Below are 113,983 nucleotides of genomic sequence, written 5' to 3' on the forward strand. Positions count from 1 at the left end.
CCTTTCCGTTCGACTTGCATGTGTTAAGCACGCCGCCAGCGTTCGTCCTGAGCCAGGATCAAACTCTCCAAACAAAAACCAATTTGGAAACAATCCCAAAACATCAGTTCCGAAAAACCGACAAAAAACAACACCACACCCCCAACACGGGGCGCCAGAGGCATGGCAAAAACAACAACAAACAAAAACCACCAAACACACTATTGAGTTCTCAAACAACACGCCCGGCTTCAGGCAACCCCGCTACTATACTCCGTAGTCAGAGTTGAGTCAACTCCGAGTTTTTCGGGGCTTCCGGAAGGACTTCCAGACTGCTGGTCGTTCCGCTCCCGCGGCCCGCCGGCTCGACCTATATTACACGTTCGATCTCAGCGCCCAAATCGCCTAGATATTCCACGAACAACGGGTAGCCGCGATCGATGTGGTAGACGTCGTGGACCTCGGTCTCGCCGTCTGCGACCAGGCCCGCAAGGACCAGACCGGCTCCGGCGCGGATGTCGGAGGCCCACACCGGAGCGCTCGAGAGCTGCGGCAGACCACGCACCACCGCGTGGTGGCCGTCGGTGCGGGCGTCGGCGCCCAGTCGGATCATCTCCTCGACGAACCGGAACCTGGCTTCGAACACGTTCTCGGTGATCATCGACGTGCCCTCGGCGATCGCCGCGAGGCCGATCGCCATCGGCTGCAGGTCAGTGGGGAATCCCGGAAACGGCAGGGTCGCGACGTTGACGGCCTTGGGCCGCTCGTACTGCACGACCCGGAAGCCGTTATCGGACTGGGTGACGGTCGCCCCCGCGTCGTGCAGCTTGTGCAGGACGAGCTGCAGGTGCGCCGGGTCCACTCCGGTGACTGAGATATCGCCGCGGGTCATCACCGCGGCAATCGCCCAGGTCGCGGCGACGATCCGGTCGCCGATCACCTCGTGTTCGGTGGGGTGCAGACGCGGCACCCCGGTGATCTTCAGCGTCGGTGAGCCCGCACCTTCGATCTGCGCGCCCATCTGGTTGAGCATCGTGCAGAGGTCAACGACATCGGGCTCGCGCGCCGCATTGTGGATGGTCGTGACGCCCTCGGCCAGGACCGCGGCCATCAAGATGTTCTCGGTGGCACCGACCGACGGAAACTCCAACTGGATCTCGGCACCGCGCAGCTTCTCGGCGTGCGCGACCACGCAACCGTGCTCGATATTGCAGGTGGCGCCCAGCTGGCGCAGGCCGGCCTGATGCATGTCGAGCGGGCGCGACCCGATCGCGTCGCCGCCCGGAAGTGCGACTTTCGCCTTCAGGCAGCGGCCCACCAGGGGCCCAAGCACACAGACCGAAGCCCGGAACTGGCGCACCGCGGCGAAGTCCGCGTCGTACTTGGGTTCGTCCGGCGAGGTGATGCGCACCGTGGTGCCGTCAAGTTCGACGTTGGCGCCCAGCCCGCGCAGCACCTCGGCCATCAGCGGCACGTCCAGAATGTCCGGGCAGTTGGTGATGGTGCTGGTGCCCTCCGCCAACAGGGCTGCCGCCATCAGCTTCAGGACGCTGTTCTTAGCGCCGCCGACGGCGACCTCACCGGACAGTCGGTTACCCCCGGTAACCACGAAACGCTCTCCCACTCGCGTCAGTGTAGTGACGACACGAGCCCGATCCTGACCAATCCGGGCTCCAACCGAAGTGGGGATTGCGCCGATTCCCTCCCCCGGTACGGTTTGGGCTATGGCAGTGCACATCACTCGCGTTTACACCCGTACCGGCGACGACGGAACGACCGGGTTGAGCGACTTCTCCCGAGTCCCCAAGACCGACCCGAGGCTGGTCGCCTACGCCGATGTCGAGGAGGCCAACGCGGCGATCGGCGTCGCGATAGCGCTCGGCAAACCCAACGACCCGGTGAACACGACACTGCTCCGCATCCAGAACGACCTGTTCGACGCGGGCGCGGATCTGGCCACACCGGTCGCCGAGAATCCGAAGTACCCGCCGCTGCGAATCACCGCCGACTACGTCGACCGGGTGGAGGCGTGGTGTGACGAATACAACGAGCAGCTGCCCCCGCTCAACTCGTTCATCCTGCCGGGTGGTTCACCCCTCTCGGCGCTGCTGCATGTTGCCCGAACGGCGGTGCGCCGTGCCGAGCGTTCCGCCTGGGCAGCACTGGACGCCTATCCGGACGGGGTGTCGGTCCTGCCGGCGAAGTATCTGAATCGGTTGTCGGACTTGATGTTCGTGTTGTGCCGAGTGGCCAATGCCGGCGGTGACGTGCTCTGGAAGCCCGGCGGGGAGCGCACCGACCGTCCCGAAAGTTAGTCCGCGCCAACGGCTCCAACGACCTCGGCTTGTTCAGTAGCTCTGGCGCCGGGCCCGTGGCGACGGGCGTGCCTCCAGCCATGACAGGAAGGCGGTCCGCGCGCCGCGGTCCAGCGCTATCTCGAAGCCGGCCCGACGGTCCTGGGTGGCGTCGCATAGTTCCAGCACCACGATCTCGTCGGTCATGATGTCGAATTCGTCGCCCCGGGGCGCGCGGCGGCCCACCACGTCCACGCCACGTCGGGACAGGCGACGGTCCGGCCACAACCGCACACTGGACAGACGGTAGAAGGCGGCTTCCCCGCCGCGATAGCGGACCACGCCATGCCGCCAGCCATGGCCGCCAACGGCCGGAAGGTCTCGCATGATCGCCGCCGTACCGCCTTGACGCAGCTTCCACAGCCGGTAGCTGAGCGCCACAACAGCGCTGAGGAGAACGGCGACGAGCACGACCATAAAGATCATGGGCGTGCTCATCGGTTCACGCCTTTAGTCGATCACACCCAGGGCGCGCAGCCTGGCCCGTCCCCGTGCAGCCATCTTGGGGTCGGTGGACTGGGCCTCGTGCCGTGCGGACGCCTCGTCGATCTCTGAGGTGAAGTCGACAGCCTCGGCCAGGATGCTGACACCCTCTTCGGTCACCGACAGGAAGCCGCCGTGCACGGCGATCCGCAGCTCGTCCTCGTCGACCCGGTCCACCCGCACCATGGCGTCATCGACGAGCTCGGCAACCAGCGGGATGTGTCCCGGCAGGATGCCGATCTCACCGACGGTGGTCCGGGTGAAGATGAACGTGGCCTTGCCCGACCACACCTTGCGATCGACCGCGACGATGTCGACGTCAAGCTCTGCCATTACCCACCACCTTTCACCGCCAAAAGATTCCGGGTCACAGCTTGGCGCCCAGGCTCTCGGCCTTCTTGGCCAGGTCGTCGAGGCCACCGATCAGGAAGAACGCCTGCTCGGGCAGGTGGTCGAAGTCGCCCTTGGTGAGCCGGTCGAAGGCCTCGATGGTCTCCTTCAGCGGCACCGTTGAGCCGGGCTGGCCGGTGAACTGCTCGGCAGCCATCATGTTCTGGCTCAGGAACCGCTCGATGCGCCGCGCCCGGCCGACCAGCTGCTTGTCCTCTTCGGACAGCTCGTCGATACCGAGGATGGCGATGATGTCCTGCAGGTCCTTGTACCGCTGCAGAACCCGGATGACCTCCTGAGCGACACGGTAGTGCTCTTCGCCGACGATGGCCGGGTCCAGAATGGTCGAGCTGGAGGCCAGCGGGTCCACCGCCGGGAAGATGCCCTTGGAGAACACCGCACGGCTGAGCTCGGTGGTGGCGTCCAGGTGCGCGAACGTGGTCGCCGGCGCCGGGTCGGTGTAGTCGTCGGCGGGCACGTACACGGCCTGCATCGAGGTGATGGACCGACCACGGGTCGAGGTGATCCGCTCCTGCAGCTCACCCATCTCGTCGGCCAGCGTGGGCTGGTAACCCACGGCCGAGGGCATCCGACCCAGCAGGGTCGAGACCTCGGAGCCGGCCTGGGTGAACCGGAAGATGTTGTCGATGAACAGCAGCACGTCCTGGCCGGCCTCGTCACGGAACCACTCGGCCATGGTCAGCGCCGACAGTGCCACCCGCATACGAGTGCCCGGCGGCTCGTCCATCTGACCGAACACCAGGGCGGTGTCCTTGAGCACGTTGGCGTCCTCGAGCTCGACCCACAGGTCGTTGCCCTCACGGGTGCGCTCGCCCACGCCGGCGAACACCGAGGTACCACCGAAGTTGCGGGCGATACGGTTGATCATCTCCTGGATGAGCACCGTCTTGCCCACGCCGGCACCGCCGAACAGGGCGATCTTGCCGCCACGCACGTACGGGGTGAGCAGGTCGACGACCTTCAGGCCGGTCTCGAGCATCTCGGTGCGCGGTTCCAGCTCGTTGAAGGCCGGGGGCTTGCGGTGGATGCCCCAGTGCTCGAAGTCTTTGCCGTAGCCCGGCTTGTCCAGGCACTGGCCCAGCGCGTTGAACACGTGGCCCTTGACCTCGTGACCGACCGGCACCGAGATCGCTGCGCCGGTGTCGGTGACCTCGGTGCCACGCACCAGGCCGTCGGTGGGCTGCATCGAGATGGTGCGGACCAGGTTGTCACCCAGGTGCTGGGCGACCTCGAGGGTCAGCGTCTTGGCCAGCTCCGAGAAGGTGATCTCGGCGTGCAGAGCGTTGAACAGCTCGGGCACCGCGCCCCGGGGGAACTCGACGTCGACGACGGGGCCGGTCACGCGCACCACGCGGCCGGCGGTTGTCTTGTCAGCGGTAACAGTCATTATCTTCTTCGCTTCCTTGGGGACTTACCGGGCGGCGTCGGCGAGGGCATTCGCACCACCGACGATTTCGCTGATTTCCTGGGTGATCTGGGCCTGGCGCTCGCGGTTGGCCTCAAGGGTCAACGCTTTGATCAAGTCGTCGGCGTTGTCGGTCGCCGACTTCATCGCGCGCTGGCGTGAAGCCAGCTCCGAGGCCGCCGAGTCGAGCAGTGCCTGGTAGACGCGGGTGGTCAGGTACCGCGGCAGCAACGAGTCGAACAGCGTGGTGGCATCCGGCTCGAAGGAGTACAGCGTCTTCGGTCCGGTCTCTTCGCCCACGTACTCCACCAGCATCGGGGCAATCCGGCGCGCCTCCGCCGACTGCGACAGCATCGACCGGAAGTCGGTGGACACGATGTGCAACTCGTCGACGCCCAGGACCCCGTCGGTGCCCGGGTGGTCGCCGTCGTCGTCGACGCCGGCCAGGAATGCCTCAACCAGGGTCGAGGCGATCGTGGCGGCGTTCTCGTACGTCGGCTGCTCGGAGAATCCGGTCCAGGAGTCGGTCACCGACCAGTTCCGGAAGGAGTAGTAGGCCAGCGCCTTGCGGCCGACGACGTAGAGAACCGGGTCCTTGCCCTCCGAGCGCAGCAGCGAGAACAGTTCCTCTGCCCGCCGGAAGACGTTGGCGTTGTAGCCGCCACACAGACCACGGTCGGACGACACCACCAAGACACCGGCCCGCCTGGGCTCGCTGCGCTCGACCAGCAGCGGGTGGTCCAGGGCCGCCTCGGCGGCCAGCGTGGTGAGCAACCGGGTGATCTCGCCGGCGTACGGCCGTGCCGTTTCCAGCCGGGCCTGCGCCCGGCCGATACGCGAGGTGGCGATCAGCTCCTGGGCCTTGGTGATCTTCTTGATCGACCCGGCGGAGCGGATTCGCCCGCGTAGTTCGCGAAGTGTGGCTGCCATAGCGGAGTTACTTCTTCTTCGCCGGCGCGGGCTTGCGGACCTGCACCGCTTCCTTGCCGAGCTTGTCCTCGTCCAGCGCCTCGACGTGCTCGTCCGGCACCACCGAGCTGCCGTCGGAGGCGGCGAAGCCCTTCTTGAACTGGTTGATCACCGCGACCAGCTTCTCGTTGGCCTCGTCGGAGAGCTTCTTGGACTCACGGATCCCGGTGAGGATGTCGTTCTCCGAGGCCCGGATGTGGTCCAACAGCTCAGACTCGAAGCGGCCCACGTCCTCGACCGGCACCGAGTCCAGGTGGCCTTCGGTGCCCAGGAAGATCGAGACCACCTGCTCCTCGACGGGAAGCGGCGCGTACTGGGGCTGCTTGAGCAGCTCCACCAGGCGCGCACCGCGCTCCAGCTGAGCCTTTGACGTAGCGTCCAGGTCGGAGGCGAAAGCGGCGAAGGCCTCCAGCTCGCGGTACTGCGACAGGTCCAGACGCAGCGAGCCGGCCACCTCCTTCATCGCCTTGATCTGGGCGGCGCCACCGACACGGGACACCGACACACCGACGTTGATGGCCGGCCGGACACCCTGGTTGAACAGGTCGCTCTCCAGGAAGCACTGGCCGTCGGTGATCGAGATGACGTTGGTCGGGATGTAGGCCGAGATGTCGTTGGCCTTGGTCTCGATGATCGGCAGACCGGTCAGCGAACCGCCACCCAGCTCGTCGGAGAGCTTCGCGCAACGCTCCAGCAGACGGGAGTGCAGGTAGAACACGTCACCCGGGTAGGCCTCGCGGCCCGGCGGGCGGCGCAGCAGCAGCGAGATGGCGCGGTAGGCCTCGGCCTGCTTGGTCAGGTCGTCGAACACGATCAGCACGTGCTTGCCCGCGTACATCCAGTGCTGGGCGATCGCCGAGCCGGTGTAGGGGGCCAGCCACTTGAAGCCGGCGGAGTCCGACGCCGGCGCGGCAACGATCGTGGTGTAGTCCATGGCGCCGCCCTCTTCCAGCGCGCGACGCACGCTGGCGATGGTGGTGCCCTTCTGGCCGATCGCGACGTACACGCAGCGAACCTGCTGGTTCGGGTCACCGGTCTCCCAGTTCTTGCGCTGGTTGAGGATGGTGTCCACACACAGCGCGGTCTTACCGGTCTTGCGGTCGCCGATGATGAGCTGACGCTGGCCGCGACCGATCGGGGTCATGGCGTCGACGGCCTTGACACCGGTCTGCAGCGGCTCGCTGACGCTCTGACGCTGCACCACCGAGGGAGCCTGCATCTCCAGCGGACGGCGGGTCTCGGCTTCGATGTCGCCGCGAGCGTCGATCGGCTGGCCCAGCGGGTTGACGACGCGACCCAGGAAGCCGTCGCCGACCGGCACCGAGAGCACCTCACCGGTGCGCTTGACCTGCTGGCCCTCTTCGATGTTCTCGAAGTTGCCCAGGATGACCGCACCGACGTTGTGCTCGTCGAGGTTCAGGGCCACGCCCAGCACCCCGCCGGGGAACTCGAGGAGTTCCTGGGTCATCACCGAAGGAAGGCCCTCGACGTGTGCGATGCCGTCGCCGGCGTCGATGACGGTGCCGACCTCCTCGCGCGCGGTGTCGGCGCTGAAGGAGCTCACGTACTCCTCGATCGCCCCCTGAATGTCGTCAGAGGAGATTGTCAACTCTGCCATGGCTTTTCGTCTTCCTGCCTTCGAAATTGGGGTTGTGGGCTCCTGGACCAGGTAAGTCCGGGTCGGTCTTGATCAGTCGGGCAATTGCGTCTTGGCGGCCGCGAGACGCGACGACAGCGTGCCGTCGATCACCTCGTCGCCGACCGAGATCGTCAGCCCGCCCAGCAGTGCCGGGTCGACGCCGACCTGCACGCGGACCGGGTGGCTGTAGATCCGGCCCAGCACGGTGTTCAGCCGGGTCCGCTGGGCGTCGCTGAGTTCAGCGGCCGCACCGACCTGCGCCACCAGCTCGCCGCGACGTGCCACTGCGATCTGAGCAAGCTCGGTGATCGCCTGATGTGCGGACTGGCCACGCAGCAGCCGCACGGTCTGCTCGAGCAGCGCCGCCGCGATCGGGTTGGCACCACTGCCGCTGCTGAGGAGGTTGCGCAGCAACCCGACCCGGCCGGCGGCCGGGGTCGCGGTGTCGCCGAGCAGGATGTCCAGCCGGGGCTGGGCGTCCAGCACGCGGGAGAACCGGAACAGCTGGTCCTCCACCTCATCGACGGTGCCGGCACTCTCTGCCGACAGCAGCAGCGCCTGCCGGGCGACGTGCTCGACGGCGGTCACCAGGTCCTCGCCGTTGGACCACCGGGCCGAAGCGGCGTCGGTCACCAACGTCAGCGCGGCGGCACCGATCTTGTCGGAGAACAGCCGCTGCACCAGACGCACCTTGGGTGCGGCGTCGTCGGTCGGCACGGTCAGGTGCCGCGTGACCACGTTCTCGCGCTCGAGCAGTTCGGCGACCGCGGTCAGGTCATCGGCCAGCGCGGCCAAGCCCTGCTGGTCCAGGCCGCCGGCCACCTCGCCGAACTTGTCCAGCAGGCCGGCCAGCGCCTGGCGGCTGGCCGAACGCATCCGGACCAGGATCGGCGACTCGACCTCGACAGACTTCGGCGCCATGGCGTCGAGCTCGTCGAGGAACCGGTCCACCGTGGCGGACTGCCGCTGCGGGTCGGAGACGTGCGCGCGAACCAGTTCGGCCGCCCGCTCCACGGCTTCGGCACCCAAGCCCGACCGCAGCTCACGGATGAGTTGCGCCCGCATCAGACCGACCTGCTGTCCACCGGCGGTCTTCACGCGCTCCGCTTCGACACCGGCCTGACCGCGCAGTTGCTCGGCGATCCGCTCGGCGTCCGAGTGGGCCTCCGCGGTGACCCGCTGCGCCTCGGCGGTGGCGTTGGCCAGTGCCGTGGAGTGCGCCTGACCGGCTTCGGTCAGGCGAGCGGCGGCTGCCGCCGCCTCCTCCAGCTGCTTGCGCACCGATTCCTGCTGGGCGGCCATCAGCTTGCGCACCGGCGGCACGACGAACTTGACCAGCAGCCACACGATGATGGCAAAGCCGACCAGCTGCCCGATAAATATCGACATCTCTGTTGCTACCGCCCCGTACTCGCCGCGGAAAGTGCCTCGACGTCAACGCCGAGGATCCGGCTGGCCAGGGTGGCTGACAGTGTCTCCACCCGGGCCTGCAGCTGCTCACTCACCGCATCGCCTTCTTGCTTGAGCTGGTCGGAGGCGGCCTGCAAGGTCGAGGCCACCTCCGCCTCGGCCTCCGACCGCTGCTCGTCGATCACCTTGCGGCCCTCGGCACGAGCTTCGTCGCGTGCCGTGCTGGCCTCGAGGCGCGCCGCCGCCATCTGCTTCTCGTAGTCGGCATCGGCGGCCGCGAACTGCTCGGCGGACTCCCGATTGTCGGCGAGAGTCTTGGTGACCATGTTCTCGCGCTCCCGCAGCACCTTCATGATCGGCGGCACCACGAAGGTACTGATCACGCCGAGCACGATCAGGAAGATCGCGAGCACGACGAAGAAGGTGCCGTCGGGAATGAGGAAGCTCTTCTTCGGGCCTTCCTCAGCCGCCTCGCTCAAGGCGAGGACAGCAACGCTCATGTCACCCATCTTGTGCGTTACTGCTGTGCGGCGATCGGGGTGGCGAAGACGAACAACGCCATGAAGGCCAGGTTGATGAAGTAGGCCGCCTCGACCAGACCAACCGTGATGAAGAACGGGGTGAACAGGCGACCCTGAGCTTCGGGCTGGCGGGCGATACCGGCGATCAGCGCGTTACCGGCGATACCGTCACCGATACCGGCGCCGATGGCACCGCCGCCCATGATGAGACCGCCGCCGATGAGGGCACCAAGTCCGATCAGATTGGGATCTGCCATTTCATTCCTCCTTGCTAGCTGGTAGTGCTCTACCAGGTCTGATGTGGTCCTGCAGTTACTACTAGTGGTGGTCTTCTTCGAGCTCCATGGCCTGGCTGAAGTACAGGATGGTCAGCAGCGCGAAGATGAACGCCTGGATCAGGCCGACGAACAGGTCGAAGGTCTTCCAGATCGCGTTCGGCGCGACCATGAAGTAGGGCCCGAGCAGCGCGATCAGGCTGACCAGGATGCCGCCGGCAAAGATGTTGCCGAACAGACGCAGAGACAGCGAGACCGGCTTGGCGATCTCTTCGACCAGGTTGATCGGCGCCAGGATCGCGACGTGGCCCTTGAGCACCCGCAGCGGGTGGCCGATGAATCCGCGGCGCCAGAAGCCGGCCAGGTGGTAGCCGCAGAACACGAACAGGGCCAGCGCCAGCACGAAGTTGATGTCGGCCGCGGCGGAGGAAAGCAACTCATGGACGCCGTGCTCGTCGGCGTACTGCACCGGCAGCACCGACAGCCAGTTACAGACCAGGATGAAGATGAAGATGGTCACCGCCAGCGGCAACACGAAGGGGGCGATCTTCATCCCGATGGCACCCTCGATCTGGTTGCGCATCTGAATGGTGATCGCCTCGAAGAACAGCTGCACCCCGCCGGGAACCCCGGTCGACGTGACCTTGGCACGCAGGAAGAGCGCCAGGGCGATCACGATCACCGCTGCGATCGCGGTGGAAGTGATGGTGTCGATGTTGACCTCACCGACCAGCGGCCATACCGCGGTCTCGTGGTGGCCGACCTCGATGCCACCCTCGGCCAGGATCGACTCAGTCATTTTCCGTCCCTTCAGCGCCGGACTCTGACGCTTGCGCGCGGAGCTTTTTTACCACTGGCAGCATGGTGGTCAGCACCAGCACCACCTCGAACAAGGCCAGTCCGAACAGCGCACCGAGGCCCTCTGGCCGGAACTGGTAAGCGATCGCCAAGCCGATCACGCTGATGACCAGCAGACGCGACGCCGAGTTCAGCGCCATCTTCTTCTTCAGCGGGTGGTCGGAGGCGGTGATCTTCAGCGCCGACCGGCGGATCAGCAGTGCATTGCCCAAGCCGAGCGCCAGGCCCAGCCCGAAGAACACTCCGAACAGCGGGCGGCCGAATTGGGCGGCCGCAGCGATCGCGGCACCGGTCAAGGCGAGACAGATCAGCAGCAGCCGAATCGGCTGGAACACCACCGACGGCAACACCAACGGCGCATCCTGCGCTGGTGTCGTCACCGCCTCACCCCAATCTGAATCTGCCCTGCGTCACTATCGTGAAGTCGCCCGCCGAGCGTATCGGATGCCCGAACGCGCTGCGGAACCACCTACAACACCATCCTAGACGGTCCTACTACCGCGTGTCGTAGGGGTCGGCGTCCGGGGCCTCGCCCCGGCGTAGCAACGGGATGAGCGTAACGACAATCGCGATGAGCATCGCACCCAACATCACCGCCCCGGTGTAACGCGGATCGAAGAAGATGGTGCCGGCCGCCCCGAACGCGACGATCGCCGTCCACAAGTAGATCAGCAACACCACCCGGCGATCGGAATGACCGATCTGCAGCAACCGATGGTGCAGGTGCATCTTGTCCGGACTGAAGGGACTGAGCCCAGCCCGCGTACGACGGATGATCGCCAGCAGCACATCCAGCGCCGGCACGCACATCACGGCCGCCACCAGCAGGAACGGCGACAGCAGCGCAAAGACGTCGCGCGCGCCGTAGGCGGTTTGCGAGATCGGCCCGGCCGCGGTGGTGGACGCCGCGGCCAGCATCAGCCCGATTAGCATCGAGCCGGAGTCGCCCATGAAGATCTTCGCGGGGCTGAAGTTGTGCGGCAGGAACCCCAAACAGGCCCCGGCCAACACCACCGAGATCAACGCGGGCGGATAGAACAGCACATCGCCGCCGTGGTCCTGCAGCACGCCGACGGAGAACATGCAGATCGCCAGCGCGGTGATCAATCCCAGGCCGGCCGCCAACCCGTCGAGGCCGTCGACGAAGTTCATCGCGTTGACGATCGAGACCGTCAGCGCCAGCGTCAGCAGGATCGACGACACCTGATCGAGCACCACGGTGCCGACGCCGCCGATCGGGATGTAGAGCACACTCCAGGCCACGCCCATGGTGACCAGCACGCTGGCCGCGGTGATCTGGCCGGCGAACTTGGTCAGGGCGTCCAGGCCCCACTTGTCGTCGAGCAGACCGATTCCCATGATGACTCCGCCGGCCAGCACCACCGCCGGCATGCCGGTGGAATAGACGAAGCCGCGGGTCAGCGCGGGCAGCTGCGAAGCGAGGAAGATCCCGGCGACGATGCCGACGTACATCGCCAGCCCGCCCATCCGCGGTGTCGGCTGCACATGGACGTCGCGTTCGCGCGGATAGGCAACCGCGCCGATCCGGGTGGCGAGCCAGCGGACCGGTCCGGTGGTGAAGTAGGTGATAATCGCGGCGGTCAGTCCGACCAGCGCCAGCTCACGCAGCGGCACGCCGGCGCCACGGTCGGCCAGGGCCAGCAGGCTGGTCACGGAGTCTCCGTCAGCGAGTCCGGATCCAGCCCCAGCACGGCGCCGATCTGTTCGGCGGAGACCGGTCCGGTCCGGACGATCCGCGGCGCGGGGCCGGTGAGATCCACGATCGTCGAGGCCGCGCCCTGTTCGGCTGGGCCCGCGTCGAGGTAGACCTCGACCGACTCCCCCAGCTGGCCCTGCGCTTCGGCGGCCTCGACCGCGGGCGGCCCACCGGAGACGTTGGCGCTGGACACCGCCATCGGGCCCACCGCCTTGAGGACCTCCAGGGCTACCGGATGCAGCGGCATGCGCACCATCACCGTGCCGCGGGCTTCGCCGAGGTCCCACTGCAGCGACGGGGCCTGGGTGACGATCAGGCTGAGCGCGCCCGGCCAGAACGCGCGGATCAGTTCGCGGGCGGTGTCGGGCACGATCAGGGCCAGCCCGTCGATGGAGTTCCACGACCCGACCAGCACGCCCACCGGCATGTCGCGGCCGCGTCGTTTGGCCGCCAGCAGTGCGGTCACCCCGGCACTGTTGAAGGCGTCGGCACCGATCCCGTAGACCGTGTCGGTGGGCAGCACCACCAGGCGACCGCCACGCACGGCGTCGATCGCCGCCGCGATTCCGGCCGTACGCCGGTCGGCGTCGGCGCAGTCGAAAACCTCTGTCATGGTTGGCCGTTTCTGATCGCCGTCACAAACCGGAGCCGCCTAGTCAGGTCGGGCCGGGACACTACCTCGTCGAAAAATCCAGTGCTGCACACGGTTTGGACCGTGGCCGTCGGCGTGGTGTCGTCATGCTCAACGGCGAACAGGCCGCCGGGGCGCAGCAGCCGCGCGGCAAGATCGGCCAGCGGGGTGATCACCGACATTCCGTCGGGGCCGCCGAACAGCGCATGTTCCGGATCATGCTGAGCCACTTCAGGATCTAGATCGGCACCTTCGGGGATGTAGGGCGGGTTGCTGACCATCAGGTCGACGCGTCCGTCGAGCTCCGACAGCAGCCCGGGCGTGGTCACGTCGGCGTGGATCAGCTCCACCGGCGTACCCGCGCAGTTGCGCCGCGCGTAGTCCAATGCCGGCTCGGAGTCTTCGACCGCGAGCACCCGGGCGCCGGGAAAACTCCGGGCCAACGCGATCGCCAGCGCACCGGAGCCGGTGCAGGCGTCCACGATCACCGGATGCGAGCCGAGCGGTTGGGCCACAGGCTGTTTCAGCACCCAGTCGAGCATGGCTTCGGTTTCCGGTCGCGGGATGAACACCCCCGGGCCGACCTGCAACAGCACCGGGCCGAACGCCGCGGTGCCGATCAGGTGCTGCAGCGGGACTCGGGAGCTGCGTGCGGCGACCAATCCCCGGTAGCGCCCGAAGAATTCGTCGTCGGGGGGATCCAGCAGCGCCAGCCGGCCCCGATCGGTGCCGGCCGCATGGGCGGCGAGCTCCTCAGCGTCGTAGCGGGCGGAGTCAATCCCGGCATCAGCGAAAAGCGCTGCAGCAGAGTCGATCGCGTCCCGTATTCGGCTCACGCCGTCCCCTGCAACCGGGTTTCCTTATCGGCGGCTGCCAGCGCGTCGAACATCGCGTCGAGATCCCCGTCGAGGACCTGGTCGAGGTTGTGCGCCTTGTAGCCGATGCGGTGATCGGTGATCCGGTTTTCCGGGAAGTTGTAGGTGCGGATGCGCTCACTGCGGTCCACGGTGCGGATCTGGCTGGCCCGGTCGGCCGAGGCATCCGCCTGGGCCTGCTCCTCGGCCAGTGCCTGCAGCCGGGCCGCCAAAACCTGTAGGGCGCGGGCCTTGTTCTGCAGCTGAGACCGCTCGTTCTGGCAGGTCACCACGATCCCGGTCGGCAGGTGGGTGATACGCACCGCGGAGTCGGTGGTGTTGACGCCCTGCCCGCCCTTGCCGGAGGACCGGTAGACGTCGATGCGCAGGTCCGACTCATCGATGGCCACCTCGGCGACCTCTTCGGGCTCGGGGTAGACCAGCACGCCGGCTGCCGAGGTGTGGACGCGGCCCTGCGACTCGGTCACCGGCACCCGCTGCACGCGGTGCACGCCGCCTTCGAACTTCATCTTCGACCACACGCCGTCGGCGCTGTCACCCTTGCTCGCGATGGTCAGGGTGGCGTCCTTGTAGCCGCCGAGGTCGGAGGTGGTCTCGTCGAGAACCGTCACCTTCCAGCCCTGGCGTTCCGCGTAGCGGATGTACATCCGGGCCAAGTCGGCGGCGAACAACGCCGATTCCTCGCCACCTTCGCCGGATTTGACCTCGAGCACGATGTCGTCGGCGTCGTGCGGGTCGCGGGGCGCCAGCATGTCGGTGAGCGCGGTGTCCAGTTCGGCGACACGCGCCTCCAGCTCCGGGATCTCGGCGGCGAACGACGCGTCGTCGGCGGCCAGTTCCCGGGCGGCTTCGAGGTCCCCGCGGGCCGATTCGAGCTTGCGGTGGGTGGCGATGATGGGCGCCAGCTGGGCGAAGCGCCGACCGGCCCGACGCGCCTCAGCCGGGTCGTTGTGCAGTTCGGGATCGGACAGCTGCGTTTCCAGGGCGGCGTGCTCGGCCAGCAGGGCGTCGATCCCCTGCACACTTTGAGTCATCTCACCTCCATCCCCGAACGCAAGCCGACGCCCGGATGACGTGCTGGCACGTTCCGGGCGTCGGTGAGGGAGCTACTTGTCGTCGGCTGCAGCTGCTGCGGCACCTGCGTTGCGCTTGCCGTAGCGCTTCTCGAAGCGCGCGACCCGGCCGCCGCTGTCGAGGATCTTCTGCTTGCCGGTGTAGAACGGGTGGCACTGCGAGCAGACCTCGACCACGATGTGGCCGCTCTCCTTGGTGCTGCGGGTGGTGAAGCTGTTGCCACAACCGCAGACCACGGTGGTCTCGCCGTAGGCAGGGTGAATGCCAGATTTCATGATGTCCTCTTCAATCGTCGGCCGCCGGGTCGCCTGCCATGTGGCAGACGTGAACCGGAACCTGAGGTGTTCGATTATGCCAGCTACGCTGTCGGCTCCCAAAACGCCGGGAGGCTCCCCCGCTATTCCGCGGGTTCGATCAGTCGTTGTCCATTCCCGGCGTGGTCTTGGACACCTGCACCAGGAACTCGTAGTTGTTCTTGGTCTTGCGCAGCTGACTCATCAACAGGTCGATGGCCTGGTGCGAGTCCAGCCCGGACAGCAGCCGGCGCAGCTTGTGCACGATCGCGAACTCGTCCGGCGAGAGCAGCAGCTCGTCCTTGCGGGTGCCGGACGGGTTGACGTCGACGGCCGGGAACACCCGGCGCTCGGCGATCTTGCGGTCCAGTTTGAGCTCGGCGTTACCGGTGCCCTTGAACTCCTCGAAGATCACCGTGTCACCGGTGGAGCCGGTCTCGACCATCGCGGTGGCGATGATGGTCAGCGAGCCGCCGTCCTCGATGTTGCGGGCCGCGCCCAGGAACCGCTTGGGCGGGTAAAGCGCGGTGGAGTCCACACCACCGGACAGGATGCGGCCCGACGCCGGGGAGGCGTTGTTGTAGGCACGACCCAGCCGGGTGATGGAGTCCAGCAGCACGACGACGTCCTTGCCCTGCTCGACCAGGCGCTTGGCCCGCTCGATGGCCAGCTCGGCGGCCTGGGTGTGGTCTGACGGCGGCCGGTCGAAGGTCGAGGCGATGACCTCACCCTTGACCGAGCGCTGCATGTCGGTGACTTCTTCGGGACGCTCGTCGACCAGCACCACCATCAGGTGGCACTCCGGGTTGTTGCGGGTGATCGCGTTCGCGATGTCCTGCATGATCGTGGTCTTACCGGCCTTGGGCGGCGACACGATCAGGGCGCGCTGCCCCTTGCCGATCGGCATGATCAGGTCGATGACGCGGGTGGTCAGCTTGTCGCCCGAGGTCTCCAGCCGCAGCCGCTGGTTCGGGTACAGCGGGGTCAGCTTGGAGAACTCGGGCCGGTTGCGGGCGGCCTCGACGGGGCCGCCGTTGACCGAGTCCAGCCGCACCAGCGGGTTGAACTTCTGCCGCTGGTTGGGCTGGTCGCCGTCGCGGGGCACCCGCACCGCGCCGGTCACCGCGTCGCCGCGGCGCAGCCCGTTCTTGCGGACCATGTTCATCGAGACGTAGACGTCGTTGGGTCCGGCCAGGTAACCGGACGTGCGCACGAACGCGTAGTTGTCGAGCACGTCGAGAATGCCGGCGACCGGCTGGACGACGTCGTCTTCGCGCAGCTCGGCGTCGCCGCCGGGACCGCCGCCTTCGTTGCCGCGTTCACCACGGCGACGCCGGTCCCGGAAGCGCCGGCCGCGCCGGCCACCGCGTCCTTCGTCGTCGTCGCCACCGCCGCGGTTGGACTGGTCGCCGCCCTGGTCATCGTTCTTGGACTGCGCGGCGTCGTCGGTTTTGGAGTCGGTTTTGGACTCGCCCTTGGCGCCCTCACGCTCACGCCGCGCACCGGACTGCTCGGCCTTGTCAGCCTTGTCCTCGTTCCGGCCCTGCTTGCGCGACTCACCCTGGGCGTCGGCCTCGGCGGGCTTGTCCTGCTCGGCGGGATTCTCGGGCTCTCCGTCGTTGGCGGCGGGTGCGCCGGTCGCACGGTTGGAGCCACGGCGTTCGCGGCGGGGCGGCGCCGCGGGGGCGTCCGCCTCGTTGGCCGGGGCGGGCTCGGCACCGTTGGCCGCGCCGTTGGCGGGCTGTTCGGCGCTGGGCTGGGCGTCGGAAGCGTCCCCGCCGTTGCCGCCGACCTCGCGGATCGCGGCGATCAGTTCGCTCTTGCGCATCCCGGAGGAGCCCTTGACACCGACGCGGTTGGCCAGTGCCCGCAGTTCGGGCAGCACCATCGCCGACAGCGAGCCGTCGGAGGGGGCAGCACCGTTTTCGGGCGCCGAAGCTTCGGGCGCCGAAGCGGGAGCGGGAGCGGACTCGGTGGTGGCCGGCTCCGACGCGGTCTCCGGAGCGGACGGCGCGGCGTCACTGCCGCCGGCGGCGACGTCCTGGCTGGTCTCGGGAGTGCTCGGGGGGGTCGACAGCGATTCCTGGTCGGTGCTGCCTTCAGCCGTGAAGAGGTCCGTTTCGGTCACGGATTTCCTTTCTTCCCTCGTCGGTTTTCTCACGCGAGGGGTTTGGTTACATTCAGCGGACTCGCCGAGTGCGTGTCACCGTCGACTGTGTAACGGTGTAGCCCGTATCGACGGCGTCGTAACACAAACCGTCAGCTACGGGAAGAATTTGGTGGCATCCCGGTTGACATCGCAGTCTGATTCAGGTGCTGATGCCGCGAATGCGGGACGGGACCGAGGATAGCCCGCTTCTTTGCTCGACGCAACAGATACCGCGCGGCGCGCCTCAACCCGGCACCGCCACCCCGGAGTTCCACTTGACCGCGTCGCCGACCGGCATCTCCGTGACGTTGAACACTCGCGCCTCCGGGGACTCGAGCACCTCAGCGGGCAGTTGGGCCGCTGTCGTCAGCGCGATCACCGCAGGTCCGGCACCGGAAAGCACGGCCGCGATGCCGTGCCGACGCAGCAATCGCAGGAATGCCGCCGACTCCGGCTGCGCGGCGCCGCGCTGCGGCTGGTGCAGCACGTCCTCGGTGGCCGCCAGCAGCAGGCCGGGCCGCTCGGTGAGTGCCACCACCAGCAGCGCGGCCCGGCTGACGTTGAACCGGGCATCGCGGTGGCTGACCTGTTCGGGCAGCAGCGCGCGGGTCTCGGCGGTCGACGAGCGCAGCTGCGGGATCGCCGGGAACAGATGGATGTCGGGGTGCAGTCGCAGCGGCGCTGCTGAGTAGTCGGCACTGCCGTCGGCCTTGCTCGCGGTCCAGGACACCACTGCCCCGCCCAGGACGGCGGCGGAGGCGTTGTCGGGGTGGCCCTCGAACTCCGAGGCCAGCTGGATCAGCTGGGCTTCGGACAGGCCGGGCCGATCAAGTTGTGCGACAAGGCCGTTGACCACGGCCAGCCCACCGACCACCGCGGCCGCCGACGAGCCCAGGCCGCGCTGATGCGGAATCGCATTGCGGCAGCGCACCACCATTCCGGGGGCCTGGACGCCGGCTTCGCGCATGCCGCGCAGGATGCCTTGCACCACAAGGTGATCGGAAGTCAGCGGCACCTGACCGGCGCCTTCCCCCTCGACCTGCACCACCAGACCGGACTCGACCGTCTCGACGATCACCTCGTCGTAGAGGCCCAGCGCCAGACCCAGGCTGTCGAAGCCGGGGCCCAGGTTGGCGCTCGACGCCGCTACCGCGACGCTGGCCGTCAACCCGGTCGGCAACAACTGAACCACTAGGCCAGCCCCAATTCGGCGACCACGGTGGCCGCGTCGACGGGAACCGCGGTCACCTCGGGCATGTCCTTGAGCGCGGTGTCCGGGTCCTTGAGACCGTTGCCGGTCACGGTGCACACCACCGTCGAACCGCGCGGCACCCAGCCGTCCTCCACCGACTTGAGCAGGCCGGCGATGCTGGCCGCCGAGGCCGGCTCGACGAACACGCCCTCGGACTGCGCCACCAGGTGGTAGGCGGCCAGGATCTCGTCGTCGGTGGCGGCCAGGAACCGCCCACCGGAGTCCACCTGCGCTTCGACGGCCTGCGTCCAGGACGCCGGCGAACCGATGCGGATGGCGGTGGCGATGGTCTCCGGGTTTTTGACCGGCTCGCCCAGCACCAGCGGAGCCGCCCCCGCGGCCTGGGTGCCCAGCATCTTCGGCAGCTTCTCGGTCAGGCCGTCGGCGTAGTACTCGCGGTAGCCCTTCCAGTACGCGGTGATGTTGCCGGCGTTACCGACCGGCAGCGAGTGGATGTCGGGCGCGGTGCCCAGTGCGTCGACGATCTCGAACGCAGCGGTCTTCTGACCTTCGATGCGCACCGGGTTCACCGAGTTCACCAGCGAGATGGTCGGGAAGTCGGTGGCCATCTTGCGGGCCAGTTCCAGGCAGTCGTCGAAGTTGCCGTCGATCTGAATGATCTTGGCGCCGTGCATGACTGCCTGCGCGAGCTTGCCCATCGCGATCTTGCCCTGCGGGATCAGCACCGCGCAGGTGATGCCGGCGCGTGCGGCGTAGGCCGCCGCCGAGGCCGAGGTGTTGCCGGTCGAGGCGCACAGCACCGCCTGCTGGCCGCGGGCCACCGCGTCGGTGACCGCCATCGTCATCCCGCGGTCCTTGAACGAGCCGGTCGGGTTGAGCCCCTCGACCTTCAGGTGCACCGTGCAGCCGGTCTGTTCGGAGATCCGCTTGGCGTGGATCAGCGGGGTGCCACCCTCGTGCAGGGTGATGGCCGTCCAGTCGTCGCCGATGGGAAGCCGATCGCGGTAGGCACCGATCAGACCGGGCCAGGGGCGGTGGATCGGTGTCCGGGTGGAGCTCACTGGTCTGTTCCTTCCAGTCGTAGCACGCTGGCGATCCGCTGGACGGCGTCCAGGTCAGCCAGCGCCGCAACGGTTTTCGACAATGCTGCGTCGGCAGCCCGGTGGGTGACCACCACGATCCGAGCACCGATCAGTTGGCCCTCGTTGTCGGCCACGCCCTCCTGGCGCACCTCGGCGATGCTCACCCCGTGGGCGGCGAATTCGGCTGCCACCGTGGACAGCACACCCGGCTTGTCGGCGACGTCCATGCTCACGTAGTAGCGGGTCTGCACGTCGCCGATGGGTGCGATGGCCAGCTGGGCGTACTTGGACTCGCGCGGCCCGCGGCCGCCCTGCACCCGGTTGCGGGCGGCCATCACCAGATCGCCGGTGACCGCCGATGCGGTCGGCGCACCGCCGGCGCCCTGACCGTAGAACATCAGCCGGCCGGCCGCCTCGGCCTCGACCACCACCGCGTTGAAGGCCCCGTTGACGGTGGCCAGCGGATGGCTCAGCGGCACCAGCGCCGGGTACACCCGGGCCGAAACCCGCTGTTGCCCATCACTTGTGGTGATGCGCTCGCAGATCGCCAGCAGCTTGATGGTGCAGCCCAACGCCCGTGCCGTGGTGAAGTCGGCCGGGCTGATGCTGGTGATGCCCTCCCGGTACACGTCGTCGGCGGTGACCCGGGTGTGGAAGGCGATCGACGCCAGGATCGCGGCCTTGGCGGCGGCGTCGTAGCCATCCACGTCGGCGGTCGGATCGGCCTCTGCGTAGCCCAGCGCACTGGCGTCGGCCAGCGCGGCGGTGTAGTCGGCGCCGGTGGAGTCCATCTCGGACAGGATGTAGTTGGTGGTGCCGTTGACGATGCCCGCCACCCGCAACACGGTGTCGCCGGCCAGCGACTGGGTCAGCGGCCGGATGACCGGGATGGCGCCGGCGACGCTGGCCTCGAAATACAGGTCCACCCGCGCGTTCTCGGCGGCCTCGGCCAGCTCCCCGGTGGACCGTGACAGCAGGGCCTTGTTGGCGGTGACGACGGATTTGCCGTGCGCGATCGCCGACAGGATCGCCTTGCGGGCCGGCTCGACCGGGCCCATCAGTTCCACGACGATGTCGACGTCGCTGCGCGACACCAGACTGTCGATGTCGTCGGTCAGCAACTCCACCGGCACGCCGCGGTCGGCCGCCACCCGGCGCACCCCGACCCCGCGCAGCACCAGGGGCGCACCGATACGGGCGGCCAGATCATCAGCGCTGGCCTCGAGGATGCGGACGACTTCGCTGCCGACGTTGCCCAAGCCGAGAACTGCCACCCCTACCGGGGCCCCGGACACCTGCGAACCGGACACTTCTACCCCACCTCCAGGCTGATCAGGTCTTCGACGGTCTCCCGGCGCAGCATAAGACGGGCTTTCCCGTCACGTACCGCCACCACCGCCGGGCGGGTGAGCAGGTTGTACCGGCTCGACATCGAGTAACAGTAGGCGCCGGTGGCGGCCACGGCGATCAGGTCGCCGGGAACCATGCCTTCGGGCACCCAGGTGTCGCGGACGATGATGTCGCCGCTCTCGCAGTGCTTGCCGACGATGCGCGCCAGCTCCGGCAGGGCTTCTGACCCGTCCAGGGTGCGCGACACCAGGCGCACGTCGTAATGCGCGTCGTACAGCGCCGGACGGATGTTGTCGCTCATGCCGCCGTCGACGCTGACGTAGCGGCGATGTCCGGTGGCGCTGACGGCGACATCCTTGACGGTGCCGACCTCATAGAGCGTGATGGTGCCCGGCCCGGCGATGGCCCGACCGGGTTCCACGACCAGCTGCGGAGTGGGCAGGCCCACCGCCGCGGACTCGTCGCGCACGATCGCGGCCAGCTTGCCGGCCAGCTCGGCCATCGGCGGCGGGTCGTCCTGCGGCTGATACGAGATCCCCAGTCCCCCACCCAGGTCGATGACCGAGAGCTGCGCGGTCTTGTCGACGCCGAACTCGGCGACCACGTCGCGCAGCAGCCCGATGACGCGGTGCGCGGCCAACTCGAAGCCGGCGACGTCGAAGATCTGCGAGCCGATGTGGCTGTGCAGCCCGATCAGCCGCAGGTTTTGGGTGGCGAACACTCGCCGGATGGCGTCCATCGCCGCACCGCTGGCCAGCGACAGCCCGAACTTCTGGTCTTCGTGGGCCGTTGAGATGAACTCGTGGGTGTGGGCCTCGACACCGACGGTGACACGCACCAGCACGTCCTGCACCACACCGGCGGCCGCCGCGACGGCGTCGAGGCGGTCGATCTCAATCAGCGAGTCGAGCACGATGTGGCCGACGCCGGCGTTGACCGCCGTTTCCAGCTCGTCAACTGATTTGTTGTTGCCGTGCAAGGTGATTCGTTGAGCGGGGAAGCCGGCGTGCAGGGCCACAGCCAGCTCGCCTCCGGTGGCGACATCCAGGCACAGGCCCTCTTGGTCGATCCAACGCGCGATCTCGCTGCACAGGAAGGCTTTGGCGGCATAGTGCACGTTGTCGCCCCCGCCGAACGCGGCGGCGATCTCGCGGCAGCGGCCCCGGAAGTCGTCCTCGTCGATGACGAACAGCGGGGTGCCGTATTCGGCGGCCAGGTCGGTCACCTTCACCCCGGCGATCAGCGTCACGCCGTCGGCATCGCGAACGGTGTTGCGCGGCCAGACGTTCGGCGCCAGCTGCAGCAGCTGCTGCGGAGTCTGGGGGCGCGGCGGAAGTCCGTCGTGCTGGATCTCTTCGGCGTGGCGGGGGCCCGCGGGGTGAACGTTCACATCCGCTCCGGTGCGCTCACGCCGAGGATGCTCAGCCCGTTGGCGATCACCCGGCGGGTGGCCTGACACAGCGCCAGCCGCGCGGCGTGCAGGTCGCCCGGCTCTTCATCGCCTTGGGGCAGCACCCGGCAGCTGTCGTAAAACCGGTGGTAGTCCCCGGCGAGGTCTTCCAGGTAGCGGCAGACCCGGTGCGGTTCCCGCAGTGCGGCAGCAGTTTCCAGCACCCGGGGGAACTCGCCCAGGTTGCGGATCAGGGCGCCTTCCTTGTCGTGGCTGAGCAGCCCGAGGTTGGCGGTGTCGGGGGCCAGGCCCAGTTCGGCGGCGTTGCGGGCCAGCGCGGAGAGCCGGGCGTGCGCGTATTGCACGTAGTAGACCGGGTTTTCGTTGCTCGCCGAAGACCACAACGCCAGGTCGATGTCGATCGGGGTGTCCACCGAAGAGCGGATCAGGCTGTAGCGGGAGGCGTCCACGCCGATGGCTTCGACCAGGTCGTCGAGGGTGATGACGGTGCCGGCACGCTTGCTCATCTTGACCGGCTGGCCGTCGCGCACCAGGTTGACCATCTGGCCGATCAGCACCTCGACGGTTGCGGGGTCGTCACCGAAGGCCGCCGCGGCGGCCTTGAGCCGGGCGATGTAGCCGTGGTGGTCGGCGCCGAGCATGTAGATGCACAGGTTGAAGCCGCGCTCGCGCTTGTCCAGGTAGTAGGCCAGGTCGCCGGCGATGTAGGCGGGCTTGCCGTCGCTCTTGATGACGACGCGGTCCTTGTCGTCGCCGTAGGCGCTGGTGCGCAGCCAGGTGGCGCCGTCTTTTTCGTAGATGTTGCCGTTGGCGCGCAGCCGTTCGATGGCCTGCTCGACCCGGCCGGAGGTGTGCATCGAGTCTTCGTGGGTAAAGACGTCGAAGTCGGTGCCGAACTCGTGCAGCGACTTTTTGATGTGGGTGAACATCAGGTCGACGCCGATCGCGCGGAACGTCTCCTGCGCGTCGGGGCTGTTCAGGGCGTCGGGGGCCTTGGCCTGGATTTGGGCCGCGATGTCGGTGATGTAGGCGCCGGCGTAGCCGTCCTCGGGGGCCGGCTCGCCCTTGGCGGCGGCGATCAGCGAGTTGGCGAACCGGTCGATCTGGGCGCCGTGGTCGTTGAAGTAGTACTCGCGGGTGACCGCGGCACCCTGAGTGCTTAGCAGCCGGCCGAGTGCGTCGCCGACGGCGGCCCAGCGGGTGCCACCGATGTGGATGGGGCCGGTGGGGTTGGCCGAGACGAATTCCAGGTTGACGTTGAGCGCGCCGAGGGTGTCGGTGTGGCCGTAGTCGGTGCCCGCGCCGATGATGTTGGCGACGACCGCCCCCTGCGCGGAGGCCTCGATGCGCAGGTTCACAAAGCCCGGCCCGGCGATCTCGGCGGCGGCGATCCCGTCGGCCTGCGCCAGCGCCTCGGCCAGCCATCCGGCCAGCTCACGCGGGTTGGCGCCCACCTTCTTGCCCAGCTGCAGGGCCAGGTTGGTGGCGTAATCACCGTGTTCGGGGTTGCGCGGCCGCTCGACGGTCACCGTCGCGGGTATGGCGGCGGTGTCCAGGTCGTGCTCGGCCAGCACCGCGGTGGCGGTGGTCTTGAGCAATTCGGCCAGATCGGCGGGGGTCACGAGGCCCCATCCTATGGTCTTACGTGGTCAGGCCCCGAATCCGTCCGGTTCTCGGGTCCGGGCTTTGATGCGCTAGTCTGTCAAAGCCCACATGGCGCCGCATCACGCGAGCGCCCCCGTAGCTCAGGGGATAGAGCGTCTGCCTCCGGAGCAGAAGGCCGCAGGTTCGAATCCTGCCGGGGGCACCAGGTCAGGCCATGTTTTTGGGTAGTCCGGGCCGAATGCGGGCCGAATCGCTCAGACTGGGCCGCTAGACTGTCAGCCCGACCACCGGCAGGGCGATGGCCTCACCCGACCGTCGGCGCGCCCGCCACCTCCGACCGCAATACCGCGACCCACGCGCCGCATGCTCAGTTCACTCTTCGGATGGACTCGGGTCGGTGGATTCGTGCGGAAGATCAACGACGAGTCCGTTGGGGCCGTACCAACGAACCTCTCCAGAGGAGAATTTCACCTTGCCGATCAGGTGGGTGCTGAAGTGCCACTCGGTCAGGTCGGGCTCGTCGCACCCCTCCTCGGGTTTGAATCCCCAGGGGCGGGATTCTTCCCGGCGCGCGTCCGGCGCGGAGAAGTGGGGCGGCATAGGGTGATCCCCGCTAATTGCAGACAGTGACCGCCGGACGTACTCGATGTAGTTCAGCAGGTCGTGGGCGTCGCGCCGCCGCAGGTCGTCTGCGCGCGTACGTTGCTTTGACTGGTTGAAGCGCACCATCCATATCAGCGCATCCCATCGGTCGCGCAGTTTTGCCGGGAGAGCGTGTGCGTGGCTGGAACCCGCTCGCAGCAGTGCGGAGGCGCGACCTTTCCGTTCTCGATGAACGTCCTCTGTCGACATGACTCGCACGAAAGACGCCGAAGGGTCTCTTTCGTCGTCTCGGTTGACCGTCGTGAAGTCCGCGAGTGCCGCAATCAACTGGTCGGCTGCGAAAGACTGCCGCCGCTCCTCATCGAGACGCCGCGTCTCCCGCCGCTCTGTTGCCGCCAGGTCCGTCTCGTGCTTCAAGACCTTGGCGGTTTGCCGGGAACCCACCCAAGCGGCGAGGACACCGCCAACGAGCGCACCCAAGAGTGCCGCCAGCATCTCAGTCATGTTAAGCAACATATCCTTGGCCACCGACGCATGTTCTCGCGGTCAGCCTGCCTACTACCGACGCAATAGCAGTACAGCGAACGGGCAGCGGCCAGTCGGACCTCGCCTTTAACATTGCACGAACTGGCAGTGCCCGAGGCTGTCCGGTGTCCCGGAGAGGTGGTGGATGATGGCACGAGCGCCTATCGACCCGTCCGCTCTGGAATGGGCGCGTGAGACCAGCCGTGTCACGTTGGCCGACCTCGCGCGGGCACTGGGCGTCAAGCCGTCCCGCGTAGTCGAGTTCGAGTCTGGTGACGCGCGACCGACTTTTCGGCAGCTCACCCTCATGGCGGGTAAGCTCGACCGCCCCCTGGGCTTCTTCTTCGCACCGCCTCCCGCTGTGTCCGATGTGCCAGACACCGCAGACTTTCGGGGGCGTGCCGACGCCGACCTACCGGCGGAGCTGGCGAAGGAAATGCGCCGCGCCGAGCAGCATCGGGACGCGATGCTCGACCTCGGTGGCCGTCCTGAGCGCCGCGTGAATGTGCGTCCAATCACGTGGGACACCATTGCCGAGCGTGCTGCCGATTTGAGGGGGCAGTTCGGCCTCACCGACACTTTCGTTCCCCCTGAGTCTTCCAACAACCAGGTGTTCAGTTTCTGGCGCGGGCTGCTGGAAGGCAACGGGATTCTCGTCCTCCAGACGACGAAAATACCCCTGCAAACCTTTCGGGGGCTGTCCGTTCACCATGACGAATTGCCCCTCGTGATCGTCAATGGCGGGGACAGCCCGACGGGCCGGACGTTCACTCTGTTCCACGAGGTCGCACATCTGATCAACAGAACCAGCGGGCTGTGCGCCCTGCGGGAGACGGTCAACGAGGAAGCGCTGGCCAACAACTTCGCCGCCGCGTTCCTCATGCCCGAGGCTGCGGTGCGTATGCATATCGTCGCCGCCGACGATCCGGCCACGGTTGCCGACCACCTGGCGCGCCATTTCAAGGTGAGTCAGTTAGCGGCGGCGGTCCGGTTGCGCAGACTCGGCTTCATCTCTGCCGGTGACTTGGACAGCATCAGAGCAGCGAGCGAAGAACGATGGGAACAGGCGCGGCGGGCGCAGAGGGAGAGCACAGGGTTCGTGCCGCCTTGGCGACTCCGCTACCGCGATCTGGGACCGAGTTACATCGGCACCATCGCCCGTGCCCTTGAGGATCGTCGGGTCGACCTGGTGGACGCGACATACCTGCTCAACGCACGTCTGCCGATGGTCGAGCAGATGCTCGATGAGTATTACCGAACCGGTGGCGCTGAATGAGATTCACGCTCGACACGAACATCCTCATCAACTTGACACGGCAGTATCCGCGAGACATTTTCCCCGGCCTATGGGAGAGCGTCGAGGCGTCCGTCTCGTCGCGGGAAAGCTGCATATGCGAGGCGATTCTGCGCGAGCTGAAACGCGGCGGCGATGACCTCCATAAGTGGGCGAAAGACCTACCCGGATTCGTGTGTGCCGTATCCGATGCTGAACTGGCGACGGTTGCAGAGATTGGCCGCGCCCACCCAGGCTGGGTGCAAGAACAGCTCAACGAGGCCGACCCCTTCGTTATCGCTCATGCCAAGGCAGAGCAGTCAGTGATCGTCACCGAGGAGAACCGCAAAGGTCCCAACACGCACGATAGAAACCAGAAGATTCCCAATATCGCCGACGAGCACTCAGTCGACACGATCAAGTTCTTCGATTACGTGCGGGCCAACGGCTGGACGTTCGGGGCAACCTAATGCTCCGGCACGCCGATGCCGTCGTAGAGGTTCCACGGTTCGCAGCTGCTCATCACACCATCCTCCGGTCGGCTATCGGGCGGCGAAGGGCCAGCGGGTCGTATGCCTCGACGTGGGGTCCGTCGACCCGCTTTCAAGTTCCCGCTGTGGCGCGAGCGCCTCGGTTTTGAATCCTGTCGGGGGCACCAGGTCAAGCCATGTTTTTAGGTAGCCCGGGCCGGATACGGGCCGAATAGGTGCGAACGATTGACCTGCACGGCGCTGCCGACTTTAGCGGGCCGGCACTGTTCGGTGCTTCTCGCCAGGATTGACGTGGGTCCAGTAATGGGGGCTGTAGAGAGCGACTTCCTCACCATTCTTGGTGACCTCCAGGAGACCCCCGTCCCTGACCACGATGGCGTGGGCATCGTCGTAGGAGTCATAACCGGCCTTGTCGCCGCGGGCGTAGTGGATCGTGAAAGCCATCGGCGAAAGCGTTCTCTACAGAGCCGGTACATCGATCCGCGGTGACGTTCCCGCCCAACTGTCCGTCATTAGTGGACAGCTGTCCGGCTAGAGTCACGTGAACTGACATAACCGAGGAGGCGCCGTGGGTCGACGTGAACGCAAGGCCGTGAAGAATCTCCGGGCTACGCGGGCCGCTGAGGCCAAGCTCGCAGCGGAAGACGCCAAGAAGGCAGAGCGCGCCCGCAAGCGGGAAGATGCCAAGGCGCAGTGGGATGCGCAGTCACCCGAGGAAAAGAAGGCGACCTTCAAGGTGCTGGCGGTCGTGATCGGCGTCGTGATCTTCATCTTCGTGCTCATCGGCGCCTGCAATGGTCATTCGGACGACGACAAGAACTCGACCTCAGCCACCACTACGTCGCGTACGCCTTACACCCCGCCGCCCGCGCCCGTTGTCCGGCCGGCGCCGACGAACGCCGAAGTGCAGAACGCGTTCCAGGCCTACATCGCAGAACGCGCCGGCGCAGGGGTCATGCTGGCGCAATCGGTCACCTCGGTGGCGGTCGCCGACGGTGTGGTGACGGTGACAGCAGATCCGAGCCCTACCCTGCTGGAGCTGAGCCCGTTCGACAATCTCGCTGAGCTCTTCGGTACCCCCGTCGCATTCGATGATGACGACGGTGTTTGGCTGCGCGAGATCGTGCAGCGGGTCGACGTCGTCACCTCCACCGGCGCGTCGCTGGGATCGCTGACCGCAGCTCAGCTGCGCAAGATTGGGACCGGGGAATAGCGGCTGCCGGCGCCCCACCGCCCCGCCGCCGACCGGACCACACAGGGATCACCTCCGGGGAATGCACTCGCACCCGAACCCGATGTCACCGAGGCGCTGGGCGCTGATCCGTCCACAGCGGCGGCACCGGACGTGGTGTGGGTCGTAGGGCAGTGACGGTGCGGTCAGCGGGCCGAGGTAGTCGTAGCCGTTCCCCTCGGCGTGAGCCTGGGACTCCTCGTACGGCACGGGACTCAGGTCCGAGACGCCGACGAGCACGGAGCGTTGGTGGGCGGCCCACCCACGCCAGAAACAGGCCCGACAGGTATCCTCGCCGACCTGGTTCTTGTCGAGGGTGTAGACGAACCGGTAGTGGGCCGTCACCGCGCAGACCAGGCACTCGGTCAGCTGCCAGTCCTCGGGCCGGGTGAACGGCTCCAGCGGCCTGATGCCGCCCTGCCACTGAATCTGGGTTATGTGCTCGTCGCACCACGTCGGCTTCGACCGCGTGCGAAACGCAGCGGTGTTGCCGCAGCCCGGCTCCGAGCACAGCTGGTCGGTGGGCACCCGGTGCCGATGCAACGGCCTCGGCGGGGGCAAGGGTGCCGGTGGATCGAGCGGCCGGACATCGCGTTCGTCCAGCGCCGTCGCCCGTACCTTGCTCGGCAGCGGCTCCGTCAGTACGGCCTCCTCGGTGTCAAGCAGGCTCTCGGCGTCCAGCGGCACGCCGTCGAGGCAGCGCAGGAAGTCGTCCTCGGTCATCACTTCGATGTCCTGGCCCTTGTCCTGCAATGCGAACGCAGCCTCGGCCTTCTTAGTCAGCGCGGCGCCGGGGCGGAGCACCGCCGGATTGACGTCCCCGACGACGAGCACGTTGGTCCGCTTGGTGGTCGCCTTCTCCGGGACCGCGCCGACCTTCACACACTCGTCCCAGGCGACCTGGCGGGTCATCGTCATCAGAGCGCCAGTGAACACCACCACCCGGCCGTAGAGATAGCCGTCCGGGTCGGCGTCGACGTTCGCCTCGGCGCGGGTCAGCGTCGACGAGCCGCCATGCTGGATCGCGACGCTTCCCCGGTAGACGCCGCCGCTCATCTGGCCGATACGGACTCCGGCGGCGTGGGCCAGTTCGTCGAGGTCGTCCACTGCCCGCTCGGCGGCGAGCCGGGCCACGATGTCAGTGACCGCCAGGGCGTCGGCCAGCGGGTCGTGGTGGTCCTCGCCGAGGTGCCCACCGAGGGAGTCGACCACGAACGGCAGTCGGTAGGACGGGAGCTTCATCATCCGCCGCGCCATGACCAGCGTGCAGACGAACTGCACCTCTGGCCACGCCATCCCGTCGGCGATGCAGGCGTAGCGGATGACGCCGATGTCGAACCCGGCGTTGTGGGCGACCAGAACGTCGTCGCCGATGAAGTCGAGGATCAAAGGCAGCATGTCTCGCCAGCGCGGCTCGTCGGCAACCATGTCGGCGGTGATGCCGTGTACCCACACGTTGAAAGGGGAGAAGTAGTCGACCGCCTCGGGCGGGCGCATCAACCAGCGTGCCTGGGCAACGGGCCGCCCGTCACGCACGCGGACCAGGCCCACCGCACACGGGGAGCCGCGGTAGGCGTTGGCGGTTTCGAAGTCGATGGCGGTGTAGTCCATCATCGTTTCAACGGCTCCGGCGTGATGAGCTCTGCGAACTCCGGCGGAAGCTCTGTCAGCTTCGGGTCGCAAAGTTCCGCGGGCATGATCGGCCGCAATACCCTTGTCTTGGTCTTGGTGGGGAGGCTGCGACGAGCGCGTTGCGCGTCCGTATGGAGCCAGAACCGCCACGCGGCGGCGACGTAATTGGCGGTTGCCAGCGCACGAAACTCCGGCCGGTCACACTCGTCGGGGATCAGCTCCGGCACCGCCCTGGGGAAGTCCGGATCGACGAGTTGCCGCGTGGAGGTTCGCGCAGCCGTGACCGCCTCGTCGATGCGCTGTTGATAGACAACAGTCACCTTGATCAGGGCGTCGAAGACGTCATGGGTGAGGGGTTTCACAAACGGAACTGGTGCCACAGTGCCGGCGGTGAGGACTACTGCACGGTGGGCGGTCAGCGATCGAATCTTGGTTTCGTAGCGCTCATCGTCGTGTGCGATGACGATGGCGTTGGTGTGGTTGACCCGGAGACCTTTCAGCTCGTCGTTGTCGCCGTCGCGTTTCAAGCGGGAATCCTCGATCCGGCTGGTCAGCCACACTGCGGTGGCTTCCGACGACGGTTGCCTGTCCACGATCGCGAACCCGAGCATGGCCCTCCTCGACGCGTGTTGCGCCGCGGTATTGGACGGCGGCTCATAGAGGATATCCATCCGTTCTGTTCTTGGAGACGAATGTATGTCGCGGTGCCTTGTGATGCGCCAACCGGGAATACTTGGCCACCATGATGGACGGCGAAATCAAGCGACTGCTGACTCCGCCGGCACGCCGCGGCGTCAACGAGATGAAGCTGCAGATCAGCGAGATCGGACCCGGCTCGCACGTCGGTGTGGCGTTCAGCGATTCTGTTTTCGGCATCTACGCCGTGTGGGGCAAAGCTGCGCGCGCCTGCCACGGCGAGCTGGTCCTCGGGGCCACACCTACAAGGCCCTGCAGTTATTTGGACCCCTACGACGGGCATCATTGCGTCGAGTTAGCCGTCAATCTGCAATCAGCGTGCACCGAGGCCACGCACTAAATGACGCTTGCCGACAAAGCTAGCGACACTTATATGCTAAGTGTCGCTATCATTGATCTATGGCGACACTTGCTCCGTTGACCTATGAGACCCTGCAATGGCAGCCGAGTCTTGATCATGGGTACTCCCGAAGCTCTCGCCGGGGAGGTCCGTACTCAGCGGCGGTCCCTGTTGCCGTCGCTGACCTGGATATTGCGTTGCCGCCGTCCGCTCACGCCGAGATGGAGGACGCCAGCCACGAGATCGCCCGCTTCGATGCCGAACTCGGTGGGGAGATTGTGCCTTTCGCCTCGGTGCTGTTGCGCTCAGAGTCTGCGGCCAGTTCCCGCATCGAGAATCTCACCGCCTCGGCCCGATCCGTCGCCGAGGCGGAGTTGCCGAACGGGAAGGGCAAGCCCAACGCCGAGCTCATCGTGGCCAATACAGCGGCGATGCAGGCCGCGATCGCCCTGTCTGACACCATCACGGCGGAGGCGATCCTGGCCATGCACGCTGCGTTGCTGGAGGGCCAGACGCGGCACACGCCCGGACAGTGGCGCACTGAGCCGGTGTGGATCGGGGGAGGGAACAGTCCGCTCTCGGCTGAGTTCGTTGCTCCTGATCACACTCGTGTGCCGGCGGCGATCGATGACTTGATTGTGTACGCGCAGCGAAGCGATGCCCCGCTGTTGGCGCAGATCGCGGTGACTCATGCCCAGTTCGAGACCATTCACCCGTTTACCGACGGCAACGGCCGCACCGGCAGGGTGTTGGTCCAAGCGATGTTGCGCAACAAAGGCTTGACCCGGCAAATCACCGTTCCGGTTTCGGCTGGGTTGTTGGCTGACACGGCGGGCTACATCGACGCGCTCACCGTTTACCGCCAGGGCGATGCGGTCCCGATCGTCGAGAGGTTTGCCCAGGCGAGCATCCGGGCCGTCGTCAACGGCAGACAACTCATCACCGAACTGCGCGAGATACGGTCCAGCTGGAATGAGCGAGTCACCGCACGATCGGACTCGGCGGCGTGGAAGGTCGCTGATCTTCTGACCCGGCGGCCGGTTGTCAACAGTGCGCTGCTGCGCGACGAACTCGGCCTGCGCACGGATCATTTACGCCGCTATCTCGATCCGCTCGCCGAAGCTGGGATTGTCGTGGAATCCTCGGGTCGAACACGTGACCGGATTTGGCGTGCACCGGAGATCCTCGACGCCCTTGACGCATTCGCTGAGCGGGCAGGACGACGCGGCTGACGAACGGGCGACCGCGATCCGCACCACTCGTCACCCCCGCCTGCCCGATGACCTCGCATCGGTTTCCTAAAGGAATACCGAGCGATCCCCCGCCCGTTACAACGGCAAGGCCCGCCCCATCGAACTGAGCTCCTGAACTGCACCTACGTCATACACTCATCCCGCGACGGGTGGGTGGGCGATGGACACGATCAATGATGTGACCCGACGCGCCGAATGGTGCGCAGTGACGACATTCTTCGATCGTCCGTGGGAAGAGCCCGGTGCGCTGATTATTGACGGCGACGCAGGTATCGGCAAGACGACGTTCTGGTTGGCGGCATGTGATTACGCCCGACGCAACGGAGTTCGCGTGCTCTCAGCGCGCCCGGTGGCCGCTGAGGCGGTGCTGGCGTACGCCGCCGTGGCCGACCTGCTTTCGGGGGTGGAGCCGGAGGTCTGGGCGAATTTCCCTGATCCCCAGCGACGTGCCCTCGACCACATCCTGTTGCGTTCAGCGCACGGCGGCACCACCGCCGACCAGCGGACGCTCGCCGCAGCGCTGCTGGCGGTGATCGAGGCACTCGCCCAACGTCAACGGGTGTTGCTGGCCATCGACGACCTGCAGTGGTTGGATCCATCGAGCGCCTTGGTGATCAGCTTTGTGACGCGGCGGCTGCGCGGACCTGCGGCTGTGCTGGCCACCGTCCGCACCGGTGTCAACGAAACCCGGGCAATCACGCTGCCACTGCCCGCACCGGACGCGACACAGCGGATCACCTTGCCGCCGATGAAACTTGGCGATCTCCACCTGGTTGTGTCGCGACGGCTCGGACGATCTATCGCGCGCCCGGCCATGGTCCGCATCCACGAGGTGTCAGGTGGAAACCCCTTCTACGCAATCGAACTCGCGCGAAGCATCCAGAACGGTGTCGCGGCCAACGACTTCCGATTGGCGGGCACGCTCTCGGAGGTGGTGCGGGCGCGATTGGATGGGCTGCGCGGCGATCTCCAGGAGTTGCTGCTTGCAGCGGCGTGCCTGGGCAGGCCCACCGTCGAGTTGTTGGCGGACGCGCTCGCGATGGATGCGGCACAGCTTCGGCCGCTGTTGGAGCAGGCCGAGGCAGCCGGGGTGCTGGTACTCGACGGACACAAAGTTCGCTTCTCTCATCCGCTGTTGGCAACGGGCGTCACAAGCGACGCGTCAGCGGCCCGGCGCCGGGACATGCATCGTCGGCTGGCGCAGATTGTGACCGAACCCGAACTCCGGGCGCGCCATTTGGCCTTCGCCGCGACCCATGCTGACCCGGCAACGCTGAAGGCCCTGGATACGGGAGCTGAGATCGCGGGCATGCGGGGCGCACCGGCCGTCGCCGCGGAGCTGACCGACCTGGCGATCGGGCTCGGCGGTGACACCGTGCAGCGTCAGGTGAGCTCGGCGCGAAACCATTTCAACGCCGGCGACGCCGCCACCGCCCGTGCGATGCTGCTGCGGGCCATCGAACGCGACGGGCCCGCACCGTTGCGTGCCGAAGCCCTGCACCTGCTTGCGATGCTGAGCCAGTTCGAGGACAGCCTGATCGACGCGGCCGGTTATCTCGAGCGTGCTCTCGATCATGCGGGAGACACATCGGGATTGCGGGTGCAGATCCTGGTGCTGAAGTCGTGGATCGAGGTCCGGATCGGGCGGGCGGTGTCGTCGGAACAGACCGTCGAGGCAGCGGTCGAGGACGCCGAGCGGCTCGGGGAGCCGGCCCTGCTCGGCCAGGCCCTGGCCATGTCGGTGGTGGTGCACCTGCTGTGCGGGAACGGTTTCGACGACGGTGTTCGCCGGCGCGCGCGGACGCTGGAGGGGCGCGCGACGTTGACCAACGCCATGGCATTGTCCTGGGTGGGCGAACTGGCTGCGGCCAGCGTCGAGTTCGAGGCGGTCCGGCGGCACTGTATTGAGCATGCCTACGAAAGCGACCTGGTCTTCGTGTCGTTTCACAGCGTGCTCAATGAGATCTGGCGCGGCGACTTCGCTCGGGCCGCGCTCATCGCCGAAGACAGCGTCGAACGGGCACGCCAGCTCGACGGGGCGCTGCAGCTGTCCGCGGCGATGACCGCCCGGGCCATCGTGGCCGCCTACGCCGGGCACGTCGACGACGCGCGCACGGACTTGCACGAGTCGACGACGCCGATCGTGCGTAGCGGTTCGCAGCTGCTGACCGGGTGGGTCGTCGCGGCGCTGGGTTTCCTGGAGGTATCGCTCGGCAACTATCCGGCCGCGATGGACGTGTTGTCGCCGCTGCTGCCCACAATCAGCGCGAACGCGACCGAGATATTCGTCGCCGGGTTTGTGCCCGACGCCGTCGAGGCGCTGGTTCAAGTGGGGCGCATCGATGACGCCGAACCGCTGGTCGAGGCGTTGGCGGTGAACGGGCACCGGCTGGACCGGCCGTGGATGCTGGCCGTCGCCGAGCGCGGTCGCGCGATGCTGCTGGCCGCACACGGTGACCTGGACGGCGCCAGTGCGGCCGCTACGCTCGCGATCGGCCACCACGACCGGCTGGCAATGCCGTTCGAGCGAGCGCGAACGTTGTTGCTGCTCGGGCAATTACAGCGGAGACAGCGCAGAAAGGACGCCTCGGCACACACCATCCGGGAGGCACTGGCCGTCTTCGAGGAGCTGCAGACGCCGTTGTGGGCCGGGCGTGCCCGCGCCGAACTGGAACGATCCAGCGTGGGTCGACAACGCGGCGCCGGACTGACCCCGTCCGAGCAACGGGTGGCCGAGCTGGCTGCGTCGGGCATGACCAATCGCGACGTCGCGGCGGCCTTGTTCATCAGTCCGAAAACGGTCGAGGCCAACCTTTCTCGCGTGTATCGCAAGCTGGCGATTCATTCGCGGGCCGAACTCGGTCAACACATGCGCAGATGAACCCCTGCTGCGGACGTGATCCGCTGCGCCGACATGCCGGCGCGCTCGCACACCTGCGCCACCACCCGCGCGGAGGCGGCAATGAACACCCCGAACAGCATGGCGTCACCGGGTAGGGCGATCACCCCGAGCAGCCGGATGGGCGTGCCATCGGCCGAGACCTCGGCGACGGCCCCGTCGAGGCGGGCGGCGGTGGGGTGCACCGGTGCGTCGGCCAGGTCTTGGCAATACCATTCGGCCAAAAAATAGGCCTCGGGCAAACCCATGGTGCGAGGCTACGTCGCCGCCTCCCGCGGGGAAATCGGGTGTTTCCCTACCCCTACCTCAGCGCCATGACAGCAAAAACAAGGGAAACACCCGATTTATCGGACTCTCGAGCGTTATTAGCGTCAACGCTGACTGAGATCGGGAGGTGCTGTCATGACCACGAACCGCAAGCGCCGGATCCTCGGTGCGAGTGCAGCAGCAGGTGCGTTTCTGACGTTCGGGATGACGCCACTGAGCATCGCGCCGCGCGCGCAGGCCGACGAGTTCGACTGGCTCGTGGACTGGTTGGACCCGCTGTTCACTCCGGCGCCCGCCGACCACGTCGATTGGCTGGCTTGGCTGGACCCCGGTGATGCGGCAGCGTCCACGCAGTCCGCCGCAGCCTGGTTCGACCAGTTCATCTACCTGCCGATGCACGACAGCATCGAGGGCTGGATCAACAGCCCGCTGGGATTGCAGGTCGACGCCGTCATCAACCAGCTCGCCGGCCAGTATGTGATCGGCGACGGCGCCGACGGCACACTGGCCCACCCCGACGGGTATGACGGCGGTGCGTGGTTCGGTGACGGCGGCGACGGCTACACGCCGGACCTCTTCGGTTCCAACGGTGGTGGTGGTGACGGGGGCAATGCCGGCTGGTTCGGCAACGGCGGGGCCGGCGGCAATGGCGCCCTCGACAGTGACGGCGGGGCCGGCGGGATCGGAGGGTCCTACATGGGTCACGGCGGCGACGGCGGTGACGGCGGAGCCGGATTCGACAGTGGTGGTAACGGCGGGGCCGGCGGTGACGCACCTGGCTGGCTGTTCGGCGTCGGTGGTGCCGGTGGTATCGGCGGCGACGGTGCGTCGTCGGCCGTCCCCATCGTGGCGGGCGCACCCGGCGGCGACGGCGGTGCCGGCGGCAATGCCACGGGACTGATGTTCGGTGATGGTGGCGCCGGCGGTGCTGGCGGGCGGGGCGGCGGCGCCACCTCCAGCCTCAGCGGCGTAGGCGGCTCGGGCGGGTCCGGCGGCAACAGTTCCGCCTTCGGTGGGGCGGGCGGCCGCGGCGGAGACGCGGGGGCCGCAGGGGGCGTGACCAACGGCGGTAGCGCCAACCCGGGCGGCAACGGTGGCCACGGCGGCAACGGTGGGCCGATGGGACCCGGCGGTGCCGGGGGTACCGGCGGCGACGGCGGCGACGTCAGCGGGACCACCGGTGCCGCCGGTCTGGGCGGGAACGGCGGCAGCGGCGGATTCGGCGGCTGGGGTGGGGCCGGTGGCGCCGGCGGTTCCGGTGGTATCGGCGGCAGCCTCACCGGTCATCCCGGCGGCGCCGGCGGGACCGGCGGCAACGGCGGCGCCGCAGGGAACGGCGGCTACGCGGCCGGCGGCGGCGGTGGTGGCGGCGGCGGCGCGGCACTCGCCCTCTCCCCGGCAACCACGGTCGACGGTGCCGACGGAGGCAGCGGCGGGACCGGCGGAACAGCCACCAGCGGAGGCTGGGGCGGCGTCGGCGGCGTCGGCGGAATCGGCGGCCGCGGCGGTGTCGGCGGTGCCGGCGGTAACGGTGGCGCAGGTTCCAACGGTGGTATCGGCGGGGATGGCGGCGCCGGCGGCTGGGGTGGTAGGGATGGTGCCGGCGGTGCCGGTGGCAACGGTGGCGCGGGCGCCGACGCTGGTGCCGGTGGTCAGGGCGGGGCCGGAGGCGACGGGTCCCAGTCCGGCGCCGGCGGTGACGGCCACGGCGGGGTGGGAGGCAACGGCGGCCGCGGCACGGGCTCCGGCAACGTCGGTGGCGACGGCGGGCCGGGCGGCGACGCACAAGTCAACGGCACGCCGGGGGCACCGGGAGTCAACGGGGATAACGCCCCTTAGCAGGCAACACCCCGGCACCCGTCAGCGCATGAATCCGATTGCGGCGTAAGCACTTCTCGTCAAGAGGCAGGTGAAAGATTCCCTGGTCTGGTACCAGGGAATCTTTACCGCAGGAAGATGGTCGGCGTTACGTCGCCGCCGACCGGCTCATTCCACGGGCGACCGCGACGTTGGCAAGGCTGAATTCCCGCACCGCTAGGACGTCGCCCCGGTGAACATAAGAACCCACCCATCGCAGTGATCGAAGCCGGACTCTTGGCTAATTCGAAACCTGCCGGGCGCACCGGGCCAAAATGCCCCGCAAGGGCTTCAGTCGTTCGACCGTGAATTTCGCAAACCGTCATTCACTAATACAGTTCTCCCATGACCTCCCCCGTCCTGCGGGTCACTCCGGTCAGCCTGCGGGAGCTGGCGCAGCGGTGCACGTCGCTGTCAGATCAGGTCGCACCAGCGCTGCCGGCGGCACCCGCTTCCGCGTGGCAGGCCACCGGCGCAGCAGCCGACAGTGTCAACGCCGGCGCCAGCGCAGCCGCGACCGCGATGCGCGGACGGATGACGGCCAGCTCGGGAAAGCTCACCACCGCGGCCCGCGGCTACGAGGCGATGGACCACGCCGGCGCTGCCGCCCTGGCCGCAGTTCCCCAGCACGGCACAGGCCTCTCCCTTGCAGTCCCCCACTCTGGCGCCGACGGCGGCGGCGGTGGGCGCGGGACACCGAGGTAGCCCGCGATGTCTTTTCCGACGCTGACCGAGATCGAAGACGCGAGCTGGGACTACCTCACCACTAACGCCACCGCCTGGACGAATCTCGCCAACACTTGGGAAGCCGCGTTCACCGAAATCCGCGACGCCTCAACGAGTCCCGGCGGCATCCCATGGACCGGGACCGGCGCCCAAGCGTTCCAACACCGCGCCGCTGCCGACGTGGTGAAAGTCCACGGCCCCGCCGACATGCTGCGCAACGCAGCCCAAATCGCCACCCGCGGCGCGCAGGCCCAGCAGCACAACAAGGGGCTGGTGCTGTCTGCCGTCAATACCGCTGAGCGAGAAGATTTCCGGGTTGGTGACGACTACTCCGTCACCGACACCTGGACCTACTACGGCTCCGCCGCCGAGCAGGCTCAGCGCGAGCAGGCCGCGGAAAGTCATGCCAGTTTCATCAAGTCGCGTGCCGCCAACCTGGTCAACAATGAGCAGGAGGTCGCGCGCCAACTCAGCACCGCAACGGCCGGACTACGCGAGTTCAGCTTCGGTGAAGAGGGCGCCGACGGTGGCGCGGGCGGCAGCGGGCTGCCGCAGGCCCAGACAGGCGGCAACGTTGACCCCGCCGACATAGCGAGGCAACGCGATCAGGCAATCGCCGATGATCCCGCTGCGGACCCCACCGCGCGGCGACTGGCTCAGAAACACCTCGATGACCTGCAGAATTCCCAATTCATCGGCCCATTGCCAACCGATCCGGTGCTCGGCGGCGACGCGCGTACGCGCGCCCAAGCCAGACGACAATTCCAGGATTTCCTCGAATCTGGTCAGGCCTATCCAGATCGGCCACCGCTGACACCCGATCAAGCAACCCAGATACTCGATCAGTGTGAGTCCCAGGCTCGGGATATGGTCCTCCGTGGCTTCGCCGACCAGTTGAGCGAAGCGGGAGTCTCTCCGGCGGGAATCCAGCAAGCACTCGACGAGGTACAAAGCGGCAAGTCGCCGCGGCAGTTGATCCATGAGGCGGGGTCTGGAATATCCAGCGGCGCGGGCGGTTTGGGCAGCGGCTTTGGTTCACGGGCGGAAGCTCTTCCCCAGGGCAAGCATTGGGGCGACGCTCCCACATGGTCCAAGGCCGACGCCGAAGCCCTTAAAACGTTGGGCCGCAGGCTCTCATTCGCCGGTATCGGTCTGGACAGTGTCTTGACCGCTGGCGACATCATCGACGGGGCGCCGTTCGGTGAAGAGATTGCAAAGTTGGGCGCACGCAGTCTCGGTGGATGGGCCGGAGGGTTCCTTGCCGGAGCAACGTGGGGTTCGTCGGTGGGGCCGGAGGGCACCGTGATTGTCGGCCTTCTCGGCGCTGTGGCCGGTGCGTTCGGCGTGGAGAAAGTGGTTACTGGAGTCTTAGGCGGTTAGATGTTGAGCGATCTGATGTTCGCGTTAGTGGTCCTCTGTTTCATTGCAGCATTCGTGCTGTCATTCCTGAAAATATCCAGAAGTGCCCAGCGGCGGATTTACTGGAGTTGCGCATGTATGGCGGGAGTGTTTGGCGCACTGGCGACCTATCCAACCTGGGATAATGCGGTCAGTATTGGCATTTTTCTCGTGGCAGCAATGGCGTTTATGGCCTATGCTTGTACCCCCTACATCAAGGTCGGCGGGAAGATTTATTCGTTGACCATTATGGACCCCGACCCTGAAGACGCACCCACGACCGCTGGCGATTCAACGCAGCGGGACACCGACCTACACCCGGAGTCCTACAGTGGGCTACTCACCGCAACAACCGCGTGGTGGCTGTTCATGGTGCCGGCTGTGGCCGCCACGGCGAACGTCTACTTCTTCATCGTCGGAGAAGGGCGGCTGTGGGTCGCGATCGTGAGCGCTTCCTTTCTTTGCCTACTGACTGTCGGAACCGCATACGGCGACGCCAGTTGGCGCTATCCGATAGCGCGCGGCCAATACTTGCAATTCGGTGTCGCCTCGGTCCTCACCGCAGGCGTTTTCCCCGCGATGTACCTGACCGCGTACTACATCGCCCAGCGCCGGCCACTACGACGCAAACAGTCGATGGAATATCGGGTACACCCCCGCCACAGAAAATTGGACAGCTAGACCCTCCGGCAGAATTTCGAGCAGGGCCAGTTTGTACAGTTCGGCGTCGCTTCAGTGGTCACCGCGGGCAGCTTCGCCTTGGTGTATCTGACCGCCTATTGCATCGCCCAGCGCCAGCCATTGCGGCGTGAGCGATGAAGCGGCCCGCCGTCTCTACAGCCCATTCAGCCCACTACACCTTACGAACGGTTTGCGCCCACTCGATGAGCGCGACGTCGTCGAGAGTGCTGGTGATGTAATCACCGTCGAGCGGCTTACCTACTTGGGATGGGACGGTCACGACGAAAGTGCTCGCTGCGCGGGCAGCAGCCACTCCAGTCGATGAGTCCTCGAAAGCGACACCTGTGCGCGGTGCGGCATCGAGACGTTCAAACGCGGTTAAGTACAGCGCAGGATGGGGTTTGGCATGCTCGACCTCATCGGCTGCGACCGCTATCTCAAAGAAGTCTCCGAGTCCTGACGATTTCAGTGCAGCGGTAAGCATTGCTCGCGGGCTGTTGGTCGCAACGGCGATCGGCACCCTGTCACGCAGATTCTCAAGAAGCTTTCTCGCGCCCGGCATGGGCGCAACCCCTGCCGATAGCTCCGCTTCAACACGTGGAACGAGATCGGCCTGCAGCCGAGGACCCGCTCCAGAGATCCCGAAATACTCGGCCATGTTGGCGCACGCCGCCTCAAGAGTCCGCCCGATCAGGAGGTCCTTCTCTGCCGGACCAAACCCGAACCCGTAATCGGCGAACAAGGCCTCCTCCGCCCGCGACCAGCAACTCTCTGTATCGAGCAGCAGTCCGTCGCAGTCAAAGACGATCGCGCTCACACACCGAGGAAGTGCCATGGCCCAGACGCTAACGGCGCGAGACTCGGCCTGCAGCCACTTCTCGCTGCGCTCTGCACCGTCTCCGGGCTCCTACGGAGTGCCGCCCGCGCCACCCGGAGTGCCCCCGATGCCACCGGTGCTTCCGGACGGAGCGCCACCCGGAGTGCCGGCGCCACCCGGGTGTCCGGCTTCCAGGGAAGCGCCGCCGGCCCCGGAGGCACCGCCGTAGCCGCCCGGTTGACCGCTACCGCCGTTGCCGCCGACGCCGCCTGTACCACCAGTGCCGCTGACGCTGTCTCCGCCGGCACCACCCATCCCGCCGGTTCCACCCTCTTCGTACGATCCGTACGAGCTGCCGCCGTTGCCGCCACGGCCCCCGTCTCCTCCGTCGGCCGTGCCGGTGCTGGTGCCCCCGGCGCCGCCGGCACCACCATCGCCGCCGCCGCCAAGGCTGTAGCCCGTGCCTCCGTGACCACCATCAGCACCGTCGGCGGCAATTCCGCTCTGGCTGCCGCCCCCGGCGCCGCCCGTCCCACCGAATCCTCCGAAGAAGGTGCCTTTGGCGCCGTCACCGGCCGTGCCCGCGGCGCCCCCGTTGCCGCTGACACTGCTGCCACCGGCACCGCCATTGCCACCGGAGCCGCCGTCGGTGGTACCGCTGCTGCCGTCAGCGCCCGCGCCGCCAGCACCACCGTTACCGCTGACACTGTCGCCCCCAGCGCCGCCGGAACCACCGTGGCCGTAGCCGTGACCATCACTGGCGTCGCTACCGCCGGCACCCGCGGCGCCACCGTTACCCCCGGCGCCACCATCGACGGTCCCACCGCTGTCGCCCCCGGCGCCGCCGGCTCCGCCACTGCCACCGGCCCGGCTGCCGCCCCCGCCCTGACCGCCATCGGCGCCATCGGCGACCTGCCCGCTCTGGCTGCCACCCCCGGCGCCGCCGGCACCACCGTTGCCCCCGTAATAGCCGCCGTCGCCGCCGTTGCCGGCTACACCGGCGGCGCCGCCGTTGCCGCTGACACTGTTGCCGCCCGAACCGCCGGAACCGCCGCGACCACCTTCGCCACCAGGACCACCGTCCGCGCCGTCGGCACCGGTCCCGCCGGACCCACCGTGGCCGCTGACGCTGCTACCCCCGGCACCACCGTCACCACCGGAACCTCCGGTGCCCCCATAGGCGTCAACGGCACGCCCCACACCGCCATTGCCCCCGGCACCACCGTCGGCAGCTCCCCCGCTGTTGCCGCCGGCACCTCCTGCACCACCCGAACCCCCGCTCCAACCGCCGATCCCGCCGTTGCCGCCGTCGGCGCCGGCGGCGGCGCTCCCACTCTGGCTGCTCCCCCCGGCGCCCCCGGCACCACCGTGACCGCCGAAGCCGCTGATGAGGCCGCCGTCCGCGCCGTTGCCGGCTGCGCCTGCAGCGCCGCCGTTACCGCTGACACTGTTGCCGCCGGCACCACCGTCGCCACCGCTGCCGCCAGCGCCCCCGTCCGAACCGCCCGCGGCACCGTGCGCGCCGGCACCGCCGGCACCACCGTTACCGCTGACGCTGCTTCCGCCGGCACCACCAGTGCCGCCAGATCCGCCTTGGCCGTTGTCCAGGTCGGTGGCCGCGCGTCCTTCTCCGCCATTCCCGCCGGCACCACCATTGGCGGCGCCACCGCTGTTTCCGCCGGCGCCGCCGGCGCCACCCGAACCGCCGTGGGAGCTGCCGGTGCCTCCGCGACCGCCGTCGGCGCCCTTGGCGGCGATCCCGGTCTGGCTGCTGCCCCCGGCGCCGCCCGCCCCGCCTTTGCCGCCAGCATCGCCACCGTCGGCGCCGTTGCCGGCTATACCCGCAGCGCCGCCGTTGCCGCTGACACTGTTTCCGCCGGCCCCGCCGGCGCCGCCCGCACTGCCTGCGCCAACGCCGGCCGTGCCGTCCGAGCCTGCGCCACCGGCGCCGCCATTACCGCTGACGCTGTCCCCACCGGCACCGCCATCGCCACCGACGCCCGCCAATCCACTGTTCTGGGTGGCCTCACCGCCAGCTCCGCCGTTGCCTCCGGCGCCACCATTGGCCGAGCCACTGCTATCGCCGCCGGCACCGCCATTGCCGCCCGCCCCTGCTGCGTAGATGGCATCGCCGCCCCGGCCGCCGTTGGCTCCCATACCGGCAGTGCCACTCTGACTTGTACCGCCGGCTCCCCCTGAGCCGCCGGCCCCGCCGAAGAGGCCCAAGCCATCCAGATATCGGCTGTTGCCGCCGTTGCCGCCCAGCCCTCCAGCGCCGCCGCTGCCGCTGATGGTGTTGCCGCCAACGCCGCCGTCGCCGCCGGCACCGGCCGCTATGCCGCGACCGCCCTCGCCTCCCGCACCACCGGCACCGGCGTTGCCTGCGGCACTGTCGCCGCCGGCGCCGCCCAGGCCACCCGCACCGGCGAAGGGCGCAACGGGCAGCGCTGCGCCACTGAGTTCGGTGTCTCCGCCGAGTCCGCCCACGCCACCCGTACCGCCGGCGACAGCACCTGTTCCGCCGTTACCTCCGGCACCTCCGGCGCCGCCATCCGCATCCGTTCCGATGCCACCGACACCCCCGTTGCCGCCGTTGCCGCCGGTACCGGCACCGCCGGCACCACCGTTGCCGCCCGCCCCGCCATTGCCGGTCGCGGTGCCAGCGCCGTCGAAGCCGTCACCACCGAGTCCGCCGTTCCCGCCATGGGCGACCGCTCCGGCCACGCCCCCGACGCCGCCTGCCGCACCCGCGGTACCGGCATCGCCGCCGGTTCCGCCGACGCCGCCGTGGATCGAATCAGCCGTGCCGGCGGCGCCTACACCACCTGCTCCGCCAGAACCGGCGGCCCCGCCATTGCCCGCATGGCCGCTCGCACCGGCCACGCCGGCCACCGCACCCTGCCCGGCGGCCCCGCCTGCGCCACCGGTGCCGCCCGTGCCGCCATCGCCGCCGTTGCCGCCGTTCCCTCCAGCGCCGTTGCTTTCACCGGTGAGCCCCGCCGCCCCGGTCGCACCATCGCCACCGTCGCCGCCGGATCCACCCACACCGCCGTCGCCGCCGCCGCCACCCGTGCCGGACAGCAGGCCGCCTCGGCCTCCAGCACCACCGGTGCCACCGACACCGCCGTTGCCGCCGAGCGTTCCGCTGCTGCCGGCCAGGACTCCGTCGACTCCGCTGGTCCCGGCGAGCCCGGAGCCGCCGTCGCCGCCGTCACCACCGGATCCCCACAGCCAGTTGCCTGCTCCGCCAACGCCGCCAGCCCCACCCAAGCCGCCGGCGCCGCCGTCGCCGCCGTCGCCGAACATCCAGCCGCCGGCACCACCGGCCCCGCCGTCGCCGCCGTCGTAGCCCTCGCCGCCGGTACCGCCGTTGCCCCACATGCCGGCCATGCCGCCGACATAGCCATCCAGGTGGTCGACCGTCCCGGCGGCACCGGCACCGCCGTCACCGGCCAGGAATCCGCCATCGCCCAAGTCGCCGATGCCCGGCAACCAGCCGAAGAGCGAGTCGTTGGTGCCGGTGAAGAAGTCCACCCCGTCGCCGATCATGACGCGGCCGAACAAACTCACCGAAGCGTCGTTGAGCCAGTCCAGCAGCGGATCATTCGACGTGTCCAGCGCCGGTGAACTCTCCGGCAAGGCTGTGCCCCACCACCCCCACGGGTCGGCGGCCGCCGCATCGCCGGGGCCAACGCCTCCGAACAAGTCGAGCAGCGGCGCGATCAGGTCATCGAAATCTGCCCTCGCAGACGGGGCCGACGACGGCGCGAAACCCATCGCCATGGCTGCACCGACTGCCGAGGCCGCCCCCACCGCCCGTCGAGAAACCCTGCGCCTTGCCCTATCCCTACTTCTGCCGATCATGTCGGCCCTCCCCCGCAATCACGGAACCCCACCGTCGGGGCACTTCGACGAAACCGCTGATCCTGAAAAAAGCTATGCGTCCGTCCGTGCCGTGCGCATCAGGGAAATCCCTTGTAATTGGAGCCCGCCGGCTTGGGTTCCCCTGTGCGCCAGCTGGCAACGAGAGCCAGGCTTCTTCGCGCACAGCGCAAATCACCCCGGGACGCGGTTCTGACCCCTAGGGTCGATCAAGTGACGATTCGCCTTGGCTTCCAGATTCCCGACTTCTCTTACGGCACCGGCATTTCGAAGTTGTTTCCCACGGTCATCGAGCAGGCCCGCGAGGCCGAGGCCGGCGGATTCGACGCCGTGTTCGTGATGGACCACTTCTACCAACTGCCCATGCTGGGCTCCCCCGATCAGCCGATGCTCGAGGCGTATACGACCCTGGGTGCGCTGGCGACCGCGACCGAACGGGTCCAGCTGGGCGCGCTGGTCACCGGCAACACCTACCGCAACCCGGCCCTGCTGGCCAAGATCATCACCACCCTCGATGTGGTCAGCTCCGGGCGTGCCGTCCTGGGTATCGGCACCGGGTGGTTCGAGCTCGAACACGACCAGTTGGGCTACGAGTTCGGCACGTTCACCGACCGGTTCAACCGGCTCGATGAGGCGCTGCAGATCATCCTGCCGATGGTCAAGGGTGAGCGGCCGACCTTCGAAGGCAAGTGGTACCGCACCCGGGAGGCCATGGCCGAGCCCCGATTCCGCGACCATATTCCGCTGCTGATCGGCGGCAGCGGCGAGAAGAAGACGATCCCGCTGGCGGCCCGCCACTTCGACCACCTCAACCTCATCACCGGCTTCGACGAGCTGCCCGGCAAGGTGGACGCGATCCGGCGCAGCTGCGACGAGGTCGGCCGTGACCCGGCGACCCTGGAAACCACCATGCTGCTCACGGCACTGGCCGGCGAGAACCTCACCGCCGATCAGATTCCCGCCCAGATTGCTCAGCGGGCGGTGGCCGGCAGCCCCGAAGCGATCGCCGAGCAGGTCAAGTCCAAGGTGCTCGACGCCGGTGTCGGCGGGGTGACCATCAACATCCCCGGCAACACCCCCGGCGTGATCACCGAGGTGGGTGCGGCGTTGCGCGCGGTGCTCGACGACTGATACCGATTCGCGGCCCGGTCAGCCAGCACCGCTCTGACGTGCCGCCGCCAGCATGCGGTGGCCGCTGGCCTGCAGATGCGCCCGCATCGCGACGGCGGTCTCTGCCGCATCTCGGGATGCGGCGGCCTCAGCGATCGCCGCCAGAGCGGACCGTACGGCCGTGGGGTCGTCGAACGCCGCGGTGAGCTCGTGCGAGCGCCCGCCGAAACCTTGCTGAACCCAACCGAACATCAAGGCCAGGGCGCGATTGTGTGTCGCATGGATGAGCACCGCGAAGAAGGCGAGCTCTGCTGCCTGCAGAGCTTCAGGGGTATCTGCTGCCCGCACAAACTCCAGCGTCGGGTGCAGGGCAGCGAGATCCTCGGGCGTACCGCGGCTGACGGCCAGGTCGCCGATCAGCAGGCCGAGCGCCTCTCGAATTTCAAGCAGCTCAGCGAGGAAATCGGGCCCCAGTTTGCGCAGCAGCACCTCGACGATTGCCGGATCTGTCAGGGCCGCGGGCTCGCGCACCAGGTTGCCGCTGCCCTGGCGGGCTTCGATCAGCCCCATGTGCTGCAGCCGGGCCAGCGCCTGACGCAGCGACGTCCGGTTCACGCCGAGTTGTTCGGCCAGGTCACGTTCGGGCGGTAGTACCGAACCCGGCGGAAAAGCACCGTCGACGATCGCCTCGATGATCGACGTCGCGATCTGCTCATCGAGGCGCTGACGCTGCGGTTGCGGAATTGGGCTTGACTGGTCCATTGGCTCAACCAATATAGTACGCAAGATGACGCCCCACGAACTGGAATCGGCAGCCGCCGCCCGATGGCGCGGACAGCCTGGTCGCCTCGAGGTGTGGTACGCGACCCTGTCCGATCCGGTGAGCCACGCCGGCCTATGGATCCATCACGAGGTGGTGGCACCCGCCGACGGCGACTCGCCATTCGGCCACGGGTGGATCACGTGGTTCCCAGCCGGGGCCGAACCACACACTCAGCGGTTCGGCCCCGAGCCCATCGGGCCCAGTCACGACGACGGCAGCTGGTACCGCGGCGCGGGCGGCCGAGTCGCTCCCGGGTCCCTTGTCGGGTGCGCCGGTGCGATGGACTGGGACCTGCGCTGGACAGATCCCGGATCGCCACTGTGGACCTTCCCACGGTTCGTCTGGGAGCGCGAGCTACTGCCCGGCGCTCAGGTGGTACTGGCGCCGACCGCAGAATTTCGGGGAACGCTGTCGGTGAACGGAACTCCCCACCAGATCAATGGATGGCGCGGCGCGGTGTCGCACATCTACGGTCACGGCAACGCGGAGCGGTGGGGCTGGATCCATGCCGATCTCGGCGGGCAGGACGCACTCGAAGTCGTCACCGCGGTGTCGCGGCGACCGGGCCTGTGCGCACTGCGGCCCGTGGCGTTCATCCGGTTGCGCACCGATGGCCGGGACTGGCCGGGCAGCACCCTGCCGGCCGTGCGGGTACGCACCGTGCTCGATCTTCCGCGTTGGCAGCTGGAGGGACGAATCGGCAAGCGCACGATACGAATTCGTGTTGACCAGCCGGCCGACCGATGCGTCAGTCTGCGTTATCAGGACCCCGACGGCGCCACCGTGGTGTGCACCAACACCGAGCAGGCCGACATCCAGATCGAGATCAGCCACCGTCGGCGCGGCGCCCGCACCGTCGATCGCAGGTGGTCACTGCCGGGCACCGGCCATGCCGAGATCGGCGTTCGAGGAGACGCGGCGCCGACCGTCAACGAAAGGATGCACGGATGAGCTTCCTGCTGGATCCGCCGATGTTGGTCGCCGCCGGCATCTTGATCGAGCGCGAACTCGACGAAGAGCGGCGCGATTTCGCCGAGGCCGCTGTGCTGGGCACCTTCTTCGGGGCGTCTTTCGGGCTCTACCACAATGTGCCCGGACTCGGCATCATGTGGCGGCCCTTCCGCGCCCGAGACGGCCGAGATTTCATGTGGAACAGCGGGATTCTGCGGCTTCGCACCGATTCGTCCGGGTGGCGCGAGCACGCGATCGCGGCGGCGCTCTTCGCGACCTATCCGCTGTTCCTCAAACTGGGCCGGCGTCTCGGTCGACGCCGCCCCCCTCGCGCGCTGACCCCCGTCTCGTGAAACTCGCTGACCACGCTGCCGCGTCGTTCGGCTCTGCCCTGTTGCCGGAGGAATACGGCGGTCCCCCACCCGCTGTCCTGGTGACACGGATCGACCGGTATGTCCGCCAACTGCCGGCCTCAACCCGGGTGGCGGTGCGCGCCGGACTGCTGTCGGTGGCGGCAGCAAGCTACCTCGGTACCGGACACACCTCACGCCACCTCGCGGCGGAGGCGCGGGCCAAAGTACTGCGCCGCATCGCGGGTCTGGGCGCAACCACAGAGACGGCGGTGGACGGTCTCAAAGCGGTTGTGTTGCTGGCCAATGGCGCCGACAGCTACGCCGACGAATTGCTCGCGCAGGCGCAGCAGACCGCCGTGGTGCGTCCCGACGCAACGCTTTCCATCAGCACCTCCACCGAAGCCGCCGCGGTGGTACGGGCCGACGCCGTAGTCGTCGGATCGGGCGCCGGCGGAGCGATGGTGGCGCGCACGTTGGCTCGCGCGGGCTTGGACACGGTGGTGCTGGAGGAGGGCCGGCGCTGGACCGCCGACGAATTCCGCAGCACACACCCGATGGACCGCTACGCCGGCCTCTACCGCGGCGGGGGCGCAACGATTGCGCTCGGTCGCCCGCCGGTTGTGCTGCCCATCGGCCGTGCGGTCGGCGGCACCACCGTGGTGAATTCGGGTACCTGTTATCGCCCACCGGAGGCAGTGCAAAAGCGATGGCGGGATCATTACGGGCTGGCTCTTGCCGACCCGGATCTGCTGACGCGGCTGCTTGACGACGTTGAAACCACGCTGCAGATCGGTCCGGTTCCCTCGGACATCATGGGCCGCAATGGTTCTCTGCTGCTTGAAGGCGCGCGGGCGCTCGGCTGGCGCGCCGGGCCGATCACCCGCAACGCACCTGGCTGCGGTGGCTGCTGCCAGTGCGCCCTCGGTTGCCCGCGCAACGCGAAGTTCGGGGTCCATCTCAACGCGCTGCCGCAGGCGTGCGACGCCGGCGCCCACATCATTTCGCACGCGCGCGTGACCCGGGTGCTGCATGCTCGTGGACGTACCCGCGGGGTGCGGGCGCTGCGGCCCGACGGCTCCACCTTCGACGTGATCGCGCCGACGGTGGTGGTCGCAAGCGGCGCCACAGAAACACCTAAGCTGCTGTGGCGCAGTCGCCTAGGCAGACATCCCCGACTCGGCCGCAACCTCGCCCTGCATCCGTCGGTCCCACTGGCCGGCCGTTTCGACGAGGAGGTGTACGCCTGGCACGGGGTGCTGCAAAGCGCTGCCGTCGAGGAACTGCACCATTCGCAAGGCGTATTGATCGAGGCAACCGCGACCCCACCCGGAATGGGTTCGATGGTATTTCCCGGTTATGGCCGTGATCTCCTGGGCTGGCTCGACCGCGCACACCATGTCGCGTCGGTGGGCGCCATGGTTGCCGATGAGGGCGTCGGGCGGGTCGTCCGGTCGGCGCGGGGACCGACCCTGCTGCGCTACGCCATCACCGATCGGGATCTGGCCAGGCTGGTGATCGCGATCGAGGCGATGGGGCGCGTGCTGTTTGCCGCCGGAGCCCGAGAGGTCCTGACCGGCCTTCCCTCGGCGCCCACGGTGTCCTCGATGGACGAGTTGAGTGACGTCCTGCGCAGGTCCGATCCCAGACGCCTTCATCTGGCCGCTTTCCACCCCACCGGTACCGCTGCCGCCGGAAGCGATGAGCAACTCTGCCCGGTCGATGAGCACGGACGATTACGCGGTGTCGATGGCGTTTGGGTCGCCGATGCCTCCATCTTGCCCAGCTGCCCCGAGGTCAACCCGCAGGTTTCCATCATGGCGTTGGCGTTGGCGGTAGCCGAGCGGGTCGTGGCGTCACGGAATTGAGACGCGAGAGCGGCTATCCCAACACAGTGTGCATCAGCATCACGTCGTAGGCGTTCCACAGCGACAGCGTGAAGTACACGTCCTTGCCCGTCGACCAGGGGTGCACGTAGGGCGCGTAGATGCCGCCGGGAATCTGGCCGGTGGGGATCAGCGTCTGTTCGGCGCTCCACGGCCCCTGCGGAGTGGGAGCGGTGCGGGCCACCACGTCATTGCCGCCGTTGCCGTAGAGCGCCAGATACTGCCGCAGGTAGGTGTTGTACTGCACCGACATCTCACCGACCGGGCCGGGGATCACCGGCGTGGCCGCCGCCGGGTTGCTCGGCACCCAAGATCCGCTGTCCCCATTCCAGTACTGGTAGGTCGTGAGGTCGGGAATGGTGCGCTCGGGCACCCGCGACAGGTACGCCGAACCGGCGCGACCCGCGGGGGTTCCATAGGAGTACAGGTAGCCGTCGTTACCGCGTAGGAACGCACCCTGCTGGAACTTCTCGTTACCGGGGACGAAGCGCGCCCGGGGCACGTTCTCCTGCGACGTCGAACGCACTGTCCCCGGATAGACGCCCCAGGTTTCCCCGTTGTCGTTGGAGACCGCGATCGCCGAGTAGTTGGTGGACCATTCGCCGTCACGGCCCCACTGCTTGACCGACATGAAGTTCATGTACTGGTTGCCGGCGATCCCGATGGCGGCGGTGGGGATCATGCTCTCCTGGGCTGGCGCCAGTTGCACGGCGGGCAGGATCTGCTTGGAGAAATTCGCTTGCCGCAGCGGCGAACCCGAGTACTTGTTGCCGACCGCTCCGGGACTCACGGTGATGCCGTCGGCCAGGTTGTTGTCCTGGCTGCGCAGCAGCACGTTGTGCCGCCACTGTTTGCCCTGGATGCGGCAGTAGCCGAAGGTGTCGCCGAACGCCATGAGTATCTGACGGTTGGCGGGATCTCCGTTGTCCCATGGGATTCCGAGGTCGGTACCGGAGATGCCGAAGCGTTGCAGGGTTTGGTTGGGGCTGTTGGGCCCGGTCACCCACTCCACCAGCGAGGTCTGGGCTCCGGCGATGGCTCCTGCGGCGTCTTCGGTCGAGCTTCCCTGATCTGCACCGGCATTCGGAACGGGCTGGACCGGTTGGGCGACGTTCGGCACGGCTTGGCCACCGGGATACGGGGCCGGCGGCACTACCGCGGCCTGCTGCTTGATGGTGCCGTTGGGGTTGATCAGCGCAGCGATCAGCGGTCCCAGTTTGGGCAGCGGCGCTTGATCATTGGTGCCGCGGGGCCGACGCCCGGTCGGCAGCTGCCCGGCTCCGGTGGTCGGTGAGCCCGGCGGCGGGTCGATGTTGGCTTCGGGGGCGTTGCAGGTCGCCGCCGTCGCCGGCGGCGCGAACTCGGTGGCGGCAACCAGCCCAAGTACGACGGCCGGCACCATTGCCGCCGAGACGATTCGACGCGTCGCCGACATGTCACACCTTTCCCCGGACCCGCTCCCGGGCCTCACACCACTGTGACGATAGTGATTTCTGGGACTTCTGTGACCTCCGGAGAACGATAGAGACGCTTCCGTGACGGTGTCGCAACCCGCGGATTGTCCGCTCAGCCGGCCCGGTTGACCTCGGCGACCACGTCGGACACGCTGCGCAATTGGCCCAGGTCGGAGCTGGTCGGGATCAGATGGACCTCGTCGGTGCCCACCGCCGCAAACTGGCGCAGCACCTCGGCCAACTCGTCCTCACTGCCGGCCCAGCCCGTCGTCGGCGCCATCGCCTCCACGTACTCGGCGGGAATCCAGTTCATGTAGCGCAGCAGGTGCCGGCGCACCCGGTCGCGAGCTTCGTCGCGGTCACCCAACGCGAACCAGAACGAGGTCGCCAGATACGGCTGGGCCCGGCCCGCCTGCCGCCAGGCGTCGCGGGCGACGTCGAACAGCTCGTTCTGTTTGGCGACGTCGAGATCCAAGGTGATGCCGGCCAGGCCTTCGGCCCAGGTCGCCGCGCTGCGCAATGTCTTGGGGCCGGTGGTCCCGACCACCAGCGGCGGCCCGCCGGGCTGCGTCGGCGCCGGCCCGACCGGCAGCACCGACTCGGTGAGCTTCTCCCCCGCCCAGACCCGCCGCATGATCGCCACCGCCGCGGCCATCTCGCCCATGGTCTGCGTGGCCTGATCGGCTCCGACCGCGCGGTAGTCCTCGACCCGGCCGCCGACGCCCAGCCCGACGGTGAGTCGGCCCTGGCTGAGCAGGTCCGCAGTGGCCAGCGCTTTGGCAAGCATGACGGGGTCGTGCAGTTGCGGAACGATCACCGTGGTCACCAGACGCACCCGCTCGGTCCATGCCGACAGCGCACCCAGCAGGGTCAGGCTGTCGGGGTTGGTGAAGGCGATCCGCTCACCCCAACACAACGACGAGAACGGCCCGTCGTCGACGGCGCGCGCCCAGTCCCGCAGCAGTGTTGCGTCCAGGTCGGACTCCATCACCGGCATGGTCATTCCCACCTGCATGACCGCGATTGTGGCACGGGCGGCGTGCGCGGCCGACACTTGAAGGAATGAGCATTTCTTTCAACCACACGATCGTGGCCGCACACGACAAACAGGCCTCGGCGGCGTTTCTGGCCGAACTGTTCGGTCTGCCTGCGCCACAACCGTTCGGCCACTTCCACGTCGTCGCCCTCGACCACCAGGCCAGCCTCGACTACGCCGACGTTCCCGCCGGCGAGGAGATCCGGCCGCAGCACTATGCGTTTCTGGTCTCCGAGTCCGACTTCGACGCGATCTACGCCAAGATCTCCGGGCGCGGGCTGGCGCACTGGGCAGATCCGCGGGGTGAACGCCCGGGCGAGATCAACCACAACGACGGTGGGCGCGGGGTGTATTTCCGTGATCCCGACGGCCACTACCTGGAGATCCTCACCCGGCCGTACGGGACCGGCGGTTAGCGAGGCTCGACGCAGGAGAGCCGAAGCTGGACCGCCGCATCAACCCGGCGCATAACCGAATCAGCCCGGCGAATGGCCGCGCTGGCGCTCCTGGGTGCGGTAGTCGGCGGCGAGTTCGGCGACGTGCGCGGGCAGCTCGCCCGACGCCACGTCGGCCAGGCTGGTCTGTTCGAGCACGGAGCGCATGCTGGCCCGCAATGCCCGCCACACGTCGGTCAACGCCGCGGTCGGGCCGGCGTAGGGCAGATCGCCCATGCCGATGTCACGCACACTGGCCAACGGGCCGTCGATGCAGCGCAACACGTCGGCGACGCTGATCGCGGTGGCCGCCCGGGCCAGCTCGTAGCCGCCGTCGCGGCCGCGCTGGCTGCGCACCAGCCGGTCGGTGCGCAGATCGGACAGGATGTCGACCAGGAACTGCGCCGGAATGCCCTGTGCGGCCGCTATCTCGTCGGTCTTGACCAGGGCGCCGGGCTCGGCGGTGGCCAGTTGGACCATCGCTCGCACCGCGTACTCCGCCTTGGCCGACATGCGCATTGCGAGCATTCTTCCATCTGGCGGCTCAACCGATTGCTGCGAGCACCGCTTGCGCGTATTCGGGGCGGCACACCACCAGGTCGGGCAGCAACGGATCCGGCCGGTTGTAGGCCAGCGCAGAGCCGTCGATGCGCGAGGTGTGCAGGCCCGCGGCCCGAGCCACCGCCACCGGGGCAGCCGAGTCCCACTCGTACTGGCCGCCGGCGTGCACGTAGACATCCGCGGTGCCCTGCACGACGGAGGCGACCTTCACCCCCGCCGAGCCCATCGGCACCAGCACGCCGTCCAGTCGCTCGCGAACCGCTTCGGCGAGCGCGGGCGGACGGCTGCGCGACACCGCGATGCGGGGCGCGCCGGTGTAGGCGGGCGGCGCGGAAACCGACGGGGTGGCCAGCGTGGTGCCCCGCGCGGGCAGGGCCACCGCCCCGGCGCTCAGATCGCCGGACTCCCACAGCGCCACGTGCACGGCCCAGTCATCGCGGCCGAGTTCGCTGAACTCCCGGGTGCCGTCCAGCGGGTCGACGATCCACACCCGCTCGGCACTGAGCCGGACCGAGTTGTCGGCGCCCTCCTCGGACAGCACCGCGTCGTCGGGCCGTTCACTCGCCAGCGCGGCCATCAGGAAGTCGTGCGAACGCTTGTCGCCGGCCGCTTTACGGTCCGCCTCGCTGGCATCGGCCAGCTCCTCGCGGACGCGCAGCAGCAGCCGGCCCGCCTCGGCGGCGAGGTGGGCGGCCAGCTGGTGATCGTTCACTTGCGGGCGTCGATCGCTGCGATGACCTGGCGGGCCTGCTCGTCGATGCTGTTCTGCGAGCTCAACCGCACGTCGGGATTCCGCGGCCGCTGATACGGGCTGTCGATACCGGTGAAGTGGGTGATCAGGCCCGCGCGCGCCTTCGCGTACAGCCCCTTGGGGTCACGCTGCTCGCACTCCTCCAGCGAGGTGTCGCAGAACACCTCGACGAAGTCGAACCCGGCGTCGGTGTGCACCTGGCGGGCCATCTGACGATGCTCGATCAGCGGGCTGATCGCCGGCACCAGCACGATCTGGCCGGAGTCGGCCAGCAGCGTGGCCACATGCGCCAGCCGGCGCAGGTTTTCGGCGCGGTCAGCCATCGAGAAACCCAGGTCGGCGTTGAGGCCGTGCCGCAGGTTGTCGCCGTCGAGAACGTAAGCGGGGGTGCCGCGTTCGAGCAACAGCTGTTCGACGCGCATCGCCACCGACGACTTGCCCGCGCCGGAAAGGCCGGTCAGCCACACGGTTCGACCCTTGGACAGCCGGTCCGTCGCGGTGACCAGCGACTCGTGCCGCACCGTGTTGGGGCTCGCGACGCGCGGCGACAGATCGCGCAACACCATGCCGGCCGCCACAGTTCCGTTGGTGGCGTGGTCGATCAGGATGAACGACCCGGTGGCGTCGTTACGGGTGAATTCGTCGAGCATCAGCGGGACCTGGGCGCGCAGCGAGACTCGGCCGAGCTCGTTGAGCTTCAATGTGTCTGCGTCCTTGTCACGGTGCAAGGTGTTGACATCGAGGCGGTAGTCCAGGGCCATCACCTTCACCCGGGTGGTCCGGGTGGTGTGCTTGATGATGTAGTCGTTGCCCGGCTGCAGCGTCGCACCGTCGGCCATCCAACACACGGTGGCGTCGAAGTCCTGGACCACGCGTGGCTGGTTGTTGGTGCGGACGATCATGTCGCCGCGGGAGATGTCGATGTCGTCGGCCAGGCTCACCGAGACCGCCATCGGCGGAAATGCTTCAGCCACTGCGCCGTTGGGGCCCTCGATCGTGGCGATCCGGCTCGGCTTGCCCGACGGCAGCACCACGACGTCGTCGCCGGGACGCATCACACCGCTGGCCACGGTGCCGGCGTAGCTGCGGTGATCGGCGTGTTCGTGGGTCTGCGGGCGGATCACGTACTGCACCGGGAACCGCACGTCGACCAGGTTGCGGTCGCCGGCGATGTAGACCTCTTCCAGATGCGACAGTAGCGCGGGACCGTCGTAGTAGGGAGTCTTGTCGGACTTGGTCACCACGTTGTCGCCGAGCAGCGCCGAGATCGGGATGGTCGTCACGTCATGAACGTCCAGGCGGGTGGCGAACGAATGGAAGTCGTCGCGGATCGCCTCGAATTTCTCGGCGTCCCAGTCGATCAGGTCCATCTTGTTGACGGCCAGCACGATGTGGCGGATCCCCAACAGCGACGCCAGGAAGGTGTGCCGGCGGGACTGCTCCTGCAGTCCGTGCCGCGCGTCGACCAGCACGATCGCCAGCTGAGCGGTCGAGGCGCCGGTCACCATGTTGCGGGTGTACTGGATGTGCCCCGGGGTGTCGGCGATGATGAATTTCCGCTTGGGCGTTGCGAAATAGCGGTAGGCGACATCGATGGTGATGCCCTGCTCGCGCTCGGCGCGCAGCCCGTCGGTGACTAGGGCCAGGTCGGTGTAGTCGTTGCCGCGTTCCCGGGAGGTGCGCTCAACGGAGGCCAGCTGGTCCTCCATGACGGCCTTGGAGTCGAACAGCAGCCGTCCGATCAGCGTGGACTTGCCGTCATCGACCGATCCGGCTGTGGCGATTCGAAGCAGTGTGGTTGCGGCGCCCATCAGAAATACCCCTGCCTCTTGCGGTCTTCCATGCCTGCTTCGGAGATCCGGTCGTCGGCGCGAGTCGCCCCGCGCTCGGTCAGCCGTGACACCGCGGTCTCATCGATCACCTCTTCGACGGTGACCGCCGTGGACTCCACGCAGCCGGTGCAGGTGACGTCGCCGACGGTGCGGAACCGGACCGAGGTCTCGAACACCTCTTCGCCGTCGACCGGACGCAGGTACTCGTGGTCGGCCAGCAGCATGCCGTCACGGCGGAACACCTTGCGCTGGTGCGCGAAATAGATTGACGGCAAGGCGATTTCCTCGGCGCCGATGTAGGACCAGATGTCGAACTCGGTCCAGTTCGACAGTGGGAACGCCCGAATGTGTTCGCCGGCCCGATGCCGTCCGTTGTAGAGGTTCCACAGCTCGGGCCGTTGCGCCTTGGGGTCCCACTGGCCGAACTCGTCGCGGAAGCTGAACACCCGCTCCTTGGCGCGGGCCTTCTCCTCGTCACGGCGGGCACCGCCGAACGCGGCGTCGAACTTGTTCTCACGGATCGCCCGCAGCAGGGTGACGGTCTGCAACGGGTTGCGCGACGGCCCGTCGTCGACCACCCGGCCGGCGTCGATGTCGTCTTGCACCGACGCGACCACCAGCCGGACCCCGGTCGCCGCGACCAGCTCGTCGCGGGTGGCGATGACCTCTTCGAAGTTGTGGCCGGTGTCGACGTGCATCACCGGGAACGGCAGCCGGCCCGGGGCGAACGCCTTGACGGCCAGATGCAGCATGACGATGGAGTCCTTGCCGCCGGAGAACAGCAGCACCGGACGCTCGAACTCCGCCGCCACCTCCCGGATGATGTGGATGGCCTCGGCCTCCAGGGTGCGCAGATGCGTGAGCTGATAGTGCCCGGCCGTGGTGGCCTCGGGGGGCGCGGTGACGTTACTGGTCATGACTTCCTTGCCAGGGATACCCGATAATCTTGGTGAGACTTACCATATTTGTTGGTTATAGTCGGCTATGCAACCAGCCGCGCTGTGTTGCTGTCAATGTGATCTGCCTTCTCCTTGCGCGAGCTCTCCTTGCGCGAGCTCTCCTTGCGCGAGCTCTCCTTGCGCGAGGGTGCGCGTCTGTACGTCAACACGCCGTCAATGGCGTACATCTGCGCACCCTCGTCAGCAGCGGGGCGCCCTCCCCCTCGTAGGGAGCCCGGGAAGAACAGCAGCGAGGGGCGCCGCCTACAGCGTGACCTCGTTGAGCTTGCCGGTGGCGACGTCGAAGACGAACCCGCGCAGCGACGTGGTCTGGGTGATGAACGGGCTGGCCTTGACGCGCCGCAGCGACTGACGGACGTCCTCGACCGGGTCCGGGAACGCCTCGGCCGACCACGTCGGGCGGATGCCGGTCTCCTCCAGGATCGAGCGCTTGAAGTCGTCGTCGGTGAAGGTGAGCATCCCGCAGTCGGTGTGGTGGATCAGGATGATCTCGCGGGTGCCCAACAGTCGCTGACTGATCGCCAGCGAGCGAATCGCGTCGTCGGAGATCACGCCGCCGGCGTTGCGGATGCTGTGCGCCTCGCCCTCGTTGAGCCCCAGCACGCGGTAGACGTCGAGGCGCGCGTCCATGCAGGCGACGATCGCGACGTGCTTGCTCGGCGGCATGGGCAGCGGGCCCTTGAAGGTCTTGGCGTACTCCGCATTGTTGGCCAAGTAGTCATCGGTGACGGTCACAGGTGTTCTCCCTCTGTCGCGGTGCAGCGGAGCCTAGTGAAGGAACCGCGGGATTTCACGGGTAAAAATCACTCAAAAAAATCGTCCGCGGACCACACCTGACCCGCCGCGAGCGTGCGTAGATGTACAGATTTCGTCGGGGTGTCGCGTGCAGACACGCGCGCTCGCGGGAATGAGGCACCCAGCGCAGTCGCAGGGGCGACCTCTACCCTTTTGGCCATGACGCGGTTTCTGGCCGGCCGGGCGCTGAACTACCTGGTGCTGCTGGGCCTCGCCTCGTTTCTGACGTTCTGCCTGACGTCGTTGGCCTTCGCGCCGCTGGACAGCCTCATGCAGCGCAACCCGCGTCCGCCGCAGGCCGTGATCGACGCCAAGGCCGCCGAACTGGGCCTGGACAAGCCGATTCCGCTGCGTTATGCGCACTGGGCCAGCCACGCAGTGCGCGGCGACTTCGGCGTCACGGTCACCGGCCAGCCGGTCTCGGGGGAACTGGGCCGGCGCGTCGGGGTCAGCCTGCGCCTGCTGGTCGTCGGTTCGCTGGCCGGCACCGCGATCGGCGTGGTGGCCGGCGCGTGGGGGGCGGTGCGCCAGTACCGGCTCTCCGACCGGGTCATCACCATGGCGGCGCTGCTGGTGCTCTCGGTGCCGACCTTCGTGCTGGCCAACCTGGTGATCCTCAGCGCGCTGCGGGTGAACTGGGCGCTGGGCGCCCAACTGTTCGACTACACCGGCGAGACCTCCCCCGGGCTGGTCACCGGCTTCTGGCCCGGGCTGGCCGATCGGCTGCAACACCTGGTGCTGCCGTCGCTGACCCTGGCGCTGGGCGCGGCCGCCAGCTTCAGCCGCTACCAGCGCAACGCGATGCTCGACGTGCTCGGCCAGGACTTCATCCGCACCGCACGGGCCAAGGGACTGACGCGGCGGCGCGCGCTGTTCAAACACGGGCTGCGCACCGCGCTGATCCCGATGGCGACGCTGTTCGCCTACGGGGTGGCCGGCCTGGTGACCGGCGCGGTGTTCGTCGAGAAGATCTTCGGCTGGCACGGCATGGGCGAATGGGTGGTGCAGGGCGTGGCGACCCAGGACACCAATATCGTCGCGGCCATCACGGTGTTCTCCGGTGCGGTGGTGCTGCTGGCCGGGCTGCTCTCCGACGTCATCTACGCGATGCTCGACCCGCGAGTGCGGGTGTCATGACCGAGGTCGAGTTCGCCTCGCGGCGCACCCTGGTGCTGCGCCGGTTCCTGCGCAGCCGCAGCGCGGTCGGCGCGCTGGCGCTGCTGGCGGTGATGTTCGTCGGCTGCTACACGCTGCCGGGCCTGCTGCCCTACTCCTACACCGACCTGGACTACGACGCGCTGCTGGTTCCGCCGGGCGCTCGACACTGGTTGGGCACCAACGCTTTGGGCCAGGATCTGCTGGCGCAGATCCTGCGCGGCATGCAGAAGTCGATGCTGATCGGGGTGTGCGTCGCGTTGATCTCCACGGTGATCGCCGCGACCGTCGGGGCGATCTCGGGGTATTTCGGCGGCTGGCGCGACCGGGTGCTGATGTGGCTGGTCGACCTGCTGCTGGTGGTGCCGGCCTTCATCCTGATCGCCATCATCACCCCGCGCACCAAGAACAGCGGCAACATCGCCCTGCTGGTGCTGTTGCTGGCCGGGTTCAGCTGGATGATCAGCGCCCGCATGGTGCGCGGGCTGACCATGAGCCTGCGGGAACGCGAATTCATCCGGGCCGCACGCTATATGGGCGTCTCCAGCCGACGCATCATCATCGACCACGTGGTGCCCAACGTGGCCTCCATTCTGATCATCGACACCGCACTCAACGTCGCGGTGGCGATCCTGGCCGAAACCGGTTTGAGCTACCTGGGTTTCGGCATCCAACCGCCCGACGTCTCGCTGGGCACCCTGATCGCCGACGGCACCGCCTCGGCCATCACCTTCCCGTGGGTCTTCCTGTTCCCGGCCGGGGTGTTGATCACGATCCTGGTCTGCGCCAACCTCGCCGGCGACGGTCTGCGCGACGCCCTGGATCCCGATGCCGCGACGCTGCGGGGCCGCCGATGAGCACCCTGCTGGAAGTATCCGACCTGGCGGTGACGTTCGGCGACGGCCCCGATGCGGTGCGTGCGGTGCGCGGCGTCAGCTATCACGTCGATGCCGGCGAAGTGGTGGCGATGGTCGGCGAATCGGGCTCGGGGAAATCCGCGGCCGCGATGGCCGTGATGGGACTGCTGCCCGAGCATGCGCAGGTGTCCGGTTCGGTACGGCTGCAGGGCACGCAGCTGATCGGGCTGGGCGACACCGCGATGTCGAAGTTCCGCGGCGCCTCGATCGGGATGGTGTTCCAGGACCCGATGTCGGCGCTGACGCCGGTGTACACCGTGGGCGATCAGATCGCCGAGGCCATCGAGGTGCATCAGCCCCGGGTGGGCCGCGCCGCCGCGCGGCGACGTGCGGTCGAGCTGCTGGAGCTGGTCGGGATCAACCGGCCCGAGCAGCGGGCAAGGGCGTTTCCGCACGAGCTGTCCGGCGGGGAGCGGCAACGGGTGGTGATCGCCATCGCGATCGCCTGCGACCCAGACCTGCTCATCTGCGACGAGCCCACCACCGCGCTCGACGTCACCGTGCAAGCCCAGATCCTTGAAGTCCTCAAGACCGCGCGTGACGTGACCGGCGCCGGGGTGCTGATCATCACCCACGACCTCGGGGTGGTCGCCGAATTCGCCGACCGCGCACTGGTGATGTACGCCGGCCGGGTGGTCGAGGCCGCACCGGTGCAGGTCTTGTACTCCGACCGGCGGATGCCCTACACGGTGGGCCTGTTGGGTTCGGTGCCCCGTCTGGACGCTCCGCAGGGCACCCGGTTGGTGCCGATCCCGGGCGCGCCACCGTCCTTGACGACCGGGGTCGATGCGGGCTGTCCCTTCGCCCCGCGCTGCCCGTTGGCCTCCGACGACTGCCTGGTCGCTGAACCGGAGCTGCTGAGCGTCGGGGAGAACCATTGGGCGGCATGCATTCACACCGACCAGGTCATCGGGCGTAGCGCCGCCGACATCTACGGCGTGCGCACCGAGGTGGCCGCCGCCGTCGCGGCGGAGTCCCCCACCGTGCTGCGGGTCCGCGACCTGGACAAGACCTACCCCCTGACCAAGGGCGTACTGCGCCGACGGGCCGGTGAGGTGCGCGCCGTGGACGGCGTGAGCTTCGAGTTGCAGCAGGGCCGCACCCTGGGAATCGTCGGCGAGTCCGGCTCCGGCAAATCCACCACCTTGCACCAGATCCTGGAGCTGGCCGCGCCGCAGTCCGGGTCGATCGAAGTGCTGGGCACCGATGTGGCGGCGTTGAAGCGGGACGGCCGTCGCGCCCTGCGGCGTGATCTGCAAGTGGTGTTCCAGGATCCGGTCGCTTCGCTGGATCCAAGACTGCCGGTCTTCGAACTGCTCGCAGAACCCTTGCGCGCCAACGGCTCCGACAAAGCCGCCATCCACGCCCGCGTCGCCGAACTCCTGGAGCTGGTGGGGCTGCGCCGCGGTGACGCGCTGCGCTACCCCTCGGAGTTCTCCGGCGGGCAGAAGCAGCGGATCGGCATCGCCCGGGCGCTGGCGTTGCAGCCGAAGATCCTCGCACTCGATGAGCCGGTGTCCGCACTCGATGTGTCGATTCAGGCCGGCATCATCAACCTGCTGCTGGATCTGCAGCAGCAACTCGGACTGTCCTACCTGTTTGTGTCGCATGACCTTTCGGTGGTCAAACACCTGGCTCACCGGGTCGCGGTGATGTTCGCCGGGGCGATCGTCGAACAGGGCGAGGCGGAGCAGGTCTTCGGCAATCCGCAACACGACTACACCCGGCGGCTGCTGGCCGCGGTGCCGCACTTATGACTATGACGTTGACTCTGCGCTCACGGCGACGTTGTGCGAGAAGAGGCCGCCCTGGACGCAGAGTCAACGGGGTGGTGGCCACCGTATTAGCTGCCGGCCTGGTGCTGAGCGGGTGCGCGGCCGTCGATATCACCGCGCCGGAGGGCACCGCCGCGGTCGGGACCGCCAGCGACATCAACCCGCAGGACCCGGCGAAACTGCGCGACGGCGGCAACCTGCGGCTGGCCATGACGCAGTTCCCGCCGAACTTCAACCCGCTGCACATCGACGGCAACCTGGCCGAGAACGCCGCCATGCTCAAGGCCACCATGCCGCGGGCATTCATCATCGGACCGGACGGCTCTGCGACGGTGGACACCGACTACTTCACCAGCGTGGAGCTGACCGGCACCAACCCCCAGGTGGTCACCTACACCATCAACCCGAAAGCGGTGTGGAGCGACGGGACACCGCTCACCTGGAAAGACATCGCCAGCCAGATCCACGCCACCAGCGGCGCCGACAGCGGCTACGCGATCGCGACCACCAACGGCGCTGAGCGTGTCGCCTCGGTGACCCGCGGCATTAATGACCGGCAGGCCGTGATGCGCTTCGCCAAGCCCTACGCGGAGTGGCGGGGCATGTTCGCGGGCAACTCGATGCTGTTGCCGGCCAGCATGACCGGCGACCCGGAGACCTTCAACAAGGCTCAGCTGAGCAGGCCGGGTCCCTCGGCCGGGCCGTTCGTATTGTCGACGCTGGATCGCACCAGCCAGCGGATCACCTTGACCCGCAACCCCGCCTGGTGGGGCCGGACACCGAAGCTGGACACCATCACCTACCTGGTGCTCGACGAGGCCGCCCGGATGCCGGCGCTGCAGAACCACACCATCGACGCCACCGGGGTGGCCACCCTGGATCAGTTGACGATCGCGCGCCGCACCGAGGGCATCGCGATCCGGCGGGCGCCGACCCCGGCCTGGAACCACTTCACCTTCAACGGGGCACCCGGGGCCATTCTGTCCGACAAGGCGCTGCGGCTGGCGGTGATGCGCGGTGTCGACCGGTCTACCATCGCCAAGGTCACCCAGCGCGGCCTGACCGCCGACCCGGTACCGCTGAACAACCACATCTACGTCGCCGGCCAGGAGGGCTACCAGGACAACAGTGCGGTGGTGGCCTACGACCCCGAGCGCGCCGCACGCGAACTCGACGAGCTGGGCTGGACGCTGCACGGGAAGTTCCGGGAGAAGGACGGTCGCCCGCTGGTGATCCGCCACCTGTTCTACGACGCGTCGAGCACCCGGCAGTTCGCCCAAGTGGCCCAGCACAACCTGGCCCAGATCGGAGTCAAGCTGCAGTTGGACGCCAAGGCCGGCGGCGGCTTCTTCACCGACTACGTCAACGTCGGCGACTTCGACATCGCCCAATTCAGTTGGGTCGGTGACGCTTTCCCGCTGGCCGGGCTGAACCAGATCTCCGCCTCTTATGGCGAGGCCAACTTCGGCAAGATCGGCAGCCCGGCCATCGACGCCAAGATCGAGGAGACGCTGGAGGCCTTGGACCCCGCGGTTGCGCGAGCCCGGGCCAACGAGGTCGACACGCTGCTGTGGGCCGAGGGATTCAGCCTGCCGCTGATTCAGACCACCGGGAATGTGGCGGTGCGCAGTTCGCTGGCCAACTTCGGTGCGCCGGGCCTGGCGGATCTGGACTACACCGTGATCGGGTTCCTGAAGGACTGACGCCCGCAGCGCGCTCCCAATACAAGCAATGCAAGGGAAAACCCTGTATCCATCCTGCCTCAGCAAAATCTAGGCTTCGAATAAGGGTCTGTTTGATCTGGCAGAGAAAAACTCAGGTTACGGGGAGGCGTTCGTCATGACCGCTCGTCAGCAATCCGGCAAGGGTGTGAAGAACCGTCGCGCTGCCCGCGCGATCGGTGTGGGCACGGCGGTGGGCGCGTTCTTGGCGTTGGGGGTCTTGCCGGCCACGGCACCCCCCGCCAACGCCGACGGATTCGATTGGCTGATCGACTTCATCGATCCCGCAGCCGGTTCGGCGAGCAGCACCGACATCGGCATTCCCGACCTCACGGCGGGGTTCGATCCGAGCACCTGGGGGCTCGACGCCTTGTTCGAGCAGCTGGTCTACACGCCCCTGCACACGGGTGTAGAAGACTGGATCGGCAGCGAGGCCGGCGTCCAGATCGCCGGATTCCTCAACAACCTCACCGGCCTCTACCTGATCGGCAATGGCGCCGACGGCACCGCCGACCATCCCGATGGCGGCAACGGCGGGCTACTGCTCGGCGACGGCGGTGACGGCTTCGGCAGCGGCGGCAGCGGCGGCGATGCCGGCTGGCTGTTCGGCAACGGTGGCAATGCTGGAAGCGCAGCCGACGGCGAGGCCAGCATCGTCGTTCACGACGTCGGTTACGCCTCCCCCAGCATGGTTGCCCTGGCGACCACCCCCATCGACGGCACACCGGGAAGCGGCGGCAACGCCGCATTCCTGTTCGGCAACGGCGGTAACGGCACCAACGGCGGCAACGGCCAATTCGGCGGCGACGGCGGTGATGGCGGCAGGGGCGGTGACGGCGGGTTCTTCTGGGGCAACGGCGGCACCGGTGGCACCGGTGGCACGGGCGGTGGGGGTGTCGCCGACTACAACGGCGGTGCCGGCGGCAACGGCGGCACGGGAGGCACCGGCGGCACCGGCGGGCTGTTGTTCAGCAACGGCGGCCGCGGCGGCACGGGCGGAACCGGGGGCGTCGGCGCCGCCGGCCTTGACAGCACGACCCGCTACGTCCACGGCGACGGCGGCAGCGGCGGGAATGGCGGCGCAGGCGGTCTCGGCGGCAGAGCCGGCATGTTGTTCGGTGCCGACGGCAAAGGCGGCAACGGCGGCACCGGTGGCGCGGGCGGCCAGGGCGGTGATGGCAGCGGCGACGCTTTCGGGGGCACGGGCGGTGCGGGCGGCAACGGCGGTAAGGCCGGTGATTACGGCGACACCGGCGGTGCCGGCGGGCGTGGCGGTGACGGCGGAGATTCCGAATCGGACGCCGGCGGCGGCGGCATGGGCGGCATCGGTGGCCTCGGCAACCTCACCGGCGGCATCGGCGGGCGCGGCGGCGACGGCGGCACCTCCAGCGGTGACGACGGGATGGCCGGCACCGGCGGTGGTGGCGGTATCGGAGGTGCCGCCTACGCCGCGAACGGAATCGGCGGCGCGGGTGGCCACGGCGGTGAGGGCGGGCGCGCTTTCGGCGCCTACGGACTCGGTGGTCAAGGCGGCGCGGGCGGTTGGGGTGGCACCGGCGGTATCGACGGGATGGGCGGTACTAGCGGCATCGGCGGCGCCGGCGGCGATGGCGGCAATGGGGGTGTCGGCAGCATCAGTGGCTACGGGGGCACCGGCGGCGTCGGCGGCGGCGGGACTGCGACGGGGGGCGCCGGCGGCCACGGCGGCACCGGCGGTGCCCACCTCATCACCGCCGGCACCGATACCACCCCGGCCAGGCACGGCGGCGCCGGTGGTGACGGCGGCGCCGGCGGTCATGCCAGTAACGGCGGCATCGCCGGCGGCGGCGGTGGCGGCGGTGGAGGCGGCATGAGCGAGGGGGGTTACGGCAACATCGGCGGTATCGGCGGCCTGGGTGGCGCAGGCGGCGACGGCGGCGATGCCTCCGGTGTCGGTAGCCTCGGCGGCCGGGGCGGAATGGGCGGCCTCGGCGGAATGGGAAGTGGCACTGCCGGCTCAGCTGGTACCGGCGGGGCCGGCGGGGCCGGCGGCACCGGCGGTGACGCCAGCGGCGGCGGCTCGGGAGGTATCGGCGGCACGGGCGGGATGGGCGGCACGGCATCCGGCTACGGTGCGTCGGGCGGCGCAGGTGGCCCCGGCGGCAATGGTGGCCCCATCGCGGACAAGTACGGCTACGGCGGTAGCGGTGGCATCGGTGGCTCCGGTGGCTCCGGTGGCTACAGCGGTCCCGGGGGGCCCGGAGGCCCCGGCGGTGACGGAACTACCAGCGGTCCGGGTGCGAACGGTACGCCCGGAACCAACGGCTGACGGCCCGCCGGTAGATCCGGAGAACCCAACGGCCTCAGGCGGTCAAATCGATGCGGTGGGCATCGGTGACGCTGCGGTAGCGATCCGGGCTGCAGGTCAACACGATCACCTGGCCGTGCGAACCGACCGCGTCGAACACCGCACCCATCTTCTCCAGCCGGTCGGGGTCGGTGAAGCCGAGCGCGTCGTCGATCACCACCGGGACGCTGTCCTCCTTGGCCACCAGCGCCGCCCCGGCCAGCCGGGTCAGGATGCCCAGCTGTTCTTTGGCGCCGCCGGACAGTGACTCGTAGGGCACGGTGCGACCGTCGAGGGTGCGAGCGCAGATCTTCAGGTCGGTGTCGACGTCGACTTCGAAGTCGGCGCCGAACACGTGCGCGCCCAGCCGCTGGATCTCGGCGCGGAACGGCTCAACGTAGCGCCGGCGGGTGTCGTCGCGGTGGCGGATCATCGTGGACCGCAGCAGCGCCGCCGCGCGTGCCCGGCGCCCGATCCGATCATGTTCGGCCGCAATGTGTTCCCGCGCGGTCTGCGCGGCGTCGAGCTGGCCCCGCCGGCCCTGGGTGCCGAACACGGCGAGTTCGACCTCCACCTCGTGCAGCGCGCGGGCGGTCTCGGCGTGGCCGGCCCGCAGTTCCTGCGCCGCGGACTGGGCCGCCGCGAGTTCGGCGTCAATCGCATCGGGGGCCGCGGCGCCCAACTGTTCGGACAACTCGGTCACCCGCTGCTCGGCGGTGCGCAACGCCTGCGCGTTGGCGTCGGCGGCGGCCGCCAGCTCGTCATCGCTGACCGTCGCCCGCTGTGCGGCGAGACGCTGGTTGACCGCCTCCAGCTCAACGCGCTGCGCGGCCACCTTGTCGCGCAGCAGCGTCAGCCGGGTGGCGGCCTCCGTGCGCCGGGCCGCAGCCTCCTGGGCGGCTCGCCGCAGGGTTTCGCAGTCGGCGTCGGCCTGCACCCGCAGCCCCTCGGCCTCGTCACGGTCGGCGCGGGCCTGCTCCGCTGTGATCCCGGCGGGGATCTCGCCGTGCTCGTCGCGCAGTCGCGTCAGCCGGGCGCGCAACGCCTCGATCTCATCGTCACCGCGCAACGCGGCCAGGGCGGCGGCCAATTGGTCACGGCTGCCCTCCAGTTCGCGGCGCCGCTGGTCGGCCTCACGCGCCTGTGCCAGATCAGCCACGGCCCCCGCCGCCAGGGCATCGGCAAGTTCGGCTTGTGCCGCAGCATGTTTGACGCTGGCCTCACGGGCGCTGTCCCCCGGGCGGACCCGCACCCGCAGCAGGCCGGGCACCTCGACCTCGAGGCCGTCGGCGACGGTGGCCGACCAGCTCTGGCCCGCGGGCAGCGCGGTGGGTTCGCCTGCGATCACCAGATCGACGTCGGCGACCGCGGCCAGCTCCAATGTTGCCGAGATCGCGGCCAGCGACGCCTCGCTCCGGTCGCATGCCGCCGACGCCTGTTCGATCCGGCGCAGCATCGGCTCGGTCACAATGATCTGCGCCAGTTCGGCCGCCACCTCGGCGAGCTGGCCTTCGGTGGTGTCCAGTCGGGCGAGCCGGTCCGCGAGCCGGTCCGCCTCGTCGCGAGCGGCGAGCTGGTCGACGACGCGACGCGCGGATGCAGCACGCTCGGTGGCGGCGACCACAGCTTGCGCAGCCTCGGCCGCGGCGGCGTCTGCTGCGGTGGCGTCGGCATCGACGACGTCCTGCAGCTGGGCGGCGGCGTCGATCTCGTTGTCCAGCAGGCCGATCGCGGCCGCCCGGGATTCGAGTTCGCCGCGCTGCCGGTGCCGCTCGGCGTGGGCGCTGTCGGTCGCGGCGGTGGTGGCTTTGGCCGCGGTGGCCACCAACTGCGCATCGCGCAGCTGACCGCGCAACTCCGCGATCGCCGCGCCGGCGGCCTGCGCCGCGCTGTGCCGGGCGTCCGCGGCGGCCTGCTCGTCGGTCAACCTCGCCAACAGTTCGGACAGCTCGGCGTGCCGGTGCACTCGGTCGTCCACTTCGGCGAGCAGCTCGGCGCATCGCGCTACCTCGGCGTCGGCGTCGGCCAGCGCGGCGATGGCAGCGGCCCAGTCCCCGGTGGGACGTCCGGTGGCGGTGAAGTAGCGCGCGTACTCGGCATCGATGCGCTCGATGAGCACGGGCTCGGTGCCGCTGAGGGTGGCGGTGTCACCGGCGGCGACGTCCAGCGCCCGGGACAGCGCATCGCATCCGGACAAGTCCACCGCCGCCGTCGACGATGCCTGCAGCACCCGCTGGGCCTGCCACAGGCCGGTGTCCATGGTCTCGTCCAGCATGGCGCGGACCCGCTCGTGCGCCTCGTCGCCGGTGAGCTGCTCGCGGCGCGGCTCCAGGATGGTCAGTTGCGTCCGGGGCGCCTTGTGGAAACGCTTGTGGTAGACGAAACGGTAAGGGCCGGTGCTGATTTCGGCGGTGACCTCGGCGCCGACGTCGGCGTGGGTGGGCTTGACCTGTTTGACGTCCTTCTTGGCGGAGCGGTCCTTGGACTCCAGCAGCAGGTCCAGCGCCTCGATCATCGAGGACTTGCCGATCTCGTTGGCGCCGGAGACCACCACCACGCCGTGGTCGGGGAAGTCGATCTCCCGATGCGCCACACCGCGGTAGTTGGTGAGCTCCAACCGGTGCAGTCTCATGCCACTCCCCGATCGACCAGGCGCAGCAGCAGCGCCAGCGCGGCATGGGCGTCGTCGGCGGCGCCGGTATCGCCACCGCGGGCGGCGGCGACCAGCTCCTCGACCGCGTCGGCGGCGAAACCGCCGATTCCGAGGTCGGAGAATTCGCCGTCTGCGGGAACCACCACCAGGTGGGTATGACGTTTCCAGGTGCCCACCCAGGCGAACAGCCGCGAATACCGGTCCAGGCAGGCGTCGAGGGCGGCCCGGTCGGTGACGCTAAGCGAACCGGTCAGCGCCAGCTGGACCACCGTGCGTTCCTTGTCCGGCAGCTGGTCGAGGTTGATGTCCAGGTCGGTGACGTCACGGCCGGTGTCGAGCTGGCGGTGCAGCGTCAGGAAACGCCATCGACCGACATGGCGGGAATCGACGCTTACGGCGCCGTCCGCCTCATCGATGTCGACCACCAGCACGTGGCCGGAGTCGGATTCGATGTCGTCGAAATTGGTGACTTCCGGCGAACCCGAATACCAGATGCGGCCCGTCTCCCCGACCTGGGTGCGAGAGTGCTTGTCGCCCAAGGCGACGTAGTGGATCGCCCCGCGCGACAGCGCGTCCTGCAGGCCGGCCAGCCGAATCAGCGCCGGGTTGCCCGGGTCTGGGTCCAGCGCGTCGACGCCGCCGTGGGCAACCAGGACCCGGATGGTGCCGTCGGCGGGCAGCTCCTCGAGTACGGCGGCAGTCAGGTCGGTGGTGGGGCGCTTGGACCGCCACGGCGCGGCGACGATCTCGAGGCCGGGGCGCACCCGGTGCACGCCGGCGGTGTCGAGCACCACCACGTTGTCGGGGCATTCGGCGGTGAACAACGCGCTGGTGTACACGGATGCGGCATCGAGCGGATCGTGGTTTCCGGGCAGCAGGTAGACCGGGATGCCGATGGTGCGCATGGCCTCCAGGGACTGGCTGATGACCTCGGGGGCGAGTTGGTTGTCTTCGAACACATCCCCGGCGACGACGACGAACTCCGCGCCCGTCTCCGCCGCCAGTGCCCCGAGCCCGGCCACCGCGTCGCGCCGGGCCGCCGAGTAACGCGGCTGGGCGTCGCCGGCCAGAAAGTGCCGGGTCATGCCGAGCTGCCAATCGGCGGTGTGCACGAATCGCATGTCGGTCCTGTCCCTTTCCGCCGGCCGTCGGCCGGGCATCGCGAGTGTATGGCCGCTCACCGACAAGCCCGCGGACCTTGATCGGCAGGTCCGCAAGCCCGGTGCGCGCTTCAAACTCGTGCGTCACACCCGACACTTCAGCACCGGCAGCGGCACGGTGAGATGGTTCCGAATCGGATAGCGCGGACGATAGCGACGGCCCCTACCCTGGAGCGGGTGAGCACGCACCGCACCCTGATTCTGCTGCGACACGCCAAGTCGGACTATCCGCCCGGGGCGGCCGACCATGAGCGTCCGTTGGCCTCGCGCGGGATCCGAGAGGCCGGCCTGGCCGGGGACTGGCTGCGTGCCCATGCGCCGGCCGTCGATGCGGTGCTGTGTTCGACCGCCACCCGCACCCGAGAGACCTACGCGCGGACCGCGCTGGACGCACCGGTGCGCTATGTCGACGATCTCTACGACGCGACGCCCGGAACCGTGATCGCGACGATCAACACCGTCGCCGACGATATCGACACGCTGCTGGTGATCGGTCACGAGCCGGCGATGTCGAGTGTCGCACTGGGACTGGCCGGTCCCGGCACTGATGCGGCGGTAGCCCAACGGATCTCGGAGAAGTACCCCACGTCGGGAATCGCCGTCCTCCAGGTGACCGGCAGCTGGGCGGACCTGGAGTTGGGATCGGCTGCGCTGGTTGGCTTTCACGTGCCGCGGTAAGTCACCGATTTACGAAATCCGCTGACTGAAGCCCAATGTCGCGATAACATCGACTGATGGCGGATACCGTATGAGCCATCCCCGATGTAGCGGCTGCGAACTCGATCCTGACGAATATGATTCGTGGCAAAGCTATTTGGCAGCCACTCTGCAGATGACTGCACTGCTTGACCAGCGGTTGAATGATGTACACGAGCTCTCACTGCTCGAGGTGGACGTACTTGCCCTTTTGGGCGAATCTCCCACCGGCCGAATTCAAATGGGCGACCTTCCCAAGTCACTGCCGGCACTGCCCAGCCGGTTCACCAGACATATCCGCCGGCTCGAAGACCATGGCCTGTTGCATCGGAGCGTAGATCCCTGGGATCGCCGCCGGGTGATGCTGACCATCACCACCAAAGGCCTAAAGGCTGTGGAACACGCGATGATCACCTACGCCGATTCGGTCCGGGCCCACTTCATCGGCCCACTGAGCAGGCCGCAGGTGTCGGAGATCGCTGAGTCCTGCGGGCAGATCAACGAACCGCGGTCGCCGAGTCCACGCTGACCCAGCGACCGCGGCTCCCCCTTCGTCGGCTTTAGGTGCCCGGTTGCCCGTCGGCTCCGGTAGCTCCGGTCCCACCCGGCGTACCACCCGGGCTGCCCGCACCGCCGCCAGCACCACCGGATCCGCCGGTGCCGGGGTCGCCGGGCTGACCAGCGGTGCCGCTACCAGTCGGAACACCGCCGTTGCCGGCGTTGCCGCCGGTTCCGCCTGCTCCACCGGTGCCACCATTGCCGCCGGTCCCGTCGGTCCCGGTGGCGCTGTCGCCACCGTTACCACCCTTACCGCCGACACCACCGGTGCCGCCCTTGCCGCCGTTGCCGCCGTCGAGGCCGTTGCCGTTGGCGTCGACCCGCCCGTTCCCACCGGCACCGCCGGCGCCACCCGTGCCACCGACGCCACCGTTACCTCCGGCGCCGCCGTGGCCGGCCGCCGCGGTACCGCCGGCACCGCCGTCACCACCGTTGCCGCCGGTGTAACCGATGGCACCGTTACCACCGGCCTCGCTCGGGAAGCTGTTGCCGATGGCCCCGGCGCCGCTGACACCGCCGGCGCCACCATTGCCACCCTTGCCCGCGTCGACATTGCCGGACGCGTTGCCACCGGCCCCACCGTTGCCCGCGTTACCGGCGGCATTGAACTGGCTCATGCCACCGGCACCGCCATTGCCGCCGTTGCCGGCGTGGCTCGTCAGGCCGGAGGTGTTGGTGGGCATGTCCATACCACCGCTGTTGCCGCCGACCCCGCCGTCGCCACCATTGCCGCCAGTGCCGGTGACATTGGCGCCCAGCCCGGTGCCGGCGGCGCCGCCCCCACCGCCGTTGCCACCGTTGCCGCCGATCGCGCTGCCATCACCGCCGGCGCCACCCTTGCCACCCTGACTGCCATTGAGGCCACCCACGGCGCCTCCGCCGGTGCCGCCGTTACCGCCGTTGCCGCCCTGGCCGACCGCCCCGCCCGTGGTGGGTCCATTACCGCCGGCACCGCCGTCGCCACCGAGTCCACCGCTTCGGCCATAACCGCCGTTGCTGCCGCCGCTGCCGCCCGCACCGCCGTTACCGCCCTTGCCGAAGACGGTGCCGGCCTGGAACTGCACGCCGTCGGCGTCTTTCCAGCCGCTGGCGTTGCCGCCGGTGCCACCGTTACCGCCGTTACCGGCGCCGGACGACGACCCGCCGGCCCCACCGTTGCCGCCGGCGTACGAACCGGATCCACCGTTGCCGCCGTTGCCGCTGACACCACCGAAGGAACTTGCGCCGCCGGCGCCACCGTTGCCGCCGTTGGTCTTGAGGGACTGATCGGCGGTGCCGTTGCCGCCGTTGCCGCCAGTGCCGCCATTGCCGCTGGCTCCGGCGCCGGTGGACGTGCCGCCTCCCCCACCGGCGCCGCCGTTACCGCCGTTGCCGGCTGCGCCGTTTCCGCCGCTGCCGCCGTTGCCACCATTGCCGGCGTTGGCGACGGCGTCGCTGCTGATGCCACCGCCCCGGCCGCCGGTGCCGCCGTTGCCGCCGTTGATCCCGACGCCGCCGTTACCGCCGTTACCGCCGGCGCCGCCGTCCACACCCAGGCGCGTGTTGCCGCCGGATGCCGGGGCCCCATCTCCGCCCGCACCTCCGTTGCCGCCGTTACCGAGATAGGTTCCGGCGCCGTCCTTGTAGCCGTCGCCGCCGTCGCCGCCGTTCCCGGAAATGCTGGACGCGCCCGCGTTCCCGGCATGTCCGTAGAGCGCAGCACCGTAGACGCCGCCCGAGGCCCGCGCCCCGGCCTCGCCGCCGAGGCCACCGGTGCCGGCGTAACCGCCGTTGCCGCCGTTGAGGTGTTCAGCGGTCCCCGCAGCGCCGTCGCCGCCATTGCCTGCGGCTCCGCCGCGGCCGCCGTCGCCGCCGCTGCCGAACATGTAGCCGCTGCGCCCACCGGCGCCGCCCCAGCCGGCGCTGCCCCCGCCTTGGCCGACGCCGGGATTGGTTGCCGCGGTCCAGGATCCAGCGGCGCCGTCGACCCCGTTACCGCCGGCCCCACCGACGCCACCGTTGCCGAAGAACCAGGCCGCCGAGAACCCGCCGTCGCCACCGTCACCACCGCTGCCGCCGGCGCCGATGCCCTGGCCGCCGGCACCACCGGCGCCGCCGTTGCCCATGAACAGGCCGCCGGCCCCACCGTCGCCACCGTCGCCAGTGCCGAAGCCGTCGCCGCCGGCACCGCCGTTGCCGATCAGGCCGATGGCGTTGCCGCCGTCGCCGCCGTCGACTCCGGCCGTGTCGCTGTCCCAGCCTGCACCACCGTCGCCGAACCACAGACCACCCGCTCCACCGTCGGGGTTCTCGGCGGTGCCGGCCGCGCCGTCACCGATCAGGTAGACCCCGGCCATGTCGTTGATCCAGCCGTTGACCATGGAACCGAAGTCGCTGTTGATCCACAGTTCCAGGCCGGTGTGCAGCGGGGTGTAGAACCACTGGTCGAGGATGGTGGCCATGTCGAACGCGCCGCCGGCCGCAGCACCGGGGTCCAGCGACCAACTGTCGGAACCGGTGAGCCAGTCGAGGCCGTTGGCCCACCAGTCGGAACCACCATCGCCAGGCGAAGGGTCGACGAACAAGTCGAACAGGTTGTCCAGCCCGAAGTCATCCGCGTGGGCGGGCGGTGCACTTACCACCGGCGCCATCCCGAATGCCAGAAACGCGCCCGCCGCGCTTCCCGCACCGATCACGCGCTGACGCGCCGCTCCGCCTTTGCCGTGACGGCCGCGTTGACTGCTGCTGTGCTGACGACTCATGTTGGAACCTCTCCTGTGAAGGCAGTGCTGTCGAGTGGGTCGTGGGGTCGATGGGTCGGTAGCCGGTCAGCCGATGAGCCCGCCGAGCAGGTCACCCAGCCAGTTGGAGGCATCGCCCGCATCCGGCATCGAGTCGTCGAACCAACTGTCGGGAATCGTCGGGAAATCGATGTTGACCCCGGGCGGAACCACCACCACCGGTGTCTTGCCGTCCCATCCTGTGCCCAGCAGCGCCCCGACGGCCTGCGACCAGGACTCCCAGGCCGCGATCGGGCCGACCGCGTGGCTGGCGATGCTGAGGCTGCCGAGCAGCGGCACGCCACCCAGATCGATCCCGATGCTGTTGAAGATCGAACCGCCCACGGCGTCAACCGAACCCGCAACTTGGCCACCGGCGCCCATCACCTCGTACGGGCCGACGGCCACGGATCCGCCGCTGAACAGGCCGCCAAAGGCGATGTCCAGGTGTTCGACACTGAGTCCCGGTGGGAAAACGCCCGAATTGTTGATCAACGGCAGCAGCGAGTCCAGGCTCAGCGTGGCGCCGTTGAAGAAGGCACCGGTCATGTTGGCGAGGGTGTCGCTGAAACTGTCATGTGCCTCAAGGCTGTTCATCAATGCGACCCAGGGGCTGATGCCCGGCCCGATCATGCCCATGATGACGCCGCTCAGCGGCGAGGACAGGAAGTTGACGATCGGGGTGACGGTCTCGGGGTCGATGCCGGCCGGCAGGAACTGCGGCAGCAACCCCACCAGTCCGAAGTGGCCGAGGAGGTCGGTGACGCCGTCGCCCTTGCTGAGGGTGTGCGACATCACCGAGTCGATCACTTCTTGGGTGGCACCCGACAGGGAGTAGCCGGTCAGCACCGCCTCGAGGTTGTCTTGCATCTGCGCGTTGACCGCATTGAGCTGGTTCGGGTCGTCCAAGACCTGCTGCCAGAAGTCGGTCTGGTTGGCCAGGAACTGCTGAAACGCCACGCCTGGCGACAGGTAGTAGTTCTGCAGAAGCTGGGTCATGTTCTCGGCGGTGGTGTTCCAGACGGAGCCCCATGTCCCGAGCAGATTGCCGACGACGCCGTCACCTGCAGTCAGCGCCACATTGCGTACGACGGAGACTTCTGCCACCGGGGCGGCGACCGGTGTGACCGCGACCAAGCCGCTCCCGACCATCGCGATGCCGGCGGTGACGTAGGGACGAAGAGTTTGCTGCACGACCGTCTCCTTATGTTGTGCTCCGCATGTTGCGTAAGCCCGACACATCTCGACGGTCGCCCTGCCCGGCAACTGCCGACATGAACACGGCGAAAGCTACTCCGCATAAACTTGTGATGTCCAGGGAAAAATAATGATTTCCTGATTTTGTTAACTGACATTAAGTGACGGCAATCACATTCGACGCATATAATCGCTGGTAAACACCATTTTCTGTTCCTGTGCGGCTAATAATTTTGACGAATGTCAAGTCCAGCAAAGCTACCCGGAAGTAACCATTTCCTCTGGTCGGAGTCCGGAATTCGCCCCGGGGCGGCCCGTAACTGCTGCCGAACGCACCCCAATCTAGCTGGGCTTATCCACTAGAACGTCACACGATCAAAGTAAGGGCTGAGAAAGCAAACTCGCAGTCGGTTCGGGGGCACCCGTGGGCCAAGCGGCAGCTCCCAGCGAAGCTTTCGCGCCGAAGCGCGCCGGCCGCGCGACGTTGGAAGTTAGCTGGGATCGCAACGAAGCGGCCCGGGGGCGATCTCCCGCCGCCAGGGTCAGTCCGGCGGCTTCCCGGCGTACTGCAACTGGAACTCCGCATGGAGGACGGCTAGGACCATGTCTCGGCCCCGCTGGTCGAAGAAGATGTTCACCGCGTCGACGAGGGTCAGCGACAGCGCGGGCTCTTTTCGTGTGATGAGCATCAGCGACGTCAAGTTGTCGTGGTTGCGACAGCGGTAGCGCATCAAGCTCGGTCAACACGTCGGCAGCCGCCCAGACGCGGTTGCGCGCACCCGTTGACAATATTTCGAGGATGCCAAGGTCAGTCAGGCGTCCGAGAGCCCGGTACGTGCTGGCATCCGTTGTTCCCCACAGGCGTTGCCTCGCAGGTCTCAGATCATCGCCCGCAATGCCGGTGACGGCTCCACTCCCATGACCGTCAGGGCACTGGAGTGATAGATGCTCCCCGGGGTCTGGATGGCGTGGCCCAGCCCGACGTGGGCGTCGCGCCAGAACCGCTGCAGCGGGTTGTTACGGCGGGCGGCGTTGCCCCCGGAGCGGGCGAAGATCGCATCGGCGGCGGCAACGGCCCGCCAGGCGCAGCGGATCTGGTTGCGCCGCACCAGCGATCGGTCCTCGAAGCTGATCTCTTTACCGGCGTCGGCGAGGTCGTACATTCGGCTGATGCCGTCCAGGAGTTGTACGCGTGAGGCGGCGATCTCCGCGGCGGCCTCCGAGATGGCGTAGAGCACGTACGGGTCGTCTTTGATCTTGGTGCCGGTGGCGGCCACCCGGTCGCGCTGATAGTCCAGGTGCGCGGCCAGTGCGCCCTCGGTGATTCCGATGAGCGCGGCGGTGATCCCGAGCGGGAACATCGTCCAGAACGGCAGCTTGTAGAGCGTCTCGGTGCGCCCGGCCGCCTCGGCGGCACTCGCCCCGGAGGCGACGTGCTCGAAGTCGATGGTGCGGTAGTCCGGGATGAAGGCGCCGTCGACGATGATGTCCTTGCTGCCGGTGCCCGACAGCCCGATGACATCCCAGGAGTCCTCGACGATGGTGTAGTCAGCCCGCGGCAAGACGACGTGCAGCACCTTCGGGGGCACCCCGTCGGCGCCACCGACGCGTGCGCCCAGGAAGATCCAGCTGCAGTGATCGGTGCCCGAGGAGAAGTTCCACCGCCCGGTCAACCGATAACCGCCCTCGACGGGGGTCGCAATCCCTTGCGCGGCATAGGGAGAGGCGATCCAGGTGTCGGGATCGTCGGCCCAGATTTCGGCTTGCAGCCGGCGGTCCATCAGCGCCATCTCCCAGGGGTGCACTCCCCCGACGCCGCACACCCAGCCGGTGGAGCCGCAGTGCTTGGCCACCGCCATGACCGCCTCGGCGAAGTCGCGCGGGTGGGCGGCGTAACCGCCGAAGTCCGTCGGTTGCAGCAGTCGCATGACGCCGGCCTGGCGGATCAGCGCCACTGACTGGTCGGAGAGCTTGCCGAGCCGTTCGCTGTCTTCGGCGGTACCGGCCAGCTGAGTGGCGATCTGCTCGACGCGCTCGACAACTTCGTGCGCCATATCCGGCACCTCCTGATCTGCGGGGCCCACGGTAGGACCGCCCTGCTTCGGTACCGTACCTCCGCTTTGTCCATATGGTCAATCCGTTTGGTCAATCCATTTGTGCAACCCTGCTCTCGCGGCTAACCTGCACTTCATGGGCAACCGCGAGGACCTACTAGAGGGCGCCAAGCGCTGCTTGGTCGAACGAGGCTGGGCGAATACGACGGTGCGCGACATCGCCGCGGCGGCCGGTGTCAGCCATGCCGCCATCGGCTATCACTTCGGAAGCCGCGAACGCCTGCTGGTGCAAGCCCTGCTGGAAGAGCTCGACGAACTCGACACCCGCATGGCGCCCGACGGTCGGCCGGCGACGGCGGTGGACCAATGGCAGGCGATGCTCGAGTCCTTCACCACCGACAAGGCGCTGTGGACCTCGCACCTGGAATCGATCGTGCAAGCCCAACGCAACGACGAACTGCGCGCACGGCTGGCCGAAGGTCAACAACGCGCGCGCACCGAGCTGGGCGGCTCGGTTCCGTTGGCCGTGATCCTCGGGTTGATGATCCAGTCACTGATCGACCCCGACAGTGCACCGAGTGCGGGTGCGGTGGTTGCGGAGCTGCGGGCACTGAGCAACAGTCCTCAGCAAACCAGGTAACGCACCGGCGATCACACGGCAACGACGCGAATCAGGCCCGCGAGCCCGGCGAAATCCTGGGCATTGTTTCCACGCCCCCGAAATGGCGGCCGAAGCAGCACCGAGTCCAGGGAGATCAAACCTCCCTCGCCAGGCCAAGATCGGCACTGGACTGTACATCGCAACGCAGGTCCTGGTGACAGGTGTCTTAGGCCCGCCAGGCGGGGATCACGGAGCTGGTGGTTATTTACTATTTGATGTATATTTACGCGCACTGTGAAGATACCCAAGATTGTAAATATCAAGGGCCCTGTCGAACCGGCCGCCCTCAACATCCTTCGAGATGTTCCCGGCGTGACAACAGAGGCCGTATCGGACGATGACCGGCGCGCCGACGTCACGGTCCGTGCAGGCAGCGTCCGCCACATCGTAGAAATCAAAGCGCAGGCCTCGATCAACACGGCGAAGGCGCATCAGCTGATCAAGTCCGCCGAGGCGCTCCCTCTAGAAACCCACTTACTAACGGTTGCCCGAACTTCGACCGAGGAAGCGCGTCGACTTCTCCAGAACGCTGGTATCGGGCTGATCGATGCTCAGGGCAACATCCGCATAGACCTACCCGGGATCTTCGTTTGGACCGAGGGCCGTCTCGCCAGGCCCGAACGCCATGGGGACAACGTTGATCCGCCGGTCAAGCTAACCGGCAAGGCAGGTGTCGCGGCTCAAGCCCTCCTGCGAGAACCGCAGCGCTGGTGGCGCGTGGCCGATTTAGCGACCACCGCTGAGGTATCGCCCGCCCTGGCGCACCGCGTCTTTTCACGGCTGGAGCGCGACGGCCTGATCACCGTTGACGGCGCCGGCCCGAAGCGGGTCCGTCGTGTCTCCGACGCCACTGCCCTGCTCGATCTGCTGGCCGAGGAGCTACGCGACCGTCGCGTCAAACACGTGCGCGCATTCCGCCTTGCGCGCGACGCGCGCACTCACGCGCATATCTTGAGCGAACAACTGACCGATGCAGGCGTTGATCACGCCGTCACAGGACCTGCAGGCGCGGCGCGGTTGGCACCATTCGTGACATCGATTCCGGTTGTGGACATTTGGATCACCGAGGCCGCCGATCTCGACTTGGCGGTTCAAACGGTGGGCGCCGATCCTGTTCCCGACGGACACAACATTCTGCTCAGACAAGAGCCCGGGGACGCGCCGCTTGCCTTTCGTTCGAGTGTCGAAGGCGTCTGGACCGTCAATCCGTTCCGGCTGTACTGCGACCTGCGACGAGATCCGCGTCGCGGGAAGGAACAGGCTGACCGAATTCGTCAGGAGGTGATCCGATTTTGAGCAAGGAACACTACAGCGCCTACGACGAAGAGACGACCGCCCGCTGCGAACGTGCGCTCGTCACGCTGCTCGGCGACGTCGGCCCGTGGGGTAACCGCATCTACCTGGCCGGGGGGCTGGCGCCTCGCTACATCGTTGGCAGCCTGCCCGAGGGTGCACGCCCACATGTCGGCACGACCGACGTTGACCTCGTTATCGGGCTGACCGTCGATGACGAGAGCGACGAGGCGTACCGGACGCTTGAGAACAACTTGAGGAAGTCGGGCTTCAAGCCGGAGAGTTCGTTCCAATGGTCCAAGCAGATCGACGGCGTAACGATCCTCGTGGAGTTCATGTGCGAGACCGATCAGGTCGAACCTGGCAGAATCTTCAAGCCGAAACAAGGACTGGGCACGAAGTTCGGCGCGTTCAACGTCCGCGGAGCGCAGCTGATCGCGAGGGACTTCACCGAGCACTCGCTGGAGGCGGATCGGATCGACGACGGCGGCCGGTCCCGCGTAACGGTACGCGTGGCAAATATCTTGTCGTATACCGTTCTAAAGATCCTTGCGTTTCAAGACCGCCATGAGAACAAGGACGCCTACGACCTGATCTACTGCCTGCTCAACTTCGGCGACGGTCCAGAGGACGCTGGCCGCACAGCTGCCAACAGTGCGATTTACGGCGCGGCTCAGGTACAAGAAGCGATGCGTCTACTTGCGGAGCGGTTCGCTGTAGCCGAAAACGACGGCCCACACGCCTACGCGAACTTCCTCGCCGAAGGCAGCGATCGCGACGAGCCGGCCCGACTGCGCCAGGAAGCTGTCGCCGTCGTGCGCGCATTCCTCGCCGCAGCAGGTTTCTAGAAGGACCGCATTCGACCGTGGCTAAACAGGCAAGTGTGCAGGAAACCATCGGAACAGCCGGCCAAAGCCGGGTGCAGGCACAGTTCGAAGAGTTGAACTTGGGGGCTCTTGATCGGTCCTACCTGTCACCTAATCCGTGCAGCAGACCCCTCTCACCCGCCGCACCGCACCCGTCCATTATTTTCGTTTTGAAACAATTTCTGCCTCGCCAAGACCGGCGACTACTGAGCAGAACTCGACGACGCCGCGCTACCCGGTTTCGCGTTCCCCGCAGACGTGCTCAACCCAACCGTATTCACGATGCTCCGAACGAACCGGCTGTTCCACACTCCGGCACGCTTCAGCCCGGGGCCTGTGTGATCACGGCGGGGTTGGGTTCGATGTCGCGACGAAGGCTGCCGGGAAAGCACGGGGATGAACCGATGATGCTCGGCGGATATGTCACCGGGTGGGAAGCCGAGATTTGCAGGACGTACCCATCGGGCGCGTACCCGAAGCGGTTGGGCTTCTCGTAACCGTCACGTTCGAGAACCTGCCAACCCCAGCTCTTCCACCGTTCCCCGACCTGTGCGATGAGCGAGTTGAAGTCGACGCCAGCAGGGGTTTGAAGGTCGCGCCAGTCGGAGAACCTGACCGGTGCGTCCGGCCCACTGGGGTCGTCCTCGCAGTAGCGAGTACTGCCTCCGGCGATATACCTGCTGCCGTTCAGGCTGCTGCCTGGGGGAAGGGCGTTGAGAGTCTGCTGCAGGTAGCGCAGCACGGTGTCTTGCGCTTCCTGTTGGCTGGTCGGGATTTTCGGCGACGGTGCGGTCGGAATCGACTCCATAGGTCCTCCCGGGATAAGTGTGGCGCCGGTCGGGGTCGGTGGACCCAGCGGTGCCGCCGGCCTGGACGGTGAACAAGCCACCGCCAGCGCCGCCGCAATGGCGATAACCATGCGCAACAGAAGTCGCGTCATAGCGGTCACGGTGTAAACGTAGGCGGTGTCACGTGTGTCTGTCCGGCGATGACGCGGCCCAGGTTGATCAACGCGGGACTGCTCACGTTGTCCTAGTAGCTGCTGCGCGCGTCCACCGTCGGTCGATCGAAAGCACCGGAAAAGATGCCGATTGAGCCGCGCGATTGCGGTGGCGGCAGATGCCGCTACATCCCGGAAGTAGACAGCTTTCTTACAGCAAATCTCCATCTTTTAAGCTTCTCGAGACACGCCGCGTTCCGACGTCCAACACAGATCGGAACCCATTGGACCGAGCAATGATTCATTCCGAGGACATCAGCTCACCATCCTCCGTTCCAACCGCCGACTACGGCCAGAAATTGGCCTCGCTTCTGCCTATTCAGGCCATGGTTCGCGGCGTAATATTGCATCATGGTTCGGTTCTATCCTGATCAAAACAACGGCGGCGCAGTAGAACTGGACCTCGCGCAGCAGAAATCGTGGCACAACTACTTGACGACCGTCTTGCGCATGATGACCGCCCTAAACCGGAAATTGACTGAAGCGCACCAGTTGTCGCTGGACGACGTACGGCTACTGAACCTGCTTGATAGTGCGACAGACGGAAGCGTTCAGATGGGCGAACTGGTGGAAGCGTTGCCCTCCTTGCCGAGTCGGCTAACCAGGCAAGTCCGCCGCCTGGAAGACGGTGGCCTAGTGCAGCGGGCGACCAGTCCGAATGATCGCCGCCGCGTTATCACCACGATCACGCCAGCGGGACGAACCGTGGTGGGACAAGCCATGATCACCTACTCAAACGAAGTGCAGGCCCACTTCCTGAACCCGCTGACACGACCGCAGGTCACGGCCATGGCGACCACGTGTCGTCAAATCGGCGACGCCCTAAAGCTTTCTGAACGACAAGCTGGCCGCGAATCGTGACCGCCCGCAGCACGCAGCCCACAACTCGCTTATACCGCAAGGTCTGAATCCACACCCCGGTGATTCAGGCGGCGAAACTGTACGACTTCCTTCGGAGCGAGCGGCTGCGCGCTGCACCGCCCGGCATTGCTTCAACACAGTCGCGCACACGTCGTCTTTAGCTCACCGTATGCGGTGCGGGCCCTTCCGATCGCTACGTGATAAGGCCAGAGGCGTCGGGTCCACGGTGGACCCGACGCCCCAGCTCGACACGGTGGTGCGACCGGTGTCAGGGGACTAGCTGGCCGGGTTGGCCAGCTTGGCCAGCAGCACCGGCCTGACCGGCCTGACCAGGCGGTGTCCCTGTCCCAGCGGCACCGCCGCTGATTGAACGGCCGCCGCTGCCGCCGCTGCCGGGTGTGATGGAACCGTTGCCACCGTTACCACCATTACTGCCGGCGGCGGGGCCATTGCCGCCGTTGCCGCCGGCGGCGCCGTCAATGCCATTGCCGCCCGGGCCCACTACCCCGATATTGAAGCTGTCAGGGTTGCCACCCTTGCCGCCGGTCGAACCGTTGCCGCCGTTGCCGCCGTTACCGCCGTTACCGGCGTTGCCGCCGTTGCCGGCGGTGTGCCCAGCTCCGATGCCGTTACCGCCAGCCCCGCTGGAGCCAGTCGAGAAGCTCGCGTAGCCGCCGTCGCCGCCGGCTCCATAGCTGCCGTCGGCGCCGCTGGCGCTGCGACCACCGACACCACCGTTGCCACCGTTGCCGCCATTGCCGCCATTGCCGCCATTGCCGCCGTTCAGGCCGTCGCCGGCTCCATTAGTGCCACCGTCACCGCCGGCGCCGCCATAACCGCTGTATCCGCCCTGTCCACCGACGCCGCCATTGCCGCCGGTGCCGGTGCCTGAGGTGCCGCCGGCACCGCCCGCACCGCCGTCACCGGCGGCGCCACCGTTGCCGCCATTGCCGCCAGCCGCAAACGGCGACGAAGCACCGATGCCGCCGTTGCCGCCCCCACCGCCCACCCCGCCGGTTCCGCCGGTGCCGCCGTTGCCGTCAATGCCGCTGGCACCGTTGACACCGCTGACGCTGATGCCGCCAGCCCCGCCGGTCCCACCGACCCCGCCGGTGCCGCCGACACCGCCCTTGCCGCCGGCCAGACCATCCGTGCCATTGCCATCCGCGCCGGTGACACCCAAGGCACCTACACCCCCCTGGCCACCGGTGCCGCCCTGGCCGCCCTGGCCGCCCTGGCCGCCCTGGCCGCCGTTACCCGTGACCGCAGTGCCGCCGGCGCCGCCTTGCCCGCCGGTGGCACCGTTGCCGCCCACGCCACCGTCGCCACCGGGTGCGGTGGCCGAGATACTGCCCGTAGCACCCTGTACACCGGCGGCGCCTTGGCCGCCTTGGCCACCGTTGCCACCATTACCGGTGCCGGTTGCTGCGCCGCCGGTGCCACCGGTGCCCGGGGTGCTGTTGGTGGTGCCCGTGCCGCCGGCGCCGCCGACACCGCCGTTACCGCCATTGGCCGCGCTCGCGCCCGTACCACCGTCGCCGCCGTTGCCCGCGGCGCCGCCGGCCGTGAAAAGGGCGGTGTTGTTTGGGTTTGCAGCACTATTGCCACCCGCACCGCCGTCGCCGCCATTGCCGCCGTGCGCGCTGCCGGTGGCCACATGGAACGGGTTGCCAACCGTCATGATCGTGCCGCCACTGTCACCGCCGACTCCGCCGTCAGCGCCCGTGCCCGCCGACAGCACCCCGAGCCCACCGTCGCCGCCATTGCCACCGTTGCCGCCAATGGACGTGCCGTCGCCACCGGCGCCGGCGGCGCCGCCTGCGCCTGCGTTGCCGCCGCCGGATCCTTGGATGCTGAGCCCATTGTTACCGCCGCTGCCGCCGTTACCACCGTTCCCGCCCACGCTGACGACGTTGGCGCCGGTCGCCCCGTCAGCGCCCGCACCGCCGTTGCCGCCGTTAGCGGCGGTACTGCCGGCGATTCCGTTGCCGCCGTTTCCGCCGTTGCCGCCGCCACCGCCTTGGCTGTAAATCGTGCCATCGCTGGCCCGCCAGCCACTGGCCTGACCGCCGTCACCACCGTTACCGCCCATGCCGTCGTTGCCCGCACCGCCGTTGCCGCCATTGCCGCCCTTGCCGCCGGTGAGGGTGCCACCACCGCCGCTGCCGCCACTGCCGCCTGTACCACTGCTGACGCCGTTGCTGGCGCTACCGCCGTTGCCGCCGTTGCCTCCGGCACCACCGGTGGTTTGGATGGTGTTATCGGTGGTGGCGCCGTCGCCCCCGGCACCGCCGTTGCCTCCGTTGCCGCCCACCGCGTTTGCGAGGCCGCCCCCACCGCCCAGCCCGCCGTTACCGCCTTTGCCGCCTATGCCCGCGGTGGCCTCACCACCGTGACCGCCGTTGCCGCCGTCACCACTCACGCCGGACAAGGTGTGGTCGCCGTTTGTGGCACCTCCGCGGCCGCCGACACCGCCGTCGCCGCCGCTGCGGCCAGCGCCGCCGCTGCCACCGTCTCCACCGGTACCGGCACTATTGCCGTTACCGCCAATGCCGCCGACCCCGCCCTTGCCGCCGTTACCCACGAAGCCACCGGACGTGGGGTCTTTGTAGCTGTCGCCACCCGACCCGCCGGCACCGCCGGCGCCGCCATTCCCGTCATTGCCGGCTTGCCCCAGTGAGCCACCGTAGGTTTGATCACCGCCGGCACCGCCTACGCCACCCTTGCCGCCGGAGCCACCCGTGCCGCCATTGAGGTGGGCAGGAGTACCGTCGCTGACCCCGGTCGCACCGGCCCCACCCATGCCAGCCGCACCACCGACACCGCCGTTGCCGCCGACTCCGAGGAAGAATCCGCTCGCACCGCCGCCACCACCCGTCCCGCCGTTACCGGCCGTGCCGCCGACACCCGTTCCACCGGAGGCAAAACTGCCTGCGACACCGACCGCGCCAGCGCCACCTGTTCCGCCGGTGCCGCCGTTGCCGAACAACCAGCCCGCCGCCGAACCACCGACGCCGCCGTTACCCCCGGCACTACCTGCGGTGAGAGCATCTCCACCGTCACCGCCAGCTGCGCCGATGCCCATCCAGATGCCGCCGGCACCGCCGGCCCCACCATCGGCCCCAGCGCCACCGTCACCGCCGGCGCCACCGTTGCCGATCCACCCAATCGCGTTACCACCGTTGCCGCCGTCGACTCCGGCATCAGCGCTGGCGTCATAACCGGCTCCACCGTCACCGAACCACAAGCCGCCAGAACCGCCATCGGGATTCTCGGCGGTTCCAGCTGCACCATCACCGATCAAATACACACCGGCCAACTGGTTTATGGCCGTGTCGATCTGTTCACCGAACGGGCTGTTGATCCATGCCTCAAGGACGGTGTGGGTTGGCTGATAGATCCACTGGTCGAAGAGCTGTGTCCAGTCGATGACAGCAGCGTCAGCCGAGGACGCTGTCGCCGAGTCGAGCACCGCGGCAGCCGCGGCACCGTTATCCGCGAATGTGGGATCCCACGACGTCACCCACGCACTCAAGTCCGTGCCCATGGTGGGGTCGACACCGGAGATCGCATTGATAATGGGATCGAAGATCAGGTCGAGTTCGTCGGCCTGAGCCGACGGTGATGCGGCCAGCGGCAACACGCCCAAGGCCAGGAACGCGCCGACCGAACTACCGGCACCAATCACCGTCTGACCGCGCCCCCTGCTGTGCTGAGGGCCACGATCGCTGCGGGTGTAACGACGACTCATGGGACAAACACCTTTCGTGAAAACAGACAAAATCTGGGAGTAGCAGGAATGTGAGTGAGAGAAATCGGTAGCTGGGGGACTACAGCCCCAGCCAGGACACGACGTCCTGGACGAAACCGGACAGGTCGTCGGCTGCGGTGGACATGGCGGCACCGCTATCGACCAGGTCGTCGGGGACGGCCGGCAATACAACCCCAGCCAGTGGGGAGGCCGTGCCGTCCCAGCCGATCAGGGTGGCGGCGATCTGTGCCCATGCCTCCCACGCCCCGAGCGGGCCAATCGCCTCGCTGGGAGCAGTCAGAAAGTTGACGACCGGCACGCCGGCGAACTGAATGCCGACGCTGTTGAACAGGGAGCCACCCACCGCCGGGATGGTGTAACCACCCACGTCGTAAGGGGCTGCCTGCACGCTGCCCGTGCTGAACAGTCCACCGAAGCCGATGTCCAGGTTGTCCATGGTCATGCCCGCCGGGAACAAGCCCAGGCTATTGATCGCCGGTAGCAGGCTGTCGAGGTTCAAGGTGGCGCCGTTGAAGAAGGCGCCGACCATGTTGGCCAGCGTGGTATTCAGATCGTCGCCGTCGGTGATGCTGTTGCCCAAGGCCACCCACGGGCTGATCCAGGGTCCGATGGCTCCCATGATGATCGCGCTCGATGGCGCCGCTAACCAGTTGATAATCGGTGTCGCCGCCGCCTGCTGATCCGCCGGGATGTACCCAGGAATCGAGCTGAACAACGTCGAATGACCCCCAGTGGCCGTCCCCTCCAAGGTGTGGCTCAACACCGTTGACGTCGCGTCGGGGCTGGCGTTCTGCAACCCGTACGCGGTCAGAACCGCCCCCAGATTCGCTTGGGTCTGGTTCATCCACGTAGAGATGTTGCTCGGGTCGTCCAACACCTGCTGAATGAGACCAATTTGGTTGGCGGTCGCCTGCTGCAATCCGACGCCGGGAGCCAACATGAAGTTGTTGAGCAGGATCGACGCGTTCTCCGACGCCGCGTTGTACTGGTCGATCCACGGCGCGAGCAGATCCGGCAAAGTGCCACCGGCGGTGAGGGTTACGTCGCGCATCTGGATGTCGGGTAGCGGCGCGGCCACCGGGGTAGCGGTGATGATGCCGGCGCCCACGATGGCGATCCCGCCGATCGCGAAGGGGCGAAGAGTTTTCCGCACAGGTGTCTCCTTGTTAGTGGTCCTCGAGTTCTGGCACCCGCCCGATGCGGTTGTCCGAAGCTGCGGGCTGGCACATCCCAGAGATCGGGTGATGTGCCGGGGCTGACGAGCCATCTATGTGTCCCTTCCGGCGGGCCGGTGAGTTGGCCAAACGTTTGCGCTGGCTGCGGGCCCGGACTCCGTTGTCCGCGAATCGCCCCGCTCGGTGTGCCGCACCGGCGCCGAGGGGTCAGCGCCGGTGCGTGCCACCGAAGTGGCCCCGCCGGCGAAGCGGAGTTCAGTAGGGAAACGGGGTCTTTCCGCAGTCGCCGACGAGAGCAAGCCAAAATTTACCTGGCATGAACCTAAGTCGCATACAGGTTTGTTCGACTTTTTTAGATTCGTCAACCGGGCGAGCTGCCCTGCAATGGCAATACTGCCAATAGTGGCTGCTCAACGAGCCGACCAGAGCAGTTGAGCAAACATATATGGAGTGATGGATGTTTCAACGTGAAATTACCGATCAGTAGCTTATCGCGCCACACTACTAGGGCCTGTGTAATTCGCTACTAACCCAGCGTCCGTCTATCTAGCTGCGCCGATACTTCAAACGCTGATTAGCTGTATATACGACGTCAAGATCGGAAATAATACTGATCAATCCAGCATAAGATAACTTACAGCAAATTGGATCACATTCGTATTCATTTCGATGTGAAGCAATCCTCTTGACTGCACTATGCCGGACCTGGCCGCATGCAGCACGGACATCGACCCGAGCTAAAAGGAAGCTCCCTGCCTATTACCTGAGAACACACCGAATAACGGCGTCAGACTCCGCCGCCATAACGAAGGGAGCTCACCGACAGGGCGACAGGCGCTGTCAGCCCTCGGCCGGCCGGCCGCCCCTGCGCCGCCTGGACTTCGCCGACGCCTTCAACGGCAAGCTGATGCGCCGGCAGCTGTCACCCAGGGCGATCATCTGCGGACGCGAGATGTGGGCGAGGTAGAAGGCACGAACTGAGCCCGCATAGGTCCGCGACGCCGGGCGCACCCGCGCCCGGCCCTCACGGGTGATGCTGGCGATCACCCCGCGCCCGTCTGTCCGGCTGCGGCTGCGGCGAACCAAGTCCTGTGACTCCAGCCGCCGCATCAGCTCGGTCAGCCGGCTCGGTGAGAGGACCATCATGTGGGCCAGATCGCCCATCCGCAATGACCCATCGGCCGACCGGGCGAGCGCGTCGAGCACCAGAAAGTCGTACAGGCTCAAGCTGTGTCGGGCGAGCAGTTGTCGATTGACCATGCCGAGAAGCAGCGTCGAGGATTCCAGGAACGCTTGCCAACACCGTTGCTCGATCTCATCGAGCCCCGGCAGGTGATGCTCTGGGGTCTCGGCACCGTCATCCTCCACGGCGGGCGACGGTATCCAACGGCATCGCCCGATCGGCGGAGAAACTTCGGCAAACCCGACCGCTGCCGAGGATCCACCGACCAAAAACGCCGGTCGGCAATCTTTCTCTGAAGCTAATACGCTGGTCATGGGCCACTTCGATCCCGGCCAGAAAACGGCCAAATTGAACTATCTAGTTCAAGGCGAAAGCTACTCCTAAGTAGGTTTTATAACGCGTTCTATCGCGATCCAGGGATAGCCGCACCTCGTGCCAGATAGCCTAAACCTCAGCTCATAGCTGGTAAAGACCCAGTTTTCGCATTTGCCGCATCTCCTAGCAATGCAACGTGTGCTAATTAGCTACCCGCAGGCGCGTAATTCACTCCGCAAACACCGCACCGCAAAGTCGCTACACGCCAAAACCCACGCGGCCCACCGTCGTAGCAGAGGCAGAGCCCGACTCAGCGAGCGGCTTTCAGCCCCTTGCGGCGCCTATTGGTGCTGAGCGAGTCGTTGATCCGCCGGCAGCTGTCGACCAGATTGACCATTTGCTCGTGCTTGAGTTGGTTGAGGTAGTGCACGCGAATCCCCTGCGCGTAGGTCTCCATCACCGCGTGCAGACGCGTGTGCCCGGCACTGGTAATCCGGGGCAGAATGCCGCGCGGGTCGCCCGGGCTCGGGCTGCGGGTGATCCAGCCGTGGCCTTCCAACCGGCGGATCTGAGTGGACAGCTGCCCCTGCGTCACACCAAGCGCCTCTGCCAAGACACACAGCCGGTGCTCGCGACGCCGGGGCCTGCTCAGCAGCTCCAGCAGCAGGACGTCACGTATCGAGAGGTCATGCGCACCCTTGAGGCAGACATTCACTGCGTCAACGACATTCAGCGAGCAGGCCAGAAACTCTTGCCAGCAGTGTTGCTCGATTCCATTGAGCCCAGGGAGCCAAGCTATTGCCTGAAGTTCATGCATCTCGTCCACGGCGCGCGATGTTATCGAAGGATGCGCCCCAGAAACGGGAAACGCGTACCAATTCCGCCATCTCACTACGGATTCACCTCAGCGAGAATGGAGTTCAGCAAAGGACTGCTCGACGTGATCGCCCAGTTCATCCGGGTTTTCTGTCACCCGCTAGAAAACCATCACGCCGAACTAATTCGTTCGAACGGAAACTAATTGGTTTCGTTCGACCGGAAACTAACCGGTTGGATGGCAAACAATCGGTTCGCCGGAACACGCTTGTCACCGTCCGCAATCGCTGCCAGCACGCCGCAGCTGAGCCCACGCATATCCACCCGGGGTGCCCGTACCGGAGTTGCGCGGAGGGTTGCGCAGGTAGCCCTGCATACTCAAAAACAGTTTCCAGCAATGCTGTTCGAATCCGTCTTGTCCGGTCATCCCGGGCGGGGGTTGGATGCCGGGTGTCTGGTCCACGGCGCGGGAATCTAGCGAACGGCGGGCCGACCGCACAGGCAGAAATGCGGGATACACAGCTTGTCGCGGGAATGCGTTCGGGCGCCTTCGCTGTTCGGCAACGCGCCGCAGGATCAGACTTCGCTGGTCACCGAAATATTCTGCCCTGTAACAGAAACCCGCCGCCTTGAACCATCTGGTTCAAAGTGGAACCGTCGGACTCGCCGCGCCGTTGACGCTGTCGATGTGCCCGTGGCTCTCCAGCACCGCGTGAAGACGCGCGGAGCCCTCGCCGGTGATCCGGGGCAGAACGCCGCGCCGGTCGCGCTGGCACGGGCTGCGGGTCACCAGACCCCGCTTCTCCAACCGACGGAGCTGGCCGGACAACGCGCCCGGCGACACCCCGAGCGTCTGAGCCAACACGCAGATGCGGTGTGCCCGCCGGTCGGGCATGCTGAGCAGCTCCAGCAGCTGGACGTCGCGAAGGGTGACTCCGTGTGCCCCCCGCAGGCGCACGTCGAGCGCCGCCGTCAGATTGGCCGAGCCGCTCAGCAGCAGTCTCGAGCAATGTCGCTCGACCCCGTCCGATCCAGGTGACCCCGAGGGCTGGATTCCGGGTATCTCGTCCACGGCGCGGGACCCTAGCGAACGGCAGATCTACCGCACAGCCAAAAAGACGCCATACACAGCTTGTCGCGTGAATACGTTCGGGCGCCAAGGGCGTTCAGCAACGCCACGCCTGACTAGACTTCGCTGGTCAGCGAGATATCTTGGCGGGCAACAGAAAACGGTCACTTTGAACCACTTGATTCAAAGTGAAACTGCCCGACTCGCGTTGCTGGCAGCGCCGACCAGACGGGGTGACACTCCTGCTCCAAGTGCCACACTTGCGCGATGCCTACCGTCCACCGTCGTCACGCTGTCACCGAAACCGAGGACATCGGTCGCGCACTAGAGGTAGCACGCCGAACCTGGCCCGACCTCGCGGATAAGCCCGGCGCGCTGTTGCGCCGGCTCATTCTCGTCGGCCGTGATGCGCTCGCTCACGATGCCGAGGCCGTCGCCGTCAACCGACGCCGTGCCGTCGAGGAAACGGCCGGCGCTCTGGTCATACGTCCGCTAGTGCAGCCTGAAAGGCGGCCCACTCTTCCTCGGACACATCCTCGATGTCGAGCCGATCGCGGGGAGGCAAGGGCCGAGCACGCTTGATTGCCTCGTCGGGCGTGTAGGTTCGCACGACTGGCTCTTCGGACTGCTCGACACTGGACATAACGCCGAGTTTACCGTCGAGTACTGACGCTCGACCCCTGATTACCTGCGCGGCTATGCCGCCGAACAACACCGAGCGGCGATCGCGACGTTCCATGACACGCTCGCCGCCCGCGCATCAGCTCTGGGGGTGGCGGTCGTGCCCGGCGCGCCATGACAAGACTTCCATGGCAGGTGATGAAGCCGTCGATCGCCATGACGGTCTGTACGTCAATTCGGCGTACACTTCTCGTGTGGAGACGAAGACTGGTCGCTGGAACCTGCGTGTGACGGCTGCCCAAGATGCCGTCGTGCGGCGAGTGCTCGACGTAACGGGCGAATCGCTCAACGATTACGTGGTGCGTCACGTTCTTCAAGCCGCCGAGCACGACCTCGCTGATCGGAGAGTGTTCGTCCTGGATGACGCCGCCTGGGCTGACCTGCAGAAGCTGTTGGACCGTCCACCGACCCCCAAGCCTGAGTTGGCGCGTCTGCTGGCGAATCCGTCGATATTAGAACGGTGAACTACGAGGGCCCGGTTCTCCTCAGTGCAGATCACTTCATTGAGGACTTCGATTGCGGCAGCGACGCCCTCAACGACTGGCTTCGGACAAAAGCGCTCCGCAATCAGCGCGAAGGGAGCAGCCGCACCTGGGTTGTCCTTGACGGTCAACGGGTCGTGGCCTTCTATGCCTCCAGTACCGCGGTGCTCCTACGCGGCCATGCGACAAAGCGCGCAGCCCGTAATCAGCCGGATCCGTTGCCGGCCGTCCTGCTCGGCAGACTAGCCGTCGATACAGCGTCTCAGGGGTATGGTCTTGCCGCCGCACTGCTCAAGCACTTCATCCTCAAATCACTTGAGGTCGCGGAGGTTACGGGTGTTCGACTGCTCCTTGTGCACGCAAAGAACCCCGACGCCCAGCACTTCTACATCAGGTACGGCTTCGAGCCGTCTCCTGTCGATGACATGACGCTGATGCTTCTCGTCAAGGACCTGCGCGGCTGATCCCGCATCGGGTCGCTGTCCCGTCCGTCGCGCCATTCCCGGTGCGTTATGGGTGCGGAAATACGGCTTCAATGCGGGGCCCTTCGGTGGACCAGAAGACTTTGGATGGTGGGTGCCCGATCACCGGTAGCCGCATCCGGATGCCGTCGGGCGTGGTGATTGCTGTTGACAGGGATTGCGCCTGTCCAGGTAGTCGGAAGATGAGTTCGACAGTGTCCAGGACGCTGTTGTACAGGTCGATAACCGGACCGCTTTCGAGTTCGTCGAGTTGCGCATCGGCGACTTCGGAGTAGTCACCGTCAAAGCTCACCTTCGGCGCACTCGTGTTCGGCGGACCGTTGGAGACGCCGCGGCCCGCGCCAGCAGGTCACGCAGTTCGGAATCGGTATCGAATTCGTGTTGAGCGTCGGTCACCACGCGGGCCGGCTGCAATAGCAAGCTGCCATCGGGGTTTTCACGCATCACATAGCGTTGATTGGGGCGGCCGGGGAGCACGGCACGACTCCGGCTGTCGGTTTCGACCAGCGTAAGTTCGTCCACCACACCAAGGTAGCCCATATTCCCACAATGGGCAGGATGCCGCCGCGCGGCGATCATCTGGTACCGCGTCGGCCAGTGACCGCGACCTACGAGTTCGTCGCGAGCGTCAGCTCCATCAGCTTCAAAGCCTGCTCGCACGCGTCGATGCCCGGTGCCTGCGGGTTGACCCACCAGCCGACCACGCCGGCGGCGTCACTGGCGACCCCATAGGCACCGTTCGGGTCGGCCGGACGCATCACGGTCGAGGGCACGCCCACGGTTCGAAACGCGCCGCGTAAGCCCACGACAAGTTATCTTGCCGCCCAGGTCGATCGCAAGGTAACTTGGATACATGGTGACGGGACCGCGCATCGCAACACCTGCACACCGTCACGGCATCGGACGCGAGGACATCATGCATGCCTACCGCAATGCGCTGCACTTCCGCGTAAGTGACGACGACATGGATATCGCGGTCGGGCCGGCGCGCAACGGTGCGCTGCTAGAAGTTGGGTTCATCCGCGCCGTGGACGGTGAGGTCGTGATCCTGCATGCCATGCCCGTCCGCGAAAAGTTCCTCTGAGTGAAAAAGGTGATGATGATCATGCCCCGCACCGTAGAAGAAATCCTTGCGCACGCCGAGGCGCTGGCTGACCGTTTCGAATCCGATGACTTCGACGGCGAGAAGGTCAGCCCCGCTGAATACGCGCTGATCGTCGCCGCCCGTGAGCGTGCCAGCGCCGAAGGTCACATCGCCGCCGCGGTCGCGGCGGCTCGGCGCGATGGTGCGTCGTGGTCGCGAATCGGCAAGATCATTGGCACCAGCGGGGAGGCCGCCCGTCAGCGTTACGCCGCGGCCGGTCAGAACCGGTACCGCTAAATCGGTACGGGCGACTACGAGTTCGTCGCGAGCGTCAGCTCCATCAGCTTCAAAGCCTGCTCGCACGCGTCGATGCCGGGCGCCTGAGGGTTGACCCACCAGCCGACCACGCCGGCGGCGTCGCTGGCGACCCCACAGGAGCCATTCGGGTCGGCCGGACGCATCACGATCGAGGGAACGCCCACGATGGTCTTGTTCTCGATCTGATACTTCAGGAACTCGGCGACCTTGCGCTCGTTGTCCAGGCTGCCCTGCTCGAACCAGAACCGGGTGATGTCGATCAGCCCGGCCGGGTTGGCCGCCTGCCAGCGGCAGATGGCGCCGACGAAGGTGCTCTGGATGTCGAGCGGGTCGGCTCCCACCGTCTTGGCCAAGATGTCGGTGGTCAGCACCTCGCACTCCTTGAGCAGGTTCGGGTACTGCCGCTCGGAGTTGTTGTTGCGCTTGGTGTCGCCCGCGCCGGCCTTGACCGCGGTGCCGCCCACCTCACGGGAGCAACCCGTCAGGCTGGTCACCACGGCCAACACCGCGACCGCACCGGCCAAAACCCGCCGGCTCATTTCGCGTTCGCAATCGACTGGCGGGTCAGCTCTTTGGCGACGTCGCACGGTTCCGGGAACGGCTTCTGCGCGAAGCTCACCGACCACTCGATGAAGTCATCTTTGAATTGGATGCCGACCTCACACAGGTTGTCGCCCATCGTCGGGGCGGTGCCGATCGCGATGAAACCGCTGTGGCCGTCGATGTTGATGTCCTCCACGGACGTGCGCGAGACCTCTTCGGTCTTGCGCTCGCGACCGATGGGGCTCCCGCGATACCAGGAGAAGGAGAAGTGCGGGCCCATGATCCCGCCGCGCAGCAGCCACTGGCAGCCGACCGAGTTCTGTGCGGTGCTGACCAGGCCGGACACCCGGGTCAGGTTGGCCATCGTCTCGTCACTGATGCCACCGCACTGCGGGAACGACGGTCCGTGGTTGCTCTGCTCGGCCGTCGGCGACGCAGACTGGCTGCCGCCCTGAGCTTCAGGCGAGTCGGAGTCAGAACATCCGCCGACCATCGGAATCAGGGCAGCGGCCGCCAGGGCCGGGACCGTCAGTTTGCGCCGCACACGATGCACTGTAGCGGCACCGCCGCCCGTCAACCACGACACGGCGGTGACCAGTCGGTTTGTGTCGCCGCGTCTCGCCACAGCAACGCCGCGGCGGCACGGGTATGCGACAGTAACCCCATGCTTCTGGCGCTGCTGCGCTGCTACCTCAGGCCCTACCGCTGGCCGGTCGCTGCGGTGATGGCACTGCAACTGATCAGCACGCTGGCTTCGCTGTACCTGCCGACCGTCAACGCCACGATCATCGACGACGGCGTGGTGCGCGGTGACACCGCGGTCATCGTTCGGCTGGGCGCGGTGATGCTCGGCGTCACCGGCGTGCAGATGCTGTGCGCCATCGCCGCGGTCTACTTCGGCGCGCGCACCGGGACCGGCTTCGGGCGCGATCTGCGCCGGGCGGTGTTCGCCGCGGTGATCGGGTTCTCCGAACGCGAGACCACCCGGTTCGGGGCGCCGACCCTGTTGACCCGCACCACCAACGACGTCCGCCAGATCCAGCTGGTGGTGCAGCTGGGCGCCAGCACGCTGGTCACCGCGCCGATCATGAGCATCGGTGGGGTGCTGATGGCGGTGCACCAGGACAAAGGACTGGCCTGGCTGCTGGCCGTCAGCGTGCCGGTGCTGGCGCTGGCCAACTACCTGATCGTGACGCGGATGCTGCCGCTGTTTCGGCGCATGCAGATGCTGATCGACAACATCAACCGGGTGCTGCGCGACCAGCTCACCGGCATCCGGGTGATCCGCGCGTTCGCCCGCGAGCCCTTCGAGAAAGACCGGTTCGCCCAGGCCAACACGGCCCTGTCGGACGCGTCGCTGACCGTCGGGAACCTGCAGGTCCTGATGCTGCCGACCACCACGCTGATCATCAACGCCTCCAGCGTCGCGCTGATCTGGTTCGGCGCGCTGCGCATCGACGCCGGTCAGATGCAGATCGGGTCGCTGATCGCGTTCCTCTCCTACTTCATGCAGATCCTGATGGCCGTGCTGATGGCCACCATGGTGCTGGCGATCCTGCCGCGCGCCGCGGTCTGCGCCGAACGGATCACCGCGGTGCTGTCCACCGAGCCGACCATCGGGCCGCCGGCCCAGCCGGTGTCACCGTCGTCGCGCACCGGCGAGGTCCGGCTGCGCGGTGTCGGCTTCCGCTACCCGGGCGCCGACCGCTCGGTGCTGTCCGACGTGTCCCTGACCGCGCGGCCCGGCACCACCACCGCGGTGGTCGGCTCCACCGGGTCGGGCAAGTCCACCCTGGTGTCGCTGATCTGCCGGTTACGCGACGTGACCGACGGCGCGGTGCTCATCGACGGCGTGGACGTGCGCGACCGTGACCCCGAGGAGCTGTGGGCGGGCATCGGCCTGGTGCCCCAGCGCGGTTACCTGTTCTCCGGCACCGTCGCCGACAACCTGCGCTACGGCGCCCCGGCCGGCGCAGTCGTCAGCGACGAGCAGATGTGGGAGGCACTGCGGGTGGCCGCCGCCGACGACTTCGTGGCGGCCCACTCTGACGGGTTGGCGATGCCGGTGGCCCAGGGCGGGATCAACCTGTCCGGCGGGCAGCGCCAACGGCTCGCGATCGCCCGGGCGGTGATCCGCCGACCCCCGATCTATCTGTTCGACGACGCGTTCTCGGCCCTGGACATCCGCACCGACGCCCGGGTGCGCGCCGCCCTGCGGGAGGTGGCCGCCGACGCGACGGTGATCATCGTGGCGCAGCGGATCTCCACCGTCGTGCAGGCCGATCAGGTGATCGTCCTCGACGACGGCCGGGTGGTCGGCACCGGAACCCACGTCGAACTGCTGGCCGGGTGCCCGACCTACGCCGAGTTCGCCGAATCTCAGTCGGTGGCCGCCGGGGTCGGTGGCCTGTGACCGCGCCGGTGGAGGCTCCGACGGTACGGGCCGCGCACTTCTGGCCGACCGCGCTGCGGCTGGCCCGGCGGATGGGCCCGCAGCGCCGGCTGATCGCGGCGGTCATCAGCCTGTCGCTGGGCGGTATCGCGCTCGGTGTGGCCGGGCCTCGAATCCTCGGGCATGCCACCGATCTGGTGTTCAACGGCATCATCGGCCGCGGTCTGCCGGCGGGTATCACAAAGCAGCAGGCCATCGAGGACGCCCGCGCCGCCGGCCGGGGCACCTACGCCGAGATGCTGTCGCGGATGGATCTAGTGCCCGGCGCCGGTGTCGACTTCGCCGCGGTGGCGCGCACGCTGGCGCTCGCGATGGGCCTGTATCTGGTTGCGGCGCTGATGGTCTGGACGCAGGCTCGGCTGCTCAACGTGATCCTGCAGCGCACCATGCGGGCGCTGCGCCGCGACGTCGAGGACAAACTGCACCGGCTGCCGCTGCGGTATTTCGACGCTTCTCGGCGCGGTGAGCTTTTGAGCCGGGTCACCAACGACGTCGACAACACCGCGACCTCGGTGTCGATGACGGTCAGTCAACTGTTCTCCTCGGTGCTGACCGTGCTGGTGGTGCTGGCCATGATGCTGTCCATCTCGCCGCTGCTGGCCGTGATCACCGTGGCCGGCGTCCCGGTGACACTGCTGGCAGTACGGTCGATCACCAGGCGCTCACAACGGCTCTTCGCCGCGCAGTGGGCCGCCACCGGGCAGCTCAACGCCCACCTCGAGGAGACCTACAGCGGTTTCACCCTGGTGCGCACGTTCGGCCACCGTGACTGGGCGCAGCAGCGGTTCGACGACTGCAACGACGAGTTGTACCGGGCCGGGTTCGGCGCCCAGTTCTTCTCCGGGCTGATCGGGCCGGCGACCGGGCTGATCGCCAACCTCGGTTACGTCGCGGTCGCGGTGGTCGGCGGATTTCAGGTGGCCACCGGGCAGATCACGCTGGGCAGCGTTCAGGCGTTCATCGCCTATGTCCGCCAGTTCAACCAGCCGCTGGGGAACCTGGCGTCGATGTTCAACGCCCTGCAGTCCGGTGCCGCCAGCGCCGAGCGAGTGTTTGCCTTCCTCGACGAGCCCGAAGAACCCCCGGCCCCGTCGGCTTCTTTGCCGCTCTACGGTGCCGGCGGCCGGGTGGAGTTCCGCGACGTCAGCTTCGGCTACCGGCCCGGCGTGCCGGTGATCGAGGACCTGTCGCTGAGCGTGGCGCCCGGCAGCACCGTGGCGATCGTCGGCCCGACCGGGGCCGGCAAGACCACCCTGGTGAACCTGCTGATGCGGTTCTACGACGTGGACCGCGGACAGATCCTGATCGACGGGGTGGACATCACCGGCGTGGACCGCTGCGCACTGCGTTCATCGATCGGCATGGTGCTGCAGGACACCTGGCTGTTCACCGGGACGATCGCCGAGAACATCGGCTACGGCCGGCCCGACGCCAGCGAGGACGAGATCATCGAGGCGGCCCGCGCCGCGCACGTCGACGCGTTCGTGCGGACTTTGCCGGACGGCTATGGCACCCGGGTCAACGACGACGGCGGGGCCATCAGCGCCGGCGAGAAGCAGCTGATCACCATCGCCCGGGCGTTTCTGGCCCAGCCGCAGCTGCTCATCCTCGACGAGGCCACCAGTTCGGTGGACACCCGCACCGAACTGCTGATCCAGCGGGCGATGCGCGAGCTGCGCCGGGGCCGCACCAGTTTCATTATCGCCCACCGGCTTTCGACGATCCGCGACGCCGATTTGATCCTGGTGATGCAGGCCGGCCGGATCGTGGAGCAGGGCACCCACGCCGAGTTGCTGGCCCGCCGCGGGGCTTACTGGGCCATGGCCGAGGGCAGCTGAATTCGGCGAAATCAACCATTGCCCAGCGCTGGCCAGCGGCGTAAATTCGACTGCGAAGCAGGCCCGGACATGACCGATCCGAAGAGCTGGAACAGTGGGTGAAAGCCAGCCGCGCAGGAAGTGTAGACGCTCCCAGTTGTCAGCCGGGCCTGCCCTAATTTTCCGGTGGCGGCCAAATCCAGAACCACGGCCAAATCCAGAACCATGTGACAGTTGCCCGGCTTTGAGCGACTAATCGCAAGGGGCTCGTTTCACCACCTGTGACTGTCGCTCAAAGCCGGGCAAACTTTCCTATCCCCCGAGCCGTCGCCTCATCCCCCAGCCGTCGCCGCCCGGCTCACTCGGAAATTGCCGGAGACCCGGCACAGGTGCTCTGACCGTGAGTGTGAATTTGACGACGCGACACGCCCGTGTCACGTCGTCAAATTCACACTGGGCGCCTATTTTTCCATCCCCCACGACGCGGCGCAGCCCCTAGCTCCGCTTCGCGCGACAAATGGCAACGGGCCCGTTTCACCACCCGCGGCTGTCGCTCAAAGCCGGGCAACTGTCCTATCCCCCAGGCGCCGCTCCCCTCAGACGCCGCTGCCTTATCGACGGTGCCGTGTTCGCCGTATGGGACCCGCGGGTACGCGCGGCCGGACACGAGACCGCCGTAAGGCTGGCGCCGAGTCCATAGCCCGATCAGATCTTCAGGTGCAGTACATCGGCCAGCGGTCGCCGCGGCGTGGGCACCGGGGGCTTTTCCAGCGCCGGCGCGCCACCGACGCGCACCAGCACCTGGGGCAGGTCATCGCCGCCGACCAGTCCGGCGAGCAGCGCCCGGGCGGCAGGCACCTCGGTCAAATGCGTTACCGGGCAGGTCGCCAACCCGGCCATCGTGGCTTCCAGCAGCACTGTCGAAAGCGCCTCGCCGCAGGCCAGCGCATCCTCCGGCTCGTCGCTGGCGGTCGCCAACAGCACGATTTTCGAATGGTCGTCGCCGACCTCGATACGTCGTTCCCGGTTGTGGGTGACCGGAAATGTCCGCCCGATGTCCACCCGATCACTTTCGGCGGCCGAGACCAGCGCGCTCTCCGGAATCCCGTCGGAGACCTCGAACGGTGCTGTCCACCAGCCGAGTTCGGCGTGATACGACGAGTCGTACAGGCGCAGCGCCTCGGTGAGCTGGGAGGCATCGGCAAGCTTGGAGCGCAGCTCGTCGGCGAGCACGCTCAGTCGCACCGGGCCGGTCACGGTGTCGTGCAGCACCGTTTCGAACGGCTCCCAGTTACTCGGCTCCATGAACGGCAGCCGATCGGTGTGGCGCGTCAGGATCGCCCCGGCGCGATACCGGTCCAGTTCCGTGACCCGTTCCGCGGCGGTGAAGCCGATCGAGGCCAGGTGCTCCGCCTGCGCGGCATCCGGGAACCGCTCGACGTCGGCCGTCCAGCCGGCCGCGGCCATCGCCACCCGCAGATGGTCGAGCACGGCGCCGCAACTGATCAACGCCTCACGCGCCGACTGGTCGCCGTGCACGGCGCGGGTCGGGTCCAGGTACAAATCCAGCCGCCCTCCGCCGGCCACCCATCGCCACGGCTGGCTGTTGTGCAACGACGGCGCCCGGCAGGCCAGCCGCACCGCTTCGGTGAGAACCTCGGAATCCACGGTCGTCTCCAGCATCAGCCACCTCCAACTGGGTCTGTCGACTTCAGGCTCCCAGCCAGCTCCCAGTCGCAACAGGGGCCGTTAGTCACCGGCCGGACGGCTTTGGACCCGCGTCAGTCGGGTTCAGAGGGCAATCGCTTCGGGTTGACCCGCGCCCAAGCCGTTCCGGCCGCACCACTGTCGGATACACCCTTAATTTGTTACTATTTACCGAATTGAGGTGGTAAATGACAGCAGCACGGAGGATATCGCGATCAGTCGCGCCGGTCGTAGAGCAACTTGAGCTTGACGGCGACTTACTGGTGCCGCTCGACCGGCTAGCTGCCATCATGCGCCAGGTCGGGCTTGAAGCCGACCAAACGGCCGCGCGCCACCTTGCCTACGAACTCCAACGTGAAGGCTGGCTGGGGCCACTGCGAACCCGACACGTCTGGGAATTCCTCCCGGGCGCCCGCGGCGGCGCCTACGGCTCTGGCGACCGCTTCATTGAGCTTCGTGCCCAGCTTGCCGTGAACCCATCCTGGCCTGGCGTACTCGCAATGGACTCAGCTGCATCCATACTCGGACTGGCGCAGCGGATCCCCGAACAGGAGGTGGTCGCCCTGCCTGTCGACACCTCGTTTCCGAAGGCACTCACCGGCGACTGGCGCTATGTCCGGATCGAGCTGTCCAAGCCAGGACTGACGACAATCAACGGATTGCCGTCCTGGAACATCGAGGGTCTGCTCGTCGGGATTGCGGCACGGCCCTCGGCCTACAAAGATGTCGCCGGCCTTGGGCAATGGCTGACGGAGTCGGTCGTAGACGTGGATAAAGACACCGTCATCAGCCTGCTGAAGCCGATGCACCGCACAACAGCACAACGCGCTGCCTACCTCCTCGGAGCAGCCGGCAACGACTACTTGCGAGCCGCGATCCTCGCGACCTATCCGGCGAGGGGCACAGCGTGGCTCGGCCCTCGCATCGCCGGTCAGGGTGTCTTTGACGCCCTGACGCAAGTCAATGACACCCTGCTACACCCGTATCTCAACGTGGGTGGCGGCTCATGACCCGCATCACCGACGGCCACCTTGCGCGCCACTATCAAGGAGTAAAGGGCGGACGCGACGCTGCTCTGCTGGACATCGCGCAGGACCACGCCTTGCGCCTGATCCACAATGCCGGGCTATTCGACAGCGGCCTGGTGTTCAAAGGCGGCACGGCACTGCGGAAGTTCAGGGCGGGCAACGCCGGCCGCTTTTCGACCGACCTCGACTTCGCCGCGCCCGACGAGGACCTGGCGCTTGCCACCCTGCGGGCTCTCGACGGCGTTGAGATCGACGGATTCGCCTTCGCAATCGAAAATCTCGGCGACGACGGCCGGCGTGGAGACCTGAAGGTCGACACACCGTTCGGCCGCCCGCAACTGGGCGCCAAGGTGGAGTTGGCACGCCATGCACTGAGTTTGGAGCCCGAGACGCTTGATCCCGTGCACCTGCCGATCCACGATCGGTATGACTTCACCCTGCCTCCGACCCCTGTCGTACGGGCCGAGGAAGCCGTCTCCGAGAAACTCGCGCGATACCGTCGCGTTTCCCTGGCCCGCGATCTCTACGACCTGCAATGGTTTGCGACCTCGCGGGTGATCGACGAGGCGCTCACCCGGCGGCTGTGGGTTCTCAAGGCCTACCGCGACGTCGTCGTCGACGGACGTGGCAACAAACCTGTCGATCCCGACGAGGTGCTAAGACCACGCGACCCAAGCGAATTCCAGCGTGAGGATATCGGCTACCTCACCAAACCTGTGCGTCTCAAAGAGTGGATCGCCGTTGTGCGTCAACGCTACGGCTTTATCTCTCGCCTGGACGCAGACGAACGACACTGGGCTCAATGCAACGAGCGAGACCTCTACCAGGTCCAAACAGCGCTGGCGTCGCTGAGGGCCGCGCACCTCAAACCCTAGGTTTGGGTGTGGCGGACGCGGAACAGACTCACCTCGCTCTTGATGCCCTTGAGGTGACGTCCGCCGGCGAACGACCACTGGAAGGCGTCGGATTCGGTCAGCGCCACCCGCACCGGCTCCGCGACCAGCACCGTGCCCGGCCGGGCGACCCCGGTGATCCGGCTGGCGGTGTTCACCGGGCTGCCGAACCAGTCCCCGACCCGGCTCACCGCCTCGCCGGAGGCGATACCGGCACGAAGCCGAGGCAGGCTGTCGTCGGCCTGAGCCGCCTCAACGAGCCGCAGCACCGCGTCGACCAGCGGCGCAGGCTCCGGGCACACGAACATCACCGCGTCGCCGATGGTCTTGATGAATCGCACCGGCGGAACGGCGATCTCGCGTCCCAGCACCGTCAAGCGCTCGGCGAGCTGAACCAGCTCCTCGGGCGGCACCATCTCCCCGAGCCGGGTGAAGCCGACCAGGTCGGCGAACGCGACGGTGATCTGCCGCGCCCCCGGCAGCGGTGCGCCCGCCAAGCGCTCGCTGGCGGTGACGGCGTCGATGTCGAGCTGATGACGCAGCTGCATCATCAGCATGTCCTGGACGAACGGACCCAACATCGGCGCCAGCCCCGCCACCAGATCCCGCGACCGCTGAGCGATCTGCAGCTCGGTGACACCCGGCTCGCCGATCGCCGACAACACCGTGAAGCGCATGAATTCCGCGGTGTGCGCCAACCCGTCGGCCAACAGGCGAGCGGTCTGCAAGGCCTGCTCGGCATCGATGCCGGCGTCGATGAAGCGGCGCGCATGCATGGCGATACTGGCGTCGGCGCGCATCTGCGCCGGGGCGTCCGGATCCTCCATCCAGGGCAGCCCGACCGCCCGCAGCAGGCGCTGCAACTGATCGAGGTCGACTCCGGTGGACTCGCTGATCTCGCGAGCCGAGACGTAGGTGCCGTCGTCGCCGACCAGCCGTCGCGACGCCAACAGCATCGGTGAGACGTTCCCGCGGATCTCCTCGGCGGTGACGCCCTGCCCCAGCAGCCATTCGATCAGTTCGGCGCGCTCAGCACGCGCGGAGCCGTCCAGCCCGTCCAGCAAGTCCTCGATTTCGGGGTCAGCCACGCCGCAAACGTATCTCGCGGCAGACTGACGGAGTGGCTGAAGTCTTCGATGCGCTGACCCCCGCTCAACTCCGTGCCCGCAACACCGTCAAATGGAATCACTTCGGTCCCGACGTGCTGCCGCTGTGGATCGCCGAGATGGACTTCCCCACCGCGCCCGCGGTGCTCGACGGGGTACGCGCCTGCGTGGCCAACGAGGAGTTCGGCTATCCGGCGCTGAGATCCGACGCGCTGCCGGTGGCCCTGACGCAGTGGTGCCTGCACCGCTACGGCTGGTCCATCCAGCCGGAATGGGTGCGGGTGGTGCCCGACGTCCTCAAGGGCATGGAGGTGGTGATCGAGTTCCTCACCCGCCCGGAGAGCCCGGTGGTGTTGCCGGTGCCGGCCTACATGCCGTTCTTCGACCTGCTGACCGTCACCGGCCGCCAACGCGTGGAAATCCCGATGACACAGCAGGATTCAGGCCGCTACCTGATGGACCTGGACGCCCTGGACGGCGCGTTCGCCGCCGGGGCGGGGTCGCTGATTCTGTGCAATCCGAACAACCCGCTGGGCACCGCCTTCACGGCCGAGGAGCTCAGCGCGATCGTGGACATCGCCGCGCGCCACGGCGCCCGGGTGATCGCCGACGAGATCCACGCCCCGCTGGTCTACGACCGGCCCCACGTCGCGGCCGCCGCGGTGTCGCCCGCCGCCGCCGACACCGTCATCACGCTGATGTCGGCCTCCAAGGGCTGGAACCTGCCCGGGCTGATGTGCGCCCAGGTGATCCTGACCAATCCGCGCGACGTCGAGGCGTGGCGCAGGATCAACATGCTGCACACGATGGGCGCCGCCACCGTCGGTATCAGCGCCAACCTCGCCGCCTACCGCCACGGCGGACCCTGGCTGGACGCCCTGCTGCCCTACCTGCGAGCCAACCGCGACCACCTCAGCCAAGCGCTGCCCGCAGCGCTGCCCGGGCTGCGGATCAGCCACCCCGAGGCCACCTACCTGGCCTGGGTCGATTTCCGGGAGCTGGGACTGCCCGCCGAACCGGCCGAGATCCTGCTGGCCGACGCGCGGGTGGCACTGAGCCCGGGTATCCCGTTCGGCGGCGGCCGGGGCTTCGCGCGGCTGAACTTCGCCACCACCCGGGCCATCCTCGACCGGGCGATCGAGGCGATGGCCGGTGCACTGACCTGACGCATTACCGTGGCGGGCATGTCCTGCGTGTTCTGCGCCGTGGTCGCCGGTGATGCGCCGGCGGTGCGGGTTTTCGAAGACGACGACTACCTGGCGTTTCTCGACATCCGGCCGTTCACCCGCGGCCACACCCTGGTGATCCCCAAACAGCACTTCGTGGACCTCACCGACACCCCGGCGGCCACCCTGGCCGGCATGCTCGCCGTGGGACAGCGGATCGCCCAGGCCGCGCGCAGCTCGGGGCTGCACGCCGACGGCAACAACCTGGTGATCAACGACGGCCGGGCAGCCTTTCAGAGCGTGTTCCATATCCACCTGCACGTGGTGCCGCGCCGTGACGGCGACCGACTGTCCTTCGCCAAAGGCCTGCTGGTGCGCCGCGATCCGGACCGCGAGAGCACCGGGGCGATCCTGCGGTCGGCGCTGGCGAGCAGCGGCAGCTAGCGGGCAGACTCGAGGGTATGGCTCATCTATCCCTGATCGACAAGGTGGGCGTCCGAGCGCTCGGCCTGCACAGCCTGATCTACCAACAGACCAACGGCTGGATCGGCCACAAGGTCCCGGGCCTGCCTCCCAACCTGTTGCTGCACACCGTGGGCGCGAAGACCGGCCAGCCGCGCACCTCAGCGCTGAGCTACGCCCGCGACGGCGACGCATACCTGATCGTCGCGTCGATGGGCGGCGCGCCGCGCTCCCCCGGCTGGTACCACAACCTCAAGGCCAATCCCGAGGTGGAAATCAACGTCGGGCCGAAGCGCCTGCGGACCATCGCGCAACCGGTGCTGCCGGATGACCCGGACTATGCCCGGCTGTGGCGAATCGTCAACGCCAACAACGCCGATCGCTACGAGGGCTACCAGCGCCGCACGACCCGGCCGATCCCGGTGGTGAGGCTCACGCCGGTGCCCGCTACTTAATAGGCGTTATTTCCGAGAGTAGTCCGTTGTTCTGCTTTGCTCAGGTATCACTCAGCTAGTACTTTGGGGCGATGAGTCGTCAGGGCGGGCCGGGTAAGTCGAAGTCAGCACGCCGGCGCCTGGCGGGAGCCGGAGCGGCGGTCGGCACTTTCCTGGCCGTCGGGCTGACGCCCGCGACGTCGTCGGCACACGCCGACGGGATGGACTTCGACTGGCTGGTCGACATGTTCACGCCGGTCGCCGGGGTCGCCGCCGACACCACTCCCCTCGACTCCGCGGCATGGTTTGACCAGCTCTTCTACGATCCGTTCCACACGTCGATCGAGAACTGGATCAACAGTGACTTCGGGTCGATGGTCAACGGCTGGATCAACACCGCCTCCGGGCAGTTCCTGATCGGCGACGGCACGGACGGCACCGAGCTCAACCCCAACGGCGGCGCCGGCGGCCTGTGGTTCGGCGACGGCGGTGACGGCTTCGACCAGAGCGCCGCCGGGGTGGCCGGCGGCAACGGCGGGGCGGCCGGCATGTTCGGCGACGGCGGGGCCGGCGGCGACGGCGGGGCCGGCGCGGCGGGCGGCATCGGCGGTGTCGGTGGGTCGTTCATGGGCAACGGCGGTGTCGGCGGCACGGGCGGAGTCGGTGTCGACGGCGCGGCCGCCGGTACCGGAGGCGCCGGCGGCGATGCCATCGCCTGGCTGTTCGGTAACGGCGGGGCCGGCGGCATGGGCGGAACGGGGTCCGTGGGCGCGGGCGCGACCGGGGCAACGGGCTTCACCGGGGGCAACGGATCGCTGGGCGGTGCCGGCGGTGTGGGCGGGTCCAGCCTGTCGGCGCAGTACGGCGACGGCGGCCGCGGTGGTGCGGGCGGTAGCGGAGGCACCGGCGGAGCGGGCGGAGCCGGAACCGCTGGGATCGACGCGACCACCGCCGGTGGGGCCGGCGGTAACGGCGGCAACGGCATGCAGGGCGGCAACGGCGGGGCCGGCGGCAACGGCGGGGCCGGCGGCGCCTCGGCCAACGGGGTCGCGGGTCTGCAGGGTGCCGGCGGCAACGGCGGCAACGGTGGGTCAGGCGGGGCGGCCGGCGACGGCGGGGCCGGCGGCAACGGCGATGCGAGCAACCCCGACGGCGGTCGCGGCGGCAATGGCGGCGCCTTCGGCGCCGGAGGATTCGGCGGCGACGGCGGGGCGGGCTCCGTCCACGGCGCCAGCGGGGCGACCGGGACCCCGTCGGACTACGCGGGGAACGGCGGCGCGGGCGGCAACGGCTACGACGCGGCTTCCGACCCCAACGCGGCACCGGGCACCAGCGGCGGCAACGGCGGCGCCGGCGGTACCGGCAGCCTGCACGGCAACGGCGGGGCCGGCGGCGTCGGCGGCAACGGCTCCAACGGCGTCAACGGTGGGCCCGGCAGTATCGGCGGGGCCGGTGGCAGCGGTGGCAACGGTGGCGCCGGCGGCGCCTCGCTCGGCGACGGCCACGGCGGAGCGGGCGGAGCCGGCGGCAATGCCGGCAACGGCGGCACCGGCGGCAACGGGTCGGCGGGGACAAACGCCACCACGGCAGGCGCGGCCGGTGGCAACGGCGGCAACGGCATGCAGGGCGGCAAAGGCGGGGTTGGCGGCAACGGCGGCGCCGGCGGAACCTCGGCTGAAGGAACCGCGGGCCAACAGGGCGCCGGCGGGAATGGCGGCAACGGCGGGACCGGCGGCACCCCCGGTGACGGCGGCAAGGGCGCCAACGGCAATGCCAGCAACCCCAACGGTGGCCGCGGCGGCAACGGCGGCCAAGCGGGTGCCGGGGGCCTCGGCGGTGCCGGCGGGACGGGCTCCGTCCAAGGCGCCACCGGCGCGACCGGATCGGCATCGACCGCGCACGCCGGGAACGGCGGCGCCGGCGGCAACGGCTTCAACGCCGTCACCCCGGGCGCCAGCGGCGGCAACGGCGGCGCCGGCGGAACCGGCAGCCTGCACGGCGACGGCGGCGCGGGCGGAAATGGCGGCAACGGCGCCACCGGCGCCAATGGCAACCCAGTCCTTAATAACGGCAACGCCGGAGACGGCGGCAACGGCGGCAAGGGCGGAGCCGGCGGCAACTCGCTCGGCGACGGCAACGGCGGCAAGGGCGGAGCGGGTGGCAACGCCGGCAACGGCGGCCGCGGCGTGGACCAGAGCCAACTGCCCCCCAGTGCCACCCTGCCCGGCAGCGGCGGCGACGGCGGCAAGGGCGGTGTCGGCGGGGCCGGCGGCAGCAGCGCCAGCGCCCATGGAACCGGCACCGGCAATGGCGGCGCCGGCGGCGCGGGCGGAGCCGGCGGCAACGGCGGCGGCAACGGCATCGCCACCCTGGACATCGCCAACAGCGTCCCCTACGGCAGCGGCGGCGACGGCGGGGCCGGCGGCGTCGGCGGCAACGGCGGACTCGGCGACACCGGAGCACTCGGCGGCGGCGCCGGCTTCAACGGTGGAAGCGGCGGCGCCGGCGGTACCGGTGGTGCGGGCGGCTCGGCCTACACCGGCAGCGTCGCGCTGCACGAGCACGGCACGTTCGGCACCAACGGCAACGGTGGCGCCGGGGGTGGCGGCGGTACCGGTGGCGGCGGCGGCACCGGCGGTGCCGGTGACGACAGCGCGGGCGGCACCGGCGGCAACGGCGGCAATGGCGGGGCGGCTGGTAACGGCGGGGCTCCCGGCTCCGGGTTCAACGCCCAACCCGGTATCAACAAGGCTCCGGTCGGCATCGGCGGCGACGGCGGGAAGGGCGGCGCCGCCGGTTCCGGCGGGTCCGGCGGCAAGGGCGACACCGGCTTCAACGGCGGCACCGGCGGAAACGGCGGCATCGGCGGCGCGGGCGCCAATGGCGGGAGCGCCACCGGCACCTACTACGCGCAGGGCTCCAGCGGTGGTGACGGCGGAAACGGCGGCGCCGGCGGGAACGCCGGAGCGGGCGGCGCCGGAGGTTTGGGCGCCCATGCGGGCAGCGGAGGCAACGCCGGCGCGGGCGGCCACGGCGGCGACGGTGGTGACGGCGGAGACGCCACGCTGGCCGGGACGAACGTGCACGGCGGGGCGGCCGGTGACGGCGGCGACGGCGGGGCCGCGGGCGCGGTAGCCGCCGGCGGGCTCGGAGCCAACGGCGGCAGCGGCGGCGACGGCGGCGACGGCGGTAGCGGCGGGACCATCGGCAGCCACGGCGCCAACGGTGCCGGGGGCGCCGGCGGGGCCGGTTCGGGCTCCGGGCACGCCGGCGCGACCGGCGGACCCGACGGCCCGGTCAACGTCACCGTCCCGCTGTACCTGCAAAGCGGCGGCATCAGCCCGATCGTCTACATCTCGATCAACGGCGGGCCGCCGGTACCGGTCCAGATCGACACCGGCTCCACCGGTCTGACGATTCTCAACAGCGCCGTCGGCAACCCCGGTGGCCTCGGCGATGTGCTGCTGTCCGGCAACTCCAGCTACGCGGGCCTGGGCAACAACAGCTACGGGTTCCAGACCTACAGCACCACGGTGGGTTTCTGCGACAAGGTTGCCTGCTCAGGCGACATCGTCACCGACCCGACCGCCGTCAACGTGGTCACCTCGTCGTCGAACGCCCTGATGACGCAGTACTTCAACCAGTACGGCATCGTCGGGGTGTTGGGCATTGGGCCCAACAACGGCCACGCCGGCACCTCGACGATCATCTCGGCGCTGCCCGGCGCGCTCAACCAGGGCGTGCTCATCGACGAGCAGACCGGTCAGCTGACCTTCGGGCCGAACCCGCTGACCCCCGAGATCTCGGTGCCCGGGTCGCCGTTCGTCGACACGATGGTGTCGATCAACGGTGGCGCCCCGGTGGCGGTGTCCACGTCGCTGGACTCCGGCGGCATGTACGGCAGCATTCCGCAGTCGCTGTTCCCGCAGCTCGGGGTCGGTTCGCAGGTGCCGGCCGGCACGGTGATCTCGGTGTACAACGCCGACGGCAGCACCTTGCTGTACTCCTACACCACCACCAACAACGGTCCGTATGTGACGTCGGGCGGGGCGGCCAACAGCGGCTATTACCCGTTCTCGGTGAACCCGGTCTACATCGACTACCGGCCCAGCGGTTTCGGGGCCACCATCATCAACCGCTGAGCCGTCGCGAGGTAGCACGTGTGCTACTGTGGGGCATGGAAACCGTTGGCCTACGCGAACTGCGCCAGAACGCCTCCGATCTGGTTCGCCGGGTCGAAGACGGCGAGGAAATCACCATCACCGTGGCCGGTCGGCCAAGCGCCCGGCTCGTGCCCGCCGCACCACGGGCGTGGCGGCGGTGGACCGATATCGCCGAACTGTTCAACGGCCCTGAAGATCCGGCATGGACGGACGATCGTGAGGCGATTGAGCACGCGATAGCCGATCCGTGGACCGCGCGTTGATCGCCATTTTGGACACCAGCGTCGTCATCGCCACCGGCGTCACGCCCCTGCAAGGCGAATTGGCCATCAGCACAATCACTCTGGCCGAGTTACATTTCGGGGTCCTGGTCGCGAAACTCCCGGAGGTCCGCGCCGAGCGGCTGCGTCGCCTGTCGGTCTTGCAACGCAGCTTCGACGCACTGCCGCTCACCGGGAGTGTGGCCGCCAGCTACGGTCAAATCGCCGCGGCGGTCACCGCAGCCGGCCGTCAGCCGCGGGCCCGCTCAATGGACCTGCTCATCGCCGCAACCGCACACGCTCACTCGGCCAGGCTCTACACCCGCAACCCAGCGGATTTCGCCGGCTTGGACAATCTGCTCGAAGTAGTCGCGGTTTAACCGAGCGCGGTGCTTGGGCGATCGGCCGACAGCCGGACGGCTACAGCAGCTCCTTGGCCAGCAGCTCGCAGGTGCGTTCCCGGCCCGGCGCGGTGGCCGGGTCGGTGCCGCGATGTGCCGAGGCGACCGGGTTGATCATCACCTCGTCGACGGCGAACCGCTCCGCGAGCGCTGTGAGTTGCTCGGCCGCTTCGGCCGGAGTGCCGACGACGGCGCGCCGCAGCCCACTGTCGATGATGCGTTGTTCGGAGTCGGAGACCGCTGCCGCTTGCGCGTCCTCGACCAGATCAACGGCCCCCAGCGACCGCCCGGTGCGCAACCGGGCCATCATCTGCAGGTTGGGCAGCATCAACGCCGTTGCCTCGTCGCGGGTTTCGGCAACGGATGCGTTGACGGTCAGAAACGTCGTCGGCTCCGCACACACGTCGCTCGGCGTGAAGTTCTCCCGGTAGTAGGCCAGCGCCTCCTCGGTGCCCTGGCCGGAGAAGTGGTGGGCGAACACGTAGGGCAGCCCCTTGGCCGCGGCCAGTCGCGCCGAATACATGCTCGATCCCAGCAGCCACAGCTGCGGCTCGCCGACGGCGGCCGGGGTGGCCTTGAGCAGGTAGTCGCCGTCACGCAACTGGACCTGCACGCCGCGGCTGCTCATCATCGCCCGTACGTGGTCGAGATAGTCGGGGAAGTTCGCGATGTCTTCGTCGCCCCGGCCGGAGCGCAGCATGACGGAAGTGACCGGGTCGGATCCGGGCGCCCGGCCGATGCCCAAGTCGATGCGCCCGGGTGCGGCGGCCTCCAACAGCGCGAACTGTTCGGCGACGGCCAGCGGGGCGTGGTTGGGCAGCATCACCCCGCCCGAACCGAGCCGGACCCGCGACGTCTGCGCGGCGAGGTAGGCCAGCAGTACCGGCGGGCTGGTAGCCCCCACCGAGGGCATGTTGTGGTGCTCGGCCACCCAATATCTGGTGAATCCGAGGCGGTCAGCGGTTTGTGCCAGCCGCACCGTCGCGGCCAGCGCATCGGCGGTGGACTGGTCGGTACGGACCGGGACGAGATCAAGAACGGAAAGACGCACGTTGGCTACAACGCGCGACACTCGGTATGGCTTCCCACTTCCCTCCCACTCGGCGACGCGCCCCGGTGATGAGTAATTACGGTATAATTACTGCGCGTGTTGGCGTTCGAGTTCGATCCAGCCAAGAGCGCTGCAAACCTGACCAAGCACGGCATCGACTTCGATGTTGCACAGTCCATTTGGTCCGACCCCCGCCGCATCGAAGTGCCGGCACGCACGACGGATGAGCCGAGGTGGATGGCGATCGGGCAGATAGACGGCCGATGCTGGTCCGCGGTATTGACCTACCCGAGATGACCACGTGCGGATCATCTCCGTACGCCGCTCGCGCGAAGGAGAGGCAGCGATCTATGAAAGCTGACGAGTTCGACGAACGATTCGACAACGGCCAGGACATGGCCGCCGCTCTCGACACCGCACGGGCACGCCGCCCGGGCGAGCAGCACCGCCGAGTCAACGTCGACTTCCCGGTCTGGATGATCGCCGAACTCGACCGCGAAGCAACCCGACTCGGAGTCACCCGCCAGTCGCTCATCAAAGTCTGGATCGCGGAGAAACTTGACCACGGCGGTCACACCGCGGCCTGACCGTCGAGCGCCCGGTCAGCCCCTCAATCCCGCCAGCCGAGCCGCGTCGCCAAAGATGTCGTCCAGCATGGCCGGGGTCAGCCGTCCGGTGAACATGTTCTGTTGGCTGGGGTGATAGCAGCCCAGCAGCCGCAGCGCCGGGCCGAGTTCGGCGACCGCTCCGTGGCCGAACTTCGGTTTGGGCTTGGGCACTTGGCCGGCGGCAATCCGCAGCGCGATCTGCCAGGCGAAGCCGCCCAGCGCCACCATCACCCGCACGTGGGGAGCGATCAGTTGCCATTCGGCGTCGATCCACGGCGCGCAGGTGTTGCGCTCGACCGTCGTCGGAGCGTTGTCGGGTGGGGCGCAGCGCACCGGGGCGATGATCCGGATGTCGTTGGCGTGCAGCCCATCCGCGGCGTCGACGCTGGTGGGCTGGTTGACCAGGCCGGCCCGGTACAGCGCGGCGTACAACTGGTCGCCCGACCGGTCGCCGGTGAACATCCGGCCGGTGCGGTTGGCGCCATTGGCAGCCGGGGCCAGTCCGACGATCACGATCTTGGGCTTCGGCGAGCCCCAGCCGGGCACCGGCCGCCCCCAGTAGGGCTGGTCGGCGAAGGACTTTCGCTTGGTGACCGCGACCTGTTCGCGCCAGGTCACCAGTCGCGGGCAGGCCCGGCAGACGCTGATCAGCGCGTCGAGTTCGTCGATCGAGGCGGCTTGGTCGGCCAGCTGCACCACCCGCGCGGCGTCGACGGCCTGCGGCGTTTCCGGGGTTGCCGGGTCACCGGGCCAGCCGGCGCCGGGCGGCACCGGGGAGTCGAACAGCTGACCGGTCCGGGGGTGGTTGAGCATTGGTCTACTGTGCACGCTCTTAGATCCGATGCCCACTCCGGCATGGCGCGGAGGCGCAGGGCCGGCTCAACAGGAACGCGGGTCGGCGCTCTCCGACAAGTTGTCGCGGATCTGCGCATAGGCGTGCGCGAACAGGTCCACGTCGCGCGCACTGAGCAGGTCGAAAAGGTTGCGCCGCAACGTGGCAACGTGCCCGCCCGAAACCGACTCCAGCTTCGCCAGCCCGGAGTCGGTCAACTCGGCGAACCATCCGCGTTTGTCCTCGTCGCACCCGACGCGGCGCAGCCAGCCCGCTCTGGCCAATCGACTCACCGCACCGGTGGTCCCGCTACGGGTCGTGACCGCCGCCTCGGTGAGCTCGCCCATCCGCAACCGGCGTTGCCGCGCCTCGGACAACAGCACCAGAACCTCGAAATCGGCAAAGGTGATCCCGCCGTCGGCGACCAGCTGAACTTCGAGCTCCCGCAACAGCAGCCGGGTGCTGTCCAGGTACCCCCGCCACATCCGCTGTTCGGCTTCACTGAGCCATCGGATCTCTTCCGCCACGACAACCCGTCCCTAATTCCCAGCGGTGGCGACCCCGGAGTACGACAGCGCCCGCCCGTTGCGCTGCTCCCATAGCCGATAGACGTCGACCGCGTCGTCGCGAGAGTCATGCCGCATGGGCAGCCGCCGCTGTTCCCAGGGCTTGGCGAACTCGTCGTAGAAGGTGTTGAACTCGAAGTACTTTCGGTCGTCGACGTAATACGGCTCGTAGGCCTCGCGGGTGGTCAGGAAGACGACCTCGTCCGGCGAGCAGTAGTACAGCGCACCCAGGCACATGGGGCACGGCTGCGCCAGGATGTAGATGGTGGCCCCGGTCAGGCTTTCGGTGCCCAGCGCCGTGCACGCCTGCCGAATGGCGAGGATCTCCGCGTGCGCGGTGGGGTCGTTGGTCTGAGCGACCCGATTCGGGCTCTCGGCCAGAATCGCACCGTCCTTGACGATGACCGTCGCGAACGGACGCCCGCCCTGCTCGACGTTACGGCGGGCAAGCTCAATGGTGTGTTGGGCGAAGTCCATGTCGGCTTCCAGGAAGAGTGTGCGGGCATGCCTGTCAGGCTGCCGCAGCGCCCGCTATAGCGTCCAATACTTGTTTCCGATAAACGCGATAGATGTCGTCAATCGATTTCGCGGGCGATTTCCGCCAGCATCCGGCTGAATGCCTGCGCGGCCGCCGAGTGGTAGGCCGTGGCGCGCACCAGCGCCACCACGGTCCGGGTGGGAAGGCGCGGCACCAGCGGCACCGGATGCAGATCGCGATGCTCGCGGGCGATCGCGTCCGGCAACACGGTGGCCAGCGCGCCACCGCGCACCGAGGCCAGCAGCGCACTGATCGAATTGGCTTCCACCGCGATCCGCGGCGCGACCCCGCGGTCGGTGAAGTAGGCGTCGATCTGCAGCCGGGTGGCGAAGTCGGTGTTGAGCAGGCAGAGCGGCTCGTGGGTCAGCCGGGCAACCGGTAGCGGCGTCGCTCTGGCCGCAAAGGGGTGACCCGGGCCGACCACCAGAGTCAGCGTCTCGGTGAACAGCACGGTGTGCTCGATCCCGTCGGCGTGCGGGCCCGCGAAGGCGATGCCGAGGTCGAGCCGGTCGGCGAGCAGATCAGCCTCGATGCGGTCCTGGGTGTCCTCGCGGACCGAGAGCGTGATGCCGGGATGGGCGGTGTGGAACCGGTGCACCAGCGGCCCGATCAGGTAGGCGGTGAACGTCGGCGTCATCGCCACCCGCAGATGCCCGCGTGACAGGTCCTGTACGTCGTGGACCGCACGTTCGCCGGCGTCGAGATCCCGCAGCGCCAACCGAGCATGCTCCGCATACGCCTCGCCGGCATCGGTCAGCCGTACCGTGCGCCCCGAGCGATCCAGCAGCTCCACGGCCAGCGCGCGCTCGAGCTGCTTGATCTGCTGCGACAGGGTGGGCTGGGAGATGTGCAGCGCCTCGGCCGCGCGGGTGAAATTCCCGTGCTCGGCCACCGCGAGCAGATACCGAATGTGGCGCAGCTCCATCGGCCGACTATAGGTGCCATCGATCGAGATGACGGGCATTACGTCTTGGACGTTATTGCTGGCGATCAGGCGTCGTGGACGGCGGACGGCGGCTAAGAGGACAGTTGCTCTGCGGTCGCCCGGATTTCGCGGATGTAGCGGTCCCGGTCGGCGGCACTCACGTCTCGCCGCAGCGGCCCCAGCTGCAATTCGTAAGTCGCTACGCCCTTTTCAAACACCGGGGCAGCCAGATAGCTGACCGACAGCGGCTGCGTACCGGCAAGTTGCGTTGCGGTATAGGGGTTTCCGTTGACGCCGGTCAGCAGCTCGAAGACCCGTTGGCGCAGCGCGGTGCGGCGTGGATGCTCGGCCAGCAGCTCGACCACCTCGGCAAGCACATCGAGCGCCTCCAGTCCCAGGCCGCCAAGGCCGAACACCACCACGCCGTTGCGGCGCACCTGGTCCAAGGCGTCGTCCAGCACGTCGCGACCGACGTCTTGCGCCGATGCCAGCCACTCCTGCTGGGCCTGCGCATCGCGGTGTGCGACCACGCTGACGCCCACAGGTGCGATCAGTGGCAACCGCACCCCCACACCCACGCCGGCCGGGATGCGCCCGCGGCCGCGAACCAGGGTCAAGAAGCTCAACTCGGTCGGCCCCACCAGCGCCAGTCCGGCCCCGCAGCCGGCCCGCTCGGCCATCTGCTCGATCAGGTGTGCGCCCTGCGTCGACAGCGGCCACAACCGCCGCACCGTCTCGGCGACCCCGATCAGCCCGGACCCCAGGGTGTAGCTGCGATCGGCCCG

105 protein-coding genes, 1 tRNA gene, 1 rRNA gene and 2 pseudogenes (1 of these 109 cut by a window edge) are annotated in these 113,983 nt (G+C 67.9%); 44 read left to right on the forward strand and 65 right to left on the reverse strand.

All coding sequences use genetic code 11. The features are described 5' to 3' along the window. Together ABW16_RS15190 and murA are read right to left on the reverse strand one after the other, a co-directional pair. Window positions 1–74 (reverse strand): 16S ribosomal RNA (locus ABW16_RS15190); the annotation flags it as partial. A gap of 275 nt (window positions 75–349) precedes the next feature. Next, on the reverse strand, window positions 350–1,603 hold the full coding sequence (murA, locus tag ABW16_RS15195; protein ID WP_047320031.1) for a UDP-N-acetylglucosamine 1-carboxyvinyltransferase: 1,254 nt from the start codon (window positions 1,601–1,603) through the stop codon (window positions 350–352). 100 nt (window positions 1,604–1,703) lie between these two features. Between murA and ABW16_RS15200 the strand changes: the two genes are divergently transcribed. Beyond that, window positions 1,704–2,294: a cob(I)yrinic acid a,c-diamide adenosyltransferase gene (locus tag ABW16_RS15200; RefSeq protein ID WP_047320032.1), complete on the forward strand. Its 591-nt coding sequence runs from the start codon at window positions 1,704–1,706 to the stop codon at window positions 2,292–2,294. Window positions 2,295–2,327: 33 nt separating this feature from the next. Here the strand turns inward: ABW16_RS15200 and ABW16_RS15205 are convergent, their stop codons facing one another. The 21 genes from ABW16_RS15205 to argS all read right to left on the reverse strand — a co-directional run bounded on the left by ABW16_RS15205 (window position 2,328) and on the right by argS (window position 23,721). Then, window positions 2,328–2,771: a DUF2550 domain-containing protein gene (locus ABW16_RS15205; RefSeq protein WP_047320033.1), complete on the reverse strand. Its 444-nt coding sequence runs from the start codon at window positions 2,769–2,771 to the stop codon at window positions 2,328–2,330. 12 nt (window positions 2,772–2,783) lie between these two features. Further along, entirely contained in the window at window positions 2,784–3,149 is a 366-nt protein-coding gene (locus ABW16_RS15210) for a F0F1 ATP synthase subunit epsilon (RefSeq protein WP_047320034.1), read from the reverse strand. Between the two features lie 34 nt (window positions 3,150–3,183). After that, on the reverse strand, window positions 3,184–4,614 hold the full coding sequence (atpD, locus tag ABW16_RS15215) for a F0F1 ATP synthase subunit beta (protein ID WP_047320035.1): 1,431 nt from the start codon (window positions 4,612–4,614) through the stop codon (window positions 3,184–3,186). 24 nt (window positions 4,615–4,638) lie between these two features. Next, window positions 4,639–5,562, reverse strand: coding sequence for a F0F1 ATP synthase subunit gamma (locus tag ABW16_RS15220; RefSeq protein WP_047320036.1), 924 nt, complete (start codon window positions 5,560–5,562; stop codon window positions 4,639–4,641). 7 nt (window positions 5,563–5,569) lie between these two features. Beyond that, window positions 5,570–7,219, reverse strand: coding sequence for a F0F1 ATP synthase subunit alpha (gene atpA, locus ABW16_RS15225; protein WP_047320037.1), 1,650 nt, complete (start codon window positions 7,217–7,219; stop codon window positions 5,570–5,572). A 72-nt stretch (window positions 7,220–7,291) separates the two neighbouring features. Then, complete coding sequence (locus ABW16_RS15230; RefSeq protein WP_047320038.1) at window positions 7,292–8,629, reverse strand: F0F1 ATP synthase subunit B/delta; 1,338 nt, start codon at window positions 8,627–8,629, stop codon at window positions 7,292–7,294. An 8-nt stretch (window positions 8,630–8,637) separates the two neighbouring features. Beyond that, window positions 8,638–9,159, reverse strand: coding sequence for a F0F1 ATP synthase subunit B (locus ABW16_RS15235; protein ID WP_047320039.1), 522 nt, complete (start codon window positions 9,157–9,159; stop codon window positions 8,638–8,640). An 8-nt stretch (window positions 9,160–9,167) separates the two neighbouring features. After that, complete coding sequence (locus ABW16_RS15240; RefSeq protein ID WP_019735417.1) at window positions 9,168–9,428, reverse strand: F0F1 ATP synthase subunit C; 261 nt, start codon at window positions 9,426–9,428, stop codon at window positions 9,168–9,170. Window positions 9,429–9,489: 61 nt separating this feature from the next. Further along, a complete protein-coding gene (gene atpB, locus ABW16_RS15245) occupies window positions 9,490–10,245 on the reverse strand; it encodes a F0F1 ATP synthase subunit A (protein WP_047320040.1) in 756 nt (251 codons plus the stop codon). Continuing rightward, window positions 10,238–10,684: a hypothetical protein gene (locus tag ABW16_RS15250; RefSeq protein ID WP_047320041.1), complete on the reverse strand. Its 447-nt coding sequence runs from the start codon at window positions 10,682–10,684 to the stop codon at window positions 10,238–10,240. The genes atpB and ABW16_RS15250 overlap by 8 nt, the downstream gene beginning before the upstream one ends. Before the next feature lie 115 nt (window positions 10,685–10,799). After that, window positions 10,800–11,978, reverse strand: coding sequence for a glycosyltransferase family 4 protein (locus tag ABW16_RS15255; protein WP_047320042.1), 1,179 nt, complete (start codon window positions 11,976–11,978; stop codon window positions 10,800–10,802). Beyond that, window positions 11,975–12,634 carry an L-threonylcarbamoyladenylate synthase gene (locus ABW16_RS15260; protein WP_047320043.1) on the reverse strand — a complete coding sequence of 220 codons (660 nt, stop codon included), beginning with the start codon at window positions 12,632–12,634 and terminating at the stop codon, window positions 11,975–11,977. The genes ABW16_RS15255 and ABW16_RS15260 overlap by 4 nt, the downstream gene beginning before the upstream one ends. Continuing rightward, entirely contained in the window at window positions 12,631–13,488 is an 858-nt protein-coding gene (gene prmC / locus ABW16_RS15265; protein WP_047320044.1) for a peptide chain release factor N(5)-glutamine methyltransferase, read from the reverse strand. Before prmC ends, ABW16_RS15260 begins: the two co-directional genes overlap by 4 nt. Beyond that, window positions 13,485–14,561 carry a peptide chain release factor 1 gene (gene prfA / locus ABW16_RS15270; RefSeq protein WP_047320045.1) on the reverse strand — a complete coding sequence of 359 codons (1,077 nt, stop codon included), beginning with the start codon at window positions 14,559–14,561 and terminating at the stop codon, window positions 13,485–13,487. Before prfA ends, prmC begins: the two co-directional genes overlap by 4 nt. A 72-nt stretch (window positions 14,562–14,633) precedes the next feature. Next, the gene (gene rpmE, locus ABW16_RS15275; protein ID WP_047320046.1) at window positions 14,634–14,876 is read right to left on the reverse strand and encodes a 50S ribosomal protein L31; all 243 of its coding nucleotides are present in this window, start codon (window positions 14,874–14,876) and stop codon (window positions 14,634–14,636) included. A gap of 139 nt (window positions 14,877–15,015) precedes the next feature. Further along, window positions 15,016–17,022: a transcription termination factor Rho gene (rho, locus tag ABW16_RS15280; protein ID WP_047320047.1), complete on the reverse strand. Its 2,007-nt coding sequence runs from the start codon at window positions 17,020–17,022 to the stop codon at window positions 15,016–15,018. A 265-nt stretch (window positions 17,023–17,287) separates the two neighbouring features. Beyond that, on the reverse strand, window positions 17,288–18,235 hold the full coding sequence (thrB, locus tag ABW16_RS15285) for a homoserine kinase (RefSeq protein ID WP_047320048.1): 948 nt from the start codon (window positions 18,233–18,235) through the stop codon (window positions 17,288–17,290). Continuing rightward, the gene (gene thrC / locus ABW16_RS15290; RefSeq protein WP_047320049.1) at window positions 18,235–19,317 is read right to left on the reverse strand and encodes a threonine synthase; all 1,083 of its coding nucleotides are present in this window, start codon (window positions 19,315–19,317) and stop codon (window positions 18,235–18,237) included. The genes thrB and thrC overlap by 1 nt, the downstream gene beginning before the upstream one ends. Continuing rightward, window positions 19,314–20,633 carry a homoserine dehydrogenase gene (locus ABW16_RS15295; RefSeq protein ID WP_047320140.1) on the reverse strand — a complete coding sequence of 440 codons (1,320 nt, stop codon included), beginning with the start codon at window positions 20,631–20,633 and terminating at the stop codon, window positions 19,314–19,316. The genes thrC and ABW16_RS15295 overlap by 4 nt, the downstream gene beginning before the upstream one ends. A gap of 17 nt (window positions 20,634–20,650) precedes the next feature. After that, on the reverse strand, window positions 20,651–22,078 hold the full coding sequence (lysA, locus tag ABW16_RS15300) for a diaminopimelate decarboxylase (protein ID WP_047320050.1): 1,428 nt from the start codon (window positions 22,076–22,078) through the stop codon (window positions 20,651–20,653). Beyond that, on the reverse strand, window positions 22,075–23,721 hold the full coding sequence (gene argS / locus ABW16_RS15305; RefSeq protein ID WP_047320051.1) for an arginine--tRNA ligase: 1,647 nt from the start codon (window positions 23,719–23,721) through the stop codon (window positions 22,075–22,077). The genes lysA and argS overlap by 4 nt, the downstream gene beginning before the upstream one ends. Window positions 23,722–23,833: 112 nt before the next feature. On the opposite strand from argS, the gene ABW16_RS15310 reads away from it, so the two are divergent. Beyond that, a tRNA-Arg gene (locus tag ABW16_RS15310) sits at window positions 23,834–23,909 on the forward strand. A gap of 167 nt (window positions 23,910–24,076) precedes the next feature. On the opposite strand, the gene ABW16_RS15315 is transcribed toward ABW16_RS15310, so the two are convergent. Next, a complete protein-coding gene (locus ABW16_RS15315) occupies window positions 24,077–24,811 on the reverse strand; it encodes a hypothetical protein (RefSeq protein WP_131721509.1) in 735 nt (244 codons plus the stop codon). 166 nt (window positions 24,812–24,977) lie between these two features. On the opposite strand from ABW16_RS15315, the gene ABW16_RS15320 reads away from it, so the two are divergent. Next, window positions 24,978–26,108, forward strand: a complete 1,131-nt coding sequence (locus ABW16_RS15320) for an ImmA/IrrE family metallo-endopeptidase (protein ID WP_233424783.1) — start codon at window positions 24,978–24,980, stop codon at window positions 26,106–26,108. After that, window positions 26,105–26,575 carry a DUF4411 family protein gene (locus tag ABW16_RS15325; protein WP_047320053.1) on the forward strand — a complete coding sequence of 157 codons (471 nt, stop codon included), beginning with the start codon at window positions 26,105–26,107 and terminating at the stop codon, window positions 26,573–26,575. The genes ABW16_RS15320 and ABW16_RS15325 overlap by 4 nt, the downstream gene beginning before the upstream one ends. Before the next feature lie 270 nt (window positions 26,576–26,845). On the opposite strand, the gene ABW16_RS15330 is transcribed toward ABW16_RS15325, so the two are convergent. After that, entirely contained in the window at window positions 26,846–27,040 is a 195-nt protein-coding gene (locus ABW16_RS15330) for a hypothetical protein (protein WP_047320054.1), read from the reverse strand. Window positions 27,041–27,164: 124 nt separating this feature from the next. On the opposite strand from ABW16_RS15330, the gene ABW16_RS15335 reads away from it, so the two are divergent. Beyond that, window positions 27,165–27,809, forward strand: coding sequence for a hypothetical protein (locus ABW16_RS15335; RefSeq protein WP_131721510.1), 645 nt, complete (start codon window positions 27,165–27,167; stop codon window positions 27,807–27,809). 48 nt (window positions 27,810–27,857) lie between these two features. On the opposite strand, the gene ABW16_RS23935 is transcribed toward ABW16_RS15335, so the two are convergent. Continuing rightward, window positions 27,858–29,441: an exonuclease domain-containing protein gene (locus ABW16_RS23935; protein WP_082134137.1), complete on the reverse strand. Its 1,584-nt coding sequence runs from the start codon at window positions 29,439–29,441 to the stop codon at window positions 27,858–27,860. Then, window positions 29,438–30,130: a hypothetical protein gene (locus tag ABW16_RS15345; protein WP_131721511.1), complete on the reverse strand. Its 693-nt coding sequence runs from the start codon at window positions 30,128–30,130 to the stop codon at window positions 29,438–29,440. Before ABW16_RS15345 ends, ABW16_RS23935 begins: the two co-directional genes overlap by 4 nt. 71 nt (window positions 30,131–30,201) lie before the next feature. Between ABW16_RS15345 and ABW16_RS15350 the strand changes: the two genes are divergently transcribed. The 3 genes from ABW16_RS15350 to ABW16_RS15360 all read left to right on the forward strand — a co-directional run bounded on the left by ABW16_RS15350 (window position 30,202) and on the right by ABW16_RS15360 (window position 34,629). Then, window positions 30,202–30,495 (forward strand): hypothetical protein, encoded by a 294-nt coding sequence (locus tag ABW16_RS15350; protein WP_047320057.1) that lies wholly within the window; start codon window positions 30,202–30,204, stop codon window positions 30,493–30,495. Window positions 30,496–30,554: 59 nt separating this feature from the next. Beyond that, window positions 30,555–31,727, forward strand: a complete 1,173-nt coding sequence (locus ABW16_RS15355; protein WP_047320058.1) for a Fic family protein — start codon at window positions 30,555–30,557, stop codon at window positions 31,725–31,727. A gap of 181 nt (window positions 31,728–31,908) precedes the next feature. Then, window positions 31,909–34,629 carry a helix-turn-helix transcriptional regulator gene (locus ABW16_RS15360; protein ID WP_052956932.1) on the forward strand — a complete coding sequence of 907 codons (2,721 nt, stop codon included), beginning with the start codon at window positions 31,909–31,911 and terminating at the stop codon, window positions 34,627–34,629. On the opposite strand, the gene ABW16_RS15365 is transcribed toward ABW16_RS15360, so the two are convergent. After that, a complete protein-coding gene (locus tag ABW16_RS15365) occupies window positions 34,611–34,895 on the reverse strand; it encodes a hypothetical protein (protein WP_047320059.1) in 285 nt (94 codons plus the stop codon). The genes ABW16_RS15360 and ABW16_RS15365 overlap by 19 nt on opposite strands. A 154-nt stretch (window positions 34,896–35,049) precedes the next feature. On the opposite strand from ABW16_RS15365, the gene ABW16_RS27780 reads away from it, so the two are divergent. The 4 genes from ABW16_RS27780 to ABW16_RS15390 all read left to right on the forward strand — a co-directional run bounded on the left by ABW16_RS27780 (window position 35,050) and on the right by ABW16_RS15390 (window position 39,576). Further along, entirely contained in the window at window positions 35,050–36,753 is a 1,704-nt protein-coding gene (locus ABW16_RS27780) for a PGRS repeat-containing protein (RefSeq protein WP_047320060.1), read from the forward strand. A gap of 363 nt (window positions 36,754–37,116) precedes the next feature. Further along, window positions 37,117–37,476 (forward strand): type VII secretion target, encoded by a 360-nt coding sequence (locus ABW16_RS15375; protein ID WP_047320061.1) that lies wholly within the window; start codon window positions 37,117–37,119, stop codon window positions 37,474–37,476. 6 nt (window positions 37,477–37,482) lie between these two features. Beyond that, window positions 37,483–38,877, forward strand: a complete 1,395-nt coding sequence (locus tag ABW16_RS23940; RefSeq protein WP_052956933.1) for a hypothetical protein — start codon at window positions 37,483–37,485, stop codon at window positions 38,875–38,877. After that, window positions 38,878–39,576, forward strand: coding sequence for a hypothetical protein (locus ABW16_RS15390; RefSeq protein ID WP_052956934.1), 699 nt, complete (start codon window positions 38,878–38,880; stop codon window positions 39,574–39,576). 172 nt (window positions 39,577–39,748) lie between these two features. Here the strand turns inward: ABW16_RS15390 and ABW16_RS15395 are convergent, their stop codons facing one another. Then, a complete protein-coding gene (locus ABW16_RS15395; RefSeq protein WP_233424784.1) occupies window positions 39,749–40,393 on the reverse strand; it encodes an HAD family hydrolase in 645 nt (214 codons plus the stop codon). A 90-nt stretch (window positions 40,394–40,483) separates the two neighbouring features. After that, window positions 40,484–44,176: a hypothetical protein gene (locus tag ABW16_RS27785; RefSeq protein ID WP_052956935.1), complete on the reverse strand. Its 3,693-nt coding sequence runs from the start codon at window positions 44,174–44,176 to the stop codon at window positions 40,484–40,486. A gap of 312 nt (window positions 44,177–44,488) precedes the next feature. Between ABW16_RS27785 and ABW16_RS15405 the strand changes: the two genes are divergently transcribed. Beyond that, complete coding sequence (locus ABW16_RS15405; protein WP_047320063.1) at window positions 44,489–45,406, forward strand: LLM class F420-dependent oxidoreductase; 918 nt, start codon at window positions 44,489–44,491, stop codon at window positions 45,404–45,406. Between the two features lie 18 nt (window positions 45,407–45,424). Here ABW16_RS15405 and ABW16_RS15410 read toward each other — a convergent pair whose 3' ends face one another. Beyond that, complete coding sequence (locus ABW16_RS15410) at window positions 45,425–46,147, reverse strand: FadR/GntR family transcriptional regulator (protein ID WP_047320064.1); 723 nt, start codon at window positions 46,145–46,147, stop codon at window positions 45,425–45,427. A gap of 25 nt (window positions 46,148–46,172) precedes the next feature. Between ABW16_RS15410 and ABW16_RS15415 the strand changes: the two genes are divergently transcribed. The 3 genes from ABW16_RS15415 to ABW16_RS15425 are packed head-to-tail and all read left to right on the forward strand — an operon-like array spanning window position 46,173 to window position 49,377. Continuing rightward, window positions 46,173–47,159: a hypothetical protein gene (locus ABW16_RS15415; protein WP_047320065.1), complete on the forward strand. Its 987-nt coding sequence runs from the start codon at window positions 46,173–46,175 to the stop codon at window positions 47,157–47,159. Then, window positions 47,156–47,512 carry a hypothetical protein gene (locus tag ABW16_RS15420; protein WP_047320066.1) on the forward strand — a complete coding sequence of 119 codons (357 nt, stop codon included), beginning with the start codon at window positions 47,156–47,158 and terminating at the stop codon, window positions 47,510–47,512. Before ABW16_RS15415 ends, ABW16_RS15420 begins: the two co-directional genes overlap by 4 nt. After that, entirely contained in the window at window positions 47,509–49,377 is a 1,869-nt protein-coding gene (locus ABW16_RS15425) for a GMC family oxidoreductase (RefSeq protein WP_047320067.1), read from the forward strand. The genes ABW16_RS15420 and ABW16_RS15425 overlap by 4 nt, the downstream gene beginning before the upstream one ends. Window positions 49,378–49,390: 13 nt before the next feature. Here ABW16_RS15425 and ABW16_RS15430 read toward each other — a convergent pair whose 3' ends face one another. Both ABW16_RS15430 and ABW16_RS15435 read right to left on the reverse strand, forming a co-directional pair. Continuing rightward, window positions 49,391–50,830, reverse strand: a complete 1,440-nt coding sequence (locus ABW16_RS15430) for a DUF4185 domain-containing protein (RefSeq protein WP_047320068.1) — start codon at window positions 50,828–50,830, stop codon at window positions 49,391–49,393. A 131-nt stretch (window positions 50,831–50,961) separates the two neighbouring features. Next, the gene (locus tag ABW16_RS15435) at window positions 50,962–51,852 is read right to left on the reverse strand and encodes an LLM class flavin-dependent oxidoreductase (RefSeq protein WP_047320148.1); all 891 of its coding nucleotides are present in this window, start codon (window positions 51,850–51,852) and stop codon (window positions 50,962–50,964) included. Window positions 51,853–51,911: 59 nt separating this feature from the next. Between ABW16_RS15435 and ABW16_RS15440 the strand changes: the two genes are divergently transcribed. Beyond that, window positions 51,912–52,301: a VOC family protein gene (locus tag ABW16_RS15440; RefSeq protein ID WP_047320069.1), complete on the forward strand. Its 390-nt coding sequence runs from the start codon at window positions 51,912–51,914 to the stop codon at window positions 52,299–52,301. A 60-nt stretch (window positions 52,302–52,361) separates the two neighbouring features. Here the strand turns inward: ABW16_RS15440 and ABW16_RS15445 are convergent, their stop codons facing one another. From ABW16_RS15445 to ABW16_RS15465, 5 genes are all read right to left on the reverse strand, one after another. Then, window positions 52,362–52,838: an Rrf2 family transcriptional regulator gene (locus tag ABW16_RS15445; RefSeq protein ID WP_047320070.1), complete on the reverse strand. Its 477-nt coding sequence runs from the start codon at window positions 52,836–52,838 to the stop codon at window positions 52,362–52,364. 25 nt (window positions 52,839–52,863) lie between these two features. After that, window positions 52,864–53,592 carry a 3'(2'),5'-bisphosphate nucleotidase CysQ gene (locus ABW16_RS15450; protein WP_047320071.1) on the reverse strand — a complete coding sequence of 243 codons (729 nt, stop codon included), beginning with the start codon at window positions 53,590–53,592 and terminating at the stop codon, window positions 52,864–52,866. Further along, complete coding sequence (cysC, locus tag ABW16_RS15455; RefSeq protein WP_047320072.1) at window positions 53,589–55,442, reverse strand: adenylyl-sulfate kinase; 1,854 nt, start codon at window positions 55,440–55,442, stop codon at window positions 53,589–53,591. The genes ABW16_RS15450 and cysC overlap by 4 nt, the downstream gene beginning before the upstream one ends. Beyond that, window positions 55,442–56,380 carry a sulfate adenylyltransferase subunit CysD gene (gene cysD / locus ABW16_RS15460; RefSeq protein WP_047320073.1) on the reverse strand — a complete coding sequence of 313 codons (939 nt, stop codon included), beginning with the start codon at window positions 56,378–56,380 and terminating at the stop codon, window positions 55,442–55,444. Before cysD ends, cysC begins: the two co-directional genes overlap by 1 nt. 285 nt (window positions 56,381–56,665) lie before the next feature. After that, window positions 56,666–57,157 (reverse strand): beta-class carbonic anhydrase, encoded by a 492-nt coding sequence (locus ABW16_RS15465; protein WP_047320074.1) that lies wholly within the window; start codon window positions 57,155–57,157, stop codon window positions 56,666–56,668. A 219-nt stretch (window positions 57,158–57,376) separates the two neighbouring features. Here ABW16_RS15465 and ABW16_RS15470 point away from each other — a divergent pair, with 219 nt between their 5' ends. From ABW16_RS15470 to ABW16_RS27790, 5 genes are all read left to right on the forward strand, one after another. After that, on the forward strand, window positions 57,377–58,354 hold the full coding sequence (locus ABW16_RS15470; RefSeq protein ID WP_047320075.1) for an ABC transporter permease: 978 nt from the start codon (window positions 57,377–57,379) through the stop codon (window positions 58,352–58,354). Continuing rightward, window positions 58,351–59,229 (forward strand): ABC transporter permease, encoded by an 879-nt coding sequence (locus ABW16_RS15475; protein ID WP_047320076.1) that lies wholly within the window; start codon window positions 58,351–58,353, stop codon window positions 59,227–59,229. The genes ABW16_RS15470 and ABW16_RS15475 overlap by 4 nt, the downstream gene beginning before the upstream one ends. Then, window positions 59,226–61,046 (forward strand): dipeptide ABC transporter ATP-binding protein, encoded by a 1,821-nt coding sequence (locus ABW16_RS15480; protein ID WP_047320077.1) that lies wholly within the window; start codon window positions 59,226–59,228, stop codon window positions 61,044–61,046. Before ABW16_RS15475 ends, ABW16_RS15480 begins: the two co-directional genes overlap by 4 nt. Window positions 61,047–61,048: 2 nt before the next feature. Next, window positions 61,049–62,767: an ABC transporter family substrate-binding protein gene (locus ABW16_RS15485; protein ID WP_233424785.1), complete on the forward strand. Its 1,719-nt coding sequence runs from the start codon at window positions 61,049–61,051 to the stop codon at window positions 62,765–62,767. Between the two features lie 136 nt (window positions 62,768–62,903). Beyond that, the gene (locus ABW16_RS27790; RefSeq protein WP_052956936.1) at window positions 62,904–65,093 is read left to right on the forward strand and encodes a hypothetical protein; all 2,190 of its coding nucleotides are present in this window, start codon (window positions 62,904–62,906) and stop codon (window positions 65,091–65,093) included. Window positions 65,094–65,127: 34 nt separating this feature from the next. Here ABW16_RS27790 and ABW16_RS15495 read toward each other — a convergent pair whose 3' ends face one another. Next, window positions 65,128–67,743 (reverse strand): AAA family ATPase, encoded by a 2,616-nt coding sequence (locus ABW16_RS15495; RefSeq protein WP_047320079.1) that lies wholly within the window; start codon window positions 67,741–67,743, stop codon window positions 65,128–65,130. Continuing rightward, window positions 67,740–68,885, reverse strand: coding sequence for a metallophosphoesterase family protein (locus ABW16_RS15500; RefSeq protein ID WP_047320080.1), 1,146 nt, complete (start codon window positions 68,883–68,885; stop codon window positions 67,740–67,742). Before ABW16_RS15500 ends, ABW16_RS15495 begins: the two co-directional genes overlap by 4 nt. Window positions 68,886–69,101: 216 nt before the next feature. On the opposite strand from ABW16_RS15500, the gene ABW16_RS15510 reads away from it, so the two are divergent. Continuing rightward, window positions 69,102–69,602 carry a SixA phosphatase family protein gene (locus ABW16_RS15510; RefSeq protein WP_047320082.1) on the forward strand — a complete coding sequence of 167 codons (501 nt, stop codon included), beginning with the start codon at window positions 69,102–69,104 and terminating at the stop codon, window positions 69,600–69,602. Window positions 69,603–69,672: 70 nt separating this feature from the next. Further along, entirely contained in the window at window positions 69,673–70,149 is a 477-nt protein-coding gene (locus tag ABW16_RS15515; protein ID WP_047320083.1) for a MarR family winged helix-turn-helix transcriptional regulator, read from the forward strand. A gap of 31 nt (window positions 70,150–70,180) precedes the next feature. Here ABW16_RS15515 and ABW16_RS28010 read toward each other — a convergent pair whose 3' ends face one another. From ABW16_RS28010 to ABW16_RS15535, 5 genes and pseudogenes are all read right to left on the reverse strand, one after another. Then, complete coding sequence (locus tag ABW16_RS28010) at window positions 70,181–72,919, reverse strand: PGRS repeat-containing protein (RefSeq protein WP_157864245.1); 2,739 nt, start codon at window positions 72,917–72,919, stop codon at window positions 70,181–70,183. Between the two features lie 66 nt (window positions 72,920–72,985). Further along, on the reverse strand, window positions 72,986–74,131 hold the full coding sequence (gene gjpA, locus ABW16_RS15525) for an outer membrane porin GjpA (protein WP_131721512.1): 1,146 nt from the start codon (window positions 74,129–74,131) through the stop codon (window positions 72,986–72,988). Between the two features lie 545 nt (window positions 74,132–74,676). Beyond that, window positions 74,677–74,823, reverse strand: a complete 147-nt coding sequence (locus tag ABW16_RS26445; protein ID WP_157864246.1) for a hypothetical protein — start codon at window positions 74,821–74,823, stop codon at window positions 74,677–74,679. A 34-nt stretch (window positions 74,824–74,857) separates the two neighbouring features. Then, a pseudogene (locus ABW16_RS27285) lies at window positions 74,858–75,001 on the reverse strand (Fic family protein); the annotation flags it as partial. A gap of 11 nt (window positions 75,002–75,012) precedes the next feature. After that, window positions 75,013–76,188: an acyl-CoA dehydrogenase family protein gene (locus ABW16_RS15535; RefSeq protein WP_047320151.1), complete on the reverse strand. Its 1,176-nt coding sequence runs from the start codon at window positions 76,186–76,188 to the stop codon at window positions 75,013–75,015. 136 nt (window positions 76,189–76,324) lie between these two features. Between ABW16_RS15535 and ABW16_RS15540 the strand changes: the two genes are divergently transcribed. The 3 genes from ABW16_RS15540 (at window position 76,325) to ABW16_RS15550 (ending at window position 78,990) form a co-directional block, all read left to right on the forward strand. Further along, window positions 76,325–76,828: a TetR/AcrR family transcriptional regulator gene (locus ABW16_RS15540; RefSeq protein ID WP_047320086.1), complete on the forward strand. Its 504-nt coding sequence runs from the start codon at window positions 76,325–76,327 to the stop codon at window positions 76,826–76,828. A gap of 255 nt (window positions 76,829–77,083) precedes the next feature. Next, window positions 77,084–78,145, forward strand: coding sequence for a hypothetical protein (locus tag ABW16_RS15545; RefSeq protein WP_047320087.1), 1,062 nt, complete (start codon window positions 77,084–77,086; stop codon window positions 78,143–78,145). Next, window positions 78,142–78,990: a hypothetical protein gene (locus ABW16_RS15550; RefSeq protein WP_047320088.1), complete on the forward strand. Its 849-nt coding sequence runs from the start codon at window positions 78,142–78,144 to the stop codon at window positions 78,988–78,990. The genes ABW16_RS15545 and ABW16_RS15550 overlap by 4 nt, the downstream gene beginning before the upstream one ends. Window positions 78,991–79,330: 340 nt before the next feature. On the opposite strand, the gene ABW16_RS15555 is transcribed toward ABW16_RS15550, so the two are convergent. Beyond that, complete coding sequence (locus ABW16_RS15555) at window positions 79,331–79,816, reverse strand: hypothetical protein (RefSeq protein ID WP_047320089.1); 486 nt, start codon at window positions 79,814–79,816, stop codon at window positions 79,331–79,333. A gap of 543 nt (window positions 79,817–80,359) precedes the next feature. Here ABW16_RS15555 and ABW16_RS15560 point away from each other — a divergent pair. Next, window positions 80,360–80,869 (forward strand): MarR family winged helix-turn-helix transcriptional regulator, encoded by a 510-nt coding sequence (locus ABW16_RS15560; protein ID WP_047320090.1) that lies wholly within the window; start codon window positions 80,360–80,362, stop codon window positions 80,867–80,869. A 268-nt stretch (window positions 80,870–81,137) separates the two neighbouring features. Here ABW16_RS15560 and ABW16_RS28015 read toward each other — a convergent pair whose 3' ends face one another. From ABW16_RS28015 to ABW16_RS26455, 6 genes are all read right to left on the reverse strand, one after another. Beyond that, window positions 81,138–84,620, reverse strand: a complete 3,483-nt coding sequence (locus ABW16_RS28015; protein WP_157864247.1) for a PGRS repeat-containing protein — start codon at window positions 84,618–84,620, stop codon at window positions 81,138–81,140. Window positions 84,621–84,699: 79 nt separating this feature from the next. Beyond that, complete coding sequence (gene gjpA / locus ABW16_RS15570) at window positions 84,700–85,794, reverse strand: outer membrane porin GjpA (protein WP_047320091.1); 1,095 nt, start codon at window positions 85,792–85,794, stop codon at window positions 84,700–84,702. Between the two features lie 862 nt (window positions 85,795–86,656). Next, window positions 86,657–87,184: a MarR family winged helix-turn-helix transcriptional regulator gene (locus ABW16_RS15575; RefSeq protein ID WP_047320092.1), complete on the reverse strand. Its 528-nt coding sequence runs from the start codon at window positions 87,182–87,184 to the stop codon at window positions 86,657–86,659. A 440-nt stretch (window positions 87,185–87,624) separates the two neighbouring features. After that, window positions 87,625–88,131 carry a MarR family winged helix-turn-helix transcriptional regulator gene (locus tag ABW16_RS15580; protein ID WP_047320153.1) on the reverse strand — a complete coding sequence of 169 codons (507 nt, stop codon included), beginning with the start codon at window positions 88,129–88,131 and terminating at the stop codon, window positions 87,625–87,627. A gap of 642 nt (window positions 88,132–88,773) precedes the next feature. Then, a complete protein-coding gene (locus ABW16_RS15585) occupies window positions 88,774–89,202 on the reverse strand; it encodes a MarR family winged helix-turn-helix transcriptional regulator (RefSeq protein ID WP_047320093.1) in 429 nt (142 codons plus the stop codon). A gap of 478 nt (window positions 89,203–89,680) precedes the next feature. Next, window positions 89,681–89,842: a hypothetical protein gene (locus ABW16_RS26455; protein ID WP_157864249.1), complete on the reverse strand. Its 162-nt coding sequence runs from the start codon at window positions 89,840–89,842 to the stop codon at window positions 89,681–89,683. A gap of 166 nt (window positions 89,843–90,008) precedes the next feature. Here ABW16_RS26455 and ABW16_RS26460 point away from each other — a divergent pair, with 166 nt between their 5' ends. Further along, on the forward strand, window positions 90,009–90,344 hold the full coding sequence (locus ABW16_RS26460) for a type II toxin-antitoxin system TacA family antitoxin (RefSeq protein ID WP_047320095.1): 336 nt from the start codon (window positions 90,009–90,011) through the stop codon (window positions 90,342–90,344). After that, the gene (locus ABW16_RS15600; protein ID WP_052956940.1) at window positions 90,341–90,826 is read left to right on the forward strand and encodes a GNAT family N-acetyltransferase; all 486 of its coding nucleotides are present in this window, start codon (window positions 90,341–90,343) and stop codon (window positions 90,824–90,826) included. The genes ABW16_RS26460 and ABW16_RS15600 overlap by 4 nt, the downstream gene beginning before the upstream one ends. 46 nt (window positions 90,827–90,872) lie before the next feature. Here ABW16_RS15600 and ABW16_RS15605 read toward each other — a convergent pair whose 3' ends face one another. The 3 genes and pseudogenes from ABW16_RS15605 to ABW16_RS15615 form a co-directional block, all read right to left on the reverse strand. After that, window positions 90,873–91,136, reverse strand: a complete 264-nt coding sequence (locus tag ABW16_RS15605) for a hypothetical protein (protein ID WP_047320097.1) — start codon at window positions 91,134–91,136, stop codon at window positions 90,873–90,875. After that, window positions 91,133–91,384 carry a hypothetical protein gene (locus tag ABW16_RS15610; protein ID WP_233424786.1) on the reverse strand — a complete coding sequence of 84 codons (252 nt, stop codon included), beginning with the start codon at window positions 91,382–91,384 and terminating at the stop codon, window positions 91,133–91,135. Before ABW16_RS15610 ends, ABW16_RS15605 begins: the two co-directional genes overlap by 4 nt. Before the next feature lie 68 nt (window positions 91,385–91,452). Next, window positions 91,453–91,620 (reverse strand): annotated as a pseudogene (locus tag ABW16_RS15615) (DUF3558 domain-containing protein); the annotation flags it as partial. Between the two features lie 77 nt (window positions 91,621–91,697). On the opposite strand from ABW16_RS15615, the gene ABW16_RS15620 reads away from it, so the two are divergent. Together ABW16_RS15620 and ABW16_RS15625 are read left to right on the forward strand one after the other, a co-directional pair. After that, a complete protein-coding gene (locus tag ABW16_RS15620; RefSeq protein ID WP_047320099.1) occupies window positions 91,698–91,928 on the forward strand; it encodes a hypothetical protein in 231 nt (76 codons plus the stop codon). 21 nt (window positions 91,929–91,949) lie between these two features. Continuing rightward, entirely contained in the window at window positions 91,950–92,225 is a 276-nt protein-coding gene (locus ABW16_RS15625) for a hypothetical protein (protein ID WP_200900672.1), read from the forward strand. Between the two features lie 14 nt (window positions 92,226–92,239). Here ABW16_RS15625 and ABW16_RS15630 read toward each other — a convergent pair whose 3' ends face one another. Together ABW16_RS15630 and ABW16_RS15635 are read right to left on the reverse strand one after the other, a co-directional pair. Then, the gene (locus ABW16_RS15630) at window positions 92,240–92,785 is read right to left on the reverse strand and encodes a DUF3558 domain-containing protein (protein WP_047320100.1); all 546 of its coding nucleotides are present in this window, start codon (window positions 92,783–92,785) and stop codon (window positions 92,240–92,242) included. Next, window positions 92,782–93,282, reverse strand: coding sequence for a DUF3558 domain-containing protein (locus tag ABW16_RS15635; protein ID WP_233424789.1), 501 nt, complete (start codon window positions 93,280–93,282; stop codon window positions 92,782–92,784). Before ABW16_RS15635 ends, ABW16_RS15630 begins: the two co-directional genes overlap by 4 nt. Before the next feature lie 171 nt (window positions 93,283–93,453). On the opposite strand from ABW16_RS15635, the gene ABW16_RS15640 reads away from it, so the two are divergent. Both ABW16_RS15640 and ABW16_RS15645 read left to right on the forward strand, forming a co-directional pair. Further along, window positions 93,454–95,202 carry an ABC transporter ATP-binding protein gene (locus tag ABW16_RS15640; RefSeq protein ID WP_047320102.1) on the forward strand — a complete coding sequence of 583 codons (1,749 nt, stop codon included), beginning with the start codon at window positions 93,454–93,456 and terminating at the stop codon, window positions 95,200–95,202. Then, the gene (locus ABW16_RS15645; protein ID WP_047320103.1) at window positions 95,199–97,079 is read left to right on the forward strand and encodes an ABC transporter ATP-binding protein; all 1,881 of its coding nucleotides are present in this window, start codon (window positions 95,199–95,201) and stop codon (window positions 97,077–97,079) included. The genes ABW16_RS15640 and ABW16_RS15645 overlap by 4 nt, the downstream gene beginning before the upstream one ends. Before the next feature lie 684 nt (window positions 97,080–97,763). Here the strand turns inward: ABW16_RS15645 and ABW16_RS15650 are convergent. Continuing rightward, window positions 97,764–98,741: an Acg family FMN-binding oxidoreductase gene (locus ABW16_RS15650; RefSeq protein WP_047320104.1), complete on the reverse strand. Its 978-nt coding sequence runs from the start codon at window positions 98,739–98,741 to the stop codon at window positions 97,764–97,766. Between the two features lie 212 nt (window positions 98,742–98,953). Here ABW16_RS15650 and ABW16_RS15655 point away from each other — a divergent pair, with 212 nt between their 5' ends. Both ABW16_RS15655 and ABW16_RS15660 read left to right on the forward strand, forming a co-directional pair. Beyond that, complete coding sequence (locus ABW16_RS15655) at window positions 98,954–99,775, forward strand: type IV toxin-antitoxin system AbiEi family antitoxin (protein ID WP_082134143.1); 822 nt, start codon at window positions 98,954–98,956, stop codon at window positions 99,773–99,775. Next, entirely contained in the window at window positions 99,772–100,668 is an 897-nt protein-coding gene (locus ABW16_RS15660) for a nucleotidyl transferase AbiEii/AbiGii toxin family protein (protein WP_047320106.1), read from the forward strand. The genes ABW16_RS15655 and ABW16_RS15660 overlap by 4 nt, the downstream gene beginning before the upstream one ends. Here the strand turns inward: ABW16_RS15660 and ABW16_RS15665 are convergent. Next, window positions 100,665–101,774, reverse strand: a complete 1,110-nt coding sequence (locus ABW16_RS15665) for an adenylate/guanylate cyclase domain-containing protein (protein WP_047320107.1) — start codon at window positions 101,772–101,774, stop codon at window positions 100,665–100,667. The genes ABW16_RS15660 and ABW16_RS15665 overlap by 4 nt on opposite strands. A 32-nt stretch (window positions 101,775–101,806) precedes the next feature. Between ABW16_RS15665 and ABW16_RS15670 the strand changes: the two genes are divergently transcribed. The 6 genes from ABW16_RS15670 to ABW16_RS15695 all read left to right on the forward strand — a co-directional run bounded on the left by ABW16_RS15670 (window position 101,807) and on the right by ABW16_RS15695 (window position 108,657). Then, a complete protein-coding gene (locus ABW16_RS15670) occupies window positions 101,807–102,958 on the forward strand; it encodes a MalY/PatB family protein (RefSeq protein ID WP_047320108.1) in 1,152 nt (383 codons plus the stop codon). An 18-nt stretch (window positions 102,959–102,976) separates the two neighbouring features. Continuing rightward, window positions 102,977–103,402, forward strand: a complete 426-nt coding sequence (locus tag ABW16_RS15675; RefSeq protein ID WP_047320109.1) for an HIT family protein — start codon at window positions 102,977–102,979, stop codon at window positions 103,400–103,402. Window positions 103,403–103,419: 17 nt separating this feature from the next. Continuing rightward, window positions 103,420–103,875 (forward strand): nitroreductase family deazaflavin-dependent oxidoreductase, encoded by a 456-nt coding sequence (locus tag ABW16_RS15680; RefSeq protein WP_047320110.1) that lies wholly within the window; start codon window positions 103,420–103,422, stop codon window positions 103,873–103,875. Window positions 103,876–103,946: 71 nt separating this feature from the next. Further along, window positions 103,947–107,996, forward strand: a complete 4,050-nt coding sequence (locus ABW16_RS25440; protein ID WP_052956941.1) for a PecA family PE domain-processing aspartic protease — start codon at window positions 103,947–103,949, stop codon at window positions 107,994–107,996. Window positions 107,997–108,031: 35 nt separating this feature from the next. Next, the gene (locus tag ABW16_RS15690) at window positions 108,032–108,280 is read left to right on the forward strand and encodes a type II toxin-antitoxin system Phd/YefM family antitoxin (protein ID WP_047320111.1); all 249 of its coding nucleotides are present in this window, start codon (window positions 108,032–108,034) and stop codon (window positions 108,278–108,280) included. Then, on the forward strand, window positions 108,277–108,657 hold the full coding sequence (locus tag ABW16_RS15695) for a type II toxin-antitoxin system VapC family toxin (protein WP_109519627.1): 381 nt from the start codon (window positions 108,277–108,279) through the stop codon (window positions 108,655–108,657). The genes ABW16_RS15690 and ABW16_RS15695 overlap by 4 nt, the downstream gene beginning before the upstream one ends. Before the next feature lie 40 nt (window positions 108,658–108,697). On the opposite strand, the gene ABW16_RS15700 is transcribed toward ABW16_RS15695, so the two are convergent. Then, window positions 108,698–109,729, reverse strand: coding sequence for an LLM class flavin-dependent oxidoreductase (locus ABW16_RS15700; protein WP_047320113.1), 1,032 nt, complete (start codon window positions 109,727–109,729; stop codon window positions 108,698–108,700). Between the two features lie 96 nt (window positions 109,730–109,825). On the opposite strand from ABW16_RS15700, the gene ABW16_RS15705 reads away from it, so the two are divergent. Further along, window positions 109,826–110,026, forward strand: coding sequence for a BrnT family toxin (locus ABW16_RS15705; protein ID WP_230987460.1), 201 nt, complete (start codon window positions 109,826–109,828; stop codon window positions 110,024–110,026). A 53-nt stretch (window positions 110,027–110,079) separates the two neighbouring features. Further along, window positions 110,080–110,316, forward strand: coding sequence for a type II toxin-antitoxin system BrnA family antitoxin (brnA, locus tag ABW16_RS15710; protein WP_047320114.1), 237 nt, complete (start codon window positions 110,080–110,082; stop codon window positions 110,314–110,316). A 15-nt stretch (window positions 110,317–110,331) separates the two neighbouring features. Here brnA and ABW16_RS15715 read toward each other — a convergent pair whose 3' ends face one another. The 5 genes from ABW16_RS15715 to ABW16_RS15735 form a co-directional block, all read right to left on the reverse strand. After that, window positions 110,332–111,150 (reverse strand): uracil-DNA glycosylase, encoded by an 819-nt coding sequence (locus tag ABW16_RS15715; protein ID WP_047320115.1) that lies wholly within the window; start codon window positions 111,148–111,150, stop codon window positions 110,332–110,334. A gap of 66 nt (window positions 111,151–111,216) precedes the next feature. Then, window positions 111,217–111,654 (reverse strand): MarR family winged helix-turn-helix transcriptional regulator, encoded by a 438-nt coding sequence (locus ABW16_RS15720; RefSeq protein WP_047320157.1) that lies wholly within the window; start codon window positions 111,652–111,654, stop codon window positions 111,217–111,219. 54 nt (window positions 111,655–111,708) lie between these two features. Continuing rightward, window positions 111,709–112,212 carry a nucleoside deaminase gene (locus ABW16_RS15725; protein WP_047320116.1) on the reverse strand — a complete coding sequence of 168 codons (504 nt, stop codon included), beginning with the start codon at window positions 112,210–112,212 and terminating at the stop codon, window positions 111,709–111,711. A gap of 98 nt (window positions 112,213–112,310) precedes the next feature. Beyond that, the gene (cynR, locus tag ABW16_RS15730) at window positions 112,311–113,198 is read right to left on the reverse strand and encodes a transcriptional regulator CynR (protein WP_047320158.1); all 888 of its coding nucleotides are present in this window, start codon (window positions 113,196–113,198) and stop codon (window positions 112,311–112,313) included. Between the two features lie 92 nt (window positions 113,199–113,290). After that, on the reverse strand, window positions 113,291–113,983 hold the 3' portion of the coding sequence (locus ABW16_RS15735) for a helix-turn-helix domain-containing protein (RefSeq protein WP_047320117.1). The gene runs 198 nt beyond the window's last position; only the last 693 of its 891 coding nucleotides appear in the window; its start codon lies beyond the right edge, outside the window; its stop codon occupies window positions 113,291–113,293.

This window comes from Mycolicibacter heraklionensis, from assembly GCF_001021505.1.
In the GTDB taxonomy this organism is placed as follows: Bacteria; Actinomycetota; Actinomycetes; order Mycobacteriales; family Mycobacteriaceae; genus Mycobacterium; species Mycobacterium heraklionense.

Bases quoted from the DNA above. Each gene is read 5' to 3' on its own strand.
- ABW16_RS15470 (WP_047320075.1), top strand. From the start codon at position 57,377: ATGACGCGGTTTCTGGCCGGCCGGGCGCTGAACTACCTGGTGCTGCTG.
- rpmE (WP_047320046.1), bottom strand. From the start codon at position 14,876: ATGAAATCTGGCATTCACCCTGCCTACGGCGAGACCACCGTGGTCTGC.
- ABW16_RS15675 (WP_047320109.1), top strand. From the start codon at position 102,977: ATGTCCTGCGTGTTCTGCGCCGTGGTCGCCGGTGATGCGCCGGCGGTG.
- ABW16_RS15435 (WP_047320148.1), bottom strand. From the start codon at position 51,852: ATGACCATGCCGGTGATGGAGTCCGACCTGGACGCAACACTGCTGCGG.
- ABW16_RS15210 (WP_047320034.1), bottom strand. From the start codon at position 3,149: ATGGCAGAGCTTGACGTCGACATCGTCGCGGTCGATCGCAAGGTGTGG.
- ABW16_RS15630 (WP_047320100.1), bottom strand. From the start codon at position 92,785: ATGAGCCGGCGGGTTTTGGCCGGTGCGGTCGCGGTGTTGGCCGTGGTG.
- ABW16_RS26455 (WP_157864249.1), bottom strand. From the start codon at position 89,842: ATGTCCAGTGTCGAGCAGTCCGAAGAGCCAGTCGTGCGAACCTACACG.
- cysD (WP_047320073.1), bottom strand. From the start codon at position 56,380: ATGACCAGTAACGTCACCGCGCCCCCCGAGGCCACCACGGCCGGGCAC.
- ABW16_RS15360 (WP_052956932.1), top strand. From the start codon at position 31,909: ATGGACACGATCAATGATGTGACCCGACGCGCCGAATGGTGCGCAGTG.
- ABW16_RS15355 (WP_047320058.1), top strand. From the start codon at position 30,555: ATGGCGACACTTGCTCCGTTGACCTATGAGACCCTGCAATGGCAGCCG.
- ABW16_RS23940 (WP_052956933.1), top strand. From the start codon at position 37,483: ATGTCTTTTCCGACGCTGACCGAGATCGAAGACGCGAGCTGGGACTAC.
- ABW16_RS15240 (WP_019735417.1), bottom strand. From the start codon at position 9,428: ATGGCAGATCCCAATCTGATCGGACTTGGTGCCCTCATCGGCGGCGGT.
- ABW16_RS27785 (WP_052956935.1), bottom strand. From the start codon at position 44,176: ATGGCGATGGGTTTCGCGCCGTCGTCGGCCCCGTCTGCGAGGGCAGAT.
- ABW16_RS15205 (WP_047320033.1), bottom strand. From the start codon at position 2,771: ATGAGCACGCCCATGATCTTTATGGTCGTGCTCGTCGCCGTTCTCCTC.
- ABW16_RS15200 (WP_047320032.1), top strand. From the start codon at position 1,704: ATGGCAGTGCACATCACTCGCGTTTACACCCGTACCGGCGACGACGGA.
- cynR (WP_047320158.1), bottom strand. From the start codon at position 113,198: ATGGAGCTGCGCCACATTCGGTATCTGCTCGCGGTGGCCGAGCACGGG.
- ABW16_RS15475 (WP_047320076.1), top strand. From the start codon at position 58,351: ATGACCGAGGTCGAGTTCGCCTCGCGGCGCACCCTGGTGCTGCGCCGG.
- ABW16_RS15330 (WP_047320054.1), bottom strand. From the start codon at position 27,040: ATGGCTTTCACGATCCACTACGCCCGCGGCGACAAGGCCGGTTATGAC.
- ABW16_RS15715 (WP_047320115.1), bottom strand. From the start codon at position 111,150: ATGCTCAACCACCCCCGGACCGGTCAGCTGTTCGACTCCCCGGTGCCG.
- ABW16_RS15655 (WP_082134143.1), top strand. From the start codon at position 98,954: ATGACAGCAGCACGGAGGATATCGCGATCAGTCGCGCCGGTCGTAGAG.
- ABW16_RS15365 (WP_047320059.1), bottom strand. From the start codon at position 34,895: ATGGGTTTGCCCGAGGCCTATTTTTTGGCCGAATGGTATTGCCAAGAC.
- ABW16_RS27790 (WP_052956936.1), top strand. From the start codon at position 62,904: ATGACCGCTCGTCAGCAATCCGGCAAGGGTGTGAAGAACCGTCGCGCT.
- ABW16_RS15390 (WP_052956934.1), top strand. From the start codon at position 38,878: ATGTTGAGCGATCTGATGTTCGCGTTAGTGGTCCTCTGTTTCATTGCA.
- ABW16_RS15610 (WP_233424786.1), bottom strand. From the start codon at position 91,384: ATGGGCTACCTTGGTGTGGTGGACGAACTTACGCTGGTCGAAACCGAC.
- ABW16_RS15430 (WP_047320068.1), bottom strand. From the start codon at position 50,830: ATGTCGGCGACGCGTCGAATCGTCTCGGCGGCAATGGTGCCGGCCGTC.
- ABW16_RS15580 (WP_047320153.1), bottom strand. From the start codon at position 88,131: ATGCATGAACTTCAGGCAATAGCTTGGCTCCCTGGGCTCAATGGAATC.
- ABW16_RS15690 (WP_047320111.1), top strand. From the start codon at position 108,032: ATGGAAACCGTTGGCCTACGCGAACTGCGCCAGAACGCCTCCGATCTG.
- ABW16_RS15235 (WP_047320039.1), bottom strand. From the start codon at position 9,159: ATGGGTGACATGAGCGTTGCTGTCCTCGCCTTGAGCGAGGCGGCTGAG.
- ABW16_RS15535 (WP_047320151.1), bottom strand. From the start codon at position 76,188: ATGGCGCACGAAGTTGTCGAGCGCGTCGAGCAGATCGCCACTCAGCTG.
- ABW16_RS15725 (WP_047320116.1), bottom strand. From the start codon at position 112,212: ATGGACTTCGCCCAACACACCATTGAGCTTGCCCGCCGTAACGTCGAG.
- ABW16_RS15640 (WP_047320102.1), top strand. From the start codon at position 93,454: ATGCTTCTGGCGCTGCTGCGCTGCTACCTCAGGCCCTACCGCTGGCCG.
- ABW16_RS15540 (WP_047320086.1), top strand. From the start codon at position 76,325: ATGGGCAACCGCGAGGACCTACTAGAGGGCGCCAAGCGCTGCTTGGTC.
- ABW16_RS28015 (WP_157864247.1), bottom strand. From the start codon at position 84,620: ATGAGTCGTCGTTACACCCGCAGCGATCGTGGCCCTCAGCACAGCAGG.
- ABW16_RS15680 (WP_047320110.1), top strand. From the start codon at position 103,420: ATGGCTCATCTATCCCTGATCGACAAGGTGGGCGTCCGAGCGCTCGGC.
- ABW16_RS15635 (WP_233424789.1), bottom strand. From the start codon at position 93,282: ATGGTCGGCGGATGTTCTGACTCCGACTCGCCTGAAGCTCAGGGCGGC.
- ABW16_RS28010 (WP_157864245.1), bottom strand. From the start codon at position 72,919: ATGAGTCGTCAGCACAGCAGCAGTCAACGCGGCCGTCACGGCAAAGGC.
- ABW16_RS15260 (WP_047320043.1), bottom strand. From the start codon at position 12,634: ATGACAGAGGTTTTCGACTGCGCCGACGCCGACCGGCGTACGGCCGGA.
- ABW16_RS15500 (WP_047320080.1), bottom strand. From the start codon at position 68,885: ATGCGATTCGTGCACACCGCCGATTGGCAGCTCGGCATGACCCGGCAC.
- atpB (WP_047320040.1), bottom strand. From the start codon at position 10,245: ATGACTGAGTCGATCCTGGCCGAGGGTGGCATCGAGGTCGGCCACCAC.
- ABW16_RS15485 (WP_233424785.1), top strand. From the start codon at position 61,049: ATGACGTTGACTCTGCGCTCACGGCGACGTTGTGCGAGAAGAGGCCGC.
- ABW16_RS15515 (WP_047320083.1), top strand. From the start codon at position 69,673: ATGAGCCATCCCCGATGTAGCGGCTGCGAACTCGATCCTGACGAATAT.
- ABW16_RS15560 (WP_047320090.1), top strand. From the start codon at position 80,360: ATGGTTCGGTTCTATCCTGATCAAAACAACGGCGGCGCAGTAGAACTG.
- ABW16_RS15415 (WP_047320065.1), top strand. From the start codon at position 46,173: ATGACGCCCCACGAACTGGAATCGGCAGCCGCCGCCCGATGGCGCGGA.
- ABW16_RS15480 (WP_047320077.1), top strand. From the start codon at position 59,226: ATGAGCACCCTGCTGGAAGTATCCGACCTGGCGGTGACGTTCGGCGAC.
- ABW16_RS15315 (WP_131721509.1), bottom strand. From the start codon at position 24,811: ATGACTGAGATGCTGGCGGCACTCTTGGGTGCGCTCGTTGGCGGTGTC.
- ABW16_RS15325 (WP_047320053.1), top strand. From the start codon at position 26,105: ATGAGATTCACGCTCGACACGAACATCCTCATCAACTTGACACGGCAG.
- ABW16_RS15350 (WP_047320057.1), top strand. From the start codon at position 30,202: ATGATGGACGGCGAAATCAAGCGACTGCTGACTCCGCCGGCACGCCGC.
- ABW16_RS27780 (WP_047320060.1), top strand. From the start codon at position 35,050: ATGACCACGAACCGCAAGCGCCGGATCCTCGGTGCGAGTGCAGCAGCA.
- ABW16_RS15620 (WP_047320099.1), top strand. From the start codon at position 91,698: ATGGTGACGGGACCGCGCATCGCAACACCTGCACACCGTCACGGCATC.
- brnA (WP_047320114.1), top strand. From the start codon at position 110,080: ATGAAAGCTGACGAGTTCGACGAACGATTCGACAACGGCCAGGACATG.
- ABW16_RS15375 (WP_047320061.1), top strand. From the start codon at position 37,117: ATGACCTCCCCCGTCCTGCGGGTCACTCCGGTCAGCCTGCGGGAGCTG.
- ABW16_RS15420 (WP_047320066.1), top strand. From the start codon at position 47,156: ATGAGCTTCCTGCTGGATCCGCCGATGTTGGTCGCCGCCGGCATCTTG.
- prfA (WP_047320045.1), bottom strand. From the start codon at position 14,561: ATGACTCAAAGTGTGCAGGGGATCGACGCCCTGCTGGCCGAGCACGCC.
- ABW16_RS26445 (WP_157864246.1), bottom strand. From the start codon at position 74,823: ATGCTCATCACACGAAAAGAGCCCGCGCTGTCGCTGACCCTCGTCGAC.
- ABW16_RS15720 (WP_047320157.1), bottom strand. From the start codon at position 111,654: ATGTGGCGGGGGTACCTGGACAGCACCCGGCTGCTGTTGCGGGAGCTC.
- atpD (WP_047320035.1), bottom strand. From the start codon at position 4,614: ATGACTGTTACCGCTGACAAGACAACCGCCGGCCGCGTGGTGCGCGTG.
- ABW16_RS26460 (WP_047320095.1), top strand. From the start codon at position 90,009: ATGGCAGGTGATGAAGCCGTCGATCGCCATGACGGTCTGTACGTCAAT.
- ABW16_RS15495 (WP_047320079.1), bottom strand. From the start codon at position 67,743: ATGAGACTGCACCGGTTGGAGCTCACCAACTACCGCGGTGTGGCGCAT.
- ABW16_RS15445 (WP_047320070.1), bottom strand. From the start codon at position 52,838: ATGCGCATGTCGGCCAAGGCGGAGTACGCGGTGCGAGCGATGGTCCAA.
- ABW16_RS15660 (WP_047320106.1), top strand. From the start codon at position 99,772: ATGACCCGCATCACCGACGGCCACCTTGCGCGCCACTATCAAGGAGTA.
- ABW16_RS15345 (WP_131721511.1), bottom strand. From the start codon at position 30,130: ATGGATATCCTCTATGAGCCGCCGTCCAATACCGCGGCGCAACACGCG.
- ABW16_RS15320 (WP_233424783.1), top strand. From the start codon at position 24,978: ATGATGGCACGAGCGCCTATCGACCCGTCCGCTCTGGAATGGGCGCGT.
- ABW16_RS25440 (WP_052956941.1), top strand. From the start codon at position 103,947: ATGAGTCGTCAGGGCGGGCCGGGTAAGTCGAAGTCAGCACGCCGGCGC.
- ABW16_RS15410 (WP_047320064.1), bottom strand. From the start codon at position 46,147: ATGGACCAGTCAAGCCCAATTCCGCAACCGCAGCGTCAGCGCCTCGAT.
- ABW16_RS15650 (WP_047320104.1), bottom strand. From the start codon at position 98,741: ATGCTGGAGACGACCGTGGATTCCGAGGTTCTCACCGAAGCGGTGCGG.
- ABW16_RS15230 (WP_047320038.1), bottom strand. From the start codon at position 8,629: ATGTCGATATTTATCGGGCAGCTGGTCGGCTTTGCCATCATCGTGTGG.
- ABW16_RS15440 (WP_047320069.1), top strand. From the start codon at position 51,912: ATGAGCATTTCTTTCAACCACACGATCGTGGCCGCACACGACAAACAG.
- ABW16_RS23935 (WP_082134137.1), bottom strand. From the start codon at position 29,441: ATGATGGACTACACCGCCATCGACTTCGAAACCGCCAACGCCTACCGC.
- atpA (WP_047320037.1), bottom strand. From the start codon at position 7,219: ATGGCAGAGTTGACAATCTCCTCTGACGACATTCAGGGGGCGATCGAG.
- cysC (WP_047320072.1), bottom strand. From the start codon at position 55,442: ATGGGCGCCGCAACCACACTGCTTCGAATCGCCACAGCCGGATCGGTC.
- ABW16_RS15220 (WP_047320036.1), bottom strand. From the start codon at position 5,562: ATGGCAGCCACACTTCGCGAACTACGCGGGCGAATCCGCTCCGCCGGG.
- ABW16_RS15625 (WP_200900672.1), top strand. From the start codon at position 91,950: ATGCCCCGCACCGTAGAAGAAATCCTTGCGCACGCCGAGGCGCTGGCT.
- ABW16_RS15555 (WP_047320089.1), bottom strand. From the start codon at position 79,816: ATGGAGTCGATTCCGACCGCACCGTCGCCGAAAATCCCGACCAGCCAA.